The organism is Pandoraea pneumonica (genome assembly GCF_902459645.1).
GTDB lineage: Bacteria > Pseudomonadota > Gammaproteobacteria > Burkholderiales > Burkholderiaceae > Pandoraea > Pandoraea pneumonica.
The window spans coordinates 1264918-1380260 of record NZ_CABPSK010000001.1 but is presented as its reverse complement, the minus strand read 5'-3'; the positions used below and the strand labels follow the sequence as shown (position 1 = coordinate 1380260).

At 62.5% G+C, this 115343-nt stretch carries 96 protein-coding genes (2 of these 96 only partly in view); 55 read left to right on the top strand and 41 right to left on the bottom strand.

All coding sequences use genetic code 11. The annotated features are described in order from the left end of the window. The 4 genes from nusA to truB form a co-directional block, all read left to right on the top strand. On the top strand, nucleotides 1–1197 hold the 3' portion of the coding sequence (nusA, locus tag PPN31114_RS05965; RefSeq protein WP_150678519.1) for a transcription termination factor NusA. The gene continues 279 nt to the left of window position 1, outside the view; only the last 1197 of its 1476 coding nucleotides appear in the window; the start codon falls outside the window, past its left edge; its stop codon occupies nucleotides 1195–1197. Nucleotides 1198–1277: 80 nt separating this feature from the next. Further along, complete coding sequence (gene infB, locus PPN31114_RS05960) at nucleotides 1278–4247, top strand: translation initiation factor IF-2 (RefSeq protein WP_150678518.1); 2970 nt, start codon at nucleotides 1278–1280, stop codon at nucleotides 4245–4247. Between the two features lie 83 nt (nucleotides 4248–4330). Continuing rightward, the gene (gene rbfA / locus PPN31114_RS05955) at nucleotides 4331–4777 is read left to right on the top strand and encodes a 30S ribosome-binding factor RbfA (RefSeq protein ID WP_150678517.1); all 447 of its coding nucleotides are present in this window, start codon (nucleotides 4331–4333) and stop codon (nucleotides 4775–4777) included. Nucleotides 4778–4947: 170 nt separating this feature from the next. Then, entirely contained in the window at nucleotides 4948–5937 is a 990-nt protein-coding gene (gene truB / locus PPN31114_RS05950) for a tRNA pseudouridine(55) synthase TruB (protein ID WP_150678516.1), read from the top strand. Between the two features lie 329 nt (nucleotides 5938–6266). On the opposite strand, the gene PPN31114_RS05945 is transcribed toward truB, so the two are convergent. Next, a complete protein-coding gene (locus PPN31114_RS05945; RefSeq protein ID WP_150678515.1) occupies nucleotides 6267–6476 on the bottom strand; it encodes a cold-shock protein in 210 nt (69 codons plus the stop codon). 292 nt (nucleotides 6477–6768) lie between these two features. Then, the gene (locus tag PPN31114_RS05940) at nucleotides 6769–7263 is read right to left on the bottom strand and encodes an acyl-CoA thioesterase (RefSeq protein WP_150678514.1); all 495 of its coding nucleotides are present in this window, start codon (nucleotides 7261–7263) and stop codon (nucleotides 6769–6771) included. 443 nt (nucleotides 7264–7706) lie between these two features. On the opposite strand from PPN31114_RS05940, the gene PPN31114_RS05935 reads away from it, so the two are divergent. Then, nucleotides 7707–8660, top strand: a complete 954-nt coding sequence (locus tag PPN31114_RS05935; protein ID WP_150678513.1) for a hypothetical protein — start codon at nucleotides 7707–7709, stop codon at nucleotides 8658–8660. Nucleotides 8661–8768: 108 nt separating this feature from the next. On the opposite strand, the gene PPN31114_RS05930 is transcribed toward PPN31114_RS05935, so the two are convergent. The 4 genes from PPN31114_RS05930 to PPN31114_RS05915 form a co-directional block, all read right to left on the bottom strand. After that, nucleotides 8769–10319: a DHA2 family efflux MFS transporter permease subunit gene (locus PPN31114_RS05930; protein ID WP_150678512.1), complete on the bottom strand. Its 1551-nt coding sequence runs from the start codon at nucleotides 10317–10319 to the stop codon at nucleotides 8769–8771. Between the two features lie 37 nt (nucleotides 10320–10356). Further along, complete coding sequence (locus tag PPN31114_RS05925; RefSeq protein WP_150678511.1) at nucleotides 10357–11592, bottom strand: HlyD/EmrA/EmrK family protein; 1236 nt, start codon at nucleotides 11590–11592, stop codon at nucleotides 10357–10359. A 102-nt stretch (nucleotides 11593–11694) separates the two neighbouring features. Beyond that, the gene (locus PPN31114_RS05920; RefSeq protein ID WP_150678510.1) at nucleotides 11695–13215 is read right to left on the bottom strand and encodes an efflux transporter outer membrane subunit; all 1521 of its coding nucleotides are present in this window, start codon (nucleotides 13213–13215) and stop codon (nucleotides 11695–11697) included. A gap of 109 nt (nucleotides 13216–13324) precedes the next feature. Continuing rightward, nucleotides 13325–13870 (bottom strand): MarR family winged helix-turn-helix transcriptional regulator, encoded by a 546-nt coding sequence (locus PPN31114_RS05915; RefSeq protein WP_370865833.1) that lies wholly within the window; start codon nucleotides 13868–13870, stop codon nucleotides 13325–13327. A 273-nt stretch (nucleotides 13871–14143) separates the two neighbouring features. Here PPN31114_RS05915 and typA point away from each other — a divergent pair, with 273 nt between their 5' ends. Next, complete coding sequence (typA, locus tag PPN31114_RS05910) at nucleotides 14144–15967, top strand: translational GTPase TypA (RefSeq protein WP_150678509.1); 1824 nt, start codon at nucleotides 14144–14146, stop codon at nucleotides 15965–15967. A 150-nt stretch (nucleotides 15968–16117) separates the two neighbouring features. Further along, on the top strand, nucleotides 16118–17239 hold the full coding sequence (locus PPN31114_RS05905; RefSeq protein ID WP_150678508.1) for an enoyl-CoA hydratase/isomerase family protein: 1122 nt from the start codon (nucleotides 16118–16120) through the stop codon (nucleotides 17237–17239). Between the two features lie 97 nt (nucleotides 17240–17336). Here PPN31114_RS05905 and PPN31114_RS05900 read toward each other — a convergent pair whose 3' ends face one another. Next, nucleotides 17337–17747 (bottom strand): hypothetical protein, encoded by a 411-nt coding sequence (locus PPN31114_RS05900; RefSeq protein ID WP_150678507.1) that lies wholly within the window; start codon nucleotides 17745–17747, stop codon nucleotides 17337–17339. A 172-nt stretch (nucleotides 17748–17919) separates the two neighbouring features. Then, the gene (gene lexA / locus PPN31114_RS05895; protein WP_150678506.1) at nucleotides 17920–18573 is read right to left on the bottom strand and encodes a transcriptional repressor LexA; all 654 of its coding nucleotides are present in this window, start codon (nucleotides 18571–18573) and stop codon (nucleotides 17920–17922) included. 258 nt (nucleotides 18574–18831) lie between these two features. On the opposite strand from lexA, the gene PPN31114_RS05890 reads away from it, so the two are divergent. The 6 genes from PPN31114_RS05890 (at nucleotide 18832) to PPN31114_RS05865 (ending at nucleotide 24981) form a co-directional block, all read left to right on the top strand. Beyond that, nucleotides 18832–19863, top strand: coding sequence for a sulfate ABC transporter substrate-binding protein (locus PPN31114_RS05890; RefSeq protein WP_150678505.1), 1032 nt, complete (start codon nucleotides 18832–18834; stop codon nucleotides 19861–19863). 32 nt (nucleotides 19864–19895) lie between these two features. Continuing rightward, entirely contained in the window at nucleotides 19896–20759 is an 864-nt protein-coding gene (cysT, locus tag PPN31114_RS05885; RefSeq protein WP_150678504.1) for a sulfate ABC transporter permease subunit CysT, read from the top strand. A gap of 20 nt (nucleotides 20760–20779) precedes the next feature. Then, nucleotides 20780–21685 carry a sulfate ABC transporter permease subunit CysW gene (gene cysW / locus PPN31114_RS05880; protein ID WP_150678503.1) on the top strand — a complete coding sequence of 302 codons (906 nt, stop codon included), beginning with the start codon at nucleotides 20780–20782 and terminating at the stop codon, nucleotides 21683–21685. Between the two features lie 18 nt (nucleotides 21686–21703). After that, on the top strand, nucleotides 21704–22780 hold the full coding sequence (locus tag PPN31114_RS05875; protein WP_150678502.1) for a sulfate/molybdate ABC transporter ATP-binding protein: 1077 nt from the start codon (nucleotides 21704–21706) through the stop codon (nucleotides 22778–22780). 120 nt (nucleotides 22781–22900) lie between these two features. Next, a complete protein-coding gene (locus PPN31114_RS05870; protein WP_150678501.1) occupies nucleotides 22901–23839 on the top strand; it encodes a CysB family HTH-type transcriptional regulator in 939 nt (312 codons plus the stop codon). 101 nt (nucleotides 23840–23940) lie between these two features. Next, nucleotides 23941–24981: an asparaginase gene (locus PPN31114_RS05865; RefSeq protein WP_150678500.1), complete on the top strand. Its 1041-nt coding sequence runs from the start codon at nucleotides 23941–23943 to the stop codon at nucleotides 24979–24981. A gap of 259 nt (nucleotides 24982–25240) precedes the next feature. Here PPN31114_RS05865 and glxR read toward each other — a convergent pair whose 3' ends face one another. From glxR to gcl, 3 genes are all read right to left on the bottom strand, one after another. After that, nucleotides 25241–26143 carry a 2-hydroxy-3-oxopropionate reductase gene (glxR, locus tag PPN31114_RS05860; protein WP_281350942.1) on the bottom strand — a complete coding sequence of 301 codons (903 nt, stop codon included), beginning with the start codon at nucleotides 26141–26143 and terminating at the stop codon, nucleotides 25241–25243. 251 nt (nucleotides 26144–26394) lie between these two features. Beyond that, entirely contained in the window at nucleotides 26395–27186 is a 792-nt protein-coding gene (gene hyi, locus PPN31114_RS05855; RefSeq protein WP_150678498.1) for a hydroxypyruvate isomerase, read from the bottom strand. A gap of 160 nt (nucleotides 27187–27346) precedes the next feature. After that, nucleotides 27347–29116: a glyoxylate carboligase gene (gene gcl, locus PPN31114_RS05850; RefSeq protein WP_150678497.1), complete on the bottom strand. Its 1770-nt coding sequence runs from the start codon at nucleotides 29114–29116 to the stop codon at nucleotides 27347–27349. 121 nt (nucleotides 29117–29237) lie between these two features. Here gcl and PPN31114_RS05845 point away from each other — a divergent pair, with 121 nt between their 5' ends. From PPN31114_RS05845 to PPN31114_RS05805, 9 genes are all read left to right on the top strand, one after another. Then, nucleotides 29238–30149 carry a LysR family transcriptional regulator gene (locus tag PPN31114_RS05845; protein ID WP_150678496.1) on the top strand — a complete coding sequence of 304 codons (912 nt, stop codon included), beginning with the start codon at nucleotides 29238–29240 and terminating at the stop codon, nucleotides 30147–30149. Between the two features lie 359 nt (nucleotides 30150–30508). Next, nucleotides 30509–35179: a hypothetical protein gene (locus PPN31114_RS05840; RefSeq protein ID WP_150678495.1), complete on the top strand. Its 4671-nt coding sequence runs from the start codon at nucleotides 30509–30511 to the stop codon at nucleotides 35177–35179. 162 nt (nucleotides 35180–35341) lie between these two features. Then, the gene (gene rpsF / locus PPN31114_RS05835) at nucleotides 35342–35719 is read left to right on the top strand and encodes a 30S ribosomal protein S6 (protein ID WP_150678494.1); all 378 of its coding nucleotides are present in this window, start codon (nucleotides 35342–35344) and stop codon (nucleotides 35717–35719) included. 46 nt (nucleotides 35720–35765) lie between these two features. Continuing rightward, nucleotides 35766–36068, top strand: coding sequence for a primosomal replication protein N (gene priB / locus PPN31114_RS05830; RefSeq protein ID WP_150678493.1), 303 nt, complete (start codon nucleotides 35766–35768; stop codon nucleotides 36066–36068). Between the two features lie 2 nt (nucleotides 36069–36070). After that, nucleotides 36071–36352: a 30S ribosomal protein S18 gene (gene rpsR, locus PPN31114_RS05825; protein ID WP_010803800.1), complete on the top strand. Its 282-nt coding sequence runs from the start codon at nucleotides 36071–36073 to the stop codon at nucleotides 36350–36352. 27 nt (nucleotides 36353–36379) lie between these two features. After that, nucleotides 36380–36832, top strand: a complete 453-nt coding sequence (gene rplI, locus PPN31114_RS05820) for a 50S ribosomal protein L9 (protein ID WP_150678492.1) — start codon at nucleotides 36380–36382, stop codon at nucleotides 36830–36832. A 278-nt stretch (nucleotides 36833–37110) separates the two neighbouring features. Then, nucleotides 37111–38478 (top strand): replicative DNA helicase, encoded by a 1368-nt coding sequence (locus PPN31114_RS05815; RefSeq protein ID WP_150678491.1) that lies wholly within the window; start codon nucleotides 37111–37113, stop codon nucleotides 38476–38478. Between the two features lie 113 nt (nucleotides 38479–38591). Further along, a complete protein-coding gene (locus tag PPN31114_RS05810; protein WP_150678490.1) occupies nucleotides 38592–39218 on the top strand; it encodes a DUF47 domain-containing protein in 627 nt (208 codons plus the stop codon). Between the two features lie 13 nt (nucleotides 39219–39231). Beyond that, nucleotides 39232–40242 carry an inorganic phosphate transporter gene (locus PPN31114_RS05805; RefSeq protein WP_150678489.1) on the top strand — a complete coding sequence of 337 codons (1011 nt, stop codon included), beginning with the start codon at nucleotides 39232–39234 and terminating at the stop codon, nucleotides 40240–40242. 319 nt (nucleotides 40243–40561) lie between these two features. Here PPN31114_RS05805 and PPN31114_RS05800 read toward each other — a convergent pair whose 3' ends face one another. The 11 genes from PPN31114_RS05800 to PPN31114_RS05750 all read right to left on the bottom strand — a co-directional run bounded on the left by PPN31114_RS05800 (nucleotide 40562) and on the right by PPN31114_RS05750 (nucleotide 52269). Continuing rightward, nucleotides 40562–41296: an NlpC/P60 family protein gene (locus PPN31114_RS05800; protein WP_370865832.1), complete on the bottom strand. Its 735-nt coding sequence runs from the start codon at nucleotides 41294–41296 to the stop codon at nucleotides 40562–40564. Nucleotides 41297–41588: 292 nt separating this feature from the next. Further along, nucleotides 41589–43325 (bottom strand): PhoH family protein, encoded by a 1737-nt coding sequence (locus PPN31114_RS05795; RefSeq protein WP_150678487.1) that lies wholly within the window; start codon nucleotides 43323–43325, stop codon nucleotides 41589–41591. Nucleotides 43326–43657: 332 nt separating this feature from the next. Next, nucleotides 43658–44119, bottom strand: a complete 462-nt coding sequence (locus tag PPN31114_RS05790; RefSeq protein ID WP_150678486.1) for a peroxiredoxin — start codon at nucleotides 44117–44119, stop codon at nucleotides 43658–43660. A gap of 54 nt (nucleotides 44120–44173) precedes the next feature. Then, a complete protein-coding gene (locus tag PPN31114_RS05785; protein ID WP_150678485.1) occupies nucleotides 44174–45079 on the bottom strand; it encodes a polysaccharide deacetylase family protein in 906 nt (301 codons plus the stop codon). Between the two features lie 166 nt (nucleotides 45080–45245). Next, nucleotides 45246–46289, bottom strand: coding sequence for a bifunctional UDP-4-keto-pentose/UDP-xylose synthase (locus PPN31114_RS05780; RefSeq protein ID WP_150678484.1), 1044 nt, complete (start codon nucleotides 46287–46289; stop codon nucleotides 45246–45248). Nucleotides 46290–46296: 7 nt separating this feature from the next. Next, entirely contained in the window at nucleotides 46297–47202 is a 906-nt protein-coding gene (locus PPN31114_RS05775; protein WP_150678483.1) for a formyltransferase, read from the bottom strand. 17 nt (nucleotides 47203–47219) lie between these two features. Next, the gene (locus tag PPN31114_RS05770; protein WP_150678482.1) at nucleotides 47220–48299 is read right to left on the bottom strand and encodes a glycosyltransferase; all 1080 of its coding nucleotides are present in this window, start codon (nucleotides 48297–48299) and stop codon (nucleotides 47220–47222) included. Then, nucleotides 48296–49462 carry a DegT/DnrJ/EryC1/StrS family aminotransferase gene (locus tag PPN31114_RS05765; protein ID WP_150678481.1) on the bottom strand — a complete coding sequence of 389 codons (1167 nt, stop codon included), beginning with the start codon at nucleotides 49460–49462 and terminating at the stop codon, nucleotides 48296–48298. The genes PPN31114_RS05770 and PPN31114_RS05765 overlap by 4 nt, the downstream gene beginning before the upstream one ends. Nucleotides 49463–49498: 36 nt before the next feature. Next, nucleotides 49499–49870: an SMR family transporter gene (locus tag PPN31114_RS05760; protein ID WP_150678480.1), complete on the bottom strand. Its 372-nt coding sequence runs from the start codon at nucleotides 49868–49870 to the stop codon at nucleotides 49499–49501. Nucleotides 49871–50125: 255 nt separating this feature from the next. Continuing rightward, nucleotides 50126–51838, bottom strand: coding sequence for a glycosyltransferase family 39 protein (locus tag PPN31114_RS05755; protein ID WP_370865857.1), 1713 nt, complete (start codon nucleotides 51836–51838; stop codon nucleotides 50126–50128). A 44-nt stretch (nucleotides 51839–51882) separates the two neighbouring features. Then, entirely contained in the window at nucleotides 51883–52269 is a 387-nt protein-coding gene (locus PPN31114_RS05750; protein ID WP_150678479.1) for an Mth938-like domain-containing protein, read from the bottom strand. A gap of 363 nt (nucleotides 52270–52632) precedes the next feature. On the opposite strand from PPN31114_RS05750, the gene PPN31114_RS05745 reads away from it, so the two are divergent. From PPN31114_RS05745 to moaE, 6 genes are all read left to right on the top strand, one after another. After that, nucleotides 52633–53859: a pyridoxal phosphate-dependent aminotransferase gene (locus PPN31114_RS05745; protein ID WP_174987723.1), complete on the top strand. Its 1227-nt coding sequence runs from the start codon at nucleotides 52633–52635 to the stop codon at nucleotides 53857–53859. A 37-nt stretch (nucleotides 53860–53896) separates the two neighbouring features. Further along, nucleotides 53897–55207 (top strand): homoserine dehydrogenase, encoded by a 1311-nt coding sequence (locus PPN31114_RS05740; RefSeq protein ID WP_150678477.1) that lies wholly within the window; start codon nucleotides 53897–53899, stop codon nucleotides 55205–55207. Nucleotides 55208–55264: 57 nt separating this feature from the next. Next, nucleotides 55265–56728, top strand: a complete 1464-nt coding sequence (gene thrC, locus PPN31114_RS05735; protein ID WP_150678476.1) for a threonine synthase — start codon at nucleotides 55265–55267, stop codon at nucleotides 56726–56728. A gap of 6 nt (nucleotides 56729–56734) precedes the next feature. Beyond that, nucleotides 56735–57961, top strand: a complete 1227-nt coding sequence (locus PPN31114_RS05730; protein ID WP_150678475.1) for a molybdopterin molybdotransferase MoeA — start codon at nucleotides 56735–56737, stop codon at nucleotides 57959–57961. 42 nt (nucleotides 57962–58003) lie between these two features. Continuing rightward, nucleotides 58004–58261, top strand: coding sequence for a molybdopterin converting factor subunit 1 (gene moaD / locus PPN31114_RS05725; RefSeq protein WP_150678474.1), 258 nt, complete (start codon nucleotides 58004–58006; stop codon nucleotides 58259–58261). Between the two features lie 83 nt (nucleotides 58262–58344). After that, nucleotides 58345–58836 carry a molybdopterin synthase catalytic subunit MoaE gene (moaE, locus tag PPN31114_RS05720; protein ID WP_150678473.1) on the top strand — a complete coding sequence of 164 codons (492 nt, stop codon included), beginning with the start codon at nucleotides 58345–58347 and terminating at the stop codon, nucleotides 58834–58836. Between the two features lie 45 nt (nucleotides 58837–58881). On the opposite strand, the gene PPN31114_RS05715 is transcribed toward moaE, so the two are convergent. Then, nucleotides 58882–59466: a group III truncated hemoglobin gene (locus PPN31114_RS05715; protein WP_246182408.1), complete on the bottom strand. Its 585-nt coding sequence runs from the start codon at nucleotides 59464–59466 to the stop codon at nucleotides 58882–58884. Nucleotides 59467–59687: 221 nt separating this feature from the next. On the opposite strand from PPN31114_RS05715, the gene clpB reads away from it, so the two are divergent. The 4 genes from clpB to PPN31114_RS05695 all read left to right on the top strand — a co-directional run bounded on the left by clpB (nucleotide 59688) and on the right by PPN31114_RS05695 (nucleotide 65244). Next, nucleotides 59688–62315, top strand: coding sequence for an ATP-dependent chaperone ClpB (gene clpB / locus PPN31114_RS05710; RefSeq protein WP_150678472.1), 2628 nt, complete (start codon nucleotides 59688–59690; stop codon nucleotides 62313–62315). A gap of 407 nt (nucleotides 62316–62722) precedes the next feature. After that, nucleotides 62723–63154 (top strand): DUF2306 domain-containing protein, encoded by a 432-nt coding sequence (locus PPN31114_RS05705; RefSeq protein WP_174987720.1) that lies wholly within the window; start codon nucleotides 62723–62725, stop codon nucleotides 63152–63154. An 8-nt stretch (nucleotides 63155–63162) separates the two neighbouring features. Continuing rightward, nucleotides 63163–64326, top strand: coding sequence for a sensor histidine kinase (locus PPN31114_RS05700; protein WP_174987717.1), 1164 nt, complete (start codon nucleotides 63163–63165; stop codon nucleotides 64324–64326). Nucleotides 64327–64353: 27 nt separating this feature from the next. Beyond that, nucleotides 64354–65244, top strand: coding sequence for a LytR/AlgR family response regulator transcription factor (locus tag PPN31114_RS05695; RefSeq protein ID WP_150678469.1), 891 nt, complete (start codon nucleotides 64354–64356; stop codon nucleotides 65242–65244). On the opposite strand, the gene PPN31114_RS05690 is transcribed toward PPN31114_RS05695, so the two are convergent. Beyond that, nucleotides 65207–66157 carry an AraC family transcriptional regulator gene (locus PPN31114_RS05690; protein WP_150678468.1) on the bottom strand — a complete coding sequence of 317 codons (951 nt, stop codon included), beginning with the start codon at nucleotides 66155–66157 and terminating at the stop codon, nucleotides 65207–65209. The genes PPN31114_RS05695 and PPN31114_RS05690 overlap by 38 nt on opposite strands. A gap of 235 nt (nucleotides 66158–66392) precedes the next feature. Between PPN31114_RS05690 and rraA the strand changes: the two genes are divergently transcribed. Both rraA and PPN31114_RS05680 read left to right on the top strand, forming a co-directional pair. Next, on the top strand, nucleotides 66393–66887 hold the full coding sequence (rraA, locus tag PPN31114_RS05685) for a ribonuclease E activity regulator RraA (protein ID WP_150678467.1): 495 nt from the start codon (nucleotides 66393–66395) through the stop codon (nucleotides 66885–66887). A 35-nt stretch (nucleotides 66888–66922) separates the two neighbouring features. Continuing rightward, nucleotides 66923–67384 carry a gamma-glutamylcyclotransferase family protein gene (locus tag PPN31114_RS05680; protein WP_150679179.1) on the top strand — a complete coding sequence of 154 codons (462 nt, stop codon included), beginning with the start codon at nucleotides 66923–66925 and terminating at the stop codon, nucleotides 67382–67384. Between the two features lie 17 nt (nucleotides 67385–67401). Here the strand turns inward: PPN31114_RS05680 and PPN31114_RS05675 are convergent, their stop codons facing one another. Further along, entirely contained in the window at nucleotides 67402–68139 is a 738-nt protein-coding gene (locus tag PPN31114_RS05675) for a queuosine precursor transporter (RefSeq protein ID WP_174987714.1), read from the bottom strand. A 74-nt stretch (nucleotides 68140–68213) separates the two neighbouring features. Further along, nucleotides 68214–69020 carry an NADPH-dependent 7-cyano-7-deazaguanine reductase QueF gene (locus PPN31114_RS05670; RefSeq protein WP_150678465.1) on the bottom strand — a complete coding sequence of 269 codons (807 nt, stop codon included), beginning with the start codon at nucleotides 69018–69020 and terminating at the stop codon, nucleotides 68214–68216. Between the two features lie 223 nt (nucleotides 69021–69243). Here PPN31114_RS05670 and PPN31114_RS05665 point away from each other — a divergent pair, with 223 nt between their 5' ends. Together PPN31114_RS05665 and aceA are read left to right on the top strand one after the other, a co-directional pair. After that, nucleotides 69244–70155, top strand: coding sequence for a DMT family transporter (locus PPN31114_RS05665; protein WP_150678464.1), 912 nt, complete (start codon nucleotides 69244–69246; stop codon nucleotides 70153–70155). 367 nt (nucleotides 70156–70522) lie between these two features. Then, a complete protein-coding gene (gene aceA, locus PPN31114_RS05660; protein WP_150678463.1) occupies nucleotides 70523–71845 on the top strand; it encodes an isocitrate lyase in 1323 nt (440 codons plus the stop codon). 225 nt (nucleotides 71846–72070) lie between these two features. Here aceA and PPN31114_RS05655 read toward each other — a convergent pair whose 3' ends face one another. Both PPN31114_RS05655 and PPN31114_RS05650 read right to left on the bottom strand, forming a co-directional pair. Next, a complete protein-coding gene (locus PPN31114_RS05655; RefSeq protein WP_174987857.1) occupies nucleotides 72071–72505 on the bottom strand; it encodes a universal stress protein in 435 nt (144 codons plus the stop codon). Nucleotides 72506–72714: 209 nt separating this feature from the next. Then, on the bottom strand, nucleotides 72715–73665 hold the full coding sequence (locus PPN31114_RS05650) for a LysR family transcriptional regulator (protein WP_150678461.1): 951 nt from the start codon (nucleotides 73663–73665) through the stop codon (nucleotides 72715–72717). 103 nt (nucleotides 73666–73768) lie between these two features. Between PPN31114_RS05650 and PPN31114_RS05645 the strand changes: the two genes are divergently transcribed. The 6 genes from PPN31114_RS05645 (at nucleotide 73769) to PPN31114_RS05620 (ending at nucleotide 81857) form a co-directional block, all read left to right on the top strand. After that, entirely contained in the window at nucleotides 73769–74476 is a 708-nt protein-coding gene (locus tag PPN31114_RS05645) for a haloacid dehalogenase type II (protein WP_150678460.1), read from the top strand. 112 nt (nucleotides 74477–74588) lie between these two features. Then, a complete protein-coding gene (gene aceB, locus PPN31114_RS05640; RefSeq protein ID WP_150678459.1) occupies nucleotides 74589–76187 on the top strand; it encodes a malate synthase A in 1599 nt (532 codons plus the stop codon). Nucleotides 76188–76420: 233 nt separating this feature from the next. Beyond that, nucleotides 76421–77764, top strand: a complete 1344-nt coding sequence (locus PPN31114_RS05635) for a hypothetical protein (protein WP_150678458.1) — start codon at nucleotides 76421–76423, stop codon at nucleotides 77762–77764. A gap of 244 nt (nucleotides 77765–78008) precedes the next feature. Beyond that, complete coding sequence (gene pip, locus PPN31114_RS05630; protein ID WP_150679178.1) at nucleotides 78009–78938, top strand: prolyl aminopeptidase; 930 nt, start codon at nucleotides 78009–78011, stop codon at nucleotides 78936–78938. 176 nt (nucleotides 78939–79114) lie between these two features. After that, nucleotides 79115–80476, top strand: coding sequence for a hypothetical protein (locus PPN31114_RS05625; protein ID WP_150678457.1), 1362 nt, complete (start codon nucleotides 79115–79117; stop codon nucleotides 80474–80476). 25 nt (nucleotides 80477–80501) lie between these two features. Continuing rightward, entirely contained in the window at nucleotides 80502–81857 is a 1356-nt protein-coding gene (locus tag PPN31114_RS05620) for a hypothetical protein (RefSeq protein ID WP_150678456.1), read from the top strand. Nucleotides 81858–81981: 124 nt separating this feature from the next. Here the strand turns inward: PPN31114_RS05620 and PPN31114_RS05615 are convergent, their stop codons facing one another. Next, nucleotides 81982–83859 carry a DEAD/DEAH box helicase gene (locus PPN31114_RS05615; protein ID WP_246182407.1) on the bottom strand — a complete coding sequence of 626 codons (1878 nt, stop codon included), beginning with the start codon at nucleotides 83857–83859 and terminating at the stop codon, nucleotides 81982–81984. A 440-nt stretch (nucleotides 83860–84299) separates the two neighbouring features. Here PPN31114_RS05615 and tsaB point away from each other — a divergent pair, with 440 nt between their 5' ends. Genes tsaB through PPN31114_RS05595 form a run of 4 tightly spaced genes read left to right on the top strand, consistent with a single transcriptional unit; the run spans nucleotide 84300 to nucleotide 87700 of the window. After that, the gene (gene tsaB / locus PPN31114_RS05610; protein WP_150678455.1) at nucleotides 84300–85070 is read left to right on the top strand and encodes a tRNA (adenosine(37)-N6)-threonylcarbamoyltransferase complex dimerization subunit type 1 TsaB; all 771 of its coding nucleotides are present in this window, start codon (nucleotides 84300–84302) and stop codon (nucleotides 85068–85070) included. Next, nucleotides 85070–85549: a ribosomal protein S18-alanine N-acetyltransferase gene (gene rimI, locus PPN31114_RS05605; RefSeq protein ID WP_150678454.1), complete on the top strand. Its 480-nt coding sequence runs from the start codon at nucleotides 85070–85072 to the stop codon at nucleotides 85547–85549. The genes tsaB and rimI overlap by 1 nt, the downstream gene beginning before the upstream one ends. A 37-nt stretch (nucleotides 85550–85586) precedes the next feature. Beyond that, complete coding sequence (locus PPN31114_RS05600) at nucleotides 85587–86606, top strand: uracil-DNA glycosylase (RefSeq protein WP_370865856.1); 1020 nt, start codon at nucleotides 85587–85589, stop codon at nucleotides 86604–86606. After that, nucleotides 86567–87700 carry a DUF1853 family protein gene (locus tag PPN31114_RS05595; RefSeq protein WP_174987711.1) on the top strand — a complete coding sequence of 378 codons (1134 nt, stop codon included), beginning with the start codon at nucleotides 86567–86569 and terminating at the stop codon, nucleotides 87698–87700. Before PPN31114_RS05600 ends, PPN31114_RS05595 begins: the two co-directional genes overlap by 40 nt. Before the next feature lie 107 nt (nucleotides 87701–87807). Here PPN31114_RS05595 and thiD read toward each other — a convergent pair whose 3' ends face one another. After that, nucleotides 87808–88656: a bifunctional hydroxymethylpyrimidine kinase/phosphomethylpyrimidine kinase gene (gene thiD, locus PPN31114_RS05590; protein ID WP_150678451.1), complete on the bottom strand. Its 849-nt coding sequence runs from the start codon at nucleotides 88654–88656 to the stop codon at nucleotides 87808–87810. A 1-nt stretch (nucleotide 88657) separates the two neighbouring features. Then, nucleotides 88658–89950: a lysophospholipid transporter LplT gene (gene lplT / locus PPN31114_RS05585; RefSeq protein WP_150678450.1), complete on the bottom strand. Its 1293-nt coding sequence runs from the start codon at nucleotides 89948–89950 to the stop codon at nucleotides 88658–88660. A 466-nt stretch (nucleotides 89951–90416) separates the two neighbouring features. Here lplT and alr point away from each other — a divergent pair, with 466 nt between their 5' ends. Then, the gene (alr, locus tag PPN31114_RS05580; protein ID WP_150678449.1) at nucleotides 90417–91487 is read left to right on the top strand and encodes an alanine racemase; all 1071 of its coding nucleotides are present in this window, start codon (nucleotides 90417–90419) and stop codon (nucleotides 91485–91487) included. A gap of 8 nt (nucleotides 91488–91495) precedes the next feature. Continuing rightward, entirely contained in the window at nucleotides 91496–92875 is a 1380-nt protein-coding gene (radA, locus tag PPN31114_RS05575; protein ID WP_150678448.1) for a DNA repair protein RadA, read from the top strand. Nucleotides 92876–93073: 198 nt separating this feature from the next. On the opposite strand, the gene PPN31114_RS05570 is transcribed toward radA, so the two are convergent. Further along, complete coding sequence (locus tag PPN31114_RS05570; RefSeq protein WP_150678447.1) at nucleotides 93074–94996, bottom strand: ATP-binding cassette domain-containing protein; 1923 nt, start codon at nucleotides 94994–94996, stop codon at nucleotides 93074–93076. A 328-nt stretch (nucleotides 94997–95324) separates the two neighbouring features. On the opposite strand from PPN31114_RS05570, the gene PPN31114_RS05565 reads away from it, so the two are divergent. Together PPN31114_RS05565 and PPN31114_RS05560 are read left to right on the top strand one after the other, a co-directional pair. Further along, nucleotides 95325–95918 (top strand): hypothetical protein, encoded by a 594-nt coding sequence (locus PPN31114_RS05565; protein ID WP_150678446.1) that lies wholly within the window; start codon nucleotides 95325–95327, stop codon nucleotides 95916–95918. A gap of 138 nt (nucleotides 95919–96056) precedes the next feature. Next, on the top strand, nucleotides 96057–96395 hold the full coding sequence (locus PPN31114_RS05560; protein ID WP_150678445.1) for a hypothetical protein: 339 nt from the start codon (nucleotides 96057–96059) through the stop codon (nucleotides 96393–96395). Nucleotides 96396–96399: 4 nt separating this feature from the next. Here the strand turns inward: PPN31114_RS05560 and cls are convergent, their stop codons facing one another. From cls to dapC, 6 genes are all read right to left on the bottom strand, one after another. Beyond that, nucleotides 96400–97827: a cardiolipin synthase gene (gene cls / locus PPN31114_RS05555; RefSeq protein WP_150678444.1), complete on the bottom strand. Its 1428-nt coding sequence runs from the start codon at nucleotides 97825–97827 to the stop codon at nucleotides 96400–96402. A 79-nt stretch (nucleotides 97828–97906) separates the two neighbouring features. Beyond that, on the bottom strand, nucleotides 97907–98818 hold the full coding sequence (prmB, locus tag PPN31114_RS05550; protein ID WP_150678443.1) for a 50S ribosomal protein L3 N(5)-glutamine methyltransferase: 912 nt from the start codon (nucleotides 98816–98818) through the stop codon (nucleotides 97907–97909). 18 nt (nucleotides 98819–98836) lie between these two features. Next, on the bottom strand, nucleotides 98837–99988 hold the full coding sequence (gene dapE, locus PPN31114_RS05545; RefSeq protein ID WP_150678442.1) for a succinyl-diaminopimelate desuccinylase: 1152 nt from the start codon (nucleotides 99986–99988) through the stop codon (nucleotides 98837–98839). Between the two features lie 4 nt (nucleotides 99989–99992). Next, the gene (locus PPN31114_RS05540; RefSeq protein WP_150678441.1) at nucleotides 99993–100340 is read right to left on the bottom strand and encodes an ArsC family reductase; all 348 of its coding nucleotides are present in this window, start codon (nucleotides 100338–100340) and stop codon (nucleotides 99993–99995) included. Nucleotides 100341–100412: 72 nt separating this feature from the next. Next, the gene (gene dapD, locus PPN31114_RS05535) at nucleotides 100413–101240 is read right to left on the bottom strand and encodes a 2,3,4,5-tetrahydropyridine-2,6-dicarboxylate N-succinyltransferase (protein ID WP_150678440.1); all 828 of its coding nucleotides are present in this window, start codon (nucleotides 101238–101240) and stop codon (nucleotides 100413–100415) included. Nucleotides 101241–101266: 26 nt separating this feature from the next. After that, nucleotides 101267–102481: a succinyldiaminopimelate transaminase gene (gene dapC / locus PPN31114_RS05530; protein WP_150678439.1), complete on the bottom strand. Its 1215-nt coding sequence runs from the start codon at nucleotides 102479–102481 to the stop codon at nucleotides 101267–101269. A 309-nt stretch (nucleotides 102482–102790) separates the two neighbouring features. Here dapC and PPN31114_RS05525 point away from each other — a divergent pair, with 309 nt between their 5' ends. The 3 genes from PPN31114_RS05525 to PPN31114_RS05515 all read left to right on the top strand — a co-directional run bounded on the left by PPN31114_RS05525 (nucleotide 102791) and on the right by PPN31114_RS05515 (nucleotide 109040). Then, a complete protein-coding gene (locus PPN31114_RS05525) occupies nucleotides 102791–103777 on the top strand; it encodes a DMT family transporter (protein WP_150678438.1) in 987 nt (328 codons plus the stop codon). Nucleotides 103778–103943: 166 nt separating this feature from the next. Next, entirely contained in the window at nucleotides 103944–107459 is a 3516-nt protein-coding gene (gene smc / locus PPN31114_RS05520) for a chromosome segregation protein SMC (protein WP_150678437.1), read from the top strand. A 39-nt stretch (nucleotides 107460–107498) separates the two neighbouring features. Then, nucleotides 107499–109040, top strand: a complete 1542-nt coding sequence (locus tag PPN31114_RS05515) for a cell division protein ZipA C-terminal FtsZ-binding domain-containing protein (protein WP_150678436.1) — start codon at nucleotides 107499–107501, stop codon at nucleotides 109038–109040. On the opposite strand, the gene PPN31114_RS05510 is transcribed toward PPN31114_RS05515, so the two are convergent. After that, nucleotides 109030–109308, bottom strand: a complete 279-nt coding sequence (locus PPN31114_RS05510) for a hypothetical protein (protein ID WP_150678435.1) — start codon at nucleotides 109306–109308, stop codon at nucleotides 109030–109032. The two genes, PPN31114_RS05515 and PPN31114_RS05510, sit on opposite strands and share 11 nt — an antisense overlap. Between PPN31114_RS05510 and ligA the strand changes: the two genes are divergently transcribed. Both ligA and def read left to right on the top strand, forming a co-directional pair. Continuing rightward, nucleotides 109307–111430 carry an NAD-dependent DNA ligase LigA gene (ligA, locus tag PPN31114_RS05505; protein WP_246182406.1) on the top strand — a complete coding sequence of 708 codons (2124 nt, stop codon included), beginning with the start codon at nucleotides 109307–109309 and terminating at the stop codon, nucleotides 111428–111430. The two genes, PPN31114_RS05510 and ligA, sit on opposite strands and share 2 nt — an antisense overlap. A gap of 16 nt (nucleotides 111431–111446) precedes the next feature. After that, the gene (gene def, locus PPN31114_RS05500) at nucleotides 111447–111980 is read left to right on the top strand and encodes a peptide deformylase (protein ID WP_150678434.1); all 534 of its coding nucleotides are present in this window, start codon (nucleotides 111447–111449) and stop codon (nucleotides 111978–111980) included. A gap of 89 nt (nucleotides 111981–112069) precedes the next feature. On the opposite strand, the gene PPN31114_RS05495 is transcribed toward def, so the two are convergent. Both PPN31114_RS05495 and PPN31114_RS05490 read right to left on the bottom strand, forming a co-directional pair. After that, nucleotides 112070–113713 (bottom strand): pseudouridine synthase, encoded by a 1644-nt coding sequence (locus tag PPN31114_RS05495; protein WP_150678433.1) that lies wholly within the window; start codon nucleotides 113711–113713, stop codon nucleotides 112070–112072. Further along, on the bottom strand, nucleotides 113710–115343 hold the 3' portion of the coding sequence (locus tag PPN31114_RS05490) for a [protein-PII] uridylyltransferase (protein ID WP_150678432.1). The gene runs 955 nt beyond the window's last position; only the last 1634 of its 2589 coding nucleotides appear in the window; its start codon lies off the right edge, out of view; the stop codon is at nucleotides 113710–113712. Before PPN31114_RS05490 ends, PPN31114_RS05495 begins: the two co-directional genes overlap by 4 nt.

The window sequence follows — 115343 nt, the reverse complement described above, 5'->3', positions numbered from 1 at the left end:
GAGTTCATCGAAGAGCCGGTGGAATCGGTCGAATTCGGCCGTATCGGCGCGCAAGCGGCCAAGCAAGTGATTCTGCAACGCATTCGCGATGCCGAGCGCGAGCAGATTCTGTCGGACTTCCTCGAGCGTGGCGAAAAGATCATGACCGGCACGGTCAAGCGTCTCGACAAGGGCAACCTGATCGTCGAGTCGGGCCGTGTGGAAGCGCTGCTGCGTCGCGATCAGTTGATTCCGAAAGAAAACCTCCGTATCGGTGACCGCGTTCGCGCGTACATCGTGAAGGTCGATCGTACGGCGCGTGGCCCGCAGATTGAACTCTCGCGCACCGCACCGGAATTCCTGATCGAGTTGTTCGGCATGGAAGTGCCGGAAATCGAGCAGGGTCTGCTCGAGATCAAATCGGCCGCCCGTGACCCGGGTGTGCGCGCGAAGATCGCCGTGGTGGCCTACGACAAGCGTATCGATCCGATCGGTACGTGCGTGGGTATCCGCGGAACGCGTGTGCAGGCCGTGCGTAACGAGCTGGGCGGTGAAAACGTCGATATCGTGCTGTGGTCGGAAGACCCGGCGCAATTCGTGATCGGTGCCCTCGCACCGGCGGCAGTGCAGTCGATCGTCGTTGACGAAGAGAAGCACAGCATGGACGTGGTCGTCGACGAGAACGAACTGGCGGTGGCGATTGGCCGCAGCGGTCAGAACGTGCGTCTCGCGTCGGAACTGACCGGCTGGCAGATCAACATCATGACGCCGGACGAATCGGCCGAGAAGCAGAACGAAGAGCGCGGCACGTTGCGCACGTTGTTCATGCAGCGTCTCGATGTGGACGAAGAAGTGGCGGACATCCTGATCGAGGAAGGTTTCTCGAGCCTGGAAGAGATCGCCTACGTGCCGCTCAACGAAATGCTCGAGATCGAAGCTTTCGATGAAGACACGGTGCATGAGTTGCGCAATCGTGCGCGCGACGCACTGCTGACGCAGGCGATTGCCACCGAGGAGAAGGTTGAGGGCGTTGCGCTCGATCTGAAGAGCCTCGACGGCATGACGCCCGAGTTGCTGGCCAAGCTGGCCGAGCATGAAATTCAGACGCGCGATGATCTGGCCGAGCTGGCCGTCGACGAACTGACCGAAATGACCGGTGTCGACGAGGAAGCTGCGAAGGCTTTGATCATGAAAGCGCGAGAGCACTGGTTCCAATGATGACCTGCCCCGGCATGCATATGGAACAGTGAACTTTGAAGTTAACCGCAAGGCGCGTGGCCTTGCTTGAAGAGGTTTGAATGGCGAGCATCAACGTAGCCCAATTTGCTGAAGAACTGAAAATGCCGGCCGGCGTGTTGCTGGAGCAACTCAAAGCCGCCGGTGTGGACAAACTCAGCGCCGACGATTCGGTAACGGAAGCCGACAAGGCCCGTTTGCTGGAACACCTGCGCCGATCGCACGGCGCTGGCGACGGCGACAAAAAGAAGATCACTCTGACGCGTCGCCAGACCTCGGAAATCAAGCAAGCCGACGCGACCGGTAAGGCGCGGACGATTCAGGTTGAAGTCCGCAAGAAGCGTACTTTCGTCAAGCGCGACGATGTCGCAGAAGGCGGTGAGAACGCTGCGGCTTCGGCCGAAGACGAAGCGCTGCGCCAGCGCGAGGAAGACGCACGCCGTGAGGCGGAGCGTCTTGCCGCCGAGGCTGCGGAGCTGAAGCTGCGCCAGGAACAACTCGAGCGCGAAGAGGCCGAGCGCCGCGAGCGTGAAGAGAAGGAAGCGGCTGAGCGTCGTGCCCGTGAAGAAGCGGAGCGCGCTGCTGCGGCGGCGAAGGCGGCCGCCGAAGCGCAAGCCAAGTTGGAAGCGAAGGCAGAGGCTAAGGCCGATGTCGAAGCTGACAAGGCTGCGCAAGCCGAGACTGAAAAGGCCGAGCAGGCAAAGCAAGAAGCTGCTCAGCAAGCCGAGAAGGCTGCGACCGCCAAGGCGGACGCCGAGCGCGAGCAGGCCCGCAAGGCCAGCGAAGAAGCGCGTGCGGCTGCCGAAAAGGCGAGTGCTGCGGCTGACAAGGCGCGTGCCGAAGAGGAAGCGATTCGCAAGCGTCGTGCCGCGGCCGAAGCCGAAGCACGCGCGATTCGCGAAATGATGAATGCCCCGCGCCGCGTGCTGAAGGCACCGGAGCCGGCACCTGCTGCTGCGGCCGCACCGGCTGCCAAGCCGGAAGCCAAGGGCACGCTGCACAAGCCTGCGAAGCCGGAAGGTTCGACGTCGGCCAAGCCGGCAGACAAGAAGCCGGCAACGACGGCAGCGCCTTCGACGACCGCCAATGCGGACAAGAAGGACAAGAAGCCGGGCGCTTGGCAGAAGGATGCCGACAACCGCAACAAGCGCGGTGGTATGAAGACGCGCGGCGACACGAGCGGTGGTTCGGATGGCTGGCGTGGCGGTGGCCGTGGCGGCCGTCGTGGCGACCGTCATGCGCAGGACAATCAGTTCCAGGCGCCGAGCGAGCCGATCGTGCGTGACGTGCACGTGCCGGAAACGATTAGCGTTGCCGACCTGGCGCACAAGATGGCGGTCAAGGCTGCCGAAGTCATCAAGTTGATGATGAAGATGGGCCAGATGGTGACCATCAATCAGGTGCTCGATCAGGAAACGGCCATGATCGTGGTGGAAGAACTTGGCCACCGCGCGATCGCTGCGAAGTTGGACGATCCGGAAACGCTGCTGGACCTGGGCAACGAAGCTTCGGTTGCCGAAGCCGTGCCGCGTCCGCCGGTGGTGACCGTGATGGGTCACGTCGACCACGGCAAGACCTCGCTGCTGGACTACATCCGTCGCGCCAAGGTGGCGTCGGGCGAAGCCGGCGGTATTACGCAGCACATCGGTGCGTATCACGTTGAAACGCCGCGCGGTACGGTGACGTTCCTCGATACCCCGGGTCACGAGGCCTTCACGGCCATGCGTGCTCGCGGTGCACAGGCAACGGACATCGTGATTCTGGTGGTGGCGGCCGACGACGGCGTGATGCCGCAGACGAAGGAAGCTATCGCTCACGCGAAGTCGGCTGGTGTGCCGATCGTGGTGGCGATCAACAAGATCGATAAGCCGGAAGCCAACGCCGACCGCGTGAAGCAGGAACTCGTGGCCGAGGGCGTGGTGCCGGAAGAGTACGGTGGCGATTCGCCGTTCGTGCCGGTGTCGGCCAAGACGGGTACGGGTATCGACGATCTGCTCGAGAACGTGCTGTTGCAAGCCGAAGTGCTGGAACTGAAGGCACCGGAAGATGCCCCGGCAAAGGGTATCGTGATCGAAGCCAAGCTCGATAAGGGTAAGGGTCCGGTCGCAACGATTCTGGTGCAGTCGGGCACGCTCAAGCGTGGCGACATGGTGCTGGCTGGTCAGGCTTATGGCCGCGTGCGCGCCATGCTCGACGAAACGGGCAAGAACGCGAAGGAAGCCGGTCCGTCGATCCCTGTGGAAATTCAGGGTCTGTCGGAAGTGCCGGGCGCTGGTGAAGAAGTGCTGGTGGTGCAAGACGAGCGCAAGGCACGTGAAATCGCTTTGTTCCGTCAGGGCAAGTTCCGCGATGTGAAGCTGGCCAAGCAACAAGCCGCGAAGCTCGAGAACATGTTCGAGCAAATGGCCGAAGGCGAAGTCAAGACGCTGCCCCTCATCATCAAGGCAGACGTGCAGGGTTCGCAGGAAGCATTGGCGCAGTCGCTCAACAAGCTCTCGACGCCGGAAGTGCGTGTGCAGATCGTGCACGCTGCGGTGGGTGGCATCAGCGAAAGCGACGTCAACCTGGCGACGGCTTCGAAGGCGGTCATCATCGGCTTCAACACGCGTGCCGATGCATTGGCTCGCAAGCTGGCCGAATCGAACGGTATCGACATTCGTTACTACAACATCATCTATGACGCAGTGGATGAGGTGAAGGCGGCAATGTCGGGCATGCTGGCCCCGGAGAAGAAGGAAGAAATCACCGGTATGGTCGAAGTGCGCCAGACGTTCCGCGTGCCGAAGGTGGGTACGGTTGCCGGTTGTATGGTGCTCGACGGTTTCGTCAAGCGCTCGTCGCATGTGCGAGTGCTGCGCGAGAACGTGGTCATCTTCACGGGCGAGCTGGATTCGCTCAAGCGCTTCAAGGACGACGTCAAGGAAGTCAAGCAGGGCTTCGAGTGCGGTCTGTCGGTGAAGAACTTCAACGACATCCAGGAAGGCGACCAACTGGAAGCGTTCGAAATCACGGAAGTTGCGCGTTCGCTGTAATACGCAACGTACAACGGATGTGGAATGGCCCACCAAGCCGGGAAACCGGTGGGGTGGGCCATTGCATTACTAGCGAGTGAGTCATGGCAAAGAAACGTAACATTCCGGGCGGTCGCAATCTGCGCATCAACGATCAGATTCAGCGCGACTTGTCGGAGCTGATTCAGCGTGAAGTGAAAGACCCGCGTATCGGTCTGGTGACGCTGCAAAGCGTGGAAGTCACGCCCGATTACGCGCACGCGAAGGTGTACTACACCACGCTCACGGGCGACCCCAAGCAAACGGGCGAAGCGCTCAACGAAGCGGCCGGTTTCCTGCGCAACATGCTGTTCAAGCGATTGCACATTCACACGGTGCCGACGCTGCATTTCCATTTCGACCAATCGATCGAACGTGCGATCGAAATGTCGCGCCTCATCGACACCGCGAACGCCACGCGTGCGAAGGAAGAAGCTGACGCCGAAGGCGGCAGCGATGAAAGCGACGCCGGCGACGACGCCGAACAAGACAAGCACGACGACCGCAAGTAAGCGGCCGGTCGAACGACGCTGCACGCCGGACTGCCGCAAATCGGTCCGGCGGTGCACAACGTTCGCTATGTTCGCTCTGTCCGCAAGTCCGCTAGTCCGCTGTGCCTGCTGACACTCGAAGCGCAGCGAGGCGGACGACTCTCCACGACACTCTCAAGCACTCCCGCACCATGACGGACCCGCGTTCGCAGGCACCCCGCCAAAAACTTCCCCGATTCGCGCTGGATGGCGTGTTGCTATTGGACAAGCCGTTGGGCCTGTCTTCTAACGACGCGCTCATCAAGGCAAAGCGTTTGCTGCAAGCGTTGAAGGCTGGCCACACTGGCACGCTTGACCCGTTGGCAACCGGTTTGCTGCCGCTATGCTTCGGTGAAGCGACCAAGTTTTCCCAGGATTTGCTCGAAGCCGATAAGACGTACGAGGCGCGTGTGCGACTCGGCGAAACGACGACGACAGGCGACGCGGAAGGCGAGGTGCTGCTAACCCGCGACGTGACGGTCGATGAAGCCGCCATTCGCGCAGTGCTGCCGCAATTCACCGGGCCGATTTCGCAAGTCCCGCCGATGTATTCGGCGCTCAAACGCGATGGGAAACCGCTGTACGAGTACGCACGTGCTGGGCAGACGGTCGAGCGCGAAGCGCGTGATATCACGATTCATTCGCTGGAACTGCTGGAGTGCTCGCTGCCCGACGCGCCGGAATTCACGTTTCGCGTGACGTGCAGCAAAGGCACGTACGTGCGTACGCTGGCGGAAGACATCGGTGAAGCGCTGGGCTGTGGTGCCCATCTGCGTGCGCTGCGCCGCACGGCGGTTGGCCCGCTCACCCTCGATGGCGCGGTAACGCTGGAAGACCTCAGCGCAATTGACCAACCCCAACGCGTGGAAAAGCTTGCCCCTGTCGACGCGCTACTCAAGACGCTGCCGACGGTGTGGCTCGACGATACGCTCGCTACACGCTTCGGCCATGGCCAACGCCTGCGTCTCGATGAAGCCCGCTGCCCGCAAACGCTGCGCACCTGCGCACTGTCGCATGAGGGCGGTATCGAAGTGAAAGTCTATGCGGAAGCTTCCGGCGATGTCGCTGCTCGGCTGCTCGGCGTGGCTCGTTTGGATAGCGAGGCGCTGCTCACTCCACAACGCCTGCTGAAGACCCAATAACGCGCTTCATTCCTCTAGGCATTCCGGCGCCTGACCCGCACCACCGCCCGCGGTCGGCCGCCGGAACAACTCCCCGTTTTCGTCGCTCCACGAAATTCGCTTTGGAAAACGGGGAGTCGCCCCGACGGCTCGTCACCCCCCCGCACTCCGTCGACACCACTCCCGTCTCAACCTCTCCAACCCCCGCACCACTCTCCATTTCGTCGACACCGCCGACTCCAACGCTGAGGGCCCCGACACCCATCCCCACGTGCTTCGCATCTGCTGGGGACGGGCGCCGTGACCCTCGATATCTCAGCGGCGATTCTCTGCGCCCAACGCCACCCGGCTCACGTTGAGCGAACCTGGACCTGATGAGCCTGCAAGCCCTTCGGGCTTCTCGATACCTCGTATTCCACCGGCGTGTTATCCGCGAGACTCTTCTCGCCATCGCCAATAATCGAGGAAAAGTGAAAAAATACCTGGTCACTCCCATCGTCCGGCGCAATGAAGCCGTAGCCCTTGCCGCTATCGAACCATTTGACTTTGCCTTGTGCCATTTCTCTCTCCTTTGGACATCGCCCAGTGCCCATTGAAGCACCACACGCCACCGCCGATAACTGTCAACGTTGACAGGTCCCTTGGCGCTCGACCGGACTCATCGTGCCAAGCACATAGTCAGGTGTCTTCCGGGCGGCATCGTAGTGGTGCTTTGGCACACACGCTCCCCGCACCGTTGACAGGCGGTCGCGTGCCGGAACGACTAAACAGGGGGAGGCGGGGAGGGGGACGGCGCGGCGGCCGACCGCAAGCGTTTGCCAGGGTCAGCCGCCGGAATGAGCGATGCGGGAATTAGTTCGTGACGTTCTCTGGCTTCATCGCGTCGATAGCGCCCAGTGCGGCCTTAACGTCCATGGCGTACTTGGCCAGCGCCTTCTGCTCATCAGTCTTCGGCTCGAAAGACGGCACGCTAACCGGGTGGTTGCTCTCGTCCACGGCGACGAAGACCATCAAACAGTCGGTGGTTTGGCGCAATTCACCCCACTTCGGGTCTCCGGCGTGAACCGAAACGTGGATGTGCATGCTGGTACGCCCGGTGGCCACGATACGCGCGCGCAGTTCCACGAGATTGCCGACGAGAATCGGGCGGTGGAAGTGAATATTGCCCACGCTGACCGTCACGCAGTAGCGACCGGACCACGTGGCAGCGCAAGCGTAGGCCACCTCGTCGATCCATTTCATCAAGGAACCCCCGTGCACCTTCCCGCCAAAATTGACGGCAGCCGGTTCGGCCAGGAAACGGAAGGTGATCTCGGAGCGGTCGCTCTGGTTTTGCGGCGTATTCATGTTTTTACGGATTTTGCTGGGGAAATGTCCCGTCGGATGTCGCCCATTGCAGGGCGTTCGCACCGACTGAGATGCCGATGATACTGCGAATGCGCAAAATGCGCGCCAACGCGTGAAATTCGACAGTGAGCCAAATTTGAAAGGCGCTCGCATGGGTGCCGTGATGACATTCAGCCTCGTCGATGCGTACGAAGCAGGTGCGGCGCAATGATTCGCCGGAGCATCGCCTTTCTCTAGGGCCTATCACGTGCCATGGCACGCAAGGCCGACAACAAGAGGTGCTCCAAATGCAGTCGATCACTGGCGCGATGTATCGTCCCTTGCCGCAGTTGCCGACTTCGCACTTGCCCGCAAGCGGCGGCGATACACCGGCAAACCCCGATTCATTGGGGGCGGCTCCTGACCCAGATAGCCAGGCAAGCGATGGCCTACATCTCGCTGGGTTGCAGATCGAGTTGCAGATCGCGGAATTGCATGCGATGCAACTGCGTATGGATATCGAGCGAACACAGGCGGCGTCTACCGATACATGCATCGAGATGGGGGAGGTCGAGCATTCAGCCCCCACGGTCGCGCGAGGGCCAGTCGATTTCGGTATGGGGGGAGTGGGGCTGTTGGCAGCGCACCTGGCGAGCTTTTTAGGGCTGACGGCCTGCTCCGCAGCGCCTTTCTTCGCGCCAGATTATTTCCGGGCGCGCGCGGCATTGGCCGCGATCATGACGACGGCGTTGCCGCCGACAGCGGGCTATGCCGCTGACGTCTTGTGCACAGGGCTTGAATGCGTTGCCGACAGTCCGACACTTACCGTAGAGAACGCCATATTCACGCCGCAGACGATGGTGGCTCCCTACTTTGCGTTGCTCGCACTTGGCGACCTCCTATGCTGGACGGTTGAATTGACCAAACCGGGCACCCTGCCGTTTCAGGGCGATAGCGTCGCGAATGTCATCGCGTGGATGAACAACTGTGGCGTGTTCGGACAATTGCAGGCTGCGTTGGGGCCACTCGACATGGCGGGTGGTGGCGCGGCGCTAGCATCGATGCCGCACAAACGCGCAGGCATGCTCGTGACCGTGCTCAATAAATTGCGCGACGGCCTGGCACTGCATGACGATCCGAATTGGCAGAAGCAACTCGCCCGGAGAATTCGTTTGGCGTCAGCAGGCCTGCTCATCGTCCTTATCGCTCGCTTACCGTTCACCTGCGATGACCCCAACCTGCCTAAGGGCCTGCAAGACTTCTATAAGTGGCTCGAGGGTTTGAGTGCGGGGGCCATGGCGGTCGCGGCGGGGTCTGAGATCGCTTTCGATCATTACCACGCTGCTTACTTCTCGCCCGCGGAGCTGGAAAGCGTCATCGTCGAATTACGCAATGCAGCTGGGGCCGCTCTGGAATGAAAAAAACCCCGCTAACCGTAGCGGGGTTCAAGAAGTGCCCGGTAGTACAGAGCAGGGCCGGGCACTCGGGGGGAAGAAGGTTTCCCGGGGTGGGCGTTAGTGCAGCATTTAGTGCGCCCCTGCCGCAGCGTCGCCGCCACCGCCGCCACGAATCGGGCGCGTGATCCACACCATCGCGATCATCAGCACGAACAACAGCGCCGAGATCCAGAAAATGTCGTTCGCGCCAAGCATCGCAGACTGCTGCGTCACGATGCGGTCGATGTAACCGTGGGCCTGCGGCGTCGACATGCCAAGCTGATTCAGCGTCTGCACCGAATCGTTGAACGTCGCGTCGTACGGCGTCAGATGCTCGGTCAACTGCGCATGGTGCAGCGTGATGCGGTTGTCCCACACCGTCGTCGCAATCGACGTGCCCACCGCGCCACACGTAATCCGCACGAAGTTCGACAAGCCCGCCGCCGCCGGAATACGGTGCGCCGGCAGCCCCGACAAGATGATGGCCGTGAGCGGGATGAAGAACATCGACATCGGCACGCCCTGCAAGAACGTCGGAATCATCAGCGTGCGCGTATCCACCAGCGTGTTGAAGTGCGAACGCATCACGAACACCAGCGCAAACAGCAGGAACGACACGGTCACCACCCAGCGGGCATCGAGCTTGGGCAGCGTCTTGCCGATAATCGGCGACAAGATAATCGCGAATAAGCCCACCGGCGCCATCACCAGCCCGGCCTCCGTCGCCGTGTAGCCGAGATAGATTTGCAGCCACTGCGGCAGAATCACCAGATTCCCGAAGAACAAGCCGTAGCCGACCGAAATCGCGACCACGCCACCCGTGAAGTTCACCCGCTTGAACAGCGTCAGATCCACCACCGGATGCTTCTCGGTGATCTCCCAGATGACGAAGAAGCAGAACGCCACAAGTGCGACCAGCGCCAGCGCGACAATCGTGCCCGAGTTGAACCAGTCGAGTTCCTTGCCCTTGTCGAGCATCACCTGCAACGAGCCGACCCAAATCACCAGCAACGAGAGCCCGATCGTGTCGATTGGCTTGCGCTGCGTTGGGGTTTCACGTTTCTTGTAAATCATCCACGTCACATACGCAGCGGCAATACCCACCGGAATGTTGATGTAGAAAATCCACGGCCAGTGGTAGTTGTCGGAAATCCAGCCGCCGAGAATCGGCCCCATCACGGGGGCGACGAGCGTCGTCATGCCCCATAACGCAAGGGCCATCGAACTCTTGGCCGGTGGATAGCTCGAGAGCAGCAGCGATTGCGACAGCGGAATCATCGGGCCAGCCACGGCGCCCTGCAACACACGCGCCGCGAGCAGAATTTCTAGCGTCGGCGCCATACCGCACAGCCACGACGCCAGCACGAACAACAGAATCGACGTGATGAACAGACGCACCGCGCCGAAGCGCTCGGTCAGCCAGCCCGTGAGCGGCACCGAAATGGCGTTAGCGACGGCGAACGACGTAATCACCCACGTGCCCTGACTCGACGACACACCGAGGTCGCCGGAAATGGCAGGGATGGACACATTGGCAATCGACGTGTCGAGCACGTTCATGAACGTGGCGAGCGACAGCGCGATCGTGCCGAGTACCAGCTGGCCCCCCGACAGGGGGCCAGGAGCGTTTTGAGTTGCCATGAGATGTCAAAGGGGGTGGGGGGCACCCCCCTCCGATTTACAGGGGACGCGCGCGAGCGGGTTGGTTGCGCGTGTCGTTGGCACCGGCAGCGCCCGAACCCGCAGCCGCGCCAGCGTTCTCGGTAATGATCTTTGCCACGATGTCGTCGGCGTCGTGACCGACCTTGTCGTACACGTCGGTCGAATACACCGGCAACGTCGGCGCTTCGCCCAGTTCCTTGCCGTCGGTGTTACGCACGTTCACCTTCACTTGCATCGACAGGCCGACACGCAGCGGATGCTCTTGCAATTGCTTCGGGTCGAGCGCGATACGCACCGGCAGACGCTGCACCACCTTGATCCAGTTACCCGTGGCGTTCTGCGCCGGCAACAGCGAGAAGGCGCTGCCCGTACCCGCCGAGAAACCGGCGACCGTGCCCTTGTATTCGACTGCCGAGCCATAGACGTCGGCCGTGAGCGTCACCGGCTGACCCACGCGCATATGCGCAATCTGCACTTCCTTGAAGTTGGCATCGACCCAGACTTCGTTGAGCGGCACCAGCGCCATCAGCGGCGCACCCGTCGCCACACGTTGGCCGACTTGCACCGAACGCTTGGCCACATAGCCGTCCACCGGGGCGGGGATCGACGTACGTGCGTAGTCGAGGTACGCCGCGCGCACTTGCGCCGCCGCCTGCTGCACGTTCGGATGCGTGGTGACCGAGGTCTTGTCGGTCAGCGCCTTGTTCGACACCAATTGCGCACGGGCTTGCTCAAGGGCGGCTTGTGCCGACTTCACGGCGTCTTGGGCGTGCGCCAGTTCTTCGCGCGACACCGCGCCCGAACCGATCGCCATCTCACGACGCTTCACGTCGGCCTGCGCCTTGGCCAGATCCGACTCGCGCATCGAGACGGTCGCCGCGTAGGCGTCGTTGTTCACGAAATACGTACGCACCTGACGCACCGTTTGCGCCAAATTCGCTTCGGACTTCAGCAGCGCCACGCGGGCATCGGTCTGGTCGAGCGTGACCAGCGGCTGACCTGCCTTGACCATCTGCGTGTCGTCGACCTTCACGCCCGTGACCGTACCGGCCACCTGCGGCGTGATCTGCACCACGTTGCCCGCCACGTACGCATCGTCCGTGTCTTCGTAGTAACGCGCGTAAAGCGCGTAGTAGGCGCCGTAGCCGATGGCCGCAATGGCAATCACGGCCGTCAGCGTCAGCATCATGCGGCGGCGCTTGCCGTTGCTCTGAGCCGGTGCAGCAGGCGCTTGTTGTTGGTTCTCGCTCATCATTCGCTCCGTACTAATCTCTCAATGTGCTTTTTGACGTGATGTCTTGTGTGTCTTGTGCGTGCTATCTGTCGTGCCGTATGTCGTGCAAGCGGGCTGGCGTCAGCGGGTTTGCGCGGGCGCTTCGCCCTCGGCCTTGGCCGGGCGCTCTTGCCCAACGACGAGACCTGCCGCCTGTGCATCGAAGCCGCCGCCCAGTGCCTTGATCAGGCCAATTTGCTGGTCGCGGCGCGTGCCTTCGATGCTCACGCGGGTCTGCTCCTGCACCAGCAGCGACGACTCGGCAGTCAGCACCGTCAGTTGCGGCGTGAGGCCCGCTTTGTAACGGTCGATGGCCAGATCGTAAGCACGCTGCGCGGCGTCTTGCGCCACACGCTGCGACACCATCTGCTTATCGGCAGAACGGATCGACGACATGCGGTCGGCGATGTCGCCAAGTGCCTTATTGAGCGTGGAGTCGTAGTTCGCCACAGCGCTTTCATACGCGGCGTACTGACCCTTGAGGTTCGCGCGCAGACGGCCGCCGTCGAAAATCGGCAGCGAAATCACCGGACCGGCCTGAATGTTCTGGCTCGACGGATCGATCAGCTTGCCCAGCCCGAAGGTCGAGAAGCCGAACGCGGCGTTGAGGTTCACATCCGGGTAGAAACGCGCCTTGGCAACGTCCACACCCTTCAACTGGGACTCGACGCCCCAGCGTGCCGACACCACATCGGGGCGGCGGCCGAGGAGAGCAAGCGGAAGGTTGTCGGGCAGGGCGGGCGTCGGCAGTTGCGCGAGCTTCGGGCGTTCGATTTCCAGCCCACGATCGGGGCCCTTGCCGAGCAGCACGCCAAGCTGGTGGCGCGTGATCAGAATCTGGCCATCGAGTTGAGCGAGTTGCGTCTGGACGTCGGCCGTATTGCTCTCCGCCTGCTTCTGCTCGACTTGCGTGTCGAGACCGGCGCGAACGCGGTCGTTCGTGAGCTTGCCGAGGTTCTGGCGCTGCTTGCCGATGCGCTCCAGCACGTCGTGCAGCGCGTATTGCTGCGCAAGCTGGTTGTACGAGCGGGCCACGGCGGTGGAGAGCGCGAGACGCACTTCTTGATCTTCGGCTTCCTCGGCGCGCTCGGCATTGGTTGCCTGTTGACGTGCCGAACGGTTCTTGCCCCACAGATCGAGTTCCCACGACAGCGACGCCGTCAGGTCGCCTTGCGTAAACCAAGTACCGCCGTAGCCCGGCGGATAAATGGTGTTTTCGGTGAATTTCTCGCGATAGATATCGCCCGAGAAGCCGACCGACGGCAGCAACGCAGCGGCGGCACCTTCGGTCTGGGCTTGCGCCGCCTTCAGACGGGCAGCCGCAGCGGCCAGATCGGGGTTGGTCGCAAGCGCTTCGTTAATGAGCGAGACGAGCTGCGGATCGCCAAAACGCGCGGCCCAGTCGGTGCCCGGCCACTGACCGCCCTCGGCGGGCAGGCTGCGCTGGGTTTCGTACTGATCGGGCGTGGTGATCTGCTTGTCGCTATGAATGCCGGCGAAATTCGCACATCCGGCAAATCCCAGCGTCACTGCCGCCAAACAAAGGGCGGAGATTGCTGAGCGGGCCCGCTGGCGCGGGAGGAACGGTGAGGCCGCTTTCATCGCAAAACCTTTACGAGTGAAGTCTTCTACTGACAATAATCGGGGAATCGGGCACTTGCGAGTCCGTGCAATAGTGGACATGGCAAGGTTTTTTGAGGGGTTCCGGCGGTTATCCGCTCTCTCCATTGGCAATGACGCGCCGCAGGAGGCTCTTCAGAAAGCCCACTTCTTCGACGGAGAAGCCACGCATCAGGTGATCGGCGGCACGCACGAAAATGTCCGGCATGCGGTCGGCCATGGCGTTGCCCGCCTCGGTCGCACTCAAGTCGACGGTGCGGCGGTCGGACTTGCTGCGCTCGCGCACCAGCAGACCATGCGCTTCGAGCCGGTCGAGCAGCCGGGTCACGGCGCTCGCATCTATACAGTAGTCGCGCGCCAGATCGGCTGCCGTCTTACTTTTGCCCGTCGCCACCTTGTACAGCATGGTGGCCTGCGTGCTGGTCAGCCCGTACTGCGAGGTTTCCTTCGTCAGCTCGGCCATGATCAGTTGGCGCACGCGGGCAACCAAATACCCGAGAGAGTCGTCGATGTTGTAACCGTTGCGAGGCGGGTCGGCAGGGCCGGTGACGCTTGCCGCGTCGCTGTTCGCGGGCGGCGGCGTATCGGGCTGCATACCGGGTTGGGTACCGGAAAGCGTGGCGGGTGGTTCGGCCATTTTCGTGATGCTGCAATAATTGACTTGTCACGATTATAGCGTCCACTTAATAAAAATCAAGGCAATGCAATAGTTGACTAGGCAAATATTGCACGCGCTATTAGATGCATGCCTCTAATTGGTGCGCGGCGGAAGGTGGATGGCGTGGAAAAATTCGTGACGAAGGCGTGTCAATGCTGCAAGCCGTTGTTGCATCGCAGAAATGCCATGACGTGCGACATGCGCAAGTGGTAGAATCGCGGATTCTCCAAAGGCTTTTTTCGAGCACCTTTCATGACCCGCGCTCTCCGTAATATCGCCATCATCGCGCACGTCGACCACGGCAAAACCACGCTCGTCGACCAACTGCTGCGCCAGTCGGGCACCTTCCGCGAAAACCAGCAAGTTGCTGAACGCGTGATGGACTCGAACGACATCGAAAAAGAGCGCGGCATCACGATCCTCGCCAAAAACTGCGCCGTCGAATACGAAGGCACGCACATCAACATCGTCGATACCCCGGGACACGCGGACTTCGGCGGTGAAGTGGAGCGTGTGCTTTCGATGGTCGACAGCGTTTTGCTGGTCGTCGACGCCGTCGAAGGCCCGATGCCGCAAACCCGTTTCGTGACCCGCAAGGCTCTGGGCCTCGGTCTGAAGCCGATCGTCGTGGTCAACAAGATCGACCGTCCGGGCGCACGTCCGGACTGGGTCATCGACCAGACGTTCGACCTGATGGACAAGCTCGGTGCGACCAACGAGCAGCTCGACTTCCCGGTGGTCTACGCATCGGCCCTGAACGGCTTCGCCAGCCTGGATTCGGATGTGCGCGAAGGCACGATGAAGCCGCTGTTCGACGCCATTCTGGAACACGTGCCGGTTCGCGACGCAGACCCGGAAGCACCGCTGCAACTGCAAATCAGCTCGCTCGACTACTCGACGTTCGTCGGCCGTATCGGTATTGGCCGTATCACGCGTGGCCGCGTCAAGCCGGGCCAGCAAGTTGTGATGCGCTCGGGCCCGAACGGTGAAATTCTCAAGCGCAAGATCAATCAGGTGCTGACCTTCAAGGGTCTGGAGCGCGTGATGTCGGACGAAGGCGCCGAAGCCGGCGACATCGTGCTGATCAACGGTATTGAAGACGTGGGCATCGGCGTGACCATCTGCGACGCGGATACGCCCGAGGCGCTGCCGCTGCTGACCGTCGACGAGCCGACGCTCACGATGAACTTCTGCGTGAACACGTCGCCGCTCGCCGGCCGTGAGGGCAAGTTCGTGACGAGCCGTCAGATCCGCGACCGTCTGGACAAGGAACTGAATCACAACGTGGCGCTGCGTGTGAAGGACACCGACAGCGACTCGATCTTCGAAGTGTCGGGCCGTGGCGAACTGCACCTGACGATTCTGATCGAGAACATGCGTCGTGAGGGCTATGAACTGGCCGTGTCGCGTCCGCGCGTGGTGATCAAGGAAATCGACGGCGTGAAGCACGAGCCGTACGAAATGCTGACCATCGACCTGGAAGACGAACACCAGGGCGGTGTCATGGAAGAAATCGGTCGTCGCAAGGGCGAAATGCTGGACATGGTGTCGGACGGTCGTGGCCGTACGCGCCTTGAATACCGCATTCCGGCTCGCGGCCTGATCGGCTTCCAGGGCGACTTCCTGTCGATGACCCGTGGTACGGGCCTGATGAGCCACATCTTCGATGCTTACGCACCGGTCAAGGATGGTTCGCTGGGTGAGCGTCGTAACGGCGTGCTGATCTCGCAGGACAACGGCGATGCTGTGGCCTACGCACTGTGGAAGCTGCAAGATCGTGGTCGCATGTTCGTGAAGCCGGGTGATGCCCTGTACGAAGGCATGATCATCGGTATCCACAGCCGCGACAACGACCTCGTGGTCAACCCGATCAAGGGCAAGCAGCTCACGAACGTGCGTGCGTCGGGTACCGACGAAGCCGTGCGCCTGGTGCCGCCGATCGCGATGAGCCTCGAATACGCTGTGGAATTCATCGACGACGACGAACTGGTCGAAGTCACGCCGCAGACGATTCGCCTGCGCAAGCGTCACCTGATCGAGCATGAGCGCAAGCGCGCTTCGCGCGAAGCGTCGTAAGCCCGGCGATAGGCTCGGTAGGCGACTGGGTTTCCCGGTCGCACTGACGATGCCAGTTTGTTGGAAAAAAAGCCGGTGCTTAGCGCCGGCTTTTTTATTGCGCCGTCCGATTGACGCAATACCTTTTGACTCAATACCCATTTGCCAGACATGACCGAATTTGTTCGCACCGAAGTTCGTGGCCGTATCGGCTTTATCACGCTCGCCCGCCCGAAAGCGCTTAATGCGCTCTCGCACGACATGATTCGTGCGATCGCCAGTGCATTGCAGACGTGGCGCGACGATCCGCAAGTGTTGGGCGTCGTCTTGCAAGGTGAGGGAGAGAAGGGCTTGTGCGCGGGAGGCGATATTCGCGCCTTCCACGAGGCCGTGAGCGAAGGCGGTGCCCGCAAGGCGGCCATCATGGATTTCTTCACCGACGAATACACGCTGAACTACACGATCGCGACGTATCCGAAGCCCTACATCGCGCTGATGGATGGCGTGGTGATGGGTGGTGGCATGGGCATCTCGCAAGGGGCGGCGTTGCGTATCGTGACCGAAGCCACGCGCATGGCGATGCCAGAGACGGCGATCGGCTTGTTCCCCGATGTTGGCGGCGGTTTCTTCCTTGCCAATCTCGCGGGCCATCTTGGCGAATATCTCGGCATGACGGGCACGGTGTTCGGTGCAGTCGACGCGTGCGAGATCGGTCTGGCCGATGGCGTGATCCCGCGCGCTTCGTTGCCTGCGCTATGCGAATTGCTGGCCACCGGCGATTGGCAAGACAGCGATGCCGTGCTCGATGCTGCCCGTAATTTCGTGCGCGAAAGTTTGCCGCCTGCGGGCCTCGCCCCGGGCAAACTCGCCGCACTGCGCGATGTCATCGATACGCACTTCGGTCATGGCGATGCCCAGGCGATCCTGCATTCGCTGGCACGCGAAGCGCGTTGCGAATACGCCGGTTGGGCGCAGGAAACGGAAGATCTGTTGCGTAGCAAGCGCTCGCCGTTGATGGTGTGTGTCACGCTTGAGCAGGTGCGGCGTGCGCGCAAACTGTCGCTCGCCGACGACCTGCGCGAGGAGTGGCTGATGATGCGTTGCGTCTTCAATCTCGACGGACGTACCGGTGCCGAAGGTGTCGAGGGCATTCGCGCACTCGTCATCGATAAGGATCACGCGCCGCGCTGGCAGCACGCCAACATCGAGGCGGTCAAACCGGCCGATGTCGCACGGTTCTTCGATGGCGAACGTCGCGCTGCCGATCATCCGTTAGCAACGTTGGGAGAGTGAACGTCGAAGCCATCGACACGTCGCGCGCCTGAATGATGAGGCGCCCGACGGGCGGCATGCATTCACGCCGCTTGTCGCTGCCGACCGTTTGCGCTGCTTACACCGCCGCCTGACAGAATCGCTCGCCGACGGCCTCGTCGAGTTTGCGGCAGATGTCGGCGATGCTGCCGACCATCACGATATGCGACATGTCGCGATACACACGCACGTCGTCATGGGCGTCGCGCCGTGTCTGCAACTCGCGGACATTGCGCGATGCCTTCACCGCTTTCGCGGCCGGACACGCACGACGGGCTGCCGACGTCACGGCCGAAGCGATGGCGCGGGGCAGGGCAGTACTGCGCTTGCGCTCCGGCACCGTATAAGAGCGAGCGATCGCCGGTGCGGACGCGAATGGCCCGGACAAGGCCGACAAGCCATACACCGCCGAAAGACGCGCTTGCGTCGAAGCCGTGCGAACGCGCGGTTGACCGAGGGACGTGCGCAGCAAACCAAAGAGTCGAGCCATGATGCGTTTCCTTCTTCCAATATGGGTCGGAGAGAGGTGTCCTGTCGCATCGCTTCACAAATCGCAGGCGCAGCAGGGCACGGGCGCCGGACCCAGCCCGGCGCAAACAAGCATTACTTGATCGTCAGGGAATGGCGCGCGTGACTACCGCATCGCGCGCCTTGGCTTGCGCTTAGAGATCGTTGTTGCGGATCAGACCGACCGCAATCCCTTCCAGCGCAAAGTCACCACTGCCTTCATCGACATTGATGTTCTCGAAGTCCGGGTTCTCGGCAATCAACTCCACACCGCCTTTCACGCGATGGAAGCGCTTGACGGTCACGTCGTCGCCGATTCGCGCCACGACAATTTGTCCTTCGCGCGCATCCGCAGCTTTCTGCACGGCGAGCAAGTCACCGTCGAGAATGCCGGCATCGCGCATCGACATCCCGCGTACCTTCAGAAGATAGTCGGGCTGGCGCGCGAACATGTTCGGATCGCACTGAAAATTGCGCTCGATATGCTCCTGCGCCAGAATCGGGCTGCCTGCGGCCACGCGCCCAACGAGCGGCAGCGACAGTTGCATCAGGCCCATATGCGGCAGCGTGAACTGGTGGGCGCCGCCTGCCTCGTCGAGGCGCTTCAGGCGGATGCCGCGCGATTGCCCGGCGGCCAGTTCGATCACCCCCTTGCGCGCCAGCGCCCGCAGATGTTCTTCGGCGGCATTGGCCGAAGAGAAGCCCAGCTCGGCGGCAATCTCGGCACGCGTCGGCGGAAAGCCGGTGCGTTCAATTGCCTGGCGAACCAGTTCGTAGACCTGCTGTTGACGTGCGGTAAGTTTGATCATGGCATCACTGTATGGAAGCACAGGTGGCTGTATTTTTGTACAGTAGTTCCAAAAACGCAAGCGAAAACTTCATGTACTCCATGAGATTCGCCGCGAAATGCCCGGATTCTCGACCTGTGCCGGGCCTCCCAGCCCCTCAGCACAAAATCTCTAATCCTTATTCCGGTATAAACAAAAGCAAAAAGATTATTTTTAATTATTTAGCCGCCGCCCTAGACTGGCCTCCTACCACACGTAAGCAAAAAAGGAGCGAAAGTCATGAGCATTGCAGCACGGGGATGGAAAGCTAAGAAGCTGGCGACCGCACTGGGCGCCATCGCACTGACCGTTGGCATGACGGTGCAGGCACAAGCGGCTAGTTTTTCGCTGCTTAACGTGTCGTACGACCCGACACGCGAGCTTTACGCCGATTACAACAAGGCGTTCGAAGCGCACTACAAACAAACCACGGGTGACACGGTCACGCTGAAGGCCTCGCACGGCGGTTCGGGCAAGCAAGCCCGCACGGTGCTCGATGGCGCGCCGGCCGATGTGGTCACGCTCGGTATTTCTGCCGACATCGACGAACTGGCTCAAGCCGGTCTCGTGAATAAAGACTGGCAAAAGCGCCTGCCCGACAACGCCACGCCGTACACGTCGACCATCGTGTTGCTCGTGCGCAAGGGCAATCCGAAGCACATCAAGGATTGGGACGATCTGGCCAAGCCGGGCATCAGCGTCGTGACGCCGAACCCGAAGACCTCGGCCGGTGCCCGTTGGAACTACCTCGCCGCATGGCTCTTCGCGCTCAAGGCACCGGGCGGTAATGAGCAGAAGGCGCAGGACTTCGTCAAAGCGATCTACAAGAACGTCGGCGTGCTCGACTCGGGCGCACGCGGTGCCACCACCACGTTCGTCGAGCGCGGTATCGGCGACGTGCTGATCGCGTGGGAAAACGAAGCGCTGCTCTCGGTGAAGGACCTCGGTCCGGACAAGTTCGACATCGTGGTGCCGTCGTCGTCGATTCTGACCGAGCCGCCGGTGGCCGTGGTCGACAAGAACGTCGATAAGCACGGCACGCGCAAGGCGGCCGAAGCCTATCTGCAATGGCTGTACTCGCCGCAAGGGCAGGAGATTGCCGCGAAGCACTTCTATCGTCCGCGTTCACCGGAAATCGCCAAGAAGTACGAGTCGCAGTATCCGAAGCTCAAGCTGTACACGGTTGACGCCGACCTGGGCGGCTGGACGAAGACGCAGGCCAAGCACTTTGCCGACGGCGGCATCTTCGATCAGATCTACACCAAGAAGTAATTCCAGAAAAAAGGAAGGAAGGGGACCATCGCATGAGTACCGCACTGTTTCCAATCTGGCGTAAGCCGAGTGCATTGCCGGGCTTCGGCCTGACGATGGGCTACACCGTGGCGTACCTGAGTCTGGTCGTGCTGGTGCCGTTGCTGATGGTCTTCATCAAGGCAAGCTCGCTCGATTGGGCGAGTTTTGTCACCGCCGTGAGTTCGCCGCGCGTGCTGGCGTCGTACCGCCTCACGTTCGGCATCTCGCTGGCGGCCGCGCTGCTGAATGCCGTGTTCGGTTTCATTCTGGCGTGGGTCCTGGTGCGCTACACGTTCCCCGGCAAGCGCATCGTCGATGCGCTCGTCGACTTGCCGTTCGCATTGCCGACGTCGGTCGCTGGCATCGTGCTCGCCGCCATCTACGCGCCGAACGGTTGGGTCGGCCGCTGGTTCGAGCCGCTGGGCATCAAGATTGCCTTCACGCCGCTGGGCATTTTCGTGGCACTGACGTTTATCGGCTTGCCGTTCGTGGTGCGCACGCTGCAACCGGTGCTCGAAGAGTTCGAGCGCGAGCAGGAAGAGGCCGCGGCCTGTCTTGGCGCCTCGCGCTGGCAGACCGTGCGTCATGTGATTCTCCCGGCGGTGCTGCCGGCGTTGCTGACCGGCTTTGCACTGGCGTTTGCGCGTGCGGTCGGTGAGTACGGTTCGGTGATCTTTATCGCGGGCAACATTCCGATGGTCTCGGAAATCACCTCGCTGCTGATCGTCACCAAGCTCGAACAGTTCGATTACGCAGGCGCGGCGGCACTGGCCGTAGTGATGCTGGTGATCTCGTTCGTGCTACTGCTCCTCATCAATACCCTGCAATGGTGGCTGCAACGCCGTCATTCGGGCCGACGCGCCAGCGGCGTGTGATTCCAGAGAAAGATTCGATCATGTCCGATTCGCTAACTCTCCCGGCCGCTGCGGTGCAGGTGCCGAAGGTGCGCAGTTCCGATCCGACCGACGAGCCCCGGCTCGTCAAGGTGGTGTTGATCGGTCTGGCGCCGGTGTTTTTCGCGTTGTTTCTGGTGTTGCCGCTCGCGTCGGTGTTCGTCACCGCGCTGGGCAAAGGCATCGGCGCTTATTGGGACGGATTGAGCAACGACGACGCGTTGTCCGCCATCCGCCTCACGTTGCTGATTGCGTTGATCGCCGTGCCGCTGAATTTGGTGTTTGGCGTGGCTGCCTCGTGGGCCATCGCGCGCTTCGACTTCAAGGGCAAGAGCGTGCTGACCACGCTCATCGACTTGCCGTTCTCGGTCTCGCCTGTGATTGCGGGTATGACGTTCCTGCTGATTTTCGGCCGTCAGGGGCCGCTGTGGGACTGGCTGGATGCGAACAATCTGCGCATCGTGTTTGCGTTGCCGGGGCTGGTGCTGGCGACGGTGTTCGTCACGTTCCCGTTCGTCGCTCGCGAGTTGATTCCGCTGATGCAGGCGCAGGGTAGTGAAGAAGAAGAGGCCGCCCGCGTGCTGGGGGCGAGCGGCTGGCAAGTGTTCACGCGTGTGACGCTGCCGAAGATCAAATGGGGCCTGTTGTACGGCGTGATTCTGTGTAACGCGCGGGCCATGGGCGAGTTTGGCGCGGTGTCGGTGGTCTCGGGCCACATTCGCGGCGAGACGAACACGCTGCCGCTGCATGTCGAGATTGAATACAACGATTACCACACCGTAGGCGCATTCGCGGCGGCATCGATTCTCGCGCTGCTGGCGCTCGCCACGCTGGGCCTGAAGCTGTGGGCCGAGCGCAAGCTGGCACAAGACAAAGCGGCCCGCCGGATCGAGGCGACCGAAACCTAACATCGAGGAGCAAGACAGATGAGCATTCAAGTCCAACAGGTTTCGAAGCGATTCGGCGATTTTGCGGCGCTCGACGACGTAAGTCTCGAATTTCCCACGGGCGAATTGGTCGCGCTGCTCGGGCCGTCCGGTTGCGGCAAGACCACGTTGCTGCGCATCGTCGCCGGTCTGGAATTTGCCGATGCAGGCCGCGTCGTGCTCAACGGCGAGGATGTCGCGAGCGTGGGCACGCGCGAGCGTCAGGTCGGCTTCGTGTTCCAGCATTACGCGTTGTTCCGTCATATGACGGTGTTCGAGAACGTGGCGTTCGGCCTGCGCGTAAAGTCGCGCAGCGATCGCCTCTCGGACGCGCAGATTCGCAGCAAAGTGCACGAATTGCTCGGTCTCGTGCAACTGGACTGGCTGGCCGATCACTACCCGGCAGAACTCTCGGGCGGGCAGCGTCAGCGCATTGCCCTCGCGCGTGCGCTGGCGGTGGAGCCGAAGGTTTTGCTGCTCGACGAGCCGTTCGGTGCGCTCGACGCCAAGGTGCGCAAGGAACTGCGCAGTTGGCTGCGCCGCTTGCACGACGAGCTACATATCACCACGATTTTCGTCACGCACGATCAGGAAGAGGCGCTGGAAGTGGCCGACCGCATCGTGTTGATGAATCGGGGCAAGGTCGAGCAGATCGGTGCGCCGCAGGACGTGTACGACACGCCCGAGAGCGCGTTCGTCTATGAATTCCTCGGCGCGGCAAACCGTTTGTCGGGCCAATTGCAGACGCACGACTTTATTGCCGATGCGGGCGCGTACCGCGTGACCGTGGCGCGCGACGATCTGCCCGCACTGCCGCAAGACGGGCGCGCGATCGCCTATGTCCGTCCGCACGATCTCACGCTGTTGCCCGCACACGATGGCGGCCCGGGTATCGACGTGTCGGTACGTCGCGCCATCCCGCTGGGCGGCACCGTGCGCGTGGAATTGGCCGCGCCGGGCGACGCCGTGTGGGAAGCCGAACTGACGCGCTCGGGTTGGCAAGCGTTGGGTGCGACGGCGGGTGAGCCGCTGCGCGCCGTGCCGCGCCAGTTGCGCGTGTTCTCGGCGCAGGCGTGAGCCTTCGCGAAGGCGAAGGCGGCTAACCCGCAGCCTCTGGGACAGCAGACAAAAAATCGATAAGCCGTAAAAGACAAACTAGACAGACGTAACAAACAAGCGATAGGGCGGAGTCACACCATGAATTTCCAGCAATTGCGCTACGTGCGCGAAGCCGTACGGCAGAACCTGAATCTGACCGAAGCCGCGAGCGCGCTGTACACCTCGCAGTCGGGCGTGAGCAAGCAGATCAAGGATCTCGAAGATGAACTCGGCGTCGACGTGTTCGTGCGTCGCGGCAAGCGTCTCACGGGCCTGACCGAGCCGGGCAAGGCCGTGCTGCAACTCATCGAGCGCATGCTGCTTGACGCAGAAAACCTGCGCCGCGTGGCGCGTCAGTTTGCCGATCAGGACAGCGGCCATCTCGTCGTGGCAACGACGCACACGCAAGCGCGTTACGCGCTGCCGCAAGTCATCAAACAATTCACGAGCGTGTACCCGAAGGTGCATCTGGCGCTGCGTCAGGGAAGCCCGCGTCAGATCGCGCAGATGGTTATCGACGGCGAAGCCGATATCGGCATCACCACTGAGGCGCTCGATCGCTTCCCCGATATCGTGACGTTCCCGTGCTACTCGTGGCATCACGTGGCCGTGGTGCCGAAAGACCACCCGCTGGTCGGTCGCGCGAGCGTTACGCTCGCCGATATTGCCGAATACCCGATCATCACGTACGACGGCGATTTTACGGGCCGCTCGCACGTAGACAAGGCGTTTGCCGATCAGGGGCTGGTGCCGGATATCGTGCTGACCGCACTGGATACGGACGTCATCAAGACGTACGTCGAAATCGGGCTTGGCATCGGCATCGTGGCCGCGATGGCGGTCGACCCGCGCAAGGATCAAGATCTGGCCGTGCTCGAACTCGAGAACGCCTTCGAGCCGAGCACGACGCGTATCGGCCTGCGTCGCGGCGCGTTCCTGCGCTCGTATGCGTATCGATTTATCGAGATGCTTGCCCCGGCGCTCAAGGAGCAGGAAATCTCGACGCAACTGCGCGAAGCGCTGGAATTTGCGGCCTGAGATCAAAATTCCCCGGCCCGTGTGCGCCGTGCGCCGGGGCGCGCGGCCGGATCGATGTTCAGCGATTGGGAACCGGGGCAGTATTGGATACAATCGCTGGCATGACTTTGACCTCTTTCAATCCGACCCCTCACTACACCGTGTCCGCGGGCGAATTGCCGCGCATTGTGCTGCTCGCCACGGGCGGCACGATTGCCGGCAGCGCTGCCGACGCGACGCGTACGGCCGGTTATCAGGCCGGAGCGCTCGGTGTACAAGACCTGCTCGCGGCCGTGCCGGCGCTGGGCAGCATTGCGCATATTCACGCCGAGCAAGTCGCGCAGATCGATAGCAAGGACATGAGTTGTTCGCTGTGGCAAAAACTCGCCGCACGCCTGAACGCCTTGCTCTCGCAGCCCGACGTGGCGGGCGCTGTGATTACCCACGGCACCGATACGCTCGAAGAGACGGCGTATTACCTTCACCTGACGGTCAACAGCCGCAAGCCGGTGGTCATCACGGCGGCAATGCGTCCGGCAACGGCGCTCTCCGCCGACGGGCCGCTCAACCTGCTCAACGCCGTGCGTGTGGCTACCGATCCGATTTCGGCGGGCCGTGGCGTGCTGGTGGCGATCAACAATCAGATTCACTGCGCGCGCGACGTCATCAAGACCAGCACGTATTCGGTCGATGCGTTCCAGTCGCCGGAAATCGGTGTACTCGGCTGGGTGCAGGACGAGCGCGTCGCTTTCCAGCGTGCGCCGCTGCAATACCACACGGTCGAGAGCGAGTTCGTCGGCCTGTCGGGCGAGTTGCCCGCGGTGGAAGTGGTGTCGAGCTACGCGGGCGTGTCGCGCATTGCGGTGGACGCGTTGGTCGAGGCAGGCGTGCAGGGCATCGTGGTGGCTGGCACGGGCAACGGCTCGCTGCATTCGCTGCTGCAACAGTCGTTAGCCGAGGCGGTGCAGCGTGGCGTAGCGGTGGTGCGTGCGGCGCGGGTGGGCAGTGGCCACGTGATGCATAACGGTGCGGCCCCCGACGATCAGTACGGTTTTGTCAGCGCAGGCAATCTGCATCCTTACAAAGCCCGTGTGCTGCTGATGCTGGCCTTGCAGGCGGGCGTGCAACGCGATCGTATGCAGAGTTTGTTCGACGAGTATTGATCGAGGCGGGCGGCATCGCCGCCATGGCTCGCAGGCAATACTCGCGGCAAAAACTCGCAGGCAAAAAAATACGGCGCTAGTCATTCGACTCGCGCCGTTACCGTTTTAGCGATGCGCCACTCGCGTGGTGTGGTGCATTCGCCTCCCCTCTACTGGTCATGCTGGCGGCATAGGCTTTGCCGCTTCTTCATCTTCTCGCGAACTACGCGGTAGCTCGCGCCCGGCTTAGGCGCGGGCGCGAGAAAACCTTCTGAAACTATCAGGCAACCGTGTGGTTGGACAGCAGTTCCAGCGCGCGCACCATGCCCGAGTGATCCCAGCTTGCGCCACCGTTGGCGGCACAGGCGTTGAACAACTCTTGGCACGTGGCCGTGTTCGGCAGCGACACGCCCAGCGCCTTGGCGCTTTGCAGCGCGAGGTTCAAGTCCTTCTGGTGCAGCGAGATACGGAAGCCCGGCTCGAAGTTGCGCTTGACCATGCGCTCGCCGTGCACTTCCAGAATGCGCGACGATGCGAAGCCACCCATCAGCGCTTCACGCACCTTTGCGGGGTCGGCACCGGCCTTCGAGGCGAACAGCAGGGCTTCGCCCACGGCTTCGATGGTGAGTGCCACGACGATTTGGTTGGCGACCTTGCAGGTCTGACCGGCACCGCTCTCACCCACGAGCGTGATGTTCTTGCCCATCAGTTCGAAGAACGGCTTCACGTCGTCGAACGCGGCTTGCGAGCCACCGACCATGATCGACAGCGAGGCGGCCTTCGCGCCGACTTCACCGCCCGAGACCGGTGCGTCGAGGTATTCGCAGCCCAGCGCCTTGATCTTCTTGGCGTATTCCTTCGTTTCGATCGGCGAGATCGAGCTCATGTCGACCACGATCTTGCCAGCCGAGAGGCCTTCGGCCAGACCGTCTTCACCGAACAGCACGGCACCGACGTCCGGGGTGTCAGGCACCATCACGAAGATGATGTCGGCGCGCTTGGCCACTTCCTTGGCCGACGTGCAGCACGTGGCCTGACCGTCGATCAGGTCTTGAGGGGGCGTGCGGCGCTCGTACAGGAACAGCTTGTGACCGGCGTTTTGCAGATGCTTCGCCATCGGCGCGCCCATGATGCCCAGACCAATGAAACCGAGTTGTGCCATTTCGAGACTCCTTGTTGCCAAAGTTTGAATGTGGTCGCTGCCGGTGCGCCGAGGCGGGCAATCTTGCCCCCGTGCTCCGGCCGCATGCCCCCTGCATGCGGCCGGCGGGGCCCTTCCTCGTCGAAACCCGGTCAGCCGGCGCTCGCCACGCGTCGCGTTGACGTATGCGCGACGTTCGCCGTCGTTCTGTGCCTGCCGCCGGGGGTGACGGCAGACGCGTTGTTACATGCTCAGGTGAACCTGCGTGGCTTATGCAGCCGCTCAGCAGCCGCTTATGCAGCCTCGCGCAGACCCGCCGCCTTGAACCAGCCCAGACCGTCGGTCGTGGTGGTCGCCGGCTTGTACTCGCAGCCGATCCAGCCGGTGTAGCCAATGCGATCGAGCAGGGCGAACAGGTAGGCGTAGTTGATTTCGCCCGTGCCCGGCTCGTTGCGGCCCGGGTTGTCGGCCAATTGCACGTGAGCGATGCGCGCCAGATTCGTCTCGATGGTCTTGGCGAGCTCACCCTCCATGCGTTGCATGTGATAGATGTCGTACTGCAAGAACAGGTTGTCCGAACCCACGTCGTCGAAGATCTCCAGCGCCTGCTTCGTGCGGTTCACGAAGAAGCCCGGAATGTCGTACGTGTTGATCGGCTCGACCAGCAGGCGGATGCCTTCGGCCTTCAGTGCATCGGCGGCAAAACGCAGGTTGCCGACGAGCGTCTCGCGGGCGGCGTCGGTCGACAGATCCGCGCCTTGCTTGCCCACGAGGCAGTTCAGTTGTTTCACACCCAGCGCCTTGGCATAGGTGATGGCTTCGCCCACACCGTCGCGGAACTCGGCCACGCGCTCGGGGAAGATGGCGATGCCGCGCTCGCCTGCTTCCCAGTTACCGGCGGGCAGGTTGTGCAGCACCAGATCGAGCTGGTACTGGTTGAGCTTGTCGGCGATCTGGTCGCGATGGAATGCGTACGGGAACAGGAACTCCACGCCGCGAAAGCCCGCTGCGGCGGCCGCCTTGAAGCGGTCGAGGAACGGCACCTCGTTGAACAGCATGGTCAGATTGGCGGCAAATTTCGTCATTGCGCTGACTCCTCTCTTTCTTATAGGGGGTGGTTTCGACGATGCAAATCAGGGTGAAGCGGGTACTGCTAGGTTGCGGAGCGCGTGCTGGGCCGACAAGGGGGTCTAGGTCTCATCGGAGGGGACGCACGCGCCCCGCAAACGGTCACAGGCGGGCGGCTTACGCCGTCACTGCGCTGTTGTCTTCTTCCACGACGTCGATGATTTCTTCGAACTCATTGACGTTGTTGATTTCGGTGCCCATCGCAATGTTGGTCACGCGCTCGAGAATCACTTCCACGATCACCGGCACCGAGAACTCGGCCATCAGCTTGCGGGCTTGTTCGAACGCCGGCTGAATGTCGTTCGGCTGATGCACGCGGATTGCCTTCACGCCCAGGCCTTCAGCAACCTTCACGTGATCGACGCCGTAGCCGTTCACTTCCGGCGAGTTCACGTTCTCGAACGCGAGCTGCACGCAGTAATCCATGTCGAAGTTGCGCTGCGCCTGACGGATCAGACCCAGGTACGAGTTGTTCACCACGACGTGGATGTACGGCACCTTGAACTGCGCGGCGACGGCCAGTTCTTCGATCATGAACTGGAAGTCGTAGTCGCCCGAGATCGCCACCACGTCCGACGACGGCGAAGCCACCTTCACGCCGATGGCTGCCGGCACGGTCCAGCCCAGCGGGCCGGCTTGGCCGCAGTTGACCCAGTGACGCGGCTTGTTCACGTGCAGGAACTGCGCAGCGGCAATTTGCGACAGGCCGATGGTCGAGACGTAGCGCACGTCGCGGCCAAAGAACGCGTTCATTTCCTGATACACGCGTTGCGGCTTGATAGGCACCTGATCGAAGTCGCTACGACGCAGCATGGTGCGCTTGCGCTTCTGGCAATCGGCAACCCACTGCGAGCGATCCGGCAGACGGCCAGCAGCCTTCAGTTCCTTGGCCACTTCGACGAACAGCGTGAGGGCAGCCTTGGCGTCGGAGACGATGCCGTAGTCCGGGCCGAACACGCGGCCGATTTGCGTCGGCTCGATGTCGACGTGCACGAACTTGCGACCCTTGGTGAAGACATCGACGCTACCGGTGTGGCGGTTGGCCCAACGGTTGCCGATACCCATCACGAAGTCGGAGGCGAGCATCGTCGCGTTGCCGAAGCGGTGCGACGTTTGCAGACCGACCATACCGGCCATGAGCGGGTGATCGTCGGCGATGGTGCCCCAGCCCATGAGCGTCGGCACGACCGGCACGTTGACCGTTTCAGCGAACTCGACGAGCAGGTCGGCGGCGTCGGCGTTGATCACGCCACCACCCGAGACGATCAGCGGACGCTCGGAGGCGACCAGCATCTGAATCGCCTTTTCGGCTTGGGCACGCGTGGCTGCGGGCTTGTAGACCGGCAGCGGCTCGTACGTGTCGGGATCGAATTCGATTTCAGCGACTTGCACGTCGAACGGCAGGTCGATGAGCACCGGACCCGGGCGGCCCGAGCGCATCAGGTGGAAAGCTTGCTGGAACACGCGCGGCACGAGAGCCGGCTCACGCACGGTCACGGCCCACTTGGTCACCGGCTTGGCGATCGATTCGATATCGACGGCCTGGAAATCTTCCTTGTACAGACGGGCGCGCGGGGCTTGACCCGTAATGCACAGAATAGGGATCGAATCGGCTTGGGCCGAGTACAGGCCCGTAATCATGTCGGTGCCTGCGGGGCCCGACGTGCCGATACACACGCCGATATTGCCGGCTTCTGCTCGGGTGTAGCCTTCGGCCATGTGCGAAGCGCCTTCGACGTGGCGCGCGAGCACGTGCTCGACGCTGCCCGCCTTGCGCAGGGCCGAATAGAACGGGTTGATGGCAGCGCCCGGCACGCCGAACGCGGTGGTGATGCCTTCTTTCTCCAGAACCCGAACGGCGGCCTCTACGGCGGTCATCTTGGCCATGTGACTCCTCCAATGTGTAATCGGTAACGATGTTGGAAGCCACTTTAAGCCGGTACGATTTGTTTGATAAGATCACAAAAGATCGTTTTTTTAAAAACAAAAAGTATCGAATGGAGGCGGGATGGACCGTTACAAGCAGATCGAGACCTTTGTGCAGGTCGCCGAAGCGGGCAGTTTGGCGGCGGCCGCGCTCAAGGAGGGGGTGTCGCCGGTGATTCTCGGGCGGCGCATCGACGCGCTGGAAAAGCGCTTGGGGATCAAGCTGATGTACCGGTCCACGCGGCGGCTGGCCTTGTCGGAAGAGGGCGGCGCTTTTCTGGAGCGCTGCAAACAGTTGCTGGGCGACTGGGACATGGCCGAGAACGAGATCAGTGCCGGGCGGCACGCGGTATCGGGCCACTTGATCGTGTCGGCACCCGCTGCGTTCGGACGTAAGCACGTGGCGCCGCACGCGCCCACTTTTCTGCGCCAGCATCCGGAAGTGCAAATTTCCTTCAATCTGACCGATCGCGTGGTGGATATCGTGCGCGAAGGGTACGACATGGGCATTCGGATCGGCGGCTCGGTCGACCCCAACTTCGTGGCGGTGAAGCTGGCCCAGAACCGGCGGGTGGTCTGCGGCACGCCCGCTTACTTCGCGCGGCACGGGCGGCCCAAGACGCTGGAAGATCTGTCCAAGCACAATTGCTTGGCTTTCAATTTGCAAGGCGGTCAGCAACGCGGCTGGTATTTCAAGCGGCAGGGCAAGCTGGTGACCACTCGCGTGAACGGCAATCTCGACTGTAATGACGGCGAGTTGCTGCACCGCTGGGCGCTCGAAGGGCTGGGGCTGGGCTGGCGCTCCACTTGGGAAATTCAGCGCGAGTTGCTCTCGGGTGAACTGGAAACGGTGCTCGACGAGTACGCGCTGCCGGATTACGACATCCTCGCGGTCTATCCCCAGCAACGGTTTCAGCCTGCGCGCGTGCGATTGTTCATCGATCACCTGCGGCAAGTGTTCGCCCGGCCGAATTACTGGCTCGAGCAGGAGTAGGGGGATGGGTAGCCTGAGTTCCGTATTGGCATTTGGCTGATATGGGAGCGCGTGGGCAGCAGCGCTTTGTTGAATCCAAGAAATGCCGTGTGGCGACGGCACGCATGATGGCTCGCTCTACGTCAGCCGGATTGGCCGGCTGACATTGTCAACCGCGAGCCACCATGCAGAAGATTTCGTTTCAAGCCCGCAATCACGCCCGCCGTGCAAGTTGTGGGAACGCCAGCGGCCATGCCGCCACCAAGGGGGCCAGCGCATTACGGCGCGTGGCGCAACATCGTGCGGCGCAACCGTGGACACAACAAGTGCGCCGGGTCGGAAGTGCGCGGCGTGAGCGAGTTCGAGCCACGCCATTGCCCTTGTCGACTTCGACCGATGTGGCCAATCGGGCCAATCGGGCCAATCTGACCACTCCGGCCAACGCGGCCAATGCGACGGGCCCGAGCGCCTGGAAGATGTGCCTCATGGGGGCAGCGCTCTTGAGCGTTGCGTGTCCGGTCGTGCAGGCGCGCTACCGCCCGAACCATGACGGCGGGGCAGTCAGATCTCGGGACGGCACCGTCCCCGTCTACGGCGAAAGCGATATGGGCGCTTTGCGCGCGCGAGCGGCTTCCCGCGGTGCCGTCGAAGTGACTCGCAGCGTACCGGCGAGCGTCACGCTTGACCCGCGCACAGCCACTTCACTCCCGTCGGCGGTGGCGCTGGATTTCGACGCATCGACTTCCGGCAATGTTACGACCGATGGGTATGCACGGAACGTCACGGCGGCAACGGCTAACGCGAATGACACGCTGGCATCGCCGCCGGGGCTGACTTTGCTGCGTGAGGATTGGCTCAGCCAGGGCACGCTCACGCACTTTCTGAACGGTCCCCCTTTGTTCGATTTCCTTGCGGCGTATTCCGGGGTGCAGGATCGCGACGCCATCGCCGATATGTTGAAAACCCGCGAGGGGACGTTGCTTGGGTTGTTCCAGTGCCTGAAGCCGGGCGTGGAAGGGGGCGTGGAAGGGGGCGTGAAGCAGGGCCGCTCGCCGTGGGACGCGGCGAACTTCAATGCGACGGCCTTCGATGCCCTGATGCAGCGCGTGGGCATTTCGCTCGGCTATGGGGCGCACACGGACGCGCAAACGGACCCGGCGTTTCGGCAGTCGATGTTTGTGCGCTTGGTGAGCACGATCATCTGGCCGGAGAGACTGAGCAACGGCGAAGTTCCCATGACGATTCCCCCGGATGTCCGCGCGCAGTGGCTCGACTGGTTGCGTCCCGGCGATCGAGTTCAGACGTGCGATGCCCCATACGATGCGGGCACGAGCGAAAACGCGACGATGACCGGCGTGCCGGACACGAACGTTTTGCGAGAGCGTTTGGGAAACTATGTGTTTCGCGGCGATGGCGATCTTGGCGACGCGCGGGAATGGGTGACCGGTCTGATGGGCGCCATGATCGACCCTACGTTGGGTCTGCCCAGCAGTGTCGGCGCGATGCAGGTCGGCGATTTGCCGTGGGCGCTCATGCGCATCGGCATGACGATGGCTGGACCGGATGCCTGGCAAATGTCGCCGCCCGAGTTGACGGCGCTGGCAGTGACCGCTTATCAAAGCGCGATCGCTAACGATGCGGCCTTCGAAGCGTTCTTTCATGTTCACGCCGAAACCCTGCTGCTTTACGCGCATGCGATGGGGCTGGTCGATCTGCGCGATGAGAATGTGGCGACGCTGAACGTGGTGCGCACGGCCATCGACGCGTTCGATGCGCGCATGCATCAGGCATTCAACACGCCCGGCCCAGGTGCCTTTGAAGTCTTGCGCGGCGAGTTGCCCAGTCGCGCGGAAATCCTGTCGCGCGAGCTTGCCCGGCAATTCCCCGAGGGCGAATCGCTGCACTTCAAAGCGAATGGCCTGGGCGAATCCACCTCGCTTTACGCCCGTCGGGTCGCGTCTGTCATCGATAGCGTCGTCGGGCACGTGCGCCGCGATTGCGTGACGCAAGACAAGCCTTACGCCTTGGAGAACCTGATTCTCGACGGCTGCATGGACGACATTCATCGCATCTCCCCCGACCTTGGCGCAAGATTGCGCGATGCCGGATTGGATACCGACGGGCTCACGCGGCGCTTCAACGATGAATTCACTGCCAGCGTGGCCCACGTTCGCGACAAAATTCTGCGGCCCTCGTTAGCCGGGCTGGTCACGCGGCTCGCGCCGGAAGATTTGCGGCATTGGACATGCGGTACGTGGCAAATCCGCGTGCCTAGCGTCACGCTCGTCGTGCCGATGCAGAACGCTCGCGACAGGTTTGCCCAAGCTGAGGCGACGCAAGTCGTTTTCGTCGCCGCGACGATAGGCGGAACGACGCGGCATTTCGCGTTGACGCTGTCCCCCTTGATGCTTGTGCCGTTCGACGGAGACGTCGAAGCCTGGTTGCACGCCAAGCCCAATACCTTGTTTGGCGGAAACGGCGAGTTGCTTAAGCGCGTCGACGGCGATGTGGCTCGGTTCCGCACGATCGAGCCCTCGCAAGCCGGGCCGAATGTCTCTACCACTGAGGCGGTGGCTGCCGAGTTTGCCAGCCGGCTCGAAGCCTTTCGCGAGGCGGCCTATGCCAAGACACCGACGCAAGCCCATCGGGAGGCCGTGCGCCGCGCGCTGCTGAGCCTTATTCCGTTCTACAACTGTGTCGACGACGTGCACAGCGGCACTTACGCTTGGGCGACGATCGATTGCGGTGTCGATATCGTCAGTGCGATTCCATTGACTTACTCAGCGTTGATGGCCGAGCGTGCGGCGTTGCAGGTTAGCCGGACGCTGGTCGGCGCGGTGCTCGATGACGTCTCGCATAACGTGGTCCGCCGCGCGGGCATTGCGGGGGGATTATCGCGTGTGCTCTCCGACCCCGCGCTCGCCAGTGCTGTGAATGTCGCCAACTCGCGATTCAAGGACACTGGCATTGCGCTCATGCGCTTTGTCGACCCCGGCGTCGAGCTGGGAGCACGCGGCCTGCTGCGACTGCCGGAGTTCGGCTGGCGATTTCTGGCGCGGGTTCGCGACCTGCCGCTGCTCTCGCGCGTGGCTGGCCGGTGGGCGCGCGAGGCGCACGAAGGGGTCATCGCTATTCACGAGGACGGGGTGTGGCACGTGCCCGCGTCGCAGAAAGCGGCCTTGCAAACCCCTGGAGCGTGGCTCGGTACGTCGCGAGAGCCCCTCATGCTTGCGAGGCTTGGCGATAAAGAGAATGTCGTGGTGCGCCACGAGGGGCGATGGATGCGCCTGGCGAACCCGTATTCGGGACAATCCTACGGGCCGTTGCTCGGTGTCGATGCCCAGGGGCGGCTGGCTCGCCTTCCCTCGGAAACGGTGGCGGTACCGTTTGCCGACGAAGATGGGGCACTGACCGCGCGTGGGTATGTAACGCCGGAAACGACAGCCCCCGCGCTCGATGGGCCGCCTTGCCCGGAAGCCGGCGTTGGGCTGCGCCAGCGACGCGCACCCCCCGCTGTTCACGCCGCGTGCGACATCCTGACGGGTAGTGCGCATGTCAGGCGGCAGACGCCCCTATTCGGAACCCCATTTATTTTGAAGCGGCGCACCGGCGAGCCCCGCGAATGGGTGCCGGTCGATGTCAACGACGTCGCCGTGCGCGTGTCGCGTTTGGATTGGCCCGACGGCTATACCTTCGACGAATATTGGCTCGACGGCGAAGTGGTGTTATGGCGAGAGAACTCGGTCGGACGGGCGCCGGTGACGCGGGTACTCGGAGAGTTGAGCGAGTCGGTGGCTGGGAACGGGATGGTCTTGCCAGCAAAGGGCTATGTGCGGGCCGAATTCTGGGTGTCGCTGGACGAATTCAAACATCCGGAGCATAGGGCCCGCCGCGCAGACCTTCACACGGAAATGGCGCTCCATACGGGGGAGCGCGATCACAAATGGGTGCCTGACGAGGCGCTCGCCATTCAGGTCGCATGGCCCTTCGCAGGGGCGGTTGATGCGAATGGCCGCCATTTCGGCGTCGTCACGGCACGGGAACGTCATTACCGGTTCGCATTTCCAGAGGACGCGAGCTCGGCATTTCGCGCGACCTTGTATCCGGCGACACCGGACGAAGTCCAAGCTTTTCGAACGACGCAAAACGCGATGACGGGGGCGTTGCACGCGCGCGAAGTCGATGGGCAGACGATGCTCAGACCGCTGAGAGACATTGCGACGCCGAATTTGAGCGCTCAGGTCGAAAACGTCTTCGATCGCGCGGACGACCTGTTACGCAGTGCACGCGAGGCGCTGCGCACACCCATGTCTCCGATGGTGGAGACGGTGCTTGATCGCTTCGCCCCGGGGGCCGGCGACCAACTTGCCGACGCGCTCCGACCAGCCTTGCACCGAATGAATGCGGGACTTCAGGCAGTGAGCCGCGCGCGCGGCGAGGCCATCGGGGTCATGGAGAGTGAAGCGGGTGTGCTGGCCGCATCGCTCGGCGGCACGTTGCGGCGCCCGGAGCTGGCCGATCATCTGGACCATCCGGTTATCGGTTTCGATACGTCGTCGTTGGCCTGTTTGTCGGTTGAGGTTCAGGCGGCGACCTTGCTGCACGAGCTCAGCCACGTATCACTGGCCACGACCGATGCGCGGGGTTCGGAAGCGACGCTCTACGGGAAATATTTACCCGCACCGCGAGCCGCGTTCGATATGCAGCACGTCGAAAGCCTTCGTGAGGTGGTGGAACAAGGCGCTCAGCATCGCGTGGAGATGTTGCGCGACACCAATACGCCGCGATACGTGCTGCTGGCGCTCGATCGCCTGGTGGGAGACGGATTGGTTATGGACGTGGGCGATCTCGTCGGGCAAACCGGGTCCGGCGTAGTGAACCAGCTTGTCGGGCATGCATCTTCGATGGAGCATCTCGTCAATATTCTTGCGTACGCACACGATCCGGCGCATCACTCCTGCATCGCCGAGTTCATGGATGGCGGCACGTCTTATCAGCGCTACCCCACGGGATACACGCCGCCGTCACGGCAACTCCCGCAACAACCGTAAGCGGCGCGCCTACGCGGCATTGGGGAGCAGGGCGGTACTCGCGGTTTGCTGGGTTTACCGCCCGTTCTTGAACAGGTACGTAAAAGCGGCTATAATCGCGAGTTCTGCAACCTTGCTGCACTGATCTGACGCTCAGGCGGCTATTTCCAAAAGGAGCTACATATGCGTCACTATGAAGTCGTATTTATTGTTCACCCCGATCAGAGCGAGCAAGTGCCTGCGATGATCGAACGCTATCGCGGCATGGTGACGGCCAAGAATGGTCAGATCCATCGCGTCGAAGACTGGGGCCGTCGTCAACTGGCTTACATGATCGAGAAGCTGGCTAAGGCTCACTACGTTTGCCTGAACATCGAGTGCGACCAGGACACCCTGGACGAACTGGAACACGCGTTCAAGTTCAACGACGCCGTTCTGCGCCACCTCGTGGTTCGCATGAAGAAGGCCGAGACCGCCCCGTCGCCGATGATGAAGGAAGTGGCCCGCGAAGAAGCCAAGAAGGCTGCCGCGACGCCCGCCACGGAAGCTGCCGCTTCGTAATTAGCGCACCGGAACGCATCAGGGCGCCATTGGAGGGATCGACCGCGTGAATCGCTTACGGCTTGAAGCCAGCATTGTCGAAACCGGCACGCTGCGCTATACCCCAGCCGGGCTTCCCGTGATCGACGTGACCTTGGCCCATGCGGGAACTAGCGAAGAAGCGGGCGTTGCCCGCCAGGTCGAGTTCTCGATTCCGGCAGTTGCGATCGGTCCCATCAGTGCCAAAGTGATGGCGTTGGGACTTGAGAAACCGGCTCAGTGGGCTGGATTTCTCGCCAAGAAGCATCGCAATAGCCGAACCCTGGTGTTTCACATCACAGCATTGCAAGAGTTTGAAAAGGATTGTTGAACATGCCGCGTCCTAACGGTAAAAACAAGAAGTTTGATCGTCGCCGTCAACAGCAAAACCCGCTGTTCAAGCGCAAGAAGTTCTGCCGCTTCACCGTTGCCGGTGTCGAGCAGATCGATTACAAAGATGTCGAAACGCTGAAGGACTTCATCGGCGACAACGGCAAGATCACCCCGGCTCGCCTGACGGGCACCAAGGCGCACTACCAGCGCCAACTCGATACGGCTATCAAGCGCGCGCGTTTCCTGGCGCTGCTGCCGTACACCGATCTGCACGGTGCTTAATCGCCAGTCGACGAAGGAGAATAGATAATGCAAGTGATTCTGCTGGAAAAGGTCGTCAACCTGGGTAACCTGGGCGACATCGTGAAGGTCAAGGACGGTTTCGCACGTAACTTCCTGATCCCGAACAAGAAGGCCCGCCGTGCCACGAAGGACGCGATCGCCGAATTCGAAGTTCGCCGCGCCGAACTGGAAAAGGCTGCCGCCGACAAGCTGGCTGCTGCTCAAGCCGAAGGCGAAAAGCTGGGTGGTCTGACCGTGCAAATCTCGCAGAAGGCTGGTGTTGACGGCCGTCTGTTCGGTTCGGTCACCAACTTCGACATCGCTGAAGCCCTGGCTACCCAAGGTTTCAAGGTCGAGAAGATGCAAGTGCGTCTGCCGAATGGCCCGCTGAAGACCGTGGGCGACTTCCCGGTTCAGGTCGCGCTGCACACCGACGTCATCGTCGATGTGACGATCTCGGTCCTGGGCGAGCACGCCTAAGTCGTATTCGCGTCAGCTTCCCGACGCGTTTAAAAGACGGAAGCCGGTCCGCCGGCTTCCGTTTTTTTATGTCTGCTTGTTTTGCTTCCTCCCCACCGCCGACCGCCTTCCGGTTGCGCGTTCTCTTCCACGTTCGTTACGTTCAATAGCGCCGACTTATGCTGCCTCCCGGGAAACTGCTGGACAAATCACGTTCGGGAAAATCGTCGCGTAAGCGAGACTTTTCCGATCAGGATCGCGACGGTGGCGGATCGCGTGACCACGGTATAATGCCCGGCATGAACGCGCCCGATCCCCAGCTCGACTCCCTGAAGGTGCCCCCGCACTCCATCGAGGCGGAACAATCCGTTCTCGGCGGGTTGCTGCTCGATAACGGCGCCTGGGATCGCATCGGCGATTTCCTCTCCGAATGGGACTTCTACCGCTATGACCACCGGCTGATTTATCAGCACATCGGTCGGCTCATTGCCGGTGACCGTCCTGCCGACGTCATCACCGTTTTCGAATCGCTCACGACCGCCGGTAAAGGCGAAGACGTGGGTGGTTTGGCGTACCTGAACGCACTGGCGCAGAACACGCCGAGCGCGGCGAACATTCGCCGTTACGCGGAAATCGTGCGCGACCGTGCGGTGCTGCGCAAACTGGTGACGGTGGCCGACGAGATCGCCTCCGACGCTTTCAATCCGCAAGGCAAGGAAGTGCGGCAGATGCTCGACGAGGCGGAAGCGAAAGTCTTCGCCATCGCCGAAGAAGGCTCGCGCAGCGCCACCGGTTTTCTCGAACTGCAACCGCTGCTCACGCAAGTGGTGGAGCGCATCGACGAGCTGTATCACCGCGAAGGCGGCAGCGACATTACCGGTATTCCGACCGGCTTTGTCGATCTCGATCGCATGACCTCGGGCTTCAACGGCGGCGATCTGATCATCGTGGCCGGGCGTCCGTCGATGGGTAAAACGACCTTCTCGATGAACATCGGCGAGCACATCGCCGTGGAAGAAGGGCTGCCCGTTGCCGTGTTCTCGATGGAAATGCCGGGCACGCAGTTGGCGATGCGTATGCTGGGCTCGGTGGGGCGTCTCGATCAGCATCGTTTGCGTACCGGCAAGCTGGTCGACGAAGACTGGCCGAAGCTCACGCACGCGATGCAGAAGATGAACGAGACGCAACTGTTCGTCGACGAAACGCCTGCACTCAACCCGATGGAATTGCGTGCGCGTGCACGGCGTCTGGCGCGTCAGTGCGGCAAGCTCGGGCTGATCATCATCGATTACTTGCAGCTCATGAGCGGCTCGGGCGGCGGTGAGAACCGGGCGACCGAAATTTCCGAAATTTCGCGATCGCTCAAAGGCCTCGCCAAAGAGCTCAACGTACCCGTGATTGCGCTCTCGCAGCTCAACCGAAGTCTCGAACAACGCCCGAACAAGCGCCCGGTGATGTCTGACCTGCGTGAATCGGGCGCTATCGAACAGGATGCCGACATCATCCTGTTTATCTATCGCGACGAGGTGTACAACCCCGATACTCCCGACAAGGGCACCGCCGAAATCATTATCGCGAAACAGCGTAATGGTCCTATCGGCGCGGTTCGTCTGGCGTTTATCGGCGCGTATACCAAGTTCGACAATCTGGCCGGCCCCCAATACTGACGCGAAATTACCGCCTGTTTGAGAAGGCGTGCGGTGGCGCACGCCCGCAACAGGGTAGAATGTGACGTTTTTGTGTCGACCAGTCCCCTCTCAATACCCGGAGTTTTCCAATAATGTTCGGTCGCTTCATGCCCACCGAGGGCAAGTTCTTTGACCTGTTCAACCAGCACGCGGAGTGCATGATTGCCGGCAGTCGCGAACTTGCCGCCATGCTCAACGACCTGCCAAACGCAGAGTCGCGCACTGTCGCCGTGCAGAACAGCGAAAAGAAAGCGGATCGCATCACGCACGAGACCATCGACCTGATGCACAAGACGTTCATCACGCCTTTTGATCGCGATGAGATCCATAAGCTGATCAGCACCATGGATGACATCCTGGATCTGATGGAAGACGTGGCGACCGCTGTCTGGATGTACGACATCAAGAGCGTGCCCACCGAGGCGCGTCAGCTTGGCGAGATTTGCGTGAAGTGCTGCGAGCGCGTGCAAAGCGCCGTGGCGCTGCTCAACGACATGGATCGTGCACGCGACATCCTCAAGTTCTGCGAAGAAATCGATGGCCTGGAATCGGAAGCCGACCGCCTGCTGCGCGGCTCGCTCTCGAAGCTGTTCCGCGAAGAGGCCGACGTGAAAGAGCTGATCAAGCAGAAGGCTGTGTCGGAATTGCTCGAGTCGGTGACCGACAAGTGCGAAGACGTTGCCAACATCATCGAAGGCATTGTGTTGGAAAACGCCTGAGCGGAGACGATTGATGGCAACGCTGCACATCAGCCTTTGGCTGGTCGGACTATTGATCGCGCTGGCGCTTTTGTTCGACTTCATGAACGGCTTTCACGACGCCGCCAACTCGATCGCGACTGTGGTCTCGACGGGCGTCCTCAAGCCGCACCAAGCGGTGGCATTCGCCGCCATGTTCAACATCATCGCGCTGTTCGTCTTTCACCTGAAAGTCGCGGCGACGGTGGGCAAGGGCACCGTCCACCCGGAGATCGTCGATCACTACGTGATCTTCGGTGCGCTGGTCGGGGCGATCGCCTGGAACGTGATCACCTGGTACTACGGCATTCCGTCGAGCTCCTCGCACGCCCTGATCGGTGGTCTGGTCGGCGCGGCAGTCGCTAAGGCGGGCACCGGTTCGCTGGTCGCGAGCGGTTTGCTGCAAACGGTCGCATTCATTTTCGTGTCGCCGCTGCTGGGCTTCGTGCTCGGCTCGTTCTTCATGCTGCTGGTGTCGTGGCTGTTCTTCCGAACGCCACCAGCACGCGTGGACCGCTGGTTCCGTCGCCTGCAACTGGTTTCGGCCGGTATGTATAGCCTCGGGCACGGCGGTAACGACGCGCAAAAGACCATCGGCATTATCTGGATGCTGCTGATCGCAGCGGGCATGTGGCCGCAGGAAGCCGCTGAGCCGCCGCTGTGGGTGATCGTCGGCTGTTATCTGGCCATCGGTCTGGGCACGATGTTCGGCGGCTGGCGGATCGTGCGCACGATGGGTCAGAAGATCACGAAGCTCAAGCCGGTCGGCGGTTTCTGTGCCGAGACGGGCGGGGCGTTCACGCTGTTCTTCGCCTCGTGGCTCGGCGTGCCGGTCTCGACGACGCACACGATTACCGGCGCTATCGTCGGCGTGGGTGCCACGCGTAAGCTCTCAGCCGTGCGCTGGGGCGTGGCAGGCAACATCGTGTGGGCGTGGGTGCTGACCATTCCGGCATCGGCGTTCATCGCTGCCATCGCTTGGTGGGTCGGCAAGCAGATTCTGTGACGATGGTGTTCGATACGGACTGAGACGTCGGTATCGGTGCCCGTAAAACAAAAAAGCGGCTTCGGCCGCTTTTTTGTTGGGTATCGGTATTGCGATGCGCTATCGGTGTCATCGGGACAATCAATTTCAATAGTTAATTACGATTGATTATCATTTGTTCATAGCGTTTTATCGAATGCCTAAGGAGGCCGCCATGACCACGATGATCCAACGTTCGCTGCGCATTCGCCCAATGGCAACCCTGATGGGGGTTGCGATTAATGTCGGCGGGGCTGCTGCCTTGCTCGCGCATTTGCACTAATTCCCCGTGCGGGGGCGATTACATCGAGCTGTTGGCGAAGCGGGCGATGGGATCGTCGTCCTGAGCGGGCGGCGTCGTGAGGTTTGCCGTGCGGTCCGGCGGTGTGGTTTGCGGGTCGAGCGGCGAGGGTGTTGCCGTCGTGAGCGGCCGGTTCGGTGCGGTATTCATCGGCACCACAGGCAGCGGCGCGGCGACCGGCGCTTGCGATGCCACCGTATCCGGTGCGGTGCGATTCACGTAGGTCGTATTGCCAGCCGGTGCCTTATTGGCTGCCACGCGACGCACGCCATCGATGCGGCGTGCCCAATACGGGATATACAAACTTTCCAGACGCACCGTGCCGCCCGTATTCGGCGCATGCACAAACTTCCCTTGACCGACATAGATGCCCACGTGCGAGTGGGCGCGTCCTGTCGTATTGAAGAAGATGAGATCGCCGGACGCGAGGTCGTCGCGCTCGAGTGGCGTGCCGATGCTGCTCATGTCGGCCGTTGTGCGCGGCAGGTTCACGCCGGCGGCACGCGCGACCACATAGCGGACCAGGCCGCTGCAATCGAAACCGGAATCAGGGGTATTGCCGCCGTAACGGTAAGGAATGCCGACGAGACTCATCGCCTCGATCGTGATTTCCTCCTGCCCGGCGCTGCGCTCGGGGCCCATCGTGCGATTGCCGAAGTTGGCATTGCTGCCTTGGCGAACGCTCGGCCCGGAGGAACAGGCGGCGACGAGTAACGTGACACTTAGTGCTGTCACGCAACGCCACGACACCCACGACCGACGCGGCAATGCCGAGTCTGTGGTGGCCGACCGATGAGAGCGGAAGGGGCGCTGGATTCGCATGCGCCGAGTTTACGACGCTTACCGGGCGAATGCATGGCAAAAGTGCCGGAATTCGGACTTTTTGTGGTGTCGAGGTCACAAAATGGGCGATTCTTGGCCGATTCTGTCGCGTAAGCACGATGAACACAGGATTTTCCGTGGTTCGCGTGGATAAAAAAACGGCACCCGAGGGTGCCGTTTTCTATACGAACAAAGGTCGTACGCGTCAGAGAATTTCCGCCGCGTAATCGGCCAGTCGCGAGCGCTCGCCGCGTGCGAGGGTCACGTGACCGCTGTGTCCCCAGCCCTTGAAACGATCCACGACGTAGGTCAGCCCCGAGCTGCCTTCGGTCAGGTACGGCGTATCGATCTGCGCGATGTTGCCCAGACAGATCAGCTTGGTGCCGGGGCCTGCACGCGTGACGAGCGTCTTCATCTGCTTCGGCGTCAGGTTCTGCGCCTCGTCGATGATGACGAACTTGTTCACGAACGTACGGCCGCGCATGAAGTTCATGCTCTTGACCTTGAGTCGCGAGCGAATCAGTTCTTGCGTGGCCGCGCGGCCCCATTCACCTGCGGAGTCGTCGGTCTTTTGCAGCACTTCGAGGTTGTCGTCGAATGCGCCCATCCACGGTTGCATCTTCTCTTCCTCGGTGCCCGGCAGGAAGCCGATATCTTCACCCACGGGCACTGTAGCGCGCGTGATGATGATCTCGTTGTAGCGCTTCTCGTCGAGCGTCTGCGCCAGACCTGCGGCGAGCGCCAGCAGCGTTTTGCCGGTACCGGCTTGACCCAGCAGCGTGATGAAATCCACTTCCGGGTTCATCAGCAAGTTCAGCGCGAAATTCTGCTCGCGATTGCGCGCCGTAATGCCCCACACGTTGTTCTTGTGGTGGCCGTAGTCGCGCAACGTTTGCAACAGCGCCGTCTTGCCGTTGATCTCGCGTACCTGAGCGTAGAACGGCGCTTCACCGTTGTTCGTCTCGAGATACACGAACTGGTTGATGAGGAAGTTCGCGCACGACGGTCCGGTGATGCGATAGAACGTGGTGCCCGTGCGGTTGTCCTGCCAGCTTTCCATGCCCTTGCCGTGCTTCGTCCAGAAGTCCGGCGGCAGGGCCATCACGCCCGAGTAGAGCAGATCGCTGTCCTCGAGCACCTTGTCGTTGAAGTAATCTTCCGCCGGCAAGCCGAGCGCATGCGCCTTGACGCGCATGTTGATGTCTTTGGACACCAGCACGACCTGACGATCGCGGAACTTGTCCTGCAATGCACGCACGACGCCCAGAATCTGATTGTCGGCCTTACCTTGCGGCAGGCCTTCGAGCGGCGGCGGTTCGGGCAGGTCGGTTTGGAAGTACAGGCGGCCCGTCGCATCCTTGTTGCCAAGGCGGGAGAGCGGAATGCCCTCGGCCATCGACTTCGAGCCGCTCTCGGCGACCAACCCGTCGAGCGTGCGGCTCACCTGACGCGCATTGCGCGCCACTTCTGACATGCCCTTCTTGTGATTGTCGAGCTCTTCCAACGTCATCATCGGCAGATAGACGTCGTGCTCTTCGAAGCGGAACAAGCTGCTCGGGTCGTGCATGAGCACATTCGTGTCGAGCACGAAGAGCTTGGCCGGTTCCTGATCTTTCCCGCGCGCGCGTTTGGTGCCGCCTGCCGGAGCGGGCGACTTCACCGCCTTGAGCGGTGTGGTCGCACCGGACGGATCGGCAGCCGGGGCCGAGCGCGGCGAACGTGCAACGGGTGGCGACTGAGGTGCAGTCTGCGCCACGGACGAGGGGGTAGGGACGACCTTCAATTCGGCCGCGCCAGCCGCACCAGACGCTTCGCCCAGTGCGTGTTGTTCAGACGAGGGGATCGGTTTCTTGGCCTCCGTGCGCGAAGGTTTGAGGCGAGTGGGGAATTGTTCCGGGGCAAGCAGCGTGCCCGGTTTGGTCGGCGCCGATGGCAATGGCATAGATTTCCCGTTCAAGAAAACACAACACTACTCGGCCGGGACAGACCGCAATACATCACATCCCGGCAACAAAAAAGCCGCCTGCCCGGACGCACCGGAGAGGCGGCTTGGCTGAAGGCGCCGCCGTGGCGACGCCTGCAATAGTCTCGTTCAATGCGCTTGATCATTACGACCGACTATAACGTCTCTGACCGTGCTTGTATAGCGTCGAATGACCTCACTGGCGGGCACAATCGGCGCTTTGGCAACACCTGTGTGAATAGCGCTTTGGCACAGGCATTGCCGCCGCCCGAACGCTGTCCGCCAGCGCTCGGCCGGTGCTTTCGCGAAGCTTAAAGTGCTTGCACGGCAGCCAATACTTCGCTGACGTGTTCGGGCACGCGCACGCCGCGCCATTCCAAACGCAGCACGCCTTTTTCGTCGATCACGAAGGTGCTGCGCTCGATGCCTAAGTGTTCTTTGCCATAGAGTTTTTTCAGCTTGATGACACCGAACAACTTGCACACCGCTTCGTCGCTATCGGAGATCAGCGGGAAGGGCAGTTCGAGCTTGCGCTGGAAGTTTTCGTGCGAGCGCAGGCTGTCTCGCGACACGCCGACGATCTGCGCGCCAGCCGCCTGAAACTCTGCGTAGCTATCGCGAAAGTTCATGCCCTCGGTGGTGCATCCGGGCGTGTTGTCTTTCGGATAGAAATAGATCACCACTTTCTGGCCGCGATGGCCCTTGAGCGAAAAGTCGCCGCCGGTGGCCGGTGCGGTGAAGTCGGGCACGAGGGTGTCGATGGCTACCGTCACTATGGTCTCCTTGGGTGGCTGTTCAAAGCCGGAATAGGGAAGCGGAGGGTGGGTTCAGGCGGCGGCCTGTCCCTCGAGAATCAAGTCGCCCGAGCGGCCCTGAATTTCGCCCCACACCACCGGATGTGCCGGCAGGCTGGCGAGATCGAGCGACTCGTAATACTGGCCCATAGTCACCAGATCGTGCCCCTGACGACGCCATCCGGACAGCACCTGGCGGAACAGTGGAGCAAGCTTCTGGCCTTCGAGTTCCGCATGCAACGTGAACACGTGATCTTGCGCTGGATCGCGAGTCAGAGCAAGCAGATGCTCGGCCACGGCGTTGGCGTCGCGACCGTCCACGCCCAGCAATTCGTCGACCGTGGGCAGTGTCGTCGGCAGTTGCACATGATTCAGGCGAACCCCATCCACGATCGGATAGTGCGGTGCTTGGCCGCGTCCGTCGGACGAATACTTCATGCCCCAGGCGTCGATCTGGCGAAACGCGTGATTGTTCATTTGCCAACCGGCCGCCCCATGCGTCACGGGCGGTGCGCCGAAAATCTGCACACAGCGGTCGTAGGCCTGCGTCATCTGACGTTGCGTCCACTCGGCATCGCGCCCGCGCACGTTGTCTTGCCAGTACGTGTGATCCCACGTGTGGATGCCCGTCTCGTGGCCCGCCGTTTGCACGGTGCGCATCACGTCGGCAGCACGCAGGCCGATATCCGGACCCGGCAGCAACGTGCCGTACATCAACGTCTTAAAGCCGTAGTGTTCGACGACCGACGTGCGCGAGACCTTCTTCAGAAAACCGGGACGGAAGACGCGTTTGAGCGCCCAGCCGGTATGGTCGGGGCCCAGGCTGAAGAGGAAGGTGGCCCGCGCCTGATGTTCCGCGAGCGCGGCGAGCAGGTTGGGCACGCCTTCGCGGGTGCCGCGCAGCGTGTCGACGTCGATTTTCAGGACAATCTTGGCCATGGCCGTCCTCTTGTGGGGCATCGCGGCACGCGATGTGCCCGAGTTGGCGGATGCATTGAATACGGGAGATGCCGAGTCAAAAACGCCCGATGCGCCAGGGGCGCACCGGGCGTGCAGTGCGATTCATGCAGCGAGACCCGCGACCGTGAGGCAGCGGGTCTGAAGCTTACTCGACCAGACGGCGAGCTTCGGCAACGTGGCCGCGATACGCTTCGAAGATCTTGCGCAGGGCGTCGTCCATCGTCGTGGTCGGGGCCCAGCCCAGTTCCTGCATCGTGTTTTCGATCTTCGGCACACGGTTCTGCACGTCTTGATAGCCGTTGCCGTAGTAGGCATCCGACGACGTTTCGACGATCTGCACCTTCTTGGCCGTCTCGGCGTACTCGGGGAATTCGCCGGCCAGCTTGAGCATCATGTTGGCCAGTTCGCGCACCGAGAAGTTGTTCTTCGGATTGCCGATGTTGTAGATCTTGCCGCTGGCAACGTTGTTCTTGTTGTCGATGATGCGCACGAGCGCGTCGATACCGTCATCGATGTCCGTGAACGCGCGCTTCTGGCTGCCGCCGTCGACCAGGCTGATGTTCTCGCCACGGGCGATGTGACCCAAGAACTGCGTGACCACGCGCGACGAACCTTCCTTCGGCGTGTAGATCGAGTCCAGGCCGGCGCCAATCCAGTTGAACGGACGGAACAGCGAGAAGTTCAGGCCTTCTTGCATGCCGTAGCCCCAGATCACGCGATCCATGAGCTGCTTCGAGCAAGCGTAAATCCAACGCGGCTTGTTGATCGGGCCGTAGATCAGCGGCGAGTTTTCCGGATCGAATTCGCCGTCGGTGCACATGCCGTAGACCTCGGAGGTCGACGGGAACACCAGATGTTTGCCGTACTTCACGGCTGAGCGCACGATCGGCAGGTTCGCTTCGAAGTCGAGCTCGAACACGCGCAGCGGAGCCTTCACGTACGTGGCCGGCGTGGCAATGGCCACCAGCGGCAGAATCACGTCGCACTTGCGAATGTGGTACTCGACCCATTCCTTGTTGATCGTGATGTCGCCTTCGAAGAAGTGCATGCGCTCATGGTTGATCAGATCGCCGAGGCGGTCCGTGAGCATGTCCATGCCATAAACTTCCCAGTCGGTCGTCTCCAGGATGCGTTTCGACAGATGGTGGCCGATGAACCCGTTGACACCGAGAATCAGGACTTTTTTCATATTACGGTCAGTGATTGAGCTGGGAAAACTGTGCCGGCGTAACAACCGCGCCGTCCAGCATTAGTTCATGAATGACGAGGGCATTTCCGTCGCCGCAAACGCCAAGGAGCGCATTATCCACTACTTGCAGTCCGCAGGGCAAACCGGCAGGAGGGGATCCCCGTGACGGGCGTGCCCGCGTGACCACCCAACGGCGCCCGGCCGTGTCGGTAAACGCACCCGGATACGGCGGCGCGACCGCACGAATCAGGTTATAGACCTCAGCCGCGGGCTTCGTCCAGTCGATGCGGCCATCTTCCGGCTTGCGGCCGCCAAAATAGCTGCCTTCCGCCAGATTGTTGGCGTGACGGGGTGCCGTGCCAGCCAGCAAGCCCGGCAGGCAGCGCCAGAGCGTCTGCTCGGCGGCCACCGTCACTTTCTCGAAAACTTCCCCGGCCGTGTCGTCCGGCAGAATCGGGACCGACGTCTGGTCGATGATGGCACCGGCGTCCGGCTTGAGCGCCATTTCGTGCAACGTGGCGCCCGTTTCCGTTTCACCCTTCAAAACCGCCCAATTCACCGGCACGCGCCCGCGATACTTCGGCAGCAGCGAGCCGTGCATATTGAAAGCGCCGTGGCGAGCGAGCTCGAGCACCGGCACCGGGATCATGTGGCGGTAATAGAACGAAAAGATGAAATCCGGCGCGACAGCCGCGATTTGCGCGGCGAGCGCCGGATCGGCCGGATCGTCAGGCGTGATGACCGGAATGCCATGCTCGGCAGCCACGGCAGCCACGCTGCCGAACCAGATGTTCTCGTTCGGGTTGTCCTGATGGGTGACCACCAGGGCGACGTCGACGCCGCGCGCGAGCAGTACTTGCAGGCAGCGCACGCCGACGTTGTGATACGCAAATACAACAGCTTTGGAACTCATGAGGTGTGCGGGGCCTGTCAACGTGCGCCGGCGCGAGGCGCGGCATTGCCCGAGTCGGCGTCCTGCGCGGGGTCGTTGCCCTCGACCGGTGCCGCATGGGTGCTCAGCTCCGTGGCACCCGCCGCCGAACTGTTCGAGAGTGCTGCCGAGCCGGTATTACGGCCAGACTCTTGCAGCACGGCTTGCACCAGATAGCGCGGACGCTGGCGCACTTGCTGATAAATACGGCCAATGTATTCGCCGAGCAGCCCCATGCCGAACAGAATCACGCCAAGCAGACAGAACGTGACGGCGAAAAGGGTGAACACCCCTTGGACTTCCGAGCCGAACAAAAAGCGTCGTGCCATCAGCACGATGAACAGCACGCCCGAGGCCGCGGAGAGCGTAATCCCCACGCCCGAGAGCCATTGCAGCGGCACGACTGAGAAGCCGGTGACCAGATCGAAATTCAGACGAATCAGGCTATAGAGCGAGTACTTCGACTCGCCGGCGAAGCGTTCTTCGTGCGCAACGTCGACTTCGGTCGGGTTTTGCGCAAACGTGTAAGCCAGCGCTGGGATGAAGGTGTTGATTTCGCGGCACTGATTGACCGTGTCCACGATGTGACGGCTGTAGCCGCGCAGCATGCAACCCTGATCGGTCATGCGAATGCGCGTGATGCGCTCGCGCAAACGGTTCATCAGTCGCGAGGCATTGCGGCGGAACCACGTGTCTTGACGATTCATGCGAATCGTACCGACATAGTCGTGTCCAGCGGCGAGTTGCGCGACCAGCTTGCCGATTTCTTCCGGCGGGTTCTGGAGGTCGGCGTCGAGCGTGATGACCCATTCGCCGCGCGTGTGCTCGAAGCCCGCCAAAATGGCCATGTGCTGGCCATAGTTGCCGTTGAACAGCACGACACGCGTCACATCCGGGCGCAGGCGGTACTGTTCGGCAAGGATGGCGGCCGAGCGATCGCGGCTGCCGTCATTGACGAACACGACTTCGTAGGCCAGCCCCAGTTTGTCGAGCGCGGGATAAAGCCGCGTGAAGAGGGCAGCGAGGCCGGCCTCTTCGTTATAAACCGGGATGACGACGGAGAGTTGTGGATGAGTCATTTTTGATGATTGGCGCTAATGGCGTTGACGGCCGCGCAAACACGCGCGACGTCGTCGTTCGTCATGGCAGGGAACAACGGCAGCGTGAGGAGCGAGCGGCCCAGACGTTCGGTCTGCGGATATTGCCCTTCGTGGTGCCCCAGTGCCCGATACATTGTAAACAGGTGAATTGCGGGATAGTGTACGCCGCTGCCGATGCCCGCCGCTTTCAGCTTTTCCATGAACTCGGCGCGGGTGATCGTGAGGCGATCGAGCGGCAGTTCGATCTGGAACATGTGCCAGTTCGAGTTTTCGAAGTCCTTGGGCGGCAGACCCAGACCCAGCGTCGCGGCGGCCCCATTGGCGAGGCCGTCGAAGTACAGGCGGGCCAATTCCGTACGGCGTTGGTTGAACCCCGCCAGATGCGGCATCTGGCCCAGACCGACGCGGGCTGCCACGTCCGTCAGGTTGAATTTGCCGCCGAGCACGTCGACATCCATGCCGTCCATGCCGATGCGGGTCACGCCTTGCAAACGATACTTCTCGGCCAGACGCGCTTCTTCCTCGTTATTGAACACGAGGGCGCCGCCTTCGATCGAGGTCAGGTTCTTGTTCGGATGGAAGCTAAACGAGACCAGATCGCCGATCGCGCCGATGCGCTTGCCATGCCACGTCGAGCCCATGGCTTGCGCGGCGTCTTCGATCACGCGCAGGTTGTGGCGGCGCGCGATGTCGTACAGGCGGTCCATGTCGACCGGCAACCCGGCGAGATAGACGGGGATGATGGCGCGCGTCTTGGGCGTGATTGCCTTCTCGAGCAAGTCGAGATCGATATTGCGTGTGGCCGGATCGACATCGACGAACACGGGCGTCGCGCCCACTTCGAGAATGACGTTCGCGGTGGCCACCCACGACAACGGCGTGGTGATGACTTCGTCGCCGCTTTGCACACCGGCGATGCGCAGGCCGATTTCCAGCGTGGCCGTGCCCGAATTAAACGTGCGCACAGGGCGCCCACCGAAAAATTCAGACAGCGCCTTCTCGAAGGCCTGGACTTGCGGGCCCGAGGTAATCCAACCCGAGCGCAGCACATCGGCGACGCCCGCAATGGTTGCGTCGTCGATGGTCGGCCGCGTGAACGGCAGGAACGGTAGGTTGGACTGGGGGGTCGCCGATTCGCTCATGATTTTTGACAAAGCCTCAGGTAAGCGGCGCAGGGCTTAGCTGCGCGCAAGAATATAAACACCAACCAGAATGATGCCGATGGCGACGACGCGCTGCATCGACAGGGTTTCGCCGAACAAGTACCACGCGGCAAACGCGTTCACCACGTAGCCGAGCGAGAGCATCGGATAGGCAATCGAGACTTCAACGCGCGAGAGCGCCAGAATCCACACCACGACGCTGATGGCATAGCACACCAGCCCGCCCATGATCGGCACCTGCGTGGCGAGCTTGATGCCGATGGGCAAGATGTTCGCGCGAGTGAATTCCAGTGCGCCGATCGAGTTGGCACCCGCTTTGAGCAACAACTGGGCGCACGCGTTGAGCAGCACGCCCGTGAGAATAAGGGAAAACGTAGCGAGATTCATGGAACGTTTGTGAACGTTTGTGAATAATTATGGACGGCGTTCCTTGGCTGACGCTTAGGCGACGCGCTCACACGCGTGCCCGGCACGGCTTCGGTAACACCCCTGTCGAATTCGATAGTTCCGGACTTGCGTCACGCCGCTCGGTGGGACGGGTTCCCCGCGAACCCCGTCCAAACGGCTTCTGCTGCTGGATGACTCTCTAGCGAGTACGGCGGCCGGCGGTCAAACCGGCGCTTGAAACGCACAATAAAAGCGCTATTTTACGTTGTCTTGCGGCTGTGGTTTGCTAATTACAACGCGCCGGGCGTCGCGCGCGATGACACGCATCGGCAAATGCTCGGCTTCGAGTTTGGAAAAGGTGTCCGGATCCACCAGCGCGAGCGCCTTCGGATCGGCGCGCCAGCGGACATAAAAGTCGCCCAGCGTCGGCAGCCACTTCTGCGGCTCCTGTTTCACGCCGAATTCGAGCTCGTCCGGGTGCTGCACCATGATCATGTCGGTGCCGAGATAGAACGGCATGGTGTGATCGAGCACGTTCACCGAGTAAAACGGCACCCCGGGCCCGAGCCGCTGCATCTCCGCCTTCACCGCGGGCACGAGCAGCACGCCCGAGCTTTGGCGCCCGAACACCTCGTGACCCATGCCGCCGACGGTCGTGAGCAGCAGCATCGCGGTGGCGAACATGATCAGCGCGCGGCGGGCGCTGTGGCGCGCCATGCGCCATGCGAGCAGCGTGCCGACCAGCCCGGCGCCCAGCGCGAAATACAACCAAATCTGGAACGCTTTGTACAACTCGTTTGGATTGCGCACGCTGCCGGCGCGGCCGACGAATATCGCCACCATGACGAGCGCCGCGATCAGAAACACGGCATACCCGGCCAAGTGCAGACGCAGGGCGTCGCGCCGCATCTGTGCGAGATACAGCCCGAACAGCAACGCCATGGCCGGGGCGATCGGCAGCAGGTACGAAATCAGCTTCGAGTGCGAAACGCTGAAAAACACAAAGATGAAGATGGCCCACGTCCACAGCAGCACGGCGGGCGCGAAGCCATTGGGCTGACGCGGCATGCGCCATGTGGCGCGCACGGTGCCGGGCAGGACCGACAGCCACGGCAGGAAGCCCACGAGAAACACCGGCACGAAGTACCAGAGGGCGCCGTCGCGGTTGTGGCCTTCCTCGGCGAAGCGCCGGAAGTGTTCGTTGATGAAGAAGAAGTCGAAGAACTCGGGGTTGCGCATCTGGACGAGCACGAACCAGGGCGCCGCGATCAACAGAAACACGATCAGGCCGCTTCCCAGATACAGGCGTCGCCACAGTGCCCAGTCGCGCGCGATCAACGTATAGAGCACCAGCACGGCACCGGGGAGCACGATTCCCACCAGGCCTTTGCTCAGCACGGCGAGCGCCATCGCGGCCCAGCACAGCCACATCCAGCCGCGTACCGCCGAGCGGTCCAGGCCGGGGCGCTGGGCGAGCAACAGTGCGCACAGTGAGAGGCCCATGAAGAACGACAGCCCCATGTCCAGCACGTTGAAGTGCCCGAGCAGGGCCCACAGCGGGGCGCTGGCGAGAGCGGCCGCAGCAAACAGGCCGACGCGCGCGTTGAACAGGCGGCGTCCGGTGAAGCCCACCATCAGCACGCCGGCAAAGCCGGTTAAGGCCGTCCACAGGCGTGCCTGCCATTCGCCGACACCGAATGCCGCGAACGTCAGCGCATTCATCCAGGTTTGCAGCGGCGGCTTCTCGAAATACTTGTAGCCGTTGTAGCGCAGCGTGACCCAGTCGCCCGTCGTCCACATTTCGCGCGCCATTTCCGCATAGCGGCCTTCGTCGCTCGCGATCAGGTGGCGATAGTCGAGCATGCCGAACCACACGAGGGCGAAACCCACGAGCAGCAGCCAGAAGGCGGCAGGCGACAACGGGTAGGGGGCGGGGATGAGGGACGTGGGAGCGTCGGCAGCAGGCAAGCCTGCGTTCCCAGACTTAGCGGCGGTATTGGCGGCGCGGCGGTTCACTCAGGCGTTCCGTGTTCGATGAGCACGACCAGCACGACGCGCCGGCCTTCGCTCATCAGAATGTTGTAGGTGCGGCAGGCCGCTTGCGTATCCATCGAATCGACGCCGATACGCGTGCTGGTCAACGAGGCCGTGAGACGCGGGTGGGCGAAGCGCAGTCGCTCGCCGCTGCCGAAAATCACGACTTCCGGGTCGAGGGCGCGCAAGGCTTCGAAATGCGACGGTTCGAGCGCTTCGAACGACGAGATCGGCCAGGCCTGAATCTCGCCCTCGGGCGCGACGATCACGCTGTGGTTGAAACGCGTCTTATTGATTTCGATGTAGCCGGGTCCGTAGCCGGTCACCGTGTTCAAGGCTTGCGAGGGGTCTTGGTGCAGTTTCACTTTCGGAGATTCCCTACCGGATCGAGTCGGATGGAGACGGGATAGAGGCGCAATGGAAACGGAGCGGCAACGGCTCGCCTGATGTATGGAGCGCATAGGGAGCGCGCGGTGCGGTCGGGCATCTTGCCTCGCGTAGCGGAAACCGTCAATGATGCATTGCCGAACTCTGTCATAATTGGCTAAATTATAGCTTTTTGCCGTACGCAGCACGGCAAACCGTTGCAGTGCGGCATTTGCGACACCGGAACCGGGGACATCGGGCATTGTGCCCGAGGATAGCCGGTCCGCTCAAATCCCGCCTGCGGTCCCAGCGTTGCGCCCGATGCCGGCCTGCCAGCCGCTTCGTCAAGAATAACGACCGCCGTGAAACCGATCCTCAAATCGCAGAAATTGCAGAATGTCTGCTACGACATTCGTGGGCCCGTGCTTGAACATGCCAAGCGCATGGAAGACGAAGGTCATCGCATCATCAAGCTGAACATCGGCAATCTGGCGCCGTTCGGTTTCGAGCCGCCCGACGAGATTGTGCAGGACATGATCCGCAACCTGCCGAACTCGGCCGGTTACTCCGATTCGCGAGGCGTCTTCGCGGCCCGCAAGGCGATCATGCATTACGCCCAGCAAAAGGCCATCAAAGATGTGCAGCTCGACGACATCTACCTCGGCAACGGGGCGTCCGAGCTCATCGTCATGGCCATGCAGGCGCTGCTCAACGATGGCGACGAAGTGCTGGTGCCCGCGCCCGACTATCCGCTGTGGACGGCGGCCGTGAGCCTGTCCGGCGGCACGCCCGTGCACTATGTCTGCGACGAGCAAGCCGATTGGCAGCCCGATCTGGCCGACATTCGCAAGAAGATCACGCCGAATACGCGCGCGATCGTCGTCATCAACCCGAACAATCCGACCGGCGCGCTCTACACCGACGAAGTGCTCAAAGAAATCGTCGCCTTGGCGCGCGAGCACAAGCTGATCATTTACGCCGACGAGATCTACGACAAGATCATTTACGACGGCGCAGAGCACACCTCGCTGGCGTCGCTCTCGGAAGACGTGCTCACCATTACGTTCAACGGCTTGTCGAAGAGCTACCGCGCGTGCGGTTACCGCGCGGGCTGGATGATCGTGTCCGGCGACAAGCGTCCGGCGCGCGACTATATCGAGGGGCTCAACATCCTCGCGTCGATGCGTCTGTGCCCGAACGTACCGGGCCAGTACGCCATTCAGACAGCGCTGGGCGGCTATCAAAGCATCAAAGACCTGATCGTGCCGGGCGGTCGCCTGTACCAGCAGCGCGAAATCGCCCACCGCATGCTCACCGCCATTCCCGGCGTGACCTGCGTGAAGCCCAAGGCGGCGCTGTACCTATTCCCGCGCCTCGATCCAGCGGTGTACCCCATCGCCAACGATCAGGAGTTCATCCTCCAGTTGCTACTTGAAGAGAAGGTCCTGCTGGTGCAGGGCAGCGGCTTCAACTGGATGCATCCCGACCATTTCCGCGTAGTGTTCCTGCCTCACGAGGGCGACCTGGAAGACGCCATCAGTCGCATTGCCCGCTTCCTTGACGGTTATCGCCGTCGCCACGGCAAGTGATGCGCGCCAACCGATTTCGACTTTTGAGTAAATCTGCATGAAACCGATCAAATTGGGCCTGCTCGGCCTTGGCACGGTAGGCTACGGCGCCTTCCAGGTACTGGCTCGCAACCAGGAAGAAATTCAACGTCGCGCGGGCCGGGGCCTCGAGATCACAAAGATCGCCGTGCGCAACGTCGAACGTGCCAAAGGGCTGGTGGGTAACGCAGCCGTTGTGACGGGCGATCCGTTCGAAGTGGTCAACGATCCGGACATCGATGTGGTCGTCGAGACCATCGGCGGGTACGACCTCACCAAGGAACTGGTGCTCAAGGCGATCGAGAACGGCAAGCACGTGGTCACGGCCAACAAGGCGCTGCTCGCGGTCTACGGCAACGAAATTTTCGCCGCGGCACGTAAAGCCAACGTGATGGTCGCGTTCGAAGCCGCCGTCGCCGGTGGCATTCCGATCATCAAGGCGCTGCGCGAAGGCCTGTCGGCCAACCGCATCCAGTGGGTGGCCGGCATCATCAACGGCACCACGAACTTCATCCTCTCGGAGATGCGCGACAAGGGCATCGACTTCGACGTGGCATTGGCCGACGCGCAGCGTCTGGGCTACGCGGAAGCCGACCCGACGTTCGATATCGAAGGCGTCGACGCTGCGCACAAGCTCACGCTGATGAGCGCCATCGCGTTCGGCGTGCCGGTGCAGTTCGACCGCGCCTACATCGAAGGCATCACCAAGCTGGCTGCCATCGATATCAAGTACGCAGAAGAACTCGGTTACCGCATCAAGCTGCTCGGCATTACGCGCCGCACCGAAGCCGGTATCGAACTGCGCGTGCATCCGACGCTGATTCCGTCGAAGCGCCTGATCGCCAATGTGGAAGGCGCGATGAACGCCGTGCTGGTGCAGGGCGACGCCGTGGGCGCCACGCTGTACTACGGCAAGGGCGCGGGCGCTGAGCCGACCGCCTCGGCCGTGGTGGCCGACATCGTCGACGTGACGCGTCTGCAAACGGCCGACCCGGAGCATCGCGTACCGCATCTGGCGTTCCAGCACGATGCGCTGTCGAACACGCCGGTGCTGCCGATCGACGAAGTCACTACCAGCTACTACCTGCGCCTGCGCGTGGTCGATCGTGCCGGTGTGATGGCTGAACTCACTCGCATTCTGGCGGATCTGGATATCTCGATCGACGCGCTGCTGCAAAAGGAATCGCGAGAGGGTGAGCACCAGACCGACATCATCATCCTGACGCATGTGACGCAAGAGAAGCACATCAACGCTGCCATCGCGAAGATCGAAGCGATGGACACGGTGCTCTCGAAGGTCACGCGTATCCGTATGGAGTCGCTGAGCTGAGCGCATCGCTCGCGAGCGACACGACACCACTGGACACCGCACAGGACATCGACTGACATGAAATACATCTCCACGCGCGGCGCAGGCCTGACCTCGGGCGAGCCGCAATCGTTCTCCAGCATTCTGCTGGGCGGGCTGGCGCCGGACGGCGGCCTCTATCTGCCCACCGAATATCCGCAAGTCACGGCAGAAGAACTGCGCGCCTGGCGCCAACTGTCGTACGCCGACTTGGCTGCCAAGGTGCTGGCCAAGTTCGCGGGCGACATTCCCGTCGAAGTGCTGGCTGACCTGACGCGCCGTACGTACACCGCCGAGGTGTACCGCAACGTGCGCCCGGGCGAAGACGCGGATGAGATCACGCCGCTGCTGCCGTTGGGTGAAGAGAACGGCACGCAGCTTTCGCTGCTGGCGCTCTCCAACGGGCCGACGCTCGCGTTCAAGGACATGGCCATGCAACTGCTTGGCAACTTGTTCGAGTACGCGCTGGCCCAGCACGGCGATGCGCTGAACATTCTGGGCGCGACGTCGGGCGACACCGGTAGTGCCGCCGAATACGCCATGCGCGGCAAGGAAGGCATCCGTGTCTTCATGCTCTCGCCGGCCGGCAAGATGAGCGCGTTCCAGACGGCGCAGATGTACAGCCTGCAAGACCCGAACATCTTCAACCTCGCGGTCGAAGGCGTGTTCGACGATTGTCAGGACATTGTCAAAGCCGTGTCGAACGATCACGCCTACAAGGCGCGCTACAAGATCGGTACGGTCAACTCGATCAACTGGGCGCGCGTAGTGGCTCAGGTCGTCTACTACTTCAAGGGCTACTTTGCGGCCACGGGCGGCAAGTCGGGGCAGGACGGCGAAGTGTCGTTCACTGTGCCGTCGGGCAACTTCGGCAACGTCTGCGCGGGGCACATCGCCCGCATGATGGGCCTGCCGATTCGCAAGCTCGTCGTGGCGACCAACGAAAACGACGTGCTCGACGAGTTCTTCCGCACGGGCAACTATCGCGTGCGCAAGTCGGCCGAGACGTTCCACACCAGCAGCCCGAGCATGGATATCTCGAAGGCGTCGAATTTCGAGCGCTTCCTGTTCGATTTGCTCGACCGCGATGCGCAAGCCACGGCGGCGCTGCTGGCCAAGGTGGAGCAGGGCGGTTTCGACCTCTCGGGCACCGACGCGTTTGCACGCGTGGCGCAGTTCGGCTTCGTGTCGGGCCGCAGCACCCATGCCGACCGCGTGGCGACGATTCAAGACGTGGCCAAGCGCTACGACGTGGTGATCGACACCCATACGGCCGACGGTGTGAAAGTGGCGCGCGAAGCGCTGGAACCGGGCGTGCCGATGGTCGTGCTGGAGACGGCGCAACCGGCCAAGTTCGCCGAAACGATTCGCGAAGCGTTGCATCGCGAACCGCCGCGCCCGGCGGGTTTCGAGCAGTTGGAATCGCTGCCGCAACGCGTAGAGACGGTGAAGAACGACGTCGCGCGCGTGAAGGCCTACATTGCGGAACATACCGGCCTGTAACCCGCCATGCTGAATACACAAGAGGCGCTTGACGCCGTTCTGGCGGCGGCCCGTCCGCTCGGGCAAACGGAAATCGTCGACACGCTCGCGGCCAATGGTCGCGTGCTGGCCGCCGACGTGATTGCCACGCTCGACGTGCCGCCGATGGACACCAGCGCGATGGACGGTTACGCCGTGCGCCGTGCGGACCTAACCGGCGCTGAGACGACGTTGCCGGTCTCGCAACGCATTCCCGCGGGCCACGCGCCCGAGCCGCTGGCCGCTGGCACCGCTGCGCGCATCTTCACGGGGGCGCCGGTCCCCGCAGGCGCCGATGCCATCGTGATGCAAGAGCAATGCGAGGCGCGCGACGACGGCACGGTGGTGATTCGCCACACGCCCGCCGATAGCGAGTTCATCAACCGTCAAGGTGCCGATATTCGCCGCGAAAGTGTGGTGTTGGCGGCGGGCACACGTCTGCGGGCGCAGTCGCTGGGCTTGGCGGCGTCGGTCGGTATCGCGAAGCTTCAGGTTGCGCGCCGTTTGCGCGTGGCCGTGTTCTTCACGGGCGACGAGTTGACGATGCCCGGCGAGACGTTGCGCGCGGGGAGCATCTACAACTCGAATCGCTTCGTCTTGCGTAGCTTGCTGGAAAACCTCGGCTGCGAGATGACCGACTACGGCATCGTGCCGGACAATCTGGCGGCCACGCGAGCCATTTTGCGTGACGCCGCGCGGGGCAACGACCTGATCATCACGTCGGGCGGGGTGTCCGTGGGCGAAGAGGATCACGTCAAGCCAGCGGTGGAAGCCGAGGGCCGCCTGAACCTTTGGCAGATTGCGCTGAAGCCGGGCAAGCCGCTGGCTTATGGCGAGGTCAACCGCGCCGCCAATAGCACCGTGGCGGGCGACGCCGCCCATTTCATCGGCTTGCCGGGCAACCCGGTGTCGAGCTTCGTGACGTTCCTGCTGTTTGTGCGTCCGTTCATCCTGCGTTTGCAGGGCGTGCAAGACGTGACGCCGCGCCGTATCGCCATGCGCGCCGACTTCACCCAGACGAAGGCCGACCGCCGCAACGAGTTCGTGCGCGCACGCCTGAATGCCAACGGCGGTCTGGAGGCGTTCCCGAATCAGAGTTCGGCGGTGCTGACGTCGACGGTCTGGGGCGACGGCCTGATCGACAACCCGCCCGGGCACCGTATCGAGGCGGGCCAGACGGTGGCGTTCCTGCCGTTTTCCGACCTTCTATATTGAGAGACAGGCCTGCCGTGCCACGCGCGGCAGGCGCAAACCGCTATGCAGATCGATCTTCGCTTTTTCGCCAGCGTTCGCGAGGCCCTCAATGTGGCCGAGGAACACGTCGAAGTGCCCAACGGGGTTGCCACCGTGGGAGACGTGCGCCAATGGCTGTGTGCGCGCGGGCCGGTGTGGGCCGAGACGCTGGGTGAGCAGCGCCTGCTGCGTATGGCGTTGAATCACACGATGGTCCCGGCGTCCACGCGCCTGACCGACGGCTGCGAAGTGGCCTTCTTCCCGCCGGTGACGGGCGGCTGAGCGCCATCCGACGCGCCCCGACGCCACTCGACGCCTCTGCGACGTCACCCAACTGACCTCATCCCGACCTGCGAGAGCCGACCATGCCGATCCGCGTTCAGACCGAAGACTTCGACCTGTCGACGGAGATTCGCCAGTTACGTGCGGGCGACCTGCGCGTGGGCGCGGTGGCGAGCTTCGTGGGCACCGTGCGCGATCTGAACGACGGCAAGGGTGTCTCGCGCATGACGCTCGAGCATTACCCGGGGATGACGGAAAAGGCGTTGGAGAGCATCGTGGCGCAGGCCCGCGAGCGGTGGCGCCTGTTCGACGTGCTGGTTATCCATCGTTATGGGGATCTGGGGCCGGGCGATCAGATCGTGCTGGTGGCGGTGACCTCGGCGCATCGGGGCGATGCGTTCGCGGCGTGCGAATTCATCATGGATTATCTGAAGACCGAAGCGCCGTTCTGGAAGAAGGAATCGACGCCGCAAGGCGAGCGCTGGGTCGATGCGCGCGAGACGGATACGGCGGCACGCGAGCGGTGGACGGGCAATCTGGCTGAAACGCCGCTTAAGTCCGGCAAAAACGACTAAAAAATCATCGAACTGCGGCGAAGTGAGGGTAATTTCTCCAGCCCCTCACTCATGCGGTCGAGCAGGCCGTGCGCGTTTCACGCTTTCCAGCAACGCGCGCTGCGCCGGTGGCAACGCGTACTCCCATCCGAACAAATTCAATTGCAGGCTCTCCGCGATGCGAATCGCCGGTTCGGCGAAGGCGAAGGCTGCCTCCGGTTCGAAGAGCGTATCGAGCGTATCGAAGAAGAGCACTAGCCAGCGGCTGAAATGCTCGCCGGTGAGGTGGCCAAACGGCTGGTGCGCCTGCGTCACATTGCCGCGATAGCGCTTGGCACCGAGCACGATGCTGCTCCAGAACGCGACCATCTTATCTAGATGCAGGTCCCAGCGGCCTTCGAGCGCTTGCCGGAACACCGGACCCAACAGATCGTCGTCGCGAATGCGTCCGTAGAACGTATGCACGAGCAGTTGCACGGCCGCTTCGTCCACTTGCGCGAAGCGTTTGGCGGGCAATTCGGTGATGGCGCCGAGACCGTTTTCCAGCGCGATATCGGCGGCCATGCCGCGCGCGGACGCGTCGCCCGATGTCGCGTGATCGGCGTGATGTCCGTTCGGTATTCCGGTCGTCCGGCGGTCGCGTTGACTCATGGTGCGGCGTGCTAAAAATAGCTATTATGACCCTCAACGTCGGGCGCGTCCTGGGTCTCTTTTCCATCGTGTCACCCATCGTTCGACAGCCCTAATTCCCCGTTACCCTCGGCCGCCTCACGGCCTCGCGCGAAATGTCAACCATTAAGCGCAAATGCCCTTGAAACCTTAGGGGATTGTCCGCACATCCGATCCAGAAAGTTTTCTTACCGGAGCACCCGATGCGACAAGACAAATTCACCACGCAGTTCCTGGAAGCGCTGGCTGATGCCCAAAGCATGGCCGTCGGTCGCGACCAGCAATATATTGAGCCGCTGCACTTGCTGGCAGCGCTTATCGCACAACCCGAAGGCGCTGCACGCTCGCTGCTGCAACGCGCGGGCGTACAAGTTCAGCCGTTGGGCCACGACATCGAGACGGCCCTCTCGAAGCTGCCGCAGGTGCAAGGCACCGACGGCAACGTGCAGGTGAGCCGCGAGCTCGCGGGCCTGCTCAATCAGGCCGACAAGGAAGCACAAAAGCATGGCGACAGCTATATCGCCAGCGAAATGTTCCTGCTGGCACTGGCCGACGACAAGGGCGAGACGGGCAAGATTGCTCGCGCCCGTGGTCTCACGCGCAAGGCGCTGGAAGCCGCCATTGTCGGCGTGCGCGGCGGCGAGTCGGTCAATAGCCAAGATGCCGAAAGCCAACGCGAAGCCCTCAAGAAATACACGCTCGATCTGACGGAGCGTGCCGCGCTCGGCAAGCTCGATCCGGTGATCGGTCGCGACGATGAAATTCGCCGCACGATCCAGATTTTGCAACGCCGCACGAAGAACAACCCGGTGCTGATCGGCGAGCCGGGCGTGGGTAAGACCGCCATTGTGGAAGGTCTCGCGCAGCGTATCGTCAACGGCGAAGTGCCCGAGTCGCTCAAGAACAAGCGCGTGCTTGCGCTCGACATGGCCGGGCTGCTTGCCGGTGCGAAATTCCGTGGCGAATTCGAAGAGCGCCTGAAAAGCGTGCTCAACGATATCGCCAAGGACGAAGGCCGCACGATTCTGTTCATCGACGAAATTCACACGATGGTCGGTGCCGGCAAGGCCGAGGGCGCGATGGACGCGGGCAACATGCTCAAGCCCGCGCTCGCCCGCGGCGAGTTGCATTGCATTGGCGCGACCACGCTCGACGAATATCGCAAGTACATCGAGAAAGACGCCGCCCTGGAGCGTCGTTTCCAGAAGGTGCTGGTCGAAGAGCCGAGCGTCGAGGCGACCATCGCCATCCTGCGCGGCTTGCAGGAAAAGTACGAACTGCACCACGGTGTGGAAATTACCGATCCGGCGATCGTCGCTGCGGCCGAACTGAGCCAACGCTATATCACCGACCGGTTCCTGCCGGACAAGGCCATCGACTTGATCGATGAGGCCGCGTCGAAGATCAAGATGGAAATCGACTCGAAGCCGGAAGTGATGGACAAGCTCGACCGTCGACTGATCCAGTTGAAGATCGAGCGCGAAGCCATCAAGAAAGAAACCGACGAAGCGTCGCAAAAGCGTCTGGCGTTGATCGAGGAAGAAATCTCGCGTCTGGAGCGCGAATACGCCGACCTCGAAGAAATCTGGACGGCGGAAAAGGCGGCCGTGCAGGGCAGCGCGCAGGTCAAGGAAGAGATCGATCGCGTGCGTGCCGAGCTTGCCAAGCTGCAACGCGAAGGCAAGCTCGACAAAGTGGCTGAGTTGCAATACGGCAAGCTGCCGCAACTCGAAGCGCAGTTGAAGGATGCTGCGGCTGCCGAAGCGGCTGGCCAGCAAGCGCATCCGCGTCTGCTTCGCACGCAAGTGGGCACGGAAGAAATTGCGGAAGTGATTTCGCGCGCCACTGGTATTCCGGTCTCGAAGATGATGCAGGGCGAGCGCGAAAAGCTGCTCAACATGGAAGCTAAGCTGCACGAGCGCGTGGTGGGTCAGGACGAGGCGATTACCGCCGTGGCCGATGCGATCCGCCGGTCGCGTGCGGGGCTGGCCGATCCGAACCGTCCGTATGGTTCGTTCCTGTTCCTCGGCCCGACGGGCGTGGGCAAGACCGAGCTGTGCAAGGCGCTCGCGATGTTCCTGTTCGATTCGGAAGATCACCTGATCCGCATCGACATGAGCGAGTTCATGGAGAAGCACAGCGTGGCACGCCTGATTGGCGCGCCGCCGGGCTACGTGGGTTATGAGGAAGGCGGTTATCTGACCGAGGCCGTGCGTCGCAAGCCGTACAGCGTGATCCTGCTCGACGAAGTCGAAAAGGCGCACCCGGACGTCTTCAACGTGCTGCTGCAAGTGCTCGACGATGGCCGCATGACCGACGGTCAGGGCCGTACGGTGGACTTCAAGAACACCGTGATCGTGATGACGTCGAACCTTGGGTCGTCGATGATTCAGTCGATGGTCGGCGAGCCGCAGGATCGCATCAAGGATGCGGTGTGGACCGAGATCAAGGAGCACTTCCGTCCTGAGTTCCTGAACCGGATCGACGAAGTCGTGGTGTTCCACGGGCTCGACCAGAAGCACATCGAGTCGATTGCGTCGATTCAGATCGAGATTCTGCGCCAGCGTCTGGCCAAGCTCGACATGCAGCTCGATGTCACGAAGGCGGCGTTGATGCACGTGGCGCGCGAAGGCTTCGACCCGGTGTTCGGGGCACGGCCGCTCAAGCGAGCGATTCAGCAGGAGATCGAGAACCCGGTCGCCAAGCTGGTGCTGGCGGGCAAGTTCGGGCCGAAGGACACGATTCCGGTCGACTGGCAAAACGGTCGGTTCACCTTCGACGGCGCTACGGCCACGCAGGTGAACAAGGAAACGGAAGCCGCGGCGGAGTAAGCCACGGGTTTTCGTGAGGCGGCGGGTTTGCCTCGGCAGGTAGCAAAGCGCGGCTTCGGCCGCGCTTTTTTTTCGTCTGTCGTCCGACCCAACCCTCGGAAGGCCAGCCGGTGGGGCTCGGCAGCGACGGTGCTCGCGCGTGGCATCGTCGTGTCACAATCCTCGGCGAGAATGCGCGGCCGGGCACGCGGCACGTGGGCAAACGCGTCGAGGCGCGACCGGCGGGCCCAGGGGCAGCCGGTCCCGGCGACATCTGCGAAGTTTGCAGAAATCTGAGTAAGCGCCTGTCGTTCGCGCTGTGCAATCACCGTTCGCGACACATGAACGGGGGTTCATCGCAAGGCAAGTGCACCATCTGCAACCGCTTCCTATCGTTGCGTCACGAGTCAACACAACGAGAGGATGCGATGACGACAATAGTGGTAATTCACCTGGCGGCGGCTGTCGCAGCCGTCATGCTGGGCATTGCGATACTGATGGTGCGGCGGGGCACGCCGCGTCATCGCTGGATGGGCCGTACGTGGGCCGTAACGATGGCGGCAACGGCGCTGTCGAGTTTCGGCATTCGCGAGTTGAACCCGGGACACCTGTCGTGGCTGCATGCGTTGGCGGCGTGGGTATTGGTGAGTCTGGTACTCGCCATTGCCGCGATTCGCCGTGGCGACGTGGCGGTGCACCGGCGCAGCATGCTGGGCTTGTACGTCGGCCTGATCGCGGCTGGCATTGCGGCGGTGGCCTTACCGGGTAGAGTGCTCAATGAGACGCTCGCCCAGTGGGGGCACGGCGTCGTGTCTGTTGCGATGCGACAGGGCATGGCGAGCGGGGAGGGCACACGATAATGACAACGATGATGAGACAACCGCAACCCGTCGAGACGACTCAGCCAGCCACCACCAAACCGGCGCGCGGGCTTTGGCAGACGTTTCTTCGCGAATTGGTCGGCGTGATCCTCTTCAATACCGCCATCGCCCTGATACTCAAGCTGATCGGGTTCGGCGGCACGATGTGGCAGAACTTCGTGTTCAGCCAGTGCATCGGCATCACCATTACCGTGTTGATCGATGGCGGACGGCGCGCGCTTTGGCGTAGCGGCGAGCCACCCATCGTGCCGTTCTTGCTGCTGGTGGCGTTCGGCTGTTCGGCAGGGTTGGTCGGCGGCATCACGTTGGGCACGCTGTTGCTGGGGCTGCCCATGACGCTGTGGCGTCCGTTGAATGGCCACACCACGCCGATCGTCTTGCTCATCGCGTTGCTGGCGACGGGCATCGGCACGTATCACGGCTGGTCGCGTGCACGGCTTGCGCAGTTACGCGCCGCCGCGGCACAGCAGGCGCTGCGCGAATCGGCGGCCGAGAAGCAACTCGTGCGCGCACAGTTGCAGACGTTGCAGGCGCAACTCGAACCGCATTTTCTGTTCAACGTGCTGGCCAATCTCGATTCGTTGATTGCCAGCGACCCGGTGCGTGCGCGCGTCTTGCTCGGGCATCTGAATCGGTTCTTGCGGGCATCGCTGGCCGCCACACGCGCCGAGACGATTTCGCTGGCCGACGAGTTCGCGTTGCTCGACGCGTTGCTCGCGATCCAGCAGGTGCGTTTTGGCGAACGTCTGCGCTATTCGCTCGATCTGCCCGACGATTGCCGCGCGCTGAAGATGCCGCCGATGCTGGTACAGCCGCTGGTCGAAAACGCGATCAAACATGGCATCGAGCCGCGCAGCCAAGGGGGCACCGTGCGGGTGAGTGCGCATGGCGAAGTGGATGAGACAGGTACACAGTTTGTGGTGTTGCAGGTGAGCGACGACGGCGCGGGGTTTCGCAACATGTCGGCCTCTCCGGCATCGCCTGTCCCGGACGAGGCCGCCGGTCACGGTATCGGTCTGACGAATATTCGAGAGCGCCTGCGCGTGCTCTATGGCGACAAGGCGCGTCTCACGCTCGCCGAGGGTGTGCCGCAGGGTGTCGTCGCAACGTTGCGCTTGCCCGTGGAGTCGTCCGGGCGGGCAACGGCATAGATTTTTGGTTCCCCGAGAGTGGAGTGCATGACATCCCCCGTCGCCCTGATTGCCGAAGACGAGCCGTTACTCGCCGACGCCCTGCGTGCCATGCTCGCGCAGGCGTGGCCCGACTTGCGTGTGTTACCGGCGGCACCCGACGGTACGTCGGCCATTGCCGCCATTGCGCAGGAACAGCCGGACGTGGTGTTTCTCGACATTGCGATGCCCGGCGCGACGGGGCTCGACGTGGCGCGCGCCTGTGCGCGGCTCACGCGGCCACCGCAAATCGTGTTCGTCACCGCGTTCGATCGCTTCGCGTTAGATGCTTTCGACGCGGCGGCCATCGACTATTTGCTCAAGCCGGTGGAACCCGACCGTCTCGCGCGTACCGTTGCCCGGTTGCGCGAACGGCTCGCAGCACCGAAAAACGACACGCTCTCGCAGTTACTCGCCACGCTTCGCACGCATTTGGAAGATGAGGCTGGGCAGGGCGGAGGCGCGAACGGGGCACGCAGTGCTCAGCTCGCGGACGGGGCCAACGGCACCCATCGATCCCCCGAGGCGAATGCAACGACTGACGCGCCACCGGCGCCGTTGTCTTCGAGCGGCGAGTACCTTCGCTTCGTGCGTGCGTCGGTGGGCGACGAGATTCGCATCGTGCCGGTGGAGGAAGTGTGTTTCTTCGAAGCAGCGGACAAATACGTGGTGGTCGCGACGACGGACGGCGATTTGCTGATTCGCACGAGTCTGCGCGAACTGCTGCCTCAACTCGATCCGTCGCGCTTCTGGCAAGTGCACCGCAGCACTGTGGTTAACGTTGCCGAAGTGGTGAGTGCCCAGCACACGCCGCTGGGCCGCCTCACACTCAAACTAAAGCGGCGTAAAGACCGCGTCGCAGTCAGTCGTCAGTACGCGCACCTGTTCCGGCAGATGTAGCGTCCGGTGCGGTCGCGAAGAACTCGCTCGGGGTGCGCCCGAAGGTGCGTTTGAACATGGCCGAGAACGCGCTCTGGCTGCGATAACCCAACTCGCGTGCGATGCGCGCGAGCGGGTAGCCCTTCGAGGCGAGCGGAATGGCTTGCGCCAGAATTACTTGCTGCCGCCATTGCACGAAACTCATATTGAGTTCTTGCCGGAACAGGCGTCCGATCGTGCGTGGACTGGCACCGGCGTAGCGGGCCCATTGGTCGAGCGTCCAAGCGCGTGCGGGGTCGGCCAGCATGGCGTTGCACAGCGTCAGCAGACGCTTGTCGCGCGGCAGCGGCACTTCCAGCGGAAGCGGCGACGCACGTCGCAATTCATCGAGAATCAGGCCGCCGAGCAGTTGCTCGCGAGCGGCGTCGAGTTCGTCTTCGGGCACATCGATCGCGGCAATCAACTCGCGCAGCAGCGCCGAGACTTCCACCACGCGGCAGTGGTCGAGCCCCGCCGGAATAAAGTCGCGATGCACGTAGAGCGTGCGCAGATACGACGGCTCGTTGACCTGCAAGCTGTGTTCGACATCGGGCGGAATCCAGATCGCCCGCGACGGCGGCACGATCCATGCGGCATCGGACACGGCAATCTGGATGACGCCACGCGGTGTGTAGGCCACCTGTGCCCAGGCATGGCGGTGATCCGGCACGTACATATTGTCGGGAATCGGTCGCGCCCGCAGCCGCACCGGCCGCTCGGGCGTGGGAGCGTACTCGGGCGGGACGACGTGCTTCGCTGGCGTGGCTGCGTTGGCGGCCGTGGCGGCAGTGGCGTCCGTAGCACCCGTACCAGGCGTAGCTGCCGTAGCGGGTAGTGCCGGTCCCGCCGATCCAGAGTTAGGCAGGTCAGTCGGAAAGCGCAAAGAACTTGGCATGGCGTAAGCGCGACAATTCGTGTGCCATAAGTGTAATTCAGCCGTCTGATCGTGTTGGCGGATGTCACATCGAGGTAAACCTCGAGTGCGTGATCGGCGCGTTGGCTTTCCGATTAGCCGAGGCGCTATGATCGATGCCAATGCTCGTTTCGCCGATGACGCGCTTGTCGTTCGGACATCGCACGTTCGTCCATCGCAATCCCTCTCTCAAGACCCTTCAAATCGGATACTTGCCATGAATTTCGCCACCTGCGATTTGTGTGATGCCCATGAAGATGCGCTGGCCGACGGCCGTCTGCGCGTATTGCAACCGGGTTTCCTGTTGCTCGGTCAGGCCCGCCGCTTCGCGGGGCCTGCGGCCACGCTGAAGGTTTTCGAAGACAACTCGCTCGTGCGTGCGGCGCTCGAGACGCCGGGCAATGGCCGGGTGTTGGTGGTCGATGGTGGCGGTTCGCTGCGTTGCGCGCTGGTGGGCGGCAATCTCGCGCAACTGGGTGAGAAGCATGGTTGGGCGGGCATTGTGGTGAACGGCGCCGTACGCGATACCGAGGAACTCGAAGCCTGTGCCATCGGCGTGCGGGCGCTCGCGACGAATCCGCGCAAGAGTGTGAAGCTCGGCGCGGGTCAGACGGATCTGATTGTCGATATCGCGGGCGAGTTGGTCCGTCCCGGTGAATGGATCTATAGCGACATCGACGGCATTCTCGTCTCGACGGAGGCGCTGGTATGACGCAGCAGAATATCGACGGCACCACGAGCACGGCGATGACGGAAGCCGCGACCGACACGGTAAGCGCGAACGACGCGGCGATCTACGTGTTCGTCTACGGCACGCTGCGCGCGGGCGAGATCAACGACATGATGCGGGCGGCGGAGCGTCACCAACTACCGGCACCGGCGTATGTGGGCACGTCGGCACTGGGCGGGCGGCTCTACGACTTCGGCCGTTATCCGGGCATGGTCCTGTCGGCGAACGCAGGCGAGCAAACGGTGGGCGACATCTACCGCATTCCGGCGGCGCTGGTCGCCGTGCTCGACGAGATCGAAGAGGTCTATCCGGGCGAAGCGGGGCTATTTGTGCGTGAACTGCACGACGTGGATTGCGATGGGCAGACTTACCGCTGCATCGTCTATCCCGTGAACGAGGCAGCGGTGGCAGGGCTGCCTCGCATTGCTGGCGGCGACTGGGTGAATTACCGGAAGTCGCGGGAGCCCAGCGCGGTCTGACGGGGGCGTGGCCTTGTCTACTCGTCTCGCACCCGAAGCGCAAACGGATTGAGCGACGTCCCGACGTCGTAGTGATCGATACCGTCCAGGCGCTTGAGCAGGCGGGCCAGCCCCACCGTGAGCGGCAACACCAGCCACTGCAATCCACACTTGAAGACGAACTCAAGGCCGATCATGCGGACCATGGCGTCGGTATCAAGCACGTAAGCAAACGCGATCAAAACGAAAACGAGCGTATCGAGGAATGCCGCCAGTGCGCTGCCCGTCATGATGCGCAGGCCAGCCCAGCGGCCATGCATTGCCACCTTCATGCGCGCGAGCGTGGCGGCATTCGCAAACTCACCGACAAAACACGCCGATACCGAAGCCACGAACATATGCGCGACGGCTTCGAACCAATGCCGCTGCACGTCGTCGGTGAACCCGGTCTGTGCGGCCCATTCGGGCTGCGTGGGCAACAGCGACATCAGCCACAGAAAGCCCACGAGGATCAAATTGGCGGCCAGTCCGCTCCAGATCACCACTCGGCTAATGCGATACCCGTACACCTCGGTGAGTACCGACGCAAACAGGTAGGCAAAGGGAAAGCTAATAAGGGCCGCCGAAAATGTCAGGCGCAATGGTTCGCCTGAGAGCGTCCAGGGCAACACGACTTCGCACACGCGCGCCCCCAGCGCATTGGAGATCAGCAAGAAACTCACGAACGCGATGGCCAGACCGATGACGGCAGGCGTGATGCGCGTGGCTTGCTTCATTTGATCGCGTCTTGGCCGGTGAGCGATCGGCGGCAGATGTACCGCGTCGGATTCCGTGCCTGATGAAAGTTCGGTCATTGGCGTATGGTGCGGACGTTACGAATGGACGCGGCATGTGTCGAGCGCACAGGGTTGATATCGAGGCCGTGTCTGCGCGTGAACCGTGCGCCGACCGTGAGTCTAGTGGGCGCGCAACGGGCGAGTACATCGTGAAAGAGCGTTTCTACGCATTGCTCGTGAAACATCTCGCTGTCCCGAAACGACAGCACGTAAGCGAGCAGCGATCGACGGCATATCGGGGCGCCAGTGTAATCGACCCAAATGGTGCCGTAGTCGATACCGCCAGTGAGCGGGCAACGTGAACTTAGCAGATCGGAACTCAGGCATTCATGCGCCAGCCCCGTGCCGGTATCGCCAACGTCATACGTGTTGCGCAGCAAGTCAGGCTGCACGCCGCCGCGTACGATGCCCACCGGTTCGGTGTCGAGATTTACGTGATCAGGATCGCCGTGGCGGGTGACGCGCACCGCTTGCCGAACAGGTGTCGCCCGCACAAGGACATAGGCATTCAGACAGCGCGTTATCTCACCGGCAACGTGGGCTTCAAGCGCCTCCGTCGATTCGAACTGCTGCTCGCGCAGCGTCGAGAAATATCGCCGTGCGTCGGACATCTCCAATGTGAAGGGCGAATCGCAGGGAATTACGAGCTCTAGCACCGCGATTTGCGGTCTGTCATGCATATCCAGCCACGCGACTTCATAGTCGTTCCAGAGGTCGTAGCCGCGCATTTCGCGAGCACCGGTACCGTGCCTCTGAGCACTGCGCAGGCGTGCGCGAGATAGCGGGTGGAGGGGCGGTACAGCCTTGGATTCCGTGATCATGGGGCGGGGTCTCTTCCGAAAGTTCGACGGTCGAACTTAACGCAGGGGCGCGGGGGCATTCAATGCGTTGATTCCGAAATACCGCGGGGACACACGACATGACGGCAATTTCCCATGAGCTCCATGCCGCCATGTCCGATTATGACCAGCCAAGCACCGGCGGTTGTGGGAGCATTCACGCATTCTGATAGCCATAAGCGGCCCATGCGCCGCTTCTCATACGATGCGTTCGTCCGACATTGCCCGTTTGCTAACGCTCTCCGCCATCTGGGGCGCGAGTTTCCTATTCATGCGCATCATCGTGCCAGCACTCGGGCCGCTGCCGACCGCGTTCTTTCGCGTCTCCCTCGGGGCGCTGGGGCTGGCCGTAATTCTGCTGGTCCTGCGCGTGCGCTGGCAGTTCAAGGGGTTGCTCGGGGCATCGATGGTGCTCGGCGTGATCAACTCCGGCATCCCGTTCGTCATGTACTGTCTGGCCGCACGGGTGCTGCCTGCCGGGTACTCCTCCATTCTTAATGCGACAACGCCGCTGATGGGCGTGCTCATCGGTGTGGTGTTCTTCCGCGAGCGACTGACCGGCGCGAAAGGGCTCGGCGTGCTGCTCGGCTTGATCGGCGTGGCAGTGCTCACCCGCACCGGGCCGGTGGAGATGTCCGGGCCGGTCGTGATGGGCGCACTCGCGTGTCTCGTTGCCACGTCGTGCTACGGGCTTGCGGGGTATCTGACCCGGCGCTGGATCACCGAGCGTGGCGGTCTCGACGCCAAGCTCGTGGCGTTCGGCAGCCAACTGGGTGCCGCCGTGGTGCTACTGCCGTTCTTCGGCTATGTCTCGGCCACGACCGGTATGCCGGGACCGGCCACGGGCGGCGTCTGGGCGGCCATGGCGGCGCTGGGTTTCGTTTGTAGCGCATTGGCCTACGTGCTGTTCTTCCGGCTGATTGCCGATCTCGGGCCGTTGCGCTCGCTCACGGTCACGTTCTTGATTCCGCCGTTCGGCGTGCTGTGGGGTGCACTGTTCCTCAACGAAGCTGTCACCTATGCCCACCTGGTCGGCGGTTGCTTTATTGCGCTGGCCGTGTGGCTCGTCTGCAAGCCGCCCAAAGCCGTCCCGGCAGCGAGTCGCGCTACGCCCTGACACCTTCATTACTGAATCGCCAAGGCCGGTAACTCGCGTTACCGGCCTTTTTTCATGATGTGGAATGTGGTTGCGGTGCGTAAAAATTTGCGCTGCTTGGCACAACGGGATGATTTCAGGAAGGGAAATATCGTTTCATATCGCAAAAATATTTTGTTATCTATTTGATTTATATAAGTTAAAAATATGCTTTGAGTGCGGAATTCGTTCTGTTGCGATGCGTGAAGAATCCCTAAACTCTTATACAAGACCTGCCGATCCGGAGACGCAAAAAGCGGTCAACTGCCAGTGACAGCGACCGAGCGGAAATAGGGCAGCAAAGAGATACCCCTCTTTTATTTGTATTGAGAAACCAGGAGAGATCACCATGACGACGCGTCAAGAACAAGTGAAGCAACTCGAGCAAGACTGGGCGAACAATCCGCGCTGGGCAGGCGTCAAGCGTGGCTACACGGCAGAAGACGTGGTGCGTCTGCGTGGTTCGATCCAGCCGGAGCAAACGCTGGCCCGTCGTGGTGCCGAGCGCCTGTGGACCCAGATCAACGAGCAGCCGTTCGTGAACGCCTTGGGCGCACTGACGGGTAACCAAGCGATGCAGCAGGTCAAGGCCGGTCTTCAGGCCATTTACCTGTCGGGCTGGCAAGTGGCCGGCGACGCCAACCTCGCGGGCGAAATGTACCCCGACCAGTCGCTGTACCCGGCGAACTCGGTGCCGCAGGTCGTGCGCCGCATCAACAACACGTTCACGCGTGCCGACCAGATTCAATGGCAGGAAGGCAAGAACCCGGGCGACGAAGGCTATATCGACTACTTCGCGCCGATCGTGGCCGATGCTGAAGCCGGTTTCGGCGGCGTGCTCAACGCGTTCGAATTGATGAAGTCGATGATCGAAGCGGGCGCCGCTGGTGTTCACTTCGAAGATCAGCTTGCCTCGGTGAAGAAGTGCGGTCACATGGGCGGCAAGGTGCTCGTGCCGACGCGCGAAGCCGTCGCCAAGCTGGTCGCTGCGCGTCTCGCGGCCGACGTGCTGGGCGTGCCGACGGTGCTCATCGCCCGTACCGACGCGGAAGCCGCTGACCTGATCACCGCCGACGTCGATCCGATCGACCAGCCGTTCTGCACCGGCGAGCGCACGGTCGAGGGCTTCTACCGCACGCGTAACGGTCTGGATCAGGCCATCTCGCGCGGTCTGGCCTATGCCCCGTACGTCGATCTGGTGTGGTGCGAAACCGGCAAGCCGGACCTCGAGTTCGCCAAACAGTTTGCCGAAGGCATTCACAAGCATTTCCCGGGCAAGATGCTGTCGTACAACTGCTCGCCGTCGTTCAACTGGAAGAAGAACCTCGACGACGCGACCATCGCCAAGTTCCAGAAGGAACTCGGTGCCATGGGCTACAAGTTCCAGTTCATCACGCTGGCCGGTTTCCACAGCCTGAACTACTCGATGTTCAATCTGGCCCACGGCTACGCCCGCCGTCAGATGAGCGCTTTCGTCGAGTTGCAGGAAGCGGAATTCGCCGCTGCCGACAAGGGCTTCACGGCAGTGAAGCACCAGCGTGAAGTGGGTACGGGCTACTTCGACGCCGTTACGCAGACCATCGAGCGTGACGCATCGACCACGGCCCTGAAGGGTTCGACGGAGGACGAACAGTTCTTCGACGAAAAGAAGGCGCAGGTCAAAGCAGCCTGATCGGGCTGAGGGAGGGCGCAGCGGCGCCCGCCAGCGAGGATGCGTCGTGGGGGCACATCGTCGTGAGCGGAACGTCGCCGCGCTTCGACCGCGCATCCCGGTCTATCCGACCGGGGCGGCTTTGACGGCGTGTCCCGTCGTCGTCAGGGTTGCAGTGCACGCCAGACGAGAAGAGGCCCGTGAGCTTATCCCGCTCACGGGCCTTTTTTCATGTTCGCCGCAGCGTCAGCGATAGATGATGACGGGAATTTTCGAATGCACGAGCACGCGTTGCGTCTCGCTGCCGAGCAGCAGGCTCGAGAGGCCGCGCCTGCCGTGCGACGCCATGAGGATGACGTCGCACCCATGGCGCGCGGCGGCGTCGATGATGCCGAGGTACGGGGCAGGGAACGTGGAAGTGTCGCGATGAAATGGCACGCCAGCCGCCGCGGCGGATTCGGCCAATTTGTCGAGATGCGAGCACGCCTCTTCAGCAATGCGTTCGCTGAACGTGGCCGGCGCTTCGAGGACGTATTCGCTAAATGGGGAGTAGGGATATTCGGCGAGACAACAATAACCGGTCACTCTTGCGCCGAGGGCGCGTGCCAGTTCGAGTCCGCCGTTGACGGCTTTTTGAGATAGCTCCGAGCCGTCGGTCGGAATGAGGATATGGGTAAACAACATATGACCTCCCGCAGTTGGCGTTGCTGAACACGCGTTCACAGGCTCGCGCAGGTCTTACGGTCTTGCACCCAGTCCGTCGGTTCGTTCGGTGTGGCAACCCGGCCAAACCGACATCCCCGATGGACCCTTCGCTTCGATTCTATGGCTTTGGCGCGGCGCAACAACGGGGGCAAACCCGATGCTACCCCTTATGCGTCGGACGCACTTTAAGTGACAAACGTTCCTTCTGCCGCCTGCGTCGAATCGACGCGCTCGTCCTGCCAGTACGTCGGACTACTGTAGTGATGCTTGAGGTGATCGATGAACAGCCGCACGCGTAGCGGCAAGTGGCGGCGCTGCGGAAACACGGCGTGAATACCGATAGGCGGGGCCGCGAAGGCGTCGAGCACGGTCACGAGGCGGCCCGCGCGAATGTCGTCGCCAACCTCCCACCAAGACCGCCACGCGAGGCCGTAGCCGTCTAGGCACCAGTCGTGTAGCACCGCGCCGTCGGTGCATTCCATCGTGCCGTTCACGCGGATGGTGACCACCTTGCCGTCTTGCGAGAAGGTCCAGCCACGCTGCTGGTTGGCGGTCGAGCCGAAGGCGAGGCAGTTATGACGGGCGAGCGCTTCGAGCGATTCGGGCGTGCCGCGTCTGGCCAGATAGGCGGGCGCGGCGACGCAGACACGCCGATTTTCCCCAAGCCGCAGCGACACCAGACTCGAATCGGGCAACTCGCCCAGCCGAATCGCACAGTCGAAGCCCTCGTTGACCAGATCGACGAGCCGGTCGGACAAATCGAGCGTGACCGTCACGTCGGGATGCGTTTCGATAAATACTGGCAGCAACGGGGCCACGTGACGTCGGCCGAAGCCCGCCGGTGCCGACAGGCGCAAATGCCCGCTGGCCTTGACGCCCCCGGCAGACACCGCACTCTCAGCGTTGTGCATCTCGTGCAGGATGCGCTGACAGTCTTCAAGAAAGGCCGACCCTTCGAAGGTGAGCGTCACGCGCCGCGTGGTGCGCACGAGCAATTTCACCCCTAAACGGGTTTCGAGCGCGTCGATACGCCGACCGATCACGGCCGGGGCCACGCCTTCCATGGCGGCAGCCGCCGACAGGCTGCCTTTGGCGGCCACGGCGACGAAGGTTTCGATTTGTTTGAAGCGGTCCACGCGGCGATTATGTACTAAAAAGTCAAAGATAAAGTGATTTTTTGGCTCTTTTATGACGTTCGGTATGAATAATACAATCGACCCGCAAAGACAGGTGATACCTATGGCTTCCCGAATTCAGGCAGTGATCTTCGACGCGTACGGCACGTTATTCGACGTTTATTCCGTCGCGGCCGCCGCCGAGCAGCAGTTTCCCGGCAGCGGGGCGGCGCTCGCCGAACTGTGGCGCACCAAGCAGATCGAGTACACGCAATTGCGTACGCTTTCGGGGCCGCAGGGCGAACGTTACCGCCCGTTCTGGGACATCACCGTCGACGCGCTGCGCTATGCCACCGCCCGACTGAACCTTACGCTCACGCCCGCAGCGGAGAAGCGTTTGATGGACGAGTACACCTGCTTGTCCGTGTTCCCCGAAAACCCACCCGTGCTGCGCGCCTTACGCGCCGCAGGTCTCAAGCTGGGTGTGCTCTCCAACGGCAATCCGCAGATGCTCGACATCGGCCTGAAGAGCGCGGGCATCAAAGACCTGTTCGATCACGTGCTTTCGGTCGACGCGGTACGCAAATACAAAACGGCCCCTGAGGCCTATCAACTTGGCCCGGCCGCGTTCGGCTTGCCGGTCGAGTCCATCGTTTTCGTTTCCAGCAACGGCTGGGACGCGGCCGGTGCCACCTGGTTCGGTTACCCGACGTTTTGGGTCAATCGTGCTGGGCTGCCGGTCGAACAACTCGGCGTGACGCCGCAAGGGATGGGGCGCGATATGCGCGACTTGCAGCGTTTTGTCGAGACACTGACGGGCGGGCGCGCTTAACGCTCATAGCCGTAGAAAACGGCATGGCGCGTTAAGCCACTTGTGCAAAGCCCCTGATGTTTTTCCTTGCGGCGCACGCCCTTATATAAATCGAGCTAGCTGGAGATCCCTGATGTCCCTGACGTTGCCCCCCGGCATGCAATTGCATGTCGACGCTAACACCGATGTTCGTCCTGAATACGAAGCGATTCTGACCCCCGACGCGCTCGCGTTCATCGCCAAACTGCACCGTGCGTTTGAGCCGCACCGTCAACAACTGCTGGCCGCGCGTGTCGAGCGCGCAGCACGCCTCGACGCTGGCGAAGTGCCTGATTTTCTGCCGGAAACACAAGCCATTCGCGACGCCGACTGGCGTATCGCGCCGCTGCCCGCCGCACTCCAGTGCCGCCGCGTGGAAATCACCGGTCCGGTCGAGCGCAAGATGATCATCAATGCGCTGAACTCGGGGGCGGACAGCTACATGACCGACTTCGAAGACTCGAACACGCCGAACTGGCACAACCAGTTGCAAGGCCACATCAACGTGCGCGACGCCGTGCGTGGCGAGATCAGCCTCGAACAAAACGGCAAGCACTACAAGCTGAACGACAAGGTCGCCACGCTGATCGTGCGTCCGCGCGGTTGGCATCTCGACGAGAAGCACGTGACGGTCGACGGTGTGCGCATGTCGGGCAGCCTGTTCGACTTCGGTCTGCATTTCTTCCACAACGCGAAGGCATCGCTCGAACGCGGTTTTGGCCCGTACTACTACTTGCCGAAGCTGGAAAGCCATCTCGAAGCGCGTCTGTGGAACGACGTGTTCGTGCTCGCGCAGAACGAACTCGGCGTGGCACAGGGCACCATCAAAGCGACGGTGCTCGTCGAGACGATTCTCGCGGCCTTCGAAATGGATGAAATCCTGTACGAGCTGCGCGAACACAGCTCGGGCCTGAACGCGGGCCGTTGGGATTACATCTTCTCGTGCATCAAGAAGTTCAAGGTCGACGCCGACTTCTGTTTGGCCGATCGCAGCCGCATCAACATGACGGTGCCGTTCATGCGCGCGTATGCGCTGTTGCTGCTCAAGACTTGCCATCGCCGCAACGCCCCGGCCATTGGCGGCATGAGCGCGCTGATTCCGATCAAGCACGACCCGGAAGCGAACGAGAAGGCCATGGCGGGCATTCGCGGCGACAAGGCACGCGATGCGACCGATGGCTACGACGGCGGCTGGGTGGCTCACCCGGGTCTCGTGCCGGTGGCCATGGAAGAGTTCGTGAAGGTGCTGGGCGATCGCCCGAACCAGATCGACAAGCAACGCGACGACGTGAAGGTGAAGGGCCACGACCTGCTCGAATTCAAGCCGGAAGCGCCGATTACCGAAGCGGGGCTGCGCAACAACATCAACGTCGGCATCCACTATCTGGGCGCGTGGCTCGACGGCAACGGTTGCGTGCCGATCCACAACCTGATGGAAGACGCGGCCACGGCCGAAATCTCGCGCTCGCAGGTCTGGCAATGGATTCGCTCGCCGAAGGGCAAGCTCGACGACGGACGCAAGGTCACCGCTGAACTGGTGCGTGAACTGATTCCGCAAGAGCTCGCCAACGTGAAGGAACTGGTCGGGCAAGTGGCGCCGTCGTACGACCGCGCTGCTGTGATCTTCGAGAAGATGAGCACGAGCGACGACTTCGTCGACTTCCTGACGCTGCCGCTCTACGAAGAGGTTTGAAGCCGGTTGAATCGGCTGAACGAGTCTGAAGGATAGGGGCTCAAGCATAAGCGAAAACGAAAGCGCAAGCGGGACGATGACAACATCGTCCCGCTTTGCATTTCGGGCGAAGCATTTCGTGTTTGGCTGCAACGCCTTGGGCGAAACCTGAAATTCACGCGTGCTCGTTGCGCTGAGACTTGAGGGTGTTCGGCTTGCTCCGTACCGCCTCAGCACAACCCCACAGATCACGAATGAGTCATTTCATCGATGCAACCGCCTTACCGTTGCGCGGATATCCCGGTCAGCTAATCAGCGATCAACGCGCGCAACTCATTGCCGAGCGTGTCGCAACGCTCGACGTTGCAATGACAAGCGGGCCTGAGCCATTGAACTACGCAGAGGCATGCGAAAAGTTCATCGACGAAGTCACGCGCATGGGCTTCTGGGATCGCTTGGTGGACCTGTTTCAAGGCGGCTCGCAGAAGCGCGAGACGCTGAAAGCCGTCGCACGGTGTCATGTCGCGACTTACCCATTCGGCCGGCGGTATTTGCACAACAAAGGCGACTACCCGGTAAAAGTTGGAAACCAAAGTTTGCATCTGTTGCAGCGTTTCACGCCCGCGGCACGCGCCAGCTTGCTGGGACCATCGCCAGATCGTCCGCCGGTGGTGTCCGGCCTCTCGACGATCGTGGTCGGTATTCCCGGCACACCGCTTCGCATGCCGTTACTCGCGCAGTGCTTCTCCGCTGCCGATGGCGCGTTGAGTGAGTATGAAACCGATCAACTCATGGAAATCGAGTCGGAGAACGGCCTGACGATACGTGAAACGATGGCGCGCAAAGACTCGGCAGTGCAGGAGGAACAGCGCCCATACGTTGCCGTGCAAGACGTCCTCTTGGGAGAGGCTTACTTTCGGGGCGGCTGCCGCGACGAAGCGGCGACGGCGTTCTACCGGGCGATGGCGCACTATGCCAAAGGCCGTCAGTACGGTGCAGCGTTGCGGTGTTTGCATCTGGCGCGAGGTTGCCAACCGTCGGGCAAAGACAGTCATCTGATCGCGGCGCCTGTCGTCGATGCCGCTCGCGCGTGCGATCTGACCGGGCAGTACGCCATTTCTGGCGCGCTTTATGAGGGCGTTGCCGACATCTACGCGAAAGCCGGCAGGGGCGCGATGGCCGACGAATATAGCGCGCGGGCGGACGAGCGCTTGGGACGTTTGGGGCTGCGCGCAGAAGACGTTGCTGACGTTGCCGACGACAGCGCTGTCGCCACTGCGCTTGAGGCCGTGATTCGGCGCAATCGCGACGCGCTGTCATCGACAGGGCTGTCTGCCGGTGTACATACGGTTTTCATGGACGATATGTGCGACTCGATTTCCGCGACGGAATTCGACGCTGGGGAAGGGGAGCGGTGGTGCCTGATGCTGCGTGCGGCGCGCGACGGCAAGCGCAATTACGAAATCATCACCGAGACCACGGCCAAGCAACTCGAAGCGCGGGGTATGCATCCGCTGCGCCGTGACCCGTTGGTGAACGGCGATATCGTACGCAGTGCCGCCGCGCTCGAATTGCTCGTTAGCTGCGAGTCTCCGTAATTTCGCCGTAGCGTCGCTGCCGTGCCCCTGGGACCGGCTTTGTCTTGTCGAAGTTGCCGCGCTACACTGAACATCGTCATTTTGACCATGAACGATGGAAGCGAGGACGCCGATGCCAGCCGATTTTCCCGATGACGCCCCATTCGATGCACACCGCACTCCGCTTGCCGAGACGGCGGCAGCGTCACCCGCCTGGCGCCGCGTTGGCAGTGTCACAGAAGCGCGCCCCGAGCGTTTGCGGCAGATGTACCCGCCAGTTGCCCCGTTCGCGAGCGGCATGCTCGACGTGGGCGACGGCCACCAAATCTACTGGGAGCAATGCGGCAACCCGCGCGGCAAGCCCGCCGTCTTCTTGCACGGCGGCCCCGGCGGCGGTTGCACGCCCGACCAGCGGCGTCTGTTCGATCCCCAAAAGTATTGCGTCACGCTGTTCGATCAGCGCGGTTGCGGGCGCTCGTTGCCGCACGCGAGTCTCGATCACAACACCACGTGGGATCTCGTGCGCGACATCGAGCGGCTGCGCGAGAAGTTCGGTTACGACCGTTGGCAGGTATTGGGTGGCTCGTGGGGCAGCACGTTGGCGCTGGCCTATGCGCAGGCGCATCCCACGCGGGTGAGCGAACTGATCGTTCGCGGCATTTTCACCGTGCGCCGCGAGGAACTGCATTGGTACTACCAAGAGGGGGCGTCGTGGCTGTTCCCCGACCGGTGGGATGCCTTCCTCGCGCCGATTCCGCTCGAAGAGCGCGGCGATTTGATGCGCGCCTATCGCAAACGGCTGACCGGCAGCGACGAAGCCGCAAAGATCGAAGCGGCGCGGGCATGGAGCATTTGGGAAGGCAGCACGATCACGTTGCTGCACGACGCCGCGCTCACCGAAGCGTTTGGCGATCCGCACTACGCGATTGCCTTTGCGCGCATCGAAAACCACTACTTCGTGCACGACGGCTTTCTCAAGCCCAATCAGTTGATCGACGAAGCCTGGCGGTTACGCAATATTCCCGGTGTCATCGTGCAGGGGCGCTACGACGTGGCGACGCCTGCGCGCACCGCATGGGAGTTGCACAAGGCATGGCCCGAAGCCGATTTCTTCTGGGCGCCAGACGCGGGACACGCCTTTAACGAACCCACGATTCTGCATTGGTTGATTGAAGCGACGGACCGGTTTGCGTAGTTGGGAAGTGGCTCGCCGTGGATTTGGCGAATTCTGGAATGTTGGTGCGACGACTGGCGCGATAGTCGAGGCGCTGACATTCCGGCGATCGACGGCAGGCTAGCGCAAACGTAGTTAGCCTCTGATGGTGTCGAACACCGGCCCTTCACCGTGTTCGCTCCGTCGGAGGCATTGCCATGCCGGCCAGTCCCGCTATCCCGTTTGTGCCCTTGAAAGTGCAGGGGTATCCCGCGCAACAGTTGAGCGGCGTGCGCGCCGATTCGATTAGCGACGCCGTTTGCGTGATCGACGATGCGCTGGTCGAGGCGGCAGGCAACCCGCGAGTGGTTCATGCCGCGTTCGATCGGTTCCGCGCTGCCATGACGCAGATGGGGCCTTGGGACTGCATCAAAGACATCTTCACGTGCGGCTCTCATAAGCGAACGATTCTCGACGCGTTGGCACGCTGTCACGTCGCGTCGTACGAGGAAGGCCGCCGGTATTTGAGCGACTTGGGTGAGTATCCGCTGCGTACCGGCGAGAGCAGCTTGTATCTGCTGCGCATGCTGGCGCAGGACGTGCGCTCGGTCGCACTGATGCCCATGCCGGACAACTTGTGCGAAGAACCGCCGAGATTGGCGGCGTCCGGCCCGCCGATTCAATTGTGGATTCCGGGTATCGGGCTTCGCCTGCCGCTGATGCCGGATTGCTTCGGCAATGGTGCAGGGGCGGTGACCGACGAAGAACTCGAATGGCTGATGGATGGCCGCGGCCCGGGCGGAAAGTCCATCCGGCAATACCTGAGCGAGCGTCACGACCAACGCACCGAAGCCGAATGCGTGGCACTCGCGTGCGAGCACGAGACGGACGCGCGCACCTACCAATTGGCCGGTCATGCCGACCTTGCCGGTCAGTTGCTGGAGCAGGCTGTCGAAGTCTTTGCCGGTCTTCCCCATCCAGAGGCGTTGGTGCGGTGCCTGACGCGCGCCGCCGAGATTTTTGCCCTGACGGGCGATCCATCGCATCTCATCGCGCGCTGCCAGCGGTACGCCGACAACTGTCGGCCGTATGGGCGGCATTTCGAGGCGGAAATGGTCGGGCGTGCGATCGCGCGGCTGTATGCGTCACTCGGCAAACGCGATGAAGCATGTTTGGCTGAGGCGAGTGCCGACGAGAGTCTGTTCAGGCTGGGGCTCTCGTGCGAAGACGCGAAGGAGGGTGGCATCCTGCGCAAGGCCATCGACGTTGCGATTCGCTGTCACATGTCGTTGCTGCAAACGACGGGCGTTCGGACGCGGCTCGGAACGCTTTACTTCCCCGAGGCGCGCGACCCTGTGTCAGGGGCGACGTTCGGGACCGAGACGACGGATGTCTGGTGCTTGCTCAAGCGAGACGGCCGCGACATCGCCTCTGGGCTGGCGTACGACCTGATCACCGAACACACGGCGAGCGCACTGAAGAAACGCCGTATGCACCCCGAGGGCGCGCCTTTGTGCGAGGACGACATTGTGTCGGCGGCAGGCATGCTGGCCGCGTTCCACTCCCCCTTACTGTTCTGAAGGCCCACCGAGCCGAGGTTCGACAATGCGACCCATTCCTTCGAGAAGTCTTCCGGTGCAGGGGTATCCCGGTGGCGCGTTAAGTGAAATGCGTGCCGACGCGTTGCGCAAAAATGCCGATGCGCTCGAGTTAGTGATGCGCGATCACTCGGATAACGCGTTTCGAATCTGGGCGGCATTCGAGCGTTTTCGATGCGACCTGACTCATATGGGCCTGCGGGATTGCGCCACCGACCTGTTCACGAACGGCGCGCAAAAGCGATTGATTCTGGATGCGCTTGCCCGGTGTCATATCGCATCCAACCCGTTGGGTCGTCGTCACTTACGCGAGTTGGGGGAGTACCCGCGCCAGACAGGTGCGAGCAGCTTGTATCTGTTGCAAAAGCTGCCCTTGGACGTTCGGCAGGCCATGATTGGACCGTCGTCGGATACCCCTTTCAAACAGCGGCCGGAAGTCTTTTCCTGCGGGCTGATCACGTTATGTATTCCGGGGGTCGACTTGCGCTTGCCATTGATGCCGGAGTGTTTCGGGGCAGGCGAAGGTGCTATCAGCGCTCACGAATACGAAACGCTGATGGATGGCGCACACACGGCCGGTTCGTCGATTCGCGATTGGCTGGCGTTGACTTACCGGTCGCTGGATCGCAATGAACTCGATAGCTTGGCGCGCACCCACGAAAAAGACGCGTCTGCCTATGCCGCAGCCGGGTATGTCGATATTGCGGCCGAGCGCTATGCCCGCGCGATTAGGGCATTTGCCGACGCTGACCGGCAAACGGCAGTGCTTCGGTGTCTCGCCGCGTCGCGGGAAGTTTTTGCGGCAACGCAAACCGGTGCAGATGTTGTGACCGCATGTGCGCAGTACGCCGAGGCTTGCGAAAAGGACGGCCGAGTGTCACGCGCGGCGGAAATTCGCCTGAAGGTTAACGAGTTCCGTGCGTATGTCGACAAATATGGGCAGGTACCGGGTGACGGCGGCAGCGTGGGGGATGGGGTTGCCGGATCGACGATGCGGCAGCAGCGATCCAACGGCGTGCTCTGGCGGGCGTTCGAATCCGAAATTGCCGCCAAGTTGATTCCGCTGAAAACCACAGGCATTAGAACGCAGATGGGGACGCTCTACTTCAAGTTCGAACGCGATTGCGTATCGTTCGAGAAGTTTGAGCAGGGTAAGCGTGTCCGGTGGTGTCTGCTCAGACGAGACGACTGTGGCGAGGGCGTCGATGCGGTCTACGACCTGATTACGGAGGAAACCGCGAATCGGTTGACGCGGGAGAATCTGCATCCGCAGCGCGAGGAGGGCTTGCGGGACGGGGACATTGTTCGGGGCGTCGACATGCTGCGCGCGTTGTTGCCGTTGGAGCCGGTGGTTTCCCCATAAGACAACACCCCGGAGGCGGGACAGATGTCCGACCTTACCGGGGTGTTGTTGAATGCTTTAGCGCTCAGACGAGCGCGACCGCATGACCTGTGGCGCCAACCGATACGATCGGCGCCGCAAGTATTTAGTCGCCGCGACGCTTGAAGCCGCCACCGTTGCCGCCGTTACGATTGCCGCCGCCGTAGCCGCCGCGATCTTGACGCGGGGCGTCGAAGCTACGCGTGCCACGGTCTTGACGGTAGCCGCCGCCGCTGCCTTCGAACGAGCGGGTGCCACGATCCTGACCTTGACGGTTGCCTTCGAACGGACGCGGTGCGCGACGCTCGAAGCGGTCGGTGCCGCTGCCGTTCGAGAAGCCGCCATTGCCACCGTTACCACCATTGCCGCCTTCACCGCCGGCGCTTTGATAGCCACCTTGGTAACCGCCGCCTTGGTAGCCGCTGTTTTCACGGCGCTCGAAAGCGCCACCGGCCGGCTTGCCTGCGCCGAAGCGCTGACCGCCTTGATAACCGCCACCACCGTTGCCGCCTTGACGCGGACCGTTGTTGCTCCAACGGCCGCCGCCACCGCCTTGACCGTGACGCGGACCGCCACGACCTTGACCCGGGCGCTTGCCACCGGTGCCAGCACCGGCCTTCGGTGCAGCGCGGCGCGGCTCGAAGCCGACCACGACGTTGACCGGCAGCGGTTGACGCGTGTAACGCTCGATGCGACGCACGGCGCCGACTTCAGCGTGTGCGGCCAAGCTCACGGCGACACCACGGCGACCGGCACGGCCCGTACGGCCAATGCGGTGCACGTAGTCTTCGGCGAACTTCGGCAGATCGTAGTTGAACACGTGCGTGATGCCCGGCACGTCGATGCCGCGTGCGGCAACGTCGGTCGCGACCAGCACGCGCACCTTACGCTCGCGCAGTGCACGCAGCGTACGGTTACGCACGCCTTGCGGCATGTCGCCGTGCAGGGCGGCGCTGTCGAAACCAGCTTGCTCGAGTTGATCGGCCAACAGGTCGGCGTCGCGCTTGGTCGACGTGAACACGATGGCTTGATCGAGCGAGTCGTTGCCGAGCAGGTGCGTGAGCAGACGATCCTTGTGCGAGCGGTCGTCCACGTAGTGCAGCATCTGTTCGATGTTTTCGTTGGTGCGCTGGTCGTTGCTACGCGTGATCTCGATGGTTTCCGGATCGCGCAGCAGACGACGCGTGATTTCGCTCAGGCGGCCGTCGATCGTTGCCGAGAACAGCAGCGTCTGACGCGTTTCCGGCGTCGCGTCGACAATCGTCTGAATGTCGTCGATGAAGCCCATGTCGAGCATGCGGTCGGCTTCGTCGAGCACGAGCATCATCAGTTGCGACAGATCGATCTTGCCGCTGGAGATGTGGTCGAGCAGACGGCCCGGCGTTGCCACGATGATTTCGGGCTGCTTGGCCAGCATTTCGAGCTGACGCGGGTAGGGCATACCGCCCAGAATGCTCACCGTGCGCAGACGGCGCAGTTGCTTGCCGTACGTGTCGGCAGCGGTCGAAACCTGCTGAGCCAGTTCACGCGTGGGCGTGAGCACGAGCAGCAGCGGTTGCGCGGCGACGCGGCGAATGCGTTGGCCCTTGCGGGGCTTTTCGCCCGGGGCAGCCGGTTGGTTGCGCGGATGCGCTGCCGGGGCACGGTTGCCCAGATCGCCGCTGGCTTGCATTTCGGCAAAGCGGTGAATGGCGGGCAACATGAAAGCGGCGGTCTTGCCCGAGCCGGTCGGGCTCGAGACCAGCAGATCGCGACCGGCGAGCGCGGCGGGAATTGCACGCTGCTGCACGGGGGTCGGGCTGGTGTAGCCGGCGGTGTTGAGTGCCGAAAGAATGGCTTCGTTCAGGCCGAGTTCGGCGAACGTGGGGCCGTCAGCAACCACAGCAGCCGCAGTTTCAACTTGCGGAGCGGCGTCGATTGCGTTTTCTTCGGACGAAGGGAAATAGGTCTGCGCGAGCGCAGACATCTTGGATGTCTGTTCCATGAATCCTCTTGCGGATTGATAGGGTTACGTTGGGGCGTTGGCGCCAATCGGCAAACCCAATTCGTCGCAAGCAGGAAGCAAATCGCGGATGGGGCAGAAAGCGGATCGAAATCCGTATCGTAAGCCAGGGGACGGTGGCGGGTCGTTCGGTTAAGAACGCCAGTACCGGCAAGAACTACTACAACGGCTTATCACAGGATTGGGGCAAAACGCGGTTTTCGTCGCTTGATGGGGTACAACATGGTGCCCCGAAAAGCGAAGCGCGAATTATACCTGATATTTTTGGGAAATGCACGTTGGCATTTACACGGGGTGAAAAAGCCCCATCGCGCGGTGGTTGGCGCCCGGGCGGCGGCGGGTGGTGGCGGGTCGCGAAGGGTGGGCTGTTTCTTGCGTCGATCCGCTAGGTGGCTCGCGCTGCGCCCGATTACAATAGCGCCATGTCTTCGATTACGCTTCTTGCCCTCGATACTTCGACCGAGTTTTGTTCGGTTGCCGTGTATCGTCATGACCCTGCCAGCGATGCGCCGGCGCTCGTCGTCGAGCGCCACCTCGACACCGGCCCTGTCTCCAGTACGCATATTCTTCCCGCCGCACGCGACGTCTTGCGCGAGGCTGGTCTCGCCCTTGCCGATTGCGATGCGATTGCCTTCGGCGCCGGGCCAGGCTCGTTCACCGGTTTGCGCACGGCCTGCGGCGTGGCCCAAGGGCTCGCCTTCGGTGCCGGTTTGCCGGTCGTGCCGGTCGGCACACTGCTCGCCTGTGCCGAAGCGGCACGCGCCGCACGGGTCGATACGCAGCGTGTGCTCGTTGCCCTCGATGCCCGCATGAACGAAGCCTATTGGGCCGATTACGTATGGGATGACGCCGCCGGGGATTCCGGCGATTGGCGCGAGTCGCAAGCGCCATCGCTCGATGCTGCCGAACTCGTGCGTGCGCCCGATACGCCTTTTGTCGTAGCGGGCAACGCCGCAGTCGCCTTCGGCGATCGCCTGATCGCTGCCCAGCAAGCGCAGGCGGTGCTGGCCGACGCCATGCCGCGTGCGCGCTATGTCGCGACGCTGGCCGCGCGTGCCTTCGCTCGCGGTGAGGCCATTCCAGCCGATCAGGCCATGCCGGTCTACATCCGCAATAAAGTGGCCCAGACGACGGCCGAGCGCGAAGCCATTAAGCAGGCGGCGGCGCAGGCCGGTGGCAAGGAGGCGTCCTGATGCGCCAGACCGGCCCGAATCACTTCTCGCCGATGACGCTGGCCGACCTCGATGAAGTCATCGCGGTCGAGGTGCGGGCGTACCCGTTTCCGTGGACCCGTCAGAATTTCGCCGACTCGCTCGATGCCGGGCACCAAGGCGTGTGTCTGCGCGCTGTCGACGGCACGCTGCTGGGCTATTTCTTGCTCATGCCCGTCGTCGACGAGACGCACTTGCTCAACGTGTGTGTCGTCCCCGAAATGCAGGGCAATGGGTTGGGTGTGGCGCTGCTCGAAGAAATTGTGCGCACGTCGCGCGAGCAGGGCATGGGCGGCGTACTGCTGGAAGTGCGGCCGTCCAATTCGCGTGCACTGCGCATTTATGAGCGTTTTGGCTTCGAGCAGATCGGCCGGCGCAAAGGATACTATCCGGCTAGCGGGCGTCGCGAAGACGCCATCGTAATGCGCCTGTCGTGGGAGACCGATCGTGCCGTGGCCTAAAGCAATTCTGGAAGAGTTTGGCCTTTGGCCGGTATGGATGTCGCACGATGCGGCGGCCGCAGCGGCCAGCGCCGCACAGAGCGACGTGGCCACGCTAGAGGTTGCCGATGCGTCTGCCGTGAATGCCGACGATCTGCCGCCTTGGGATGTGCCTGCGGCGGTGGCAACGGCTGCTGCCGTTCGTCCGGCTGCGCGAGTTGCTGCGCCCGAGACGGCAGTGCCGGTGGCTACCGAGTACCGTGAACCGGCGCCCGTCGCGCGTGCCACCAACCCGCGTCCGGCGACGCCGAACCGTACCGGCGCCGTAAGCCGGGCCAACGATCTGCCGCCCGACGATATTCCGATGTGGCTCGACAGCGAGGGTTACGGCGACGGCGATGCTGCCGCCGATGCGGCGCTTTGGTCGATCGTGCGCGATGGCGGCGAGGCGGATGCACCGCAACGTCCGGCGTTGCCCGCCGTCGAGACGCTCGATTGGGAAGCGCTGACCGAGCGTGTCGCCAATTGCCGCTTGTGCGGGTTGTGCGAGAAGCGTACGCAGACGGTGTTCGGCGTGGGCGATCGCGAAGCCGATTGGCTGCTCGTGGGCGAAGCCCCCGGACAGCAGGAAGATTTGCAGGGCGAGCCGTTCGTGGGCCAGGCGGGCAAGTTGCTCGACAACATGTTGCGTGCGTCGGTACTCAAGCGCGGCGAGAACGTGTATATCGCCAACGTGCTCAAGTGCCGTCCGCCTGGTAACCGTGACCCGGAAGCCGATGAAGTGGCGAGCTGCGAGCCGTATCTCAAGCGTCAGGTCGCGCTGCTCAAGCCGCGCGTGATCGTGGTGATGGGGCGCTTTGCGGCGCAGAGTATCTTGCGTACGCAGGCCAGCATCGCGAGCTTGCGTGGACGGGTGCATGAGTATGAGGGCGTGCCGGTGATCGTGACGTACCATCCGGCCTATCTGTTACGCAGTCTGCCCGACAAGGCCAAAGCCTGGACGGATTGGTGTTTGGCGCGGGCCACTTACGAGGCGGTGTGCGAATCGACTCCGGCCAACAAGCCTATCGCGAACTGATCGCTACGCTGCGCGAGCCGCCGGTACGGGACCTCGCGTGGCTTCTGTTGTCCGACGATTTGCTCAGCGCTGCGCGTTTCCCGGCAGCGCTGGCGCATCTCGATGCCGGAAACGCGGTGACGGCAGCATTGCACGACTGGCTGCTGGCGTGTGACGCCGACGCCGCGCCACTGCGTGAATTCATCGTGCAGCAAGGCGAAAGCAACCGGCTCGGGCGCTACGCCGAACAGTTGCTGCACTTCGCGCTGCTCAATAGCCCTTCGCTCGAATTGCTGGCGGCGGGGCTGCAAGTCCGTGACGTCCGACGCGGCAACATGACGCTCGGCGAATGCGATTTTCTGCTGGAGCGGCGTGCCGACCGTCAGTTATTGCATTGGGAACTGGCCGTCAAACTCTACCTTTTCGTTCCTCCTGCTGGCCCGATTGCTCAGGTGCCTCCGCTGGACGAACGCTCTCTCCAATTCCACTGGCTTGGGCCGAATTTGGCCGATAGTCTCGCCGACAAGGTGGCGCGACTGCTAGGCCATCAATTGCGGTTGACCACATTTGAGGCCGTGCGCAGCGCGCTGCCCGCCGCCGGGCCGTGGCTGCCGCAGGTGTATCTCAAGGGGTGGCTGTTCCATCCGCTCACGCAACCCGCTGCGTTGCCTCAGGTGGCTGCCGAGACCCACGGCCGCGGCTGGTGGGCGACGCTCGACGAGTGGTGGGTGCAGGCGCAGGCGACGCTGTCGGTGCAAGGCGACGCATCGTCCAGCGCAGGAGTAGGTGACGAGGCGTGGGCGATTCTGCCGCGCGCGCGGTGGCTGGCACCCGCGCGGGTTGGCGAGCATGCCGTGTTCTCGCTTTCCGCTATGCGCGAGCGTATTGAGACGCACTGGCGCGAACGTGGCGTTGCGGAACCGCTGTTGGTCGTATCGCTCACGCGTCCTGCGTCGGCGCAGGGCGATTGGATCGAGCGCACGCGCGGTTTCATCGTGCCCGACTACTGGGCACCGCGCGCGCGGCATCGCATCGAGGAATTGGCGGGGAGAGCGGAGGCGGCCGCGCGCCGTGCATTGGCGGAAAGTGCCAACGATGGCGCGCCGTCGTTGTGACGTCAGCGGACGTTAGCGTGGCGATAGCCGTCTGGCGGCCTCAGTGGGATGACCCCAGCGAGATGACCTCGGCGCAATGGAGTCACTGCGCCGACGTGACGTGAGGCTTACGTCTTCGGCCAAACAGCGTGGAAATGGTGCACGGGCCCGATGCCGTGACCGATGCGGAGTTCGTCGCTCGCCGCGAGCGCACCGTTCAAGTAGGCCTTAGCATCGCGCACGGTGCTCGACCAATCGCTGCGGCGCGGCCGCAACGCCGCGAGTGCGGCCGACAGCGTGCAGCCCGTGCCATGCGTATTGTGCGCAGCAATGCGCGGCGCATTGAAGCGCTCGACACCTTCCTCGCTGACCAGCCAGTCGGGGCTCTGATCCCCGGCCAGATGCCCGCCTTTGACCAGCACATTGCGCGCACCCAACGCACGCAGCGCCTGCGCCTGCTGTTCCATCTCGTCTTCGTTCGTGGCGGCGGCGACACCTAGCAATGCAGCCGCTTCGGGCAGATTCGGCGTAATCAGGTCGGCCAGCGGAAGCAGTTCGTCGCGCAACGCGGCGACGGCATCCGGTTGCAGCAGCGCGTGACCGCTCTTCGAGATCATCACCGTGTCGAGAATGACGAAGCGGGGCCGGTACTGACGCAGGCCAGCGGCCACGGCACGCACGACATCCGCGTTCGCCAGCATGCCGAGTTTGACCGCATCGACGTCCAGATCCTGAAACACCGCGTCCATTTGCGCCGTGACGAAACTCGCGGGCGGCGTGTGGATATCCGTCACGCCTCGCGTGTTCTGTGCGGTGAGCGCCGTGATAACGCTCGCGCCGTACGCGCCGAGTGCCGAGAAGGTCTTGAGGTCGGCCTGAATGCCTGCACCGCCGCTCGAATCCGAGCCGGCGATGGTCAGTGCGATGGGAATGGCACCGGACGTGCCGGTGGCCGGGTGCGACGATTGCGAATTCATATCAATGCTTGACTTCGCCAATGAGCGAGAGCGAATCGAACTCGCGCTGATTGGCCTGATGGCGCTTCATGACGAGCCACATGGTGCCCGACACGAACAAGCCGAAGAGAACGATGACGATGCCCACCGGCACGTTGCACCAGATCAGCAGCGCATACAGGCACAGCATGATCAGCACCGACAGATTCTCGTTGAAGTTCTGCACGGCAATCGAGTGGCCGGCGGAGAGCAGCACGTGACCGCGGTGTTGCAGCAGCGCGTTCATCGGCACCACGAAGAAGCCCGCGAGTGCACCGACGATGATCAAGAAGATGTACGCGATGATCAGATATAGCGGCACCTTCCAGTGTTGGCCGAACGGCAGCAAGTCTTTCGAGAAGAAGGCCATCGCCATCACGGCGATCCCCATGGCGATGCCCACGGGCAAGACCGACAGCGAGCGCTTGAGCGGGATGCGCGACGCTGCGACGATGGCACCGATGGCCACGCCCACGGCCGACACCGCTTGCAAGATCGCCCCTTCCGAGAGCGTCATGCCGAGCGCTTTTTCGGCCCAGCGCAGCACGATGAATTGCAGCGTGGCACCGGCACCCCAGAAGAGCGTGGTCACAGCCAGCGAGATTTGGCCCAGCTTGTCGCGCCACAGCGTAACGAAGCAGTCGGCGAAATCGGAAACGAGCTTGATCGGGTTGCGTTCCTGGCGCGCATAGCGGGCGCCGGTATCGGGAATACGCAGATTGAAGAGGGCAGCGATCACATAAATGCCCATGATGATGACCATCGCGGCCATGGCCGGCGAACTGATGACATCGGGCGTGCGATGCAAAATCCAGTCGGACACGTGGGGGCTGATCAACGCGCCGCCTAACACCGTGCCGAGAATGATCGAACTGACGGTTAGCCCCTCGATCCAGCCATTGGCCGCGACCAATCGTTCCGCAGGTAACAGTTCAGTGAGAATGCCGTACTTCGCAGGCGAGTACGCGGCGGCACCAAAGCCGACAACACCATACGCAATGAGCGGGTGCGATCCGAACAGCATCATCATGCAGCCGACCACTTTGATCGTATTGCTGATGAACATGACGCGGCCTTTGGGCATGGAATCCGCAAAAGCGCCGACGTAGGCTGCCAGAATGACGTACGAGAGAACGAAGAAGAGTTTGAGCAGCGGAGTCATCCACTGCGGGGAATGCAGATCTTTCAGAAGTGCGATTGCCGCGATAAGCAATGCATTGTCGGCCAGCGACGAAAAAAACTGCGCGGCCATGATGGTGTAAAAGCCTTTCTTCATCGGTACTTGAGTCGATCCCGTGCGGCGTAAAACTTGCGTGTCTCGGTTGTCGGAATCCGCGGTGCCCGCGTCGGGCACCCAAACGGGATGAAACCGGGCTTAAACACAGGGGTATCTGCGCGCATCAAGCATGCATATGTCGCTAATGGGCCGTATTTTCGGCCTTGAAGCCCCCGTGTCGGGCGCCCGGTCGCCCTCGGTCTTTGACCGATATTGTTGTCGGGATAAAGATTTCGGCAAAACAAGTTGTGCGCACGGCTTTATAACACGAAAATATGCCGATGCGTTATGCCACCGGCACCTTCAGGCATGCCTGAAACGGTGTGGTTCACCAGGCTTCACATCCCGTCGCGCGAAATCGCACCAATTCGCATCGGGCGTGTCAATGCCATGTGTTTGAACCCGTGCCCGCGCCGGTTCTGAAACGGTGTCCCGGTGGCGCTTCTCTTCTGTTCTCAATCCTGCCATGCCTCGTCCGATCAAAGTCTCGATTCATACCGCAGCGCTTGCCCATAATCTCGATGTCGCCCGTCGCCACGCCCCCAACGCCAAGGTTTGGGCCGTGGTCAAGGCCAATGCCTATGGGCATGGCATTGAAAATGCCTATCCCGGATTGCGCGATGCCGACGGTTTCGGCTTGCTCGATCTCGAAGAAGCCGTGCGCGTGCGCGAACTCGGCTGGGCTGGTCCGATCTTGCTGCTCGAAGGGTTCTTCACGCCGTCCGATCTGGCCATCGTCGACAAATACGGTCTGACGACCACCGTGCATAGCGACGACCAGTTGCGCATGCTCGAGACCACGCGTCTGACCAAACCGCTCAACGTGCAACTGAAGATGAACTCGGGCATGAACCGTCTGGGTTTCTCGCCCGAGCGTTATCGCGCGGCGTGGGAGCGTGCACGTGCCATTCCGGGGGTGAGTCAGATCGTCTTGATGACGCACTTTTCGGACGCCGACGGTCCGCGCGGCATCGAACACCAGATGGAAGCGTTCGAGCGTGGTGCCCGCGATGTGCCCGGTGAGCGCAGTCTCGCCAACTCGGCCGCCACGCTTTTCCATCCGCAGACGCACGCTGCATGGGTGCGCCCCGGCATCATGTTGTACGGCTCGTCGCCGAAGGGGCTGGAAGTCCCGGCATCGGAACTGGGTTTGCAACCGACCATGACGCTCGAATCGGAGCTGATCGGCATTCAGGAAGTGCCTGCGGGCGGCACCGTGGGTTACGGCAGCCTCTTCACGGCAGATGCGCCGATGCGCGTGGGCACGGTCGCTTGCGGTTACGCCGACGGCTATCCGCGCGTGGCCCCGTCGGGCACGCCGGTGCTCGTGGACGGCGTACGTACGCGTATCGTTGGCCGCGTCTCGATGGACATGCTGGCCGTCGACCTGACGCCAGTGCCGCAAGCGCGCGTCGGTACCACGGTAACGCTGTGGGGCCGCGGCCTTGGCATCGACGAGGTGGCGGCGTCGGCTGGCACACTCGGCTACGAGTTGATGTGTGCCGTGGCGCGCCGCGTGCCGGTGCACGCGAACTGAGCGAGCGCATGGCGAAACCCAAGACTGTCTATATCTGTACCGAATGCGGTGGCCAGAGCCCGAAGTGGGCTGGCCAGTGCCCGAACTGCAATGGCTGGAATACGCTGGTCGAATCCGTGCCGGAGACGACGAGCGGCCACCGTTATCAATCGCTCGCTAAGAGCACGCCGATTCGCAAGCTCGCGGAAATCGAAGCGTCCGACGTACCGCGTTTTTCCAGCGGCGTGAGTGAGTTCGACCGTGTGCTCGGCGGCGGGCTGGTGGCCGGTGGTGTGGTGCTGATCGGCGGCGACCCGGGTATCGGCAAGTCGACGCTGTTGCTGCAATCGCTGGCGCACTTGTCGCGCGAGCGTCGCGCACTCTACGTGAGCGGCGAAGAATCGGGGGCGCAAATCGCGTTGCGCGCGCAGCGTCTTGGATTGGGCGCGGCGGGCGAGGGCGGCGGTGGCGGCGATCTCGATTTGCTCGCCGAGATTCAGTTGGAAAAGATTCTAGGTGCCATCGAGTCGGAAAAGCCCGACGTCGTTGTCATCGACTCGATCCAGACGGTCTATTCCGAGGCGCTTAGCTCGGCACCCGGTTCTGTTGCGCAGGTCCGCGAGTGTGCCGCACAACTGACACGCTGTGCCAAGCAGAGTGGCGTGACCGTGATCATGGTCGGTCACGTGACGAAAGAAGGCAGTCTTGCTGGGCCGCGTGTGCTTGAGCACATTGTCGATACCGTGCTGTATTTCGAAGGCGACACGCATTCATCGTATCGGCTGGTGCGCGCGTTCAAGAACCGCTTCGGTGCCGTGAACGAGCTTGGTGTGTTCGCGATGACGGAGAAGGGGTTGCGCGGTGTCGCCAACCCGTCGGCCTTGTTCTTGTCGCAACACGAACAAACCGTGCCCGGTTCGTGCGTGCTCGTGACGCAAGAAGGCACGCGGCCGCTGTTGGTCGAAGTGCAGGCGCTGGTCGATACGGCGCAGGTGCCGAACCCGCGTCGTCTCGCGGTGGGGTTGGAGCAGAACCGGCTGGCGATGTTGCTCGCTGTGATGCACCGTCACGCGGGCATTGCGTGCTTCGACCAGGACGTGTTCCTGAACGCCGTGGGTGGCGTGAAGATTACCGAACCGGCGGCCGATTTGGCCGTGTTGCTCGCGATTCATTCGTCGCTGCGTAACAAGCCGTTGCCGCGCGGCATCGTCGCGTTTGGCGAAGTGGGGCTGGCGGGCGAGATCCGGCCGAGTCCGCGCGGACAAGACCGTTTGAAGGAAGCCGCCAAGCTCGGTTTCTCGATTGCGATTATTCCGAAGGCCAACGCGCCCAAGCAACCGATCGACGGTCTCGAAGTGCACGCCGTGGATCGGCTGGAGCAGGCGATTTCCGTTGTGGCGGGGTTGTGAGCCGAAGGGTTTCGGTGACGCGTCGATTCCGGTGTTGGATTGGTATTCAGCAGTATTGAGCCGGTAGGCACCGGCGTTAATCGTGGTTGATGCAGTGCCGATTCACGCCGCCGAGCGAGCATTGAAAAGGCCCGATCAGTTTTCACTGATCGGGCCTTTTTCGTTACTGCGCCTTCGTGGGCAGTCCGCCTCTCGTCATCAGACGATCTGCTCCATCGCTTCTTGCGCCTCTAGCCATTCGGCTTCGATATCGGAGAGCTTTGCCGTGACCTCGACTTGTTGCTTGAGGCTCTCGGTGAGCAGTGCCTTGTTGGCGTCTTCATAGGTGCTGCTGTCGGCGAGGATAGCGTCGAGCCGGGCTTTCTCATCCGAAAGCTTGGCCATGGACTGCTCCAACTTCTCGATCTTGCGTTGCAACGGCTTGCGCAGTTGCGACAGCCGCTGCCGTTCTTGCGCTTCGGCGCGCTTCTGGTCCTTGCGGTTCACGCCGTTGTCGTCGGTGTCGGCGGTCTCGCGTGCAGCCGTACGTTGATCGGCGGCGTGTTGCAGCAGCCAGTCGCGGTAGTCGTCCAGATCACCGTCGAACGGCTTGACTTCGCCACCTGCCACCAGCAGGAACTGATCGGTCGTCGCACGCAGCAGGTGCCGATCGTGCGAGACGAGAATCAGCGTGCCGTCGAACTGGGCCAGCGCCATCGTAAGCGCGTGACGCGTTTCGAGATCCAAGTGGTTCGTCGGTTCGTCGAGCAGCAACAGATTCGGCTTCTGCCAGATGATAAGCGCGAGTGCGAGGCGCGCCTTCTCGCCGCCGGAGAACGGCGCAATCGACGACGTTGCCATCTCCCCACGGAAGTTGAAGCCGCCGAGAAAGTCGCGCAGTTCTTGCTCGCGTGTGTCGGGCGCGAGCCGCTGCAAGTGCTGCAACGGCGAATCGTCGTGACGCAACGTCTCGACCTGATGCTGCGCGAAGTAGCCGATCTGCAAGCCCTTGCCGGTCTTCACATCGCCCGCGAGCGCCGCGAGTGTGCCCGCCAGCGTCTTAATCAGCGTCGACTTACCTTGTCCGTTCGCGCCGAGCAGGCCGATGCGTTGCTCGTTCTGCACCGACATCGTCACGTGCGGCAGGATGACCTTCTCACTGCCGTCTTCGAGGTGATAGCCGCAGCGCACGGACTCGAGCACTAGCATCGGGTTCGGGGCGCTGTCGGCCGAGCGGAATTCGAACGTGAACGGCGACGCCACGTGCGCGGGCGCGATGCGCTCCATTTTCTCGAGCGCCTTCATGCGGCTTTGCGCCTGACGTGCCTTGGTCGCCTTGGCCTTGAAGCGCGTGATGAACGATTCGAGGTGAGCGATCGTCTTCTGCTGCTTTTCGAACGCGTTCTGTTGCAGCGCAAGTTGCTGGCCGCGCGTGATTTCGAACTGGCTGTAGTTGCCGCCGTAACGCTTGATCTGCTGATTCTCGATATGGAGCGTGACGTTACAGACTTCGTCGAGGAATTCGCGATCGTGCGAGATCACGACGAGCGTGCCCGGGTAGCGCTTGAGCCAATCTTCGAGCCAGACGATGGCGTCGAGGTCCAAGTGGTTCGTCGGTTCGTCGAGCAGCAGCAGGTCGGACGGGCACATGAGCGCCTGTGCCAAATTCAAGCGCATGCGCCAGCCGCCGGAGAAGCTGGCGACGGGGAGTTGCGTCTGCGCGAGCGTGAAACCTAAGCCGAGCAGCAGCGCTTCGCCGCGTGCCGGGGCGGTATAGCCGTCGGCGTCGGCAAACGCGGTGTGCGCTTCGGCCTGTGCGTGGCCGTCGTGGGCGGCTTCGGCCTTTGCAATGCGGGCTTCGATATCGCGCAAGCGCGTGTCGCCGTCGAGTACGTAGTCGAGCGCGGTGCGATCAACGGCGGGCGTTTCCTGCATCACGTGCGCGATGCGCCACGCTCCCGGGATGAAGACGTCCCCGCCATCGGCGTGCAGTTGGCCGCGCAGCAGGGCGAACAGGGTCGACTTACCCGCGCCGTTAGCCCCGACGAGGCCGACGCGCTCGCCCGGATTGAGCGTGACGGAGATGTCTTCGAAAAGCTGCTTGGTGCCGCGCGCGAGGGTGAGGTGTTCGAATCGGATCACAGCGAAAGGGGAGGCGAAATCTGGAAAAAGGGCGAAAAACGTGGCAAGTGACGCCGAGTCAGGCGCAACAAAGCCGCCATTTTACCGGGTGTGGCGAGTGCGCGGCATTTGTTGGGGGATTTGTTGGCGGATTTGGGGGGATCCGAGGCGGATTTGCGGCTGAATCTACCGTACGCATCGGATGATGCCGTCGGCTCGTGAGACAGCGGGAAGGTCGCTGGCCTGACGCGCCACGCTACCTGTCAACGTTGTCAGGTGACGTCCCCATATCGCGGGCGCATGCTCTGGCCGTGACATCGGTAAGCAAGCGACTCGTTCGGAGGCTGTGATGACGGAAAAACAAAATTCTGGCGAGTTGGTCGTCAACGGTGACTTCGCGACGGGTGACTTTACGGGCTGGGTGCACGGGAGCAATGCGTACATGTCTGTCGTGCCGCAGGAGGGCGGGCATGTCGCTGTGCTAATGCCAGTTCCCTATGACACCAGAATTCACCTGCAACAGTTGGTCGTTCGTGAGCGATCGGATGGCGATTACGTCGTCGGATTCTGGCTCCGCACGTCGGACGAGCGCGGCAACGCTGTGCCGGGCGTGACACGTCGGGCGTTTGTGCATTTCTGGGTGCACCCGCGCGACCATTTGGGAGAAGGAATCTTTTACCCTTTTTACGCCGTGGCGACGTCCTCTTGGATCAAACACACATGGCGATTTTCGATTACGGGGCGGCGGAATCAGGACTTCGAAATCACTTTCCAAAATGAGCGAAAGGCGCCCGTCGGTGCGCTGGCAAAGCCCGCCGGTCGCGAGGGCTATCAAACGGTGATCGTGCCGGAAGCGGGCGGCGGCGCGAGCCGCCTAAACGACGAACCCGACGTTGACGATTGCCCGTTCGCCATTCGCGACGTAACGCTTTTCAAAGCTTAGCGCTGCGTACTCAAGCCGACTCCGTATGCCGACAGACAACACCTCGGGCAACTGATCGATCGCGAGCGCTCGGATGGGGAGTACGTCTTCGGGTTCTGGCTTCGGACGTCCGACGCGAACGGCAACGCAGTGCCGGGAGTGACGCGCATCGTGAACGTCCTGCTGTGGATCCATCCATTTGACGGTTTGGGCGACGGCCGGGTCCTCATCGTGCCGTCTGTTGCCACGTCCACTTGGGTGAAGCACGCGTACCGGTTCTCGATCGAGGGGCGGAAGAATCAGCAGTTCGAACTCGTTTTCCAGAACGAAGCGAAACGCCCACCCGATGCCGCATCGGTATCGCATGCCGCTCGGGAGGGCTACAAAAACATGGCGTTCGAGCGTGAAGGCCCTGAACCGGCAATTCCGCGGGACAAAGACGACGGCGACTCCCCGGTGGCTTTGCGCGATGTGTCGATCGTCAAAGTGGCCCGTTAGGCCGTCAAAGGATCGGGGCAAAGAGACGCGCCACTCGCATGACAATCTGACGCCATTTCGGAATCTTCCGGAAATCGTCTTTGTCGAGCAGCGTCGCTTGCTCGAAGTCGTGCGTGAGCATATAGGCGACGTCGTCGGCAAAGCCCCGATCCACTGTGAGCAGCATGATTTCGAAGTTCAGCCGGAACGAGCGGTTGTCGAGATTGGCGCTGCCCACGGCTGCCGCGCTGTCGTCGATAAGCACGACCTTCTGATGAATAAAGCCTTGGTGGTAGCGATAGACGTTGATACCGCTGCGCGCGGCTTCGAACGCATATGACGTCGTCGCCTCGAACACCACCCGGTGATCGGCGCGGTCGGGAATCAGAATGCGCACATCGACGCCACGCAACACCGCGAGCCGCAGCGCCGAGAACACCGCCTCGTCCGGGACGAAGTAGGGCGTCGTGAGCCAAACGCGATGCTGGGCGGCGTTGATCAATGTCACGAAGAACAGCGACGACGTTTCCAAGCGGTCGGCTGGCCCGCTCGGCACCACCTGACAGTGCATGTCTTCGCCAGAGGCGGCAGGCTGCCGATGGAGCTCCGGCACGTTGCCGGTACTCCAGTGCCAGTCTTCGGCAAATGCGCGCTGAATGCCGACGACCGCCGGGCCGCGCACCGAAATGTGCGTGTCCCGCCACGGTGCCAGCGGCGGCTTCTCGCCGAGATATTCCACGCCGACGTTGTGCCCGCCGATGAACGCTTCGTTGCCGTCGATCACCACGATCTTGCGGTGATTGCGGAAGTTCAACTGGAATCGGTTCACGAAGATGCCGCGCTTGGCGGCGGCAAACTCGTGCACTTCCACGCCGCCGCTGCGCAGCTTCTCGCAATAGCTGCGCGGCAGATCGTGACTGCCGATACGGTCGTAGAGGAAATAGACTTTGACGCCGGTCGCGGCGCGGGCGAGCAATCGGGCGGCGAGGGCGCGTCCGAGGGCATCGTCCTTCACGATGAAGAACTGCACGATCACGTAATCGCGCGCGCGGTCGATGGCGGCGAAGATGGCGTCGAATGTGGCGCGTCCGTTGACCAGCAGCCGCACGCGATTGCCCGCAACAAACGACATGCCGGTGATGGAGGTTAGCGCGCGATATTCCGGATGCGCCTCGACGGCCACCGGAGGCTCGCCGGTGCGCTCAGTCTCGCCCATGCGCGACTGCAACACTTCATTGCGTGCACGGCGCGCTTCGACATAGCCGATGAACTTCGAGCGGCCGAGAAACAGATAGGGGATCAGCGTGAGGTACGGCATCGTCACGAGCGAGACCGCCCATGCCACGGCACCCTGCGAGGTGCGTACCGTCAGAACGGCGTGAATGGCTGCCATCACGCCGAGTGCATGCAGACAGGCGACGGCAAAGCCGACATCGAGCCAATTGAACGTCATGACCGACTGCCTTCCTCCAAACCGGGAGTCGCGCGGACTCGGGAACCCGAGTGTACCCGGGCCGCGCGATCTTGGCGATTTAGGGCAGGTCAGCCGCCTGCACGAGGAACACCATGTCGTCACCCGCGCTCGTGGCGAGCCAGGTCATCGGCAGGTCGGGGAAGGCCGCTTCGACGAAGTGGCGCTCGTTGCCAATTTCAACGACAAGCACGCCATCGTCCGTCAGATGCTCGCGCGCCCCGGCGATGATGCGGCGAACCACATCCATGCCGTCGTCGCCGCCAGCCAGCGCAAGACGCGGCTCGTGGAGATACTCGGCGGGCAGCACCTGCATCGACCCTTCGTTGACGTAGGGCGGGTTGGTCAGGATGACTTCGTAACGCTTGCCCTTCGGCAGCGGCGCGTAGAGATCGCCCAGATGCAACGCGATGCGGTCATCGAGTGCGTAATCGGCGACATTGATCTTCGCGACGTCGACGGCATCGGGGGAAATATCGACAGCGTCGATCTGCGCAGCAGGGAACGTTTCGGCGGCCAGAATCGCGAGGCAGCCGGAGCCGGTGCACAACTCCAGGACATCGTTCACGTCTTCGGCGTGGTTCACCCACGGTTGCAACGCGTCTTCGAGCAGTTCGCCGACGAACGAGCGCGGCACGATGACACGCTCATCGACATAAAAACGATGCCCGTGCATCCACGCTTCGTTCGTGATGTACGACGCGGGAACGCGCTCACCGGCACGGCGGTTGATCACCGACAGCGCGCGTTCGATTTCTTCGGGCAGCAGGCGTGCGTCGAGGAACGGATCGAGCGTGTCGATGGGCAGATGCAGCGTGTGCAGCAGCAAATACGCTGCTTCGTCGTAAGCCGTGGCGGTGCCATGACCGAAGGCCAGTTCGGCCTCGGTGAAACGCGACACGGCGTAGCGCAGCAAATCGCGCAGGGTCTTGAACGGATGGGGGGCCGCGTGGGCGGCAGGTTGGGTGCTCATGGCGAGGCTCCGATAACGTCAGGCAACCAAACGCGCCAGCACACCACGATAGATGTTCTTGAGCGGTTCGATGTCGGCCACGGCAATGTGTTCGTCAATCTTGTGAATGCTGGCGTTGCACGGCCCGAACTCGATCACTTGCGGGCAAATGCGCGCGATGAATCGGCCGTCGGACGTGCCGCCCGTCGTCGAGAGCTCGGTGTCGAGTCCCGTCTCTTCGCGAATGGCGCCCGCGAGCGCGTCGGACAGGTCGCCACGCGGCGTGAGGAACGGCTGGCCGCTGATCGACCAATCGATCGTGTACGTCAGGCCGTGACGGTCGAGCAATTCGTGCACGCGCTTTTGCAGCCCATCGGACGTGCTGGCCGTCGAGAACCGGAAGTTGAACATCACCATCAGCTCGCCCGGAATCACGTTCGTGGCACCGGTGCCTGCGTGGATGTTCGAAATCTGCCAGGTGGTCGGCGGGAAGTACTCGTTGCCGTTGTCCCAAACGGTCTCGGTCAGCTCGGCCAGCGCCGGGGCAAACAGATGCGTAGGGTTCTTGGCCAGGTGCGGGTAGGCAATGTGACCCTGCACGCCCTTGACGATCAACTTGCCAGACATCGAACCACGACGGCCGTTCTTGACCATATCGCCGAGCTTCTGGCTCGACGTCGGCTCACCGACCACGCAGTAGTCCAGACGCTCGCCACGGGCTTGCAAGGCTTCGACGACCTTGATGGTGCCGTCGGTGGCCGGGCCTTCTTCGTCGCTCGTCAGCAGAAAGCCGATAGCGCCGGCGTGGTCCGGATGTTGGGCGACAAACTCTTCCGAAGCGACCACGAACGCGGCGAGCGAGGTCTTCATGTCGGCCGCGCCGCGCCCGTACAGCATGCCATCGCGATGCGTTGGGGCGAACGGGTCCGAATGCCATTGCTCGACCGGGCCGGTCGGCACCACGTCGGTGTGGCCAGCGAACACGAGCAGCTTGCCGTCGGTGCCGCGCGTGCCGCGTTTGACGGCCCACAGGTTCGTCACGCCGTTCGATGCGATGGTCTCGCACGCGAACCCGATCGCTTCGAGGCGGCGCGCCAGAATGCTTTGGCAGTCGCGGTCTTCGGGCGTCACCGAGTGACGGGCGATCAGTTGCTCGGTAAGCGCCAGCGTGGCGCCTTGGAAGGAAGTCATGAAATCAGAATCGTGAAGCGTAACTGTCGGGCGTGAAGCCCACTGAAACCTTGCCGTCGGCCACCAGCACGGGGCGTTTGATGAGCGACGGGTTTTCGATCATCAGCGCGCGGGCCGCCGGTTCTTCGGCGGCCGCGGCCTGTTGCTCCGGCGTGAGCTTGCGCCACGTCGTACCTTTGCGGTTGAGCAACGTGGCGAGCGGCACCTGGGCCAGCCAAGTGCCGAGCAGTGCGTCGGACACGCCCGCCTTCTTGAAGTCGTGAAAGTTGTACGCCACGTCATGCTCGTCGAGCCACGTGCGCGCTTTTTTCACGGTATCGCAGTTGGGAATGCCGTACAGCACTGCCGTCATCGCCTGAAACTCCTGATATCGATATCGCCTGCAAGGCAATCGGAAACCGACTTGCCTCGCAGGTGAGGGGGCTTACTCGCCGCGCAGCAAGTCGTTGATGGCGGTCTTGGCACGCGTTTGTGCGTCGACCTTCTTCACGATCACAGCGCAGTACAGGCTGTACTTGCCATCCTTCGAGGGCAGGTTGCCCGGCACGACGACCGAGCCGGCCGGCACGCGGCCATAATGCACTTCACCCGTTTCGCGGTCGTAAATCTTGGTCGATTGACCCAGATACACGCCCATCGAGATGACCGAGTTCTCTTCGACGATCACGCCTTCGACCACTTCCGAGCGCGCGCCGATGAAGCAGTTGTCTTCGATGATGACCGGGTTGGCTTGCAGCGGCTCGAGCACGCCGCCGATGCCGACACCGCCCGACAGGTGAACGTTCTTGCCGATCTGGGCGCACGAACCGACGGTGGCCCACGTGTCGACCATCGTGCCTTCGTCGACGTACGCGCCGATGTTGGTGTACGACGGCATCAGCACCACGTTCTTGCCGATGAACGAGCCACGGCGTGCAACCGCCGGCGGCACCACGCGGAAGCCGCCACGGGCGAAGTCTTCAGCGGTGTAGTTGGCGAACTTGCTCGGCACCTTGTCGTAGAACTGGCTGAAACCGCCCGCCGGCATCACGGCGTTGTCTTCCAGGCGGAACGACAGCAGCACGGCCTTCTTGATCCACTGGTTGACGATCCACTGGCCGTCTTGCTTCTGGGCCACGCGCAGGGCGCCCTTGTCCAGTTCGGCGATGACGTGAGCGACCGCCTCACGCACGTCGGCAGGTGCCGACTTGGCCGAAATCTCGGCACGGTTTTCCCAAGCTTGGTCGATGGTGGTTTGCAGTTGTTGCGACATGGCGAGAATGTGAAGCAAAAAAGGGATTAACGGGATTGGCTGAGCGATTGGCAGAACTGCACGATGCGCTGTGCGCCTTCGGTGCATTCATCCACATCGGCCACGAGGGCGATACGGACATAGTTCTCGGCCGGATTGGTGCCGTGCGCCGCGCGGCCCAGATACGACCCGGGCAGTACGGCGACATTGTATTGCGCCAGCAACTGGCGCGTGAATTCCGTGTCCGACAGGCCGGTTTTCTCGTCGACCTTGGCCCACAGGTAGAAACCGGCGTCCGGCAGGCGCACGTCGAGCACTTCAGCGAGCATCGGCGTGACCGTCTGGAACTTCTTCAGGTACTTGCTGCGGTTCAGGCGCACGTGCGCTTCGTCGTTCCACGCGGCAATGCTCGCCGCCTGCACTGCCGGGCTCATGGCACAGCCGTGATAGGTGCGGTACAGCAGGAATTTCTTGAGGATGGCAGCATCGCCCGCCACGAACCCCGAGCGCATGCCGGGCACGTTCGAGCGCTTCGACAGGCTGGAGAACACCACCAGACGCTCGAAACCTCGGCCCAGTTGGTGGGCCGCTGCCAGACCGCCCAGCGGCGCGCGCTCTTCGTCGAAATAGATCTCGGAGTAGCACTCGTCGGAGGCGATCACGAAACCGTACTGGTCCGAGAGTTCGAACAGACGCTTCCAGTCGGCCAAATTGAGCACGGCACCCGTCGGGTTGCCCGGCGAGCACAGATACACGAGCTGCACGTCGCGCCACACGTCCGCCGGGACGGCGTCGTAGTCGGGGGCGAAGTTGCGCGCCGGATCGCTGTCGGCGTAGTAGGGCGTAGCACCAGCGAGCAGCGTCGCACCCTCATAGATTTGATAGAAGGGGTTCGGGCACAGTACGCGGGCGCCGGGCTTGCTGCCGTCGACCACCGCCTGGGCAAACGAGAACAGGGCTTCGCGCGAGCCGGTGACCGGCAGCACTTCGGTGGCCGGGTTCACGTTCGGTAGCGCGTAGCGGCGCTCCAGCCAGGCGGCGATGGACGCGCGCAGCGGCTCGCCACCGGCCGTGGCCGGGTAGTTCGAGAGACCGCCCAGCCCTTCAATCAAGGCTTCCTTGATGAACTGCGGCGTGGGGTGCTTGGGCTCCCCGATGCCGAAGCTGATGGCCTTGTACGCGGCAGCGGGCGTGACATCGGCCACGAGCGCTTTCAGGCGTTCAAAGGGATAGGGCTGGAGCTTGTCGAGTAATGGGTTCACGAGAATTCAAACAGACTCAGGGCTAGGGCTCGCGAGGCGCTTTCGCGAGGTTTCGGCGCATCCGGTGCAGGATTCGTGCCGGGGGAACATCGGATGTTGACACGCGCGGCCCGGCAAAGGGTAGCGCGCCGGTGTATAGGCCACATCACACGAAGGGGTTCCCGGACGCGCCCAAGAATGGCAAGATCGGTAAAGCGAAAATTATACCGTCACGGCGCGCACAAAGCGCGAACCGCTGCGTAATTCAGCACACTCCGAGGCGCCAGTGGGGCAAGTCTGCGGAGTATCTCAGGTTTTTCAGGAGCATGTATGACCGTAGCCGGCAACGGCGCGCCAGGCCCGGACGCTTTGTCCGGCGCCACGCTGCGCGCGCGGGCGGCCCCCGTATTGGCCATCCTCATCGGTTCTTCCGTCTGGGGTCTCGCCTGGTTCCCTTACCGTGTTCTCGCCCAGTGGGGCGTCGCCGCCGTGCCGGCCCAAGCCTGCACGGCCACCATCGCTTTATTACTGCTTTCCCTGGTCTATCGCCGCTCGCTGGGCACGCTGCGCTGGTCGTGGCTGCTCGCGGGCGTGGCCTTTGCGGGCGGTCTCACCAATGTGGCTTTTGTCTGGGGCACCACGCACGGGCATGTCATGCGCGTGTTGCTGCTGTTCTATCTGACCCCCGTATGGACGGCGCTTTTTGCGAACTGGCTGCTCGGCGAGCGCGTCGGGCTGCGTGGTGCGGGCCTGATCGCCCTGGCGCTCGGCGGGGCGGGGCTGATGCTTTGGTCGCCGGAACTGGGCTGGCCGGTGCCCAATAACCCGGGCGAGTGGGCCGGGTTGGTCGCCGGGGCCGCGTTTGCGCTCAATAACGTGCTGTTGCGCCGGGTGAGTCTCGAACTGCCTGACGTCAAGCCGGAAATGCGTAGCTGGACCCTCTATTTGGGCTGCCTCACCGGCGGCCTGCTGGTGCTGCCGTTCGATGGGGGGATTCAGTCGGGTGCGGCGGCGCTCTCGGCGCTGACGTCCAGCCCGTCCGCCGCGGCAGTGGTGATTGCGCTGGGCTGCACCATTGCGATCTCCAACGTCATCGTGCAATTCGGTCTGGCGCGGGTGCCGGCCAATCAGGCGGCGCTCATCATGCTGTTCGAAATCGTGGTCGCGGCGATCTCGTCGTGGTGGCTGGCCAGCGAAGGGCTGGGCACGCGTGAAATCGTCGGCGGATTGTGCATCGTGGCCGCCGGAATCTTGTCCGGAATTTTGCCCGAATCGAAGCGTTGTAAATCCACGACGCCAGGGGATGCGATGGTATGATGCGTACCCATGTCATACCGGTGTGACGGGCGTCGCGAGAGTGTTAAGCGAAGCCTTCGCCCGGTGTGAGCGGCCCGCGCACGCCAGCGTGCGCGTGGCCCGACAGGACCAGCTAAGCGCGTCTGTGTCTTTCCCATCATTCAATGACCGATAAAGCGAACCTGCCGTGCGTCTGACTTCCATCAAACTCGCTGGCTTCAAATCCTTCGTCGACCCGACGAACTTCGCGGTTCCCGGCCAGTTGGTCGGGATCGTCGGCCCGAACGGGTGCGGCAAATCCAACATCATCGATGCCGTGCGCTGGGTGCTCGGCGAGTCGCGCGCCTCCGAGCTGCGCGGCGAATCGATGCAGGACGTGATTTTCAACGGATCGACCGCCCGCAAGCAGGCGAGCCGCGCCAGCGTCGAACTTGTGTTCGACAACAGCGCCGGGCGCGCCGCAGGGCAGTGGAGCCAGTACGCCGAAATCGCCGTCAAGCGCGTGCTCACGCGCGATGGCACCTCCAGCTACTACATCAACAACCTCCCGGCACGCCGCCGCGATATTCAGGACATCTTCCTCGGGACTGGCCTCGGGCCGCGCGCCTACGCCATCATCGGGCAGGGGATGATCTCGCGCATCATCGAGGCCAAGCCCGAAGAACTGCGCGTGTTCCTCGAAGAAGCCGCCGGGGTGTCGAAGTACAAGGAACGCCGCCGCGAGACCGAGAACCGCTTGCAAGATACACGCGAGAATCTGACGCGCGTGGAAGACATCCTGCGCGAACTCGGCACCAATCTCGAAAAGCTCGAATCGCAGGCGGTCGTCGCCAATCGATTCAAAGACTTGCATCGCGACGGCGAAGAGAAACAGCAATTGCTGTGGCTGCTGCGCAAGAACGAAGCGCAAAGCGAGCAAGAGCGCCAGCAACGCGCCATCGAATCGGCACAGGTCGATCTCGAAGCGCAAATGGCGCGGCTGCGTGGGTCGGAATCCGATCTCGAAACGCTGCGCGCCGCGCACTACACCGCCACCGACGCCGTGCAGGCTGCCCAGAGCGCCATGTACGAGGCGAACTCGGAAGTGAGCCGACTCGAAGCTGAGATTCGCTACGTCGTCGAGTCGCGCAATCGCGTGCAGGCGCAACTGGCGGCGCTCACTTCTCAGCGCGAACAGTGGCAGGCCCGCTCGTCGCAGTCGGAAGAAGCGCTGGCGCTGGCCGAAGAAGAACTCATCATTGCCGAAGAGCGCGCGGCGACGGCGCAGGATCAGGCCGCCGATCAGAACGACGCGCTCCCGGCACTCGAGAGCGGTTGGCGCGATGCGCAGAACCTGCTCAACGAACAGCGCAGCGAAATCGCGCAGGTCGAACAGAGCCTGAAGCTCGAAGCGGCGCATCAGCGCAACGCCGACCAAGCGTTGCAGCAGTTGCAGCAGCGTCAGGAGCGTTTGCAGGGTGAAGCACGCGGGCTCGATAAGCCCGACGAAGCCGAACTCGAGATGCAGCGCGGCGATCTGGCCGAACATCAGGCGATGCTCGAAGACGCACAGGCCGAGTTGGCCGAAGCGCAAGAGCGTTTGCCGCGTCTGGAAGCCGAGCGCAGCGAAGCGCAGGCGCGCGTGCAGTCCGAAGCCGCGACGATCGCGCAGTTGGAAGCCCGCCTCACGGCGCTCAAGCAACTGCAAGAAAGCGTGCAGACCGAAGGCAAGGTACAGCCGTGGCTCGACAAGCACGAGCTGGCGCAACTGCCGCGTCTGTGGAAAAAGCTGCATATCGAGCCGGGCTGGGAAAACGCGCTCGAATCGGTGCTGCGTGAGCGTCTGGCTGCGCTCGAAATCAGTAATCTCGACTGGGTCAAAGCCTTTGCGAGCGATGCGCCGCCGGCCAAGCTGGCGTTCTACTCGCCGCCGCCGGCCGCACGCCCGCTCGACGCGCCGGCATCGCTGCGGCCGTTGCTCTCGCTGCTGCGCATTGATGACCCGGGCCTGCGTGCCGTGTTGCAGGAGTGGCTGGGTCACGTCTTCGTTGCCGACGACCTGACGCAGGCAATGACGCTGCGCGCGCAATTGCCCGAAGGCACGTCGCTGGTCGTCAAGGCTGGCCATCAGGTCACGCGCGTTGGCGTGCAGTTGTACGCGGCAGATTCGGAACAAGCCGGTCTGCTTGCCCGTCAGCAAGAAATCGAAAACCTCGGCAAACAACTGCGTGCGCAGATCCTGCTCTCCGACGAAGCGAAATCGGCTGCCGTGCGCACCGAAGCCGCTTACAGTCAGGCCGCGCAGGCATTGACCGACGTGCGGGGCCGCGCCGAGCGCGCGACGCAGCGCGTGCATGCGTTGCAGCTCGACGTGCTCAAGCTCACGCAAGCCTACGAGCGCTTCAACGCGCGTAGCACGCAGATCGACGAAGAACTGCGTGAAATTGCGGCGCAGATCGAAGAGCAGCGTGCCCTGCGTGTCGAGTCGGAAGCCAATTTCGAACAGAACGACGCCCGTCTGGCCGAATTGCAGGCGACCTTCGAAGACGGTCAGCTCGAATTCGAATCGCTGGATAGCCAACTCTCCGACGCGCGCAATCGCGCCCGTGAGATGGAGCGTTTGGCGCAAGAGGCCGCGTTCGGTCAGAAGGGCATCGTCAATAAGATCGACGAGCATCGCCGCAGCATTCAGACGGCGCTGGAGCAGGCCGATCGTCTGGTGGTGTCGATCGAGCAGGCGCAGGCCGAACTCGCCCAAATTACCGAACAGACTGCCGAGAACGGCCTTCAAGACGCGCTGGAATTGCGCGCCGAAAAGGAAGAGATTCTGGGCGCCGCGCGCATCGAACTCGACGCGCTCACGCAGAAACTGCGCCAGAGCGATGAAGAGCGGCTCGCGGCCGAACGCGGCTTGCAGCCGTTGCGCGATCGCATCACCGAATTGCAGTTGAAGGAGCAGGCGGCGCGCCTGAACGGCGAGCAGTTCGTGGAGCAACTCGCGAACGCGGAAGTCGACGAGGAAGCGCTCTCGGCCAAGCTCACGCCGGATATGAAGGCGTCGTATCTGCAAGGCGAAGTCACGCGCATCAACAACGCGATCAACGCGCTGGGTCCGGTCAATATGGCCGCCTTGGAAGAGTTGGAAACGGCGCGCGAGCGCAAGGTTTTCCTCGACGCCCAGTCGGCCGACTTGAACGACGCCATCGAAACGCTCGAAGGCGCGATTCGCAAGATCGACGAAGAAACGCGTGTGCTGCTGCAAGGCACGTTCGACGAAGTGAACAAGCATTTCGGTGAACTGTTCCCAATGCTGTTCGGCGGCGGACAAGCCAAGCTCATCATGACCGGCGACGAAATTCTCGACGCTGGTGTGCAGGTGATGGCACAACCGCCGGGCAAGAAGAACTCCACGATTCACTTGCTGTCGGGTGGAGAGAAAGCGCTCACCGCCATTGCGCTCGTGTTCGGTATGTTCCAGTTGAACCCGGCGCCGTTCTGCTTGCTCGATGAGGTGGACGCACCGCTGGACGACGCGAATACCGAGCGTTACGCCAAGATGGTGGCGCGCATGTCCGACCGTACCCAATTCGTCTTTATTTCACACAACAAGATTGCGATGGAAATGGCCAATCAGCTCATCGGCGTCACCATGCAGGAACAAGGGGTGTCGCGGATTGTGGCGGTGGACATGGAATCCGCGATCAATCTGGCCGAATTAGCCTGACCCCATGCCCACGATGGAGAAGAGAGAGGAACGCCGCGCATGAATGAACTGCAGCTGAGCTTGATTGCCGCAGGGGTAGTGGTACTACTGGGGGTTGTGGCTTATAACGCGTGGCAGGGCAGCAAAGCCCGCCGGCGCATTCCGCGTCGCATGCCGGTCGACGGGGCGGGTATCGACGCCACGGCTGGCGTGCCCGATCCGGATGACGAGCGTCCGTTCATCGAACCGACGCTCTCGCCGCCACGCGTGCCGCAGTCCGGCGAACGCCGCGAACCCACGCTTGGGCCCGCCACGGCGGCCAGCACCTCGGTGCAAGACGCCTTTGCCATTAACGAAGACGCCTGGGATGCACCGCCCGCCGCACGCAAGCGTGCTGCGCAGGAGGCCGCACAACAGGCCGGCGAACCGGTCGAGCCGACGTTGGGTGCCGCGGCGGCAGTCGCCGATGTGCCGGTCGAAGCATCGGTCGATGTTTCGGCAGACGCAGTGGCGACGCACGCAGCCCAAGTTGAGGATGAACAACAAGCCGCGACCGCCAGCATGGTGGCGCGCGTGGACGCCGAACTGGCTGCCGACGACACCGTAGACGCTGCCGCCGCAGGGGCCGTCGCCGCTGCGGCAGGTGCCCAGGACGCCGCTGTACAGACGCCTCAAGCGCCTCAAGCGCCGCAAGCCGCGTCGGCGGCTGCCCCGGCGCCGAGCGCCCAGCAAGCGCCTGCCGAGGCGGCCGTTGCGACGCGTCCCGCTGTGCCGAGCGGTCCGCCGCCGGTGATCGACGAGCGCATCGATTGCATCGTCGAACTGCCGCTGGCGAACGTCATTGCCGCTGAACGCCTGATGCCGTTGACCGTGCGCATGCGCCGTGCCGGGGGCAAGCCGGTCAATATCGAAGGCCGTGCCGACGAACATTCGCCGTGGGAGCTCATCCGTACGGGCGGGCGCTATCACCAACTGCGCATGGCCGTGCAATTGGCCAATCGCGCGGGCCCGCTTAATGAAGTCGAGTTCTCCGAGTTCTCGAATCTGGTGCAGACGCTGGCGGACGCCGTCGATGCGTTGCCCGAACTGCCCGACATGATGGAGACGGTGGCACGCGGCCGCGAACTGGACAGCTTTGCTGCCCAGTGCGATGCGCAACTGTCGGTCAACGTCCTCTCGGACGGCGCGCCTTGGTCGGCCAACTACGTGCAGGCGGTGGCCACGCAAGACGGGTTGCTGCTCTCGCGCGACGGCATGCGCTTTGTGAAGCTCGATACGCGTCAGAATCCGGTGTTCATGCTGCAATTCGGCGACACCAATTTCCTGCGCGACGACTTGACGTACAAGGGCGGCGATTTGATCACCATGCTGCTCGATGTGCCGGTGGCCGATGAAGACTTGCTGCCGTTCCGTCTGATGTGCGATTACGCACGTTCCGTCGGTCAGCGCATTGGCGGGCGAGTGGTGGACGATCAACGCCGGCCGCTTTCCGATGCCGCACTGCAAAACGTCGACAAGCAGCTGCTCAAGCTTTATGAACGTCTCGAAGCGCGCGGGTTGCCGGCAGGCTCGCCGGTCACGCGCCGCCTGTTCAGCCAATAAGCCGGACGGGGTGTCCGGCTGGCTTGCTGATGTGGCGAGCCAGCGGGGCAGCCTCGCTGCCACTGGCTGAACAGCGCTTGCGGGCAATCGCGCAGCGCAGCATTCGATGCACGCCGCTCACCGTCGGGTGAACGGCGTTTTTTCTTCCCGTGGCTTCCTCGTGGTCGATGCCCGGACTTTCCCAGTTTTGCCGAACCTTCGAGCGCGCCAAGCCGGGCGCGTCGAAGGCATAATGTTCTGACTTCTCGAATCCCGAGTTCCCACGCATGTCCCAAACTTCTGCTCCGGGCCAGGGCGCGAGCGCCGCTACGGCCGCCAGCCCTGTGAATGTCGCCAATGCTGCCGAAGCAGCCGAGCGCGCCGCTGCACTGCGCGCCGAGTTGATGCGGCTCAACCGCGCCTATTACGAAGACGACGCCCCGATTGTTCCCGACGCTGAGTACGACCGCCTCTTCGGCGAACTCGTCGCGCTGGAAACCGCATTTCCCGATTTGCAGCGTCCCGACTCGCCCACACAGCGCGTGGGCGGCAAGGCCGTCGAGGGCTTCGCGCCGGTGGTGCATCGCGTGCCGATGCTCTCGCTGAATAACGGCTTTAGCGATGAAGATATCGAAGCGTTCGATCGCCGGGTAGCCGATGGTTTGCGCGCGCCCGGTGCTGCGCCTACGGGCGATTTGTTCGGTGATGGCGCCGAGCCGGTGGAATATGCGGCCGAACTGAAATTCGACGGTCTGGCGATTGCGCTGCGTTATGAACACGGCGTGCTCGTGCAAGCGGCCACGCGCGGTGACGGCACGACGGGTGAAGATGTCACGGCCAATATCCGCACGGTCAAGAAGATTCCGCTGAGTTTGTCCACCGATCACCCGCCGGAAGTGCTGGAAGTGCGTGGTGAGGTGCTGATGTTCCGCGCTGACTTCGACAAGCTTAATCGCGCACAGGAAGCGGCTGGCGAGAAGGTGTTCGTCAACCCGCGCAACGCGGCGGCTGGCAGCCTGCGTCAACTCGATTCGAAAATTACGGCGAAGCGGCCCTTGTCGTTCTTCGCTTATGGCGTCGGCGAGCTTGTGGGCGTGCCGATGCCCGAGACACATTCGGCGCTGCTCGACTGGTATGTCGACCTCGGTATCCCCGTCAACGACCGTCGCGAGGTCGTGCGCGGGGCGGCGGGGTTGCTGGCGTTCTACAAGGCCGTTGGCGAGACGCGCGAGTCGCTGCCTTACGACATCGATGGCGTGGTGTACAAGGTGAATCGCCGCGACGAACAAGATCGTCTGGGCTTCGTCTCCAGAGCACCGCGCTTCGCGCTCGCCCATAAATTCCCGGCACAAGAGGCGCTCACGACGCTGCTCGATATCGAGGTGCAAGTGGGGCGCACCGGCGCGATTACGCCCGTGGCACGTCTCGCCCCGGTGTTCGTCGGCGGCGCGACGGTGACCAACGCCACGCTGCACAACGAAGACGAAATTCGCCGCAAGGACGTGATGATCGGCGATACGGTCATCGTGCGACGCGCGGGCGATGTGATTCCCGAGGTGGTCGGCTCGGTAGTTGAGCGCCGTCCGGCGGACGCGCGTGCATTTGTCATGCCGACCGAATGTCCGGTGTGCGGTTCGGCCATCGAGAAGCTGCCCGACGAAGTCATCGCGCGCTGCACGGGCGGGCTGATTTGCGCGGCGCAACGTAAGCAGGCGTTGCTGCACTTCGCGCAGCGCCGTGCGCTCGACGTCGAAGGGCTGGGCGACAAGCTCGTCGAGCAATTGGTCGATCAGCAAATCATTCGCACCCCAGCCGATCTGTTCAAGCTCGGTGTGGCCAAACTCGCGGCGCTCGACCGGATGGCCGACAAGTCGGCGGCCAATCTGGTGGCGTCGCTGGAGAAGGCGCGGCATACGACGCTTGCCCGCTTCATCTTCGCGCTAGGTATTCGCCATGTGGGCGAGGCCACGGCGAAGGATCTGGCGCGTCATTTCGGCAAGCTCGATAACGTGATGGCGGCGAATGCCGAGGAACTGCTGGCCGTGCCGGACGTCGGACCGATTGTGGCCCAGTCCATCGCCAATTTTTTTGCCGAGCCGCATAATGTCGAAGTTATCGAACAATTGCGCGCGGCGGGCGTGACCTGGCCGGAGTCCGAACCGGCGGCGGTGGCTCCGTTGCCGCTGGCAGGCAAGACGTTCGTGCTCACGGGCACTTTGCCCACGCTCTCGCGCGACGAAGCGAAGGCGATGCTCGAAGAGAAGGGCGCGAAGGTGGCGGGTTCCGTCTCGGCGAAGACCGATTATCTGGTCGCGGGGGCGGAAGCCGGCAGCAAGCTGGCGAAAGCCGAGGCATTGGGAGTTCCGGTGCTCGATGAGGACGCTATGCGGACCATGTTGGCCGCGCTTTGATGTGAGGACCCAATCGATGATTCGCGACATTCTGAAAATGGGCGACCCGCGGCTGTTGCGTATCGCCAAGTCGGTCGAGCACTTCGATACGCCGGAGCTGCATGAACTGGTGGCCGATATGTTCGACACCATGAAACATGCCAATGGCGCCGGGCTCGCCGCGCCGCAAATCGGCGTGGACTTGCAGGTAGTGATCTTCGGCTTCGAGCATAACGACCGGTATCCTGATGCGCCTGAGGTGCCCGAGACGGTGCTGATCAACCCGGTGATCACGCCGCTCACGCAGGATATGGAGGAAGGCTGGGAAGGGTGCCTGTCGGTGCCCGGGCTGCGCGGCATGGTCAGCCGCTATTCGATGCTGCGTTACGAAGGCTTCGATCAGTACGGCAAGAGCATCGACCGCATCGCCGAAGGGTTTCACGCCCGTGTAGTGCAGCATGAGTGCGATCATCTGATCGGCAAGCTGTATCCGATGCGCATTACCGACTTCAGCAAATTCGGATTCACCGAGATTCTCTTTCCCGGTCTCGATCCGCAAAGCGACGACTGATCGCCGAACGGCACTCGCCGCAGGATAAAAAAAGCCCGCTTCCAAGAAGCGGGCTTTTTCATTGGGCGTTGCCTACGCAGGCGGCGAAATCAGAACTCTTCGCCGGGACGCAGATAGCGCCACTGCCCCGCGGGCAGATTGCCCAGCGTGATGCGGCCCATGCGCACGCGCTTGAGGCCTGTGACGTGCAGACCGACCAGCTCGCACATACGGCGGATCTGACGCTTCTTGCCTTCCTTGAGCACGAAGCGCAGTTGCTCCGGGTTCTGCCATTCGACTTGTGCAGGCTTGAGCGGCTGATCGTCGAGTTCGAGGCCATGGCGCAGCAGCGCCAAACGATGCTCGGGGAAATGCGCTTGCACGTTCTGCTCATGTTCGTTGAACGACACGCGCACGAGGTATTCCTTCTCGATGTCCGAGTCTTCGCCGATCAGTTGCTTGGCGACGCGGCCGTCCTGCGTGAGGACGAGCAGGCCGGTGGAGTCGATGTCCAGACGGCCCGCGGGGGCCAGACTGCGCAGATGCGACGGCGAGAAGCGCACGCCAGCGTCGTCTTCCGACCAGTGGTTTTCACGGTTGACCAGCACGATCGCCGGCTCGTAGCCGTCTTCTGCCTGACCTGAGACGTAACCCACCGGCTTGTGGATGATGATGGTCACTCGATTGGCCTGTTCCTTGCGGGCGGCCTGCACGACGGTGATCTCTTGCGTGGGCAGAATGCGTGTACCGAGTTCGGTCACGACCTTGCCGTCGACACGGACCCAGCCCTTGGCAATCCACTCGTCGGCTTCGCGACGCGAGCACAGGCCGAGTTCCGACATGCGCTTGGACAGGCGCAGCGAGCCTGCGGCGTCGTTGTGGACCTTGATATCGTCGTCGTCATCGCGCTCGACGCGCGTCGGACGTGCAGCGCGCGCAGGGCGTGCGCCACGGTCGTCGTTGGCAAAACGGCCACGCGGTGCGCCTTCGGTGCCGCGATTGAACGGACGTGCCTGATCGCCACGGCCACCGCCTTCGGGCGCGCGGCGCGGACGGTCTTCGTCGAAACGTCGCGGTGCGCGGTCGTCGGCACCGCGATTGAACGGACGGCCTTGATTGCCACGGCCATCGCCTTCAGGCGCGCGGCGCGGACGGTCTTCGTCGAAACGACGCGGCGCACGGTCATCGGCCCCACGATTGAACGGACGGCCTTGATTGCCACGGCCGTCACCTTCCGGCGCGCGGCGCGGACGGTTCTCGTCGAAACGTCGCGGCGCGCGGTCGTCGGCCCCACGATTGAACGGACGGCCTTGATCGCCACGGCCACCGCCCTCGGGGGCGCGGCGCGGACGGTCGTCATCGAAACGGCGCGGGCGCTCGTCGTCAAAACGTGCCGGACGCGCACCAGCGACGCGTTCGCGCTGACCACGCGCCGGAGGGCGCTCACCATAAGGGCGCTTTTCGAACGGCGCTCCCGTTCCCGCTGGCTTGCGCGGTGCCCCCGCGCCCGCACCTGCCGGGCCCGCCGGGCGGCGTGCGCCACCAGCCGACTGCGTGAAGTCGTCGCCTGCCGGACGCGGACGGGAAGGCCGCGGTCCAGTCGGCTTCTTCTTCACGCCGCTGCCAGCGAGCTGCGACGCCGGGACGGCTTTCGTCGGACGGCGCAGCGCGCCAGACGAGCGCACCGGCGAGCGGGTCTTGTCGAGAGTTCGGGGGTGTTTGGCGCCCAGTTTGGCGCGCGGGGTATCGCTCATGGTTCCAGTGCTTCTAGTAATTCGGTCTCGACGGCAATTTGCAGACGGTTGTCCTGCAAACGGCTGCCATCGAGCAGGAACGTGTCTTCAACACGCTCGCCGAGGGTATTAATGCGGGCGGTGCGCACACTCACGCCATGACGCGCGAGCACGCGGGCAACCGCGTAAAGCAGACCGGTGCGGTCGTTGGCCGACACCGACAGCAGGTAATACTGACCGCGATCGTCCGGTCGCAGATCGACGCGCGGGGTGACCGGGAAGCTGCGCGAACGGCGCGGCAACCGGCCTTTGCTCGGCTCAGCGAGCGGCTCGGCTCGTGTGAGCAACGCCACCAACTCGCTCTCCACCAGGCTGATGATGTCGCGGTAGCTCGTGTCGAGCCCCGGGTCCGTCAGCAGGAAGCTGTCGAGCGCGAACCCATGGCTCGTGGTGTGCACCTTCGCGTCGAGAATCGACAGGCCCTTGCGCTCGAAGTAGCCGCAAATGCGTGCGAACAGATCGACCTGATCGCGCACGTACACCATCACCTGCAAACCCTCGCCAATGGGCGATGGCCGCGCCTTCACGATCGGCGTTGCGCTATCGACATGACGCCAAAGATGCCGCGTCTGCCAAGCCACGTCCGCCGGGTCGTTGCGTAAGAAATACGCCACGTCCAGCGTATTCCAGAGCGCCTCCTGTGCACGCTCGGGCACGGTGTAAAGCCGCAGGAGGCCGAGGGCTTCCTCCTTGCGTGTCTTCAACTGCGCATGCGGGTCGGGGTTCGCGCCGCCCAGCACTTGCAACGTCAGGCGGTACAGGTCTTCGAGCAGCTTGCCCTTCCAGGCGTTCCACACCTTCGGACTGGTGCCGCGAATATCGGCCACCGTGAGCAGATACAGCGCTGTGAGACGCCGTTCATTGCCCACTTTCTCCGCAAAGCGGCGAATCACCTCGGGGTCGGTCGTGTCTTGCTTTTGCGCCACCGTGCTCATCGTCAAATGCTCGCCCACGAGCCAGACGATCAGTTCGGTGTCTTCCTTGTCGATGCCGTGACGCGTGCAAAAGCGTCGCGCATCGACCATGCCCAGCGTGGAGTGATCGCCGCCGCGGCCCTTCGCAATATCGTGAAAGAGCGCGGCGATGGTCAGTACCCACGGCCGGTCGAAGTTGGCAATCAACTGGCTACAGAACGGGTATTCGTGCGCATGCTCGGCCACCGCAAAGCGGCGCATATTACGCACGACCATCAGAATGTGCTGATCGACGGTGTACACGTGGTACAGGTCGTGCTGCATCTGACCGACGACGCGGCGGAAGTTGATCAGATAACGGCCCAGCACGCTCGTCTGATTCATTAACCGCAACGCATGCGTGATGCCTTGCGGCTGCTGGAGAATCGCCAGAAACGTGCGGCGATTTTCCGGGTCAGCCCGCCAGTGGGCATTCATCAGCTCGCGCGCATTGTAAAGCGCCCGCAGCGTGCGCGCTGATAAACCTTTCACGCCGATGACTTGTTCGTAGAGCAGGAACGTTTCGAGAATGGCGTTCGGATGACGCGTATAGAGCTCGTCGTCGACGATCTCGATCATCCCTTGCTTCTCGACGAAACGCTCGTTGATCACGCGCGTAATGCCGCTGCTCTGCGGGA

Bases quoted from the DNA above. Each gene is read 5' to 3' on its own strand.
- infB (WP_150678518.1), top strand. From the start codon at position 1,278: ATGGCGAGCATCAACGTAGCCCAATTTGCTGAAGAACTGAAAATGCCG.
- rbfA (WP_150678517.1), top strand. From the start codon at position 4,331: ATGGCAAAGAAACGTAACATTCCGGGCGGTCGCAATCTGCGCATCAAC.
- truB (WP_150678516.1), top strand. From the start codon at position 4,948: ATGACGGACCCGCGTTCGCAGGCACCCCGCCAAAAACTTCCCCGATTC.
- PPN31114_RS05945 (WP_150678515.1), bottom strand. From the start codon at position 6,476: ATGGCACAAGGCAAAGTCAAATGGTTCGATAGCGGCAAGGGCTACGGC.
- PPN31114_RS05940 (WP_150678514.1), bottom strand. From the start codon at position 7,263: ATGAATACGCCGCAAAACCAGAGCGACCGCTCCGAGATCACCTTCCGT.
- PPN31114_RS05930 (WP_150678512.1), bottom strand. From the start codon at position 10,319: ATGGCAACTCAAAACGCTCCTGGCCCCCTGTCGGGGGGCCAGCTGGTA.
- PPN31114_RS05925 (WP_150678511.1), bottom strand. From the start codon at position 11,592: ATGAGCGAGAACCAACAACAAGCGCCTGCTGCACCGGCTCAGAGCAAC.
- PPN31114_RS05920 (WP_150678510.1), bottom strand. From the start codon at position 13,215: ATGAAAGCGGCCTCACCGTTCCTCCCGCGCCAGCGGGCCCGCTCAGCA.
- PPN31114_RS05915 (WP_370865833.1), bottom strand. From the start codon at position 13,870: ATGGCCGAACCACCCGCCACGCTTTCCGGTACCCAACCCGGTATGCAG.
- typA (WP_150678509.1), top strand. From the start codon at position 14,144: ATGACCCGCGCTCTCCGTAATATCGCCATCATCGCGCACGTCGACCAC.
- PPN31114_RS05905 (WP_150678508.1), top strand. From the start codon at position 16,118: ATGACCGAATTTGTTCGCACCGAAGTTCGTGGCCGTATCGGCTTTATC.
- PPN31114_RS05900 (WP_150678507.1), bottom strand. From the start codon at position 17,747: ATGGCTCGACTCTTTGGTTTGCTGCGCACGTCCCTCGGTCAACCGCGC.
- lexA (WP_150678506.1), bottom strand. From the start codon at position 18,573: ATGATCAAACTTACCGCACGTCAACAGCAGGTCTACGAACTGGTTCGC.
- PPN31114_RS05890 (WP_150678505.1), top strand. From the start codon at position 18,832: ATGAGCATTGCAGCACGGGGATGGAAAGCTAAGAAGCTGGCGACCGCA.
- cysT (WP_150678504.1), top strand. From the start codon at position 19,896: ATGAGTACCGCACTGTTTCCAATCTGGCGTAAGCCGAGTGCATTGCCG.
- cysW (WP_150678503.1), top strand. From the start codon at position 20,780: ATGTCCGATTCGCTAACTCTCCCGGCCGCTGCGGTGCAGGTGCCGAAG.
- PPN31114_RS05875 (WP_150678502.1), top strand. From the start codon at position 21,704: ATGAGCATTCAAGTCCAACAGGTTTCGAAGCGATTCGGCGATTTTGCG.
- PPN31114_RS05870 (WP_150678501.1), top strand. From the start codon at position 22,901: ATGAATTTCCAGCAATTGCGCTACGTGCGCGAAGCCGTACGGCAGAAC.
- PPN31114_RS05865 (WP_150678500.1), top strand. From the start codon at position 23,941: ATGACTTTGACCTCTTTCAATCCGACCCCTCACTACACCGTGTCCGCG.
- hyi (WP_150678498.1), bottom strand. From the start codon at position 27,186: ATGACGAAATTTGCCGCCAATCTGACCATGCTGTTCAACGAGGTGCCG.
- gcl (WP_150678497.1), bottom strand. From the start codon at position 29,116: ATGGCCAAGATGACCGCCGTAGAGGCCGCCGTTCGGGTTCTGGAGAAA.
- PPN31114_RS05845 (WP_150678496.1), top strand. From the start codon at position 29,238: ATGGACCGTTACAAGCAGATCGAGACCTTTGTGCAGGTCGCCGAAGCG.
- rpsF (WP_150678494.1), top strand. From the start codon at position 35,342: ATGCGTCACTATGAAGTCGTATTTATTGTTCACCCCGATCAGAGCGAG.
- rpsR (WP_010803800.1), top strand. From the start codon at position 36,071: ATGCCGCGTCCTAACGGTAAAAACAAGAAGTTTGATCGTCGCCGTCAA.
- rplI (WP_150678492.1), top strand. From the start codon at position 36,380: ATGCAAGTGATTCTGCTGGAAAAGGTCGTCAACCTGGGTAACCTGGGC.
- PPN31114_RS05815 (WP_150678491.1), top strand. From the start codon at position 37,111: ATGAACGCGCCCGATCCCCAGCTCGACTCCCTGAAGGTGCCCCCGCAC.
- PPN31114_RS05810 (WP_150678490.1), top strand. From the start codon at position 38,592: ATGTTCGGTCGCTTCATGCCCACCGAGGGCAAGTTCTTTGACCTGTTC.
- PPN31114_RS05805 (WP_150678489.1), top strand. From the start codon at position 39,232: ATGGCAACGCTGCACATCAGCCTTTGGCTGGTCGGACTATTGATCGCG.
- PPN31114_RS05795 (WP_150678487.1), bottom strand. From the start codon at position 43,325: ATGCCATTGCCATCGGCGCCGACCAAACCGGGCACGCTGCTTGCCCCG.
- PPN31114_RS05785 (WP_150678485.1), bottom strand. From the start codon at position 45,079: ATGGCCAAGATTGTCCTGAAAATCGACGTCGACACGCTGCGCGGCACC.
- PPN31114_RS05780 (WP_150678484.1), bottom strand. From the start codon at position 46,289: ATGAAAAAAGTCCTGATTCTCGGTGTCAACGGGTTCATCGGCCACCAT.
- PPN31114_RS05775 (WP_150678483.1), bottom strand. From the start codon at position 47,202: ATGAGTTCCAAAGCTGTTGTATTTGCGTATCACAACGTCGGCGTGCGC.
- PPN31114_RS05770 (WP_150678482.1), bottom strand. From the start codon at position 48,299: ATGACTCATCCACAACTCTCCGTCGTCATCCCGGTTTATAACGAAGAG.
- PPN31114_RS05765 (WP_150678481.1), bottom strand. From the start codon at position 49,462: ATGAGCGAATCGGCGACCCCCCAGTCCAACCTACCGTTCCTGCCGTTC.
- PPN31114_RS05760 (WP_150678480.1), bottom strand. From the start codon at position 49,870: ATGAATCTCGCTACGTTTTCCCTTATTCTCACGGGCGTGCTGCTCAAC.
- PPN31114_RS05740 (WP_150678477.1), top strand. From the start codon at position 53,897: ATGAAACCGATCAAATTGGGCCTGCTCGGCCTTGGCACGGTAGGCTAC.
- thrC (WP_150678476.1), top strand. From the start codon at position 55,265: ATGAAATACATCTCCACGCGCGGCGCAGGCCTGACCTCGGGCGAGCCG.
- PPN31114_RS05730 (WP_150678475.1), top strand. From the start codon at position 56,735: ATGCTGAATACACAAGAGGCGCTTGACGCCGTTCTGGCGGCGGCCCGT.
- moaD (WP_150678474.1), top strand. From the start codon at position 58,004: ATGCAGATCGATCTTCGCTTTTTCGCCAGCGTTCGCGAGGCCCTCAAT.
- moaE (WP_150678473.1), top strand. From the start codon at position 58,345: ATGCCGATCCGCGTTCAGACCGAAGACTTCGACCTGTCGACGGAGATT.
- PPN31114_RS05715 (WP_246182408.1), bottom strand. From the start codon at position 59,466: ATGAGTCAACGCGACCGCCGGACGACCGGAATACCGAACGGACATCAC.
- clpB (WP_150678472.1), top strand. From the start codon at position 59,688: ATGCGACAAGACAAATTCACCACGCAGTTCCTGGAAGCGCTGGCTGAT.
- PPN31114_RS05705 (WP_174987720.1), top strand. From the start codon at position 62,723: ATGACGACAATAGTGGTAATTCACCTGGCGGCGGCTGTCGCAGCCGTC.
- PPN31114_RS05700 (WP_174987717.1), top strand. From the start codon at position 63,163: ATGATGAGACAACCGCAACCCGTCGAGACGACTCAGCCAGCCACCACC.
- PPN31114_RS05695 (WP_150678469.1), top strand. From the start codon at position 64,354: ATGACATCCCCCGTCGCCCTGATTGCCGAAGACGAGCCGTTACTCGCC.
- PPN31114_RS05690 (WP_150678468.1), bottom strand. From the start codon at position 66,157: ATGCCAAGTTCTTTGCGCTTTCCGACTGACCTGCCTAACTCTGGATCG.
- rraA (WP_150678467.1), top strand. From the start codon at position 66,393: ATGAATTTCGCCACCTGCGATTTGTGTGATGCCCATGAAGATGCGCTG.
- PPN31114_RS05680 (WP_150679179.1), top strand. From the start codon at position 66,923: ATGACGGAAGCCGCGACCGACACGGTAAGCGCGAACGACGCGGCGATC.
- PPN31114_RS05675 (WP_174987714.1), bottom strand. From the start codon at position 68,139: ATGAAGCAAGCCACGCGCATCACGCCTGCCGTCATCGGTCTGGCCATC.
- PPN31114_RS05670 (WP_150678465.1), bottom strand. From the start codon at position 69,020: ATGATCACGGAATCCAAGGCTGTACCGCCCCTCCACCCGCTATCTCGC.
- PPN31114_RS05665 (WP_150678464.1), top strand. From the start codon at position 69,244: ATGCGTTCGTCCGACATTGCCCGTTTGCTAACGCTCTCCGCCATCTGG.
- aceA (WP_150678463.1), top strand. From the start codon at position 70,523: ATGACGACGCGTCAAGAACAAGTGAAGCAACTCGAGCAAGACTGGGCG.
- PPN31114_RS05645 (WP_150678460.1), top strand. From the start codon at position 73,769: ATGGCTTCCCGAATTCAGGCAGTGATCTTCGACGCGTACGGCACGTTA.
- aceB (WP_150678459.1), top strand. From the start codon at position 74,589: ATGTCCCTGACGTTGCCCCCCGGCATGCAATTGCATGTCGACGCTAAC.
- PPN31114_RS05635 (WP_150678458.1), top strand. From the start codon at position 76,421: ATGAGTCATTTCATCGATGCAACCGCCTTACCGTTGCGCGGATATCCC.
- pip (WP_150679178.1), top strand. From the start codon at position 78,009: ATGTACCCGCCAGTTGCCCCGTTCGCGAGCGGCATGCTCGACGTGGGC.
- PPN31114_RS05625 (WP_150678457.1), top strand. From the start codon at position 79,115: ATGCCGGCCAGTCCCGCTATCCCGTTTGTGCCCTTGAAAGTGCAGGGG.
- PPN31114_RS05620 (WP_150678456.1), top strand. From the start codon at position 80,502: ATGCGACCCATTCCTTCGAGAAGTCTTCCGGTGCAGGGGTATCCCGGT.
- PPN31114_RS05615 (WP_246182407.1), bottom strand. From the start codon at position 83,859: ATGGAACAGACATCCAAGATGTCTGCGCTCGCGCAGACCTATTTCCCT.
- tsaB (WP_150678455.1), top strand. From the start codon at position 84,300: ATGTCTTCGATTACGCTTCTTGCCCTCGATACTTCGACCGAGTTTTGT.
- rimI (WP_150678454.1), top strand. From the start codon at position 85,070: ATGCGCCAGACCGGCCCGAATCACTTCTCGCCGATGACGCTGGCCGAC.
- PPN31114_RS05600 (WP_370865856.1), top strand. From the start codon at position 85,587: ATGTCGCACGATGCGGCGGCCGCAGCGGCCAGCGCCGCACAGAGCGAC.
- thiD (WP_150678451.1), bottom strand. From the start codon at position 88,656: ATGAATTCGCAATCGTCGCACCCGGCCACCGGCACGTCCGGTGCCATT.
- lplT (WP_150678450.1), bottom strand. From the start codon at position 89,950: ATGAAGAAAGGCTTTTACACCATCATGGCCGCGCAGTTTTTTTCGTCG.
- alr (WP_150678449.1), top strand. From the start codon at position 90,417: ATGCCTCGTCCGATCAAAGTCTCGATTCATACCGCAGCGCTTGCCCAT.
- radA (WP_150678448.1), top strand. From the start codon at position 91,496: ATGGCGAAACCCAAGACTGTCTATATCTGTACCGAATGCGGTGGCCAG.
- PPN31114_RS05565 (WP_150678446.1), top strand. From the start codon at position 95,325: ATGACGGAAAAACAAAATTCTGGCGAGTTGGTCGTCAACGGTGACTTC.
- cls (WP_150678444.1), bottom strand. From the start codon at position 97,827: ATGACGTTCAATTGGCTCGATGTCGGCTTTGCCGTCGCCTGTCTGCAT.
- prmB (WP_150678443.1), bottom strand. From the start codon at position 98,818: ATGAGCACCCAACCTGCCGCCCACGCGGCCCCCCATCCGTTCAAGACC.
- dapE (WP_150678442.1), bottom strand. From the start codon at position 99,988: ATGACTTCCTTCCAAGGCGCCACGCTGGCGCTTACCGAGCAACTGATC.
- PPN31114_RS05540 (WP_150678441.1), bottom strand. From the start codon at position 100,340: ATGACGGCAGTGCTGTACGGCATTCCCAACTGCGATACCGTGAAAAAA.
- dapD (WP_150678440.1), bottom strand. From the start codon at position 101,240: ATGTCGCAACAACTGCAAACCACCATCGACCAAGCTTGGGAAAACCGT.
- PPN31114_RS05525 (WP_150678438.1), top strand. From the start codon at position 102,791: ATGACCGTAGCCGGCAACGGCGCGCCAGGCCCGGACGCTTTGTCCGGC.
- PPN31114_RS05515 (WP_150678436.1), top strand. From the start codon at position 107,499: ATGAATGAACTGCAGCTGAGCTTGATTGCCGCAGGGGTAGTGGTACTA.
- ligA (WP_246182406.1), top strand. From the start codon at position 109,307: ATGTCCCAAACTTCTGCTCCGGGCCAGGGCGCGAGCGCCGCTACGGCC.
- PPN31114_RS05510 (WP_150678435.1), bottom strand. From the start codon at position 109,308: ATGCGTGGGAACTCGGGATTCGAGAAGTCAGAACATTATGCCTTCGAC.
- def (WP_150678434.1), top strand. From the start codon at position 111,447: ATGATTCGCGACATTCTGAAAATGGGCGACCCGCGGCTGTTGCGTATC.
- PPN31114_RS05495 (WP_150678433.1), bottom strand. From the start codon at position 113,713: ATGAGCGATACCCCGCGCGCCAAACTGGGCGCCAAACACCCCCGAACT.